A 115,343-nucleotide genomic window follows, 5' to 3' on the forward strand; every position below is an offset into this window, starting at 1 on the left:
CAACCAGGCAGTGAAACAGTGAAATCAAGCTACGTCTAGCGATTCACCACGGCCAATCATAGTCAAGTTCTCGCTCCCCGTTTAGCAGCTTACTGGCGTATGAGAGCGAACGCAATGAAAGGAATCCATCCCTATTGACTGCCATCGGTGGATCACTCTCTGACTCTGAAATCTCGGACAATGCCTGTCCACAGGATGCACAGTAGTGGTAATCCGACTCAATTCGGCTACCACAGTTCGGGCAGTATGGCATACTGTGAGATACGAGTTATAGATACTGAACCTTTGCTAGTAAGATTGCCACTCTGGGGATTTTTGGATAGTAACCTCTAATGTGGATATTTCGGGGGAGTGTCTCTGTCGCAACATTCTATATCTCGCCGGATTCGCTATTGGAGTAAGGCCTGCGAAACATCTCTTCGGGTATATTCTGGTGAGTATCGTCAAACAACGGTTCGTGGTCCCGAGCATAATGATTGAGAACCTCTCGGGCGGTCAGCTGGAACGCGCTTGGGCGGGCCGGCCATCACCAGCCGGCGGGGTCTGGAGAGTGTGACTCTCGCTACTGGGTCCGTCGGCGGCCGACTCCTCAGAAGTCCACACAAACGGGCGGTGCCACGGGTGGCGAGAGGGTGCGCTATCTGCGGCCGTGAAGTAGGCGCTCTCGGCGATCGGCCGGCGCCACCACGCATTGCCCGGGAGTGGGCGGACGCGAGTCGTCTCGGCCGGGCTCACCGCGCGTAGCTGTGGGTCCAGTAAGACCGGGCAGGACGATTGGGTGCAAACATCTTAGCAGGTGCCTACCCGGCCGCCTACCTCGAGCTCGCGCATGCCGCGGGTAAAGTGCTCAGGTGGTTCAAACCGGCAGGCCTGGCACTTTGCGTGCGCGATTCGGAAGGCCGGATGTCGGCCGGCCGGAAGACCAACGCGGTGAGCGCCCCGCCTTCCCGGAGTTTCTCGCCACAGGCTTTGCAAGCCGCGGCCCCTTCCCCGATCACAATTTTTCAATTCTTATATATTCAATTAGATGGTCATCGACAATCTTTTGCTTCGACGGATTTGATCTTTTCATGGGCTCTCACGTACTGTTTGAAACCCAGTCCGAGTGTCCCTAGCACTCGGGCGCTTTCGCGAATCCACGCCCAACGGAACTGGGTTTCTACACCATCTCCTATCTTGTGTAATGGTATAAGTTTCCCCATCACCTACATAGGTGATGTCTACGAATCGATTCCTGTGCCGGGGAAAGACCGAGAGGAGGAATCTGGGAAATATACAACAAGCTATCTAGACTCTGATTTTTTAGACGCCATTCGGCGACTCGATGGTCTGGCGGGCACGTCAGAGATAGCTGAGGAAGTAGGATGTACCCGGCGAACGGCATATACAAGGCTCAAGTCTCTCGAAGACGAGGGACAGGTCAGCAGTCGCAAGGTTGGAAACTCGCTACTTTGGAGTGTCTCTGAATAGGCGACCACAGTAAAGAACTCACCGTCAGTATCTGCTATCGGCCCAAAATTAATGTTTCAATCAAATCATTTGGTACCGGCTGTATCAATTGGGTCAATATAGAATTCTATCTGGAGTTGGTCACGAAAATTATCAGAATTCTTCACCGAGATATCCTTTTATTCGCGGTCAGTAACACACCCACTCCTCTCACATCGTAGTATGCCCGTTTTACAGAGGTTGCGACTTTAACGGTGTGACTAGTTGAACAAGTTCGCCGGCTGGACACTGGGAAGCGACCGAGCAAAAGTCTACGTCCACCTCAACAACGACGACGTCAACAAAGCAATCCGCGACCATACGGCCTCGACTCAGAAACTGAAAAAGAACAGGACGTCGAATGTCCGTTCTGTGGAACCCAGAACCAGTCCGGACACAGCGAGTGCCTTACGTGCGGACGACCACTCGACCTAGAACAAGAGAAAGACAAGGAAGAGAAGCAGGAAGTATTGGAAAGACTCGCCGAACTGGACGAGCAAGGCGTACTGGAAAAGCTGGAGCGACTGGACCAGATGGGTTGATCGACTGAGTCTATACGGCCAAGAATTATCAGTGTGTCGCTGGATGATGGGGTATGGCGTTTTCACTTGAGACACATATGGCTGATGCAGATCTATTCCGCTGTCAAGTCGGTGAAGAACGTATCTCAGGTTTTGTGGGGACAGTTGTTCGCCCGGTTGGCGACCGTGAGGGATCTGTTCAGCTGGAGGATGTCTTTGGTGAGGAGGAGCTAGACGAAGTGCGTCGGGTTTGGAGTCTTGACGAGGCTGAGGATTCGGAGGTATTCGATCAGATAGATGCGGGCGATGTCGTGCTGTTTACTCATTCTGATGCTGTGGTAGGGTTTACGGTCATTGCAGCTACTGCTGAATCTGAGGAACTTGGAGACCAGCTATGGGGAAAATCATCCTTCAGCAAGTTGCTATTGCTCCAAGAACTGGTACCAGTGTCGCTGTCAGTCTCGGACCTATATGAAGAGTTAGGATACGGGAGTGAAGCGTCGTCGCCTGAAACCCTTCGCATTGATGATGAGGCTAAAGAGACGTTACTCGAATCATACGATAGTCTCTCGAAGTTTGTAGAATCTGTTAGTACTGCAGCTGAACCTTCGCTGGACGATCTTCTCGGCCAGTCTGACGATAATCCGCCTACTTGTGTCTGGTTGGATCAAACTGAGTTCGAATCCACAACACCGGACAAGATCGGCTTAGCTCAGGGTTGCATATTCTGCCGAGAATCTTCTGAGGGCGGTGAGCAGCTCGCTTCACTCGGGGAAGGTGATGTTCTTGTACATCACAGCGAGCGAGAATTTATTGGATACTCCGTCGTTACTGCAGCTCACAGCATCAGCATAGATGAAGTTGACGGAGTTTGGCTGTGGTATGCGTATTCGCCGTTCGATGAGTCATATCATCCCCAGGATTACGTAGGCCTACTGTTGAATTCGGATGTTGACTTACGCAGTATAGAGTTCAGTTATCAGATCAGGCAGGGACGAGTTCATTTCACGCCGTGGGAATCAGTCAGAGTCCTTCTTGAGGACTTGGTGGAAAATCCGGCTGAGCGGTTCCTTGAGAGCCGGTATGATAGAACGATCAACAGGCTGGGTTTTGATTTGTCTGATGAACCGCTTTATTATCCGGGTGAAGAAGAAAGTCTACAACAGCAGATCAATTCGACGTTAGCTGCCGGTAAACACATCATCTTTACCGGGCCGCCAGGTACAGGGAAGACCCGATTAGCTCGAACTGTTTGTGAGCACGCAACAAATACTGCGCTTGCCGAGACTGTGGATGACTACCAATTTACGACGGCGTCGGCTGATTGGACATCGTTCGATACGGTAGGTGGATACTCGCCGTCGAAAACGGAACAGGGGTTAGAGTTTCAGCCTGGGCAGTTTCTCAAATGTTTCCGCGATGGCGAAGATCTTCGGAATCGGTGGTTGCTTATTGACGAGTTGAACCGTGCTGACATCGACAAGGCGATGGGCGGGCTGTTTTCGGTGTTGACTGGAGAAGAAGTGGAACTGCCGTATGAGAATCGGGAGCCGGTTCGAGTTACACCGCTTTCCGCTGAGGATGATACCCACTTTGGCCGGTCACTGGCTGAGATTGCTGAATCTATAGACACCTATCCGGTGCTTCCGTCCTGGCGGCTGATTGCAACGATGAATACGTCGGATAAGGCATCACTATATGAGCTATCCTATGCGTTCACTCGCCGATTCAACTTCATCCACGTAGGAGTACCTGACTTGGAGAAGAATGGACAATTCGTAACGAAGCATCTTGATCCAACGGCCGAGGAAAGTTACGCAATTGCATTGAGTTCGGAGGAAACGCGTATGCTAGCGAGTGAGAATCTTCAAGCGGAACTAAGCGTTCTCTGGGGGCGGATCAATAAGCACCGGACCTTGGGGCCGTCGATTATCCTTGATATCATCCAGTATCTCTATGAGTCTATAGAGGATGAGCTGGGATGCTTGCCCGAGCTTCCATCCGAGGAGAACGGTGAGGGGGAGTCAGAAGAAGATACAGAATCGGAATCGGAGAATGGAGATGACGCCGGGGAAGATGAGGATTCTGGATCACGCATCCGGCCTGAACTCTACCAAGGACCTTTGACGGATGCGATCACGATGCTGGTCTTTCCGCAGCTAGAGGGGCTTCGAGAGGATAATCTTGAGGAGTTGATTCTCAAGTTGGATGATACAGCTGAAACCGTCGATGATGACACCGTTACAGTTCATTTGGAGACGCAGCGTCTTCATCGGAAGGCTGAGGATTTCTACGGGATAACTATCGATGAGTAGTTCGGAGTCAGATAGTCTGGTTGACGAGATTGTGGAGGATTTGACTCCATATCTGAATGGAGGGTCGATTTCAAGAGCTGAGCTTAATCGAGATCTGGAGTATGAGGGATTGGATATCGATAATTTCGATCGGTTGAAAGATATCCATTTTGCGCTCTCTGAGTCTGTTGTCGAGTTCGTAGAAGACCTTCCCTATCGTTTGCGGCGCATCTCGACTGAACACGGCCGAGTGAAGTCTGAAAGCAAGGGAGAGATTCATGGCAGTGTAGATTGGGATCGGACCTTCGAGCGGCGGTATGAGCAGAATCCCGATGATCCGACGTTATTTGTATGCAATACACCTGTAGCTGAATATGACCTTCCCGAGAATCTTGTTCTCAGGAAGCTGGTCGAGATAGTCTCAGATATTGTGACGTCGGAGCTGACCGAGATTGATTATGATTGGCGGACAGGTCGGTGGTCAGACGAACTTATTACAAGGTTTCAGCGAACACGCTCGAAAAACGTCCATCTGAACCGTATACAAAATCCCGATGAATTCGAGTTGTCCGGCCGTATCCTATCTTCCGCCCGAAAGTCTCGTAAACCGTTGTACCAAAATGCTTACTCGCTTTACACGACGTACGAGGATTTACAGGAGAATAACTTCGGCTCCGATAGTGTCCGGCAACTCCTGACGGATACAGTTGTTCGACCCGGGCGGAAAGAGGTTCTTTTTGAACTGTTTGTGCTTTGCCGTCTTCTCCGTGCCTACGAGACAATCAACAACCTGTCTCTGCGACGTCTAGAATCGACAGCGACCAAGTTCGCCCATCTCTCCCGTGAGGATTGCGAGATTCGAGTGTATCATCGTCGGCAGGGTGATTCTGTTACATTTTCAGAACCAATAGACCGGGATCGTGATTACGGGCATCGGTTCCTGCAGCGGGAACAGGCGGCACTGAGAGAGTACGAACAGACTTTCGGGGAGTTGCTTGATGGTTCGGGTATCAATTGGGTGATCTATACAGGGCAACCTGATTTCATTTTCGAGGAGTACTATGATCGCTCGCCGGATTCGGAGCCGCCCGATCGAGTCATCATTGGTGAGGTCAAGCGAAGCAGTAGACGGGATACTATTCGAGAGGGGCTCCGCGAGTTAGCAAAGTACGCGAAGTTTGCCAGGTACCCTGACTCCAGCAGTAGTGGTGATCCGCAATATTTAGACGACTCTGGATCGGGAACGGTTGTAGAAAAGGTCCTGGTAACTCAGGACTTTGAGACTGCCTCTACTTCGCCTGAAGTTGTACATCTCCAGTCGAGTGACTTGAGGCGCAGCACCGGGTTTACTTCCAGGGTAGAGCCACTTGTTGCTTATCGCAGTTCCGGTTTGGTATCTACTGGTTAAATCTCGTCCTCGGGTTTGTATGCGATGGAGTACGGGTCTCCTTGCAGGTCGTTATAGTCTTGTAGCTCGCTGAGGTCTGTCTCGAAGACTGAGGAAGCGTCAGGAGCGACTAGACGTACTTCAGACAGGCTACTGTTCTCGCGTTTGTAGTGGTTCTGTACCATTGCCAGCGTGTACGCATCTGCTGGCGTAGCGGTCTCCGATTTGATGACCCACAGGATTACTGAATCGTCTTCCTGCGTTTCGACGAGATCGACTTCTGCACCATCGAAGACCTGATCCTGTTCAAAGCTATGATCTGGATTCGCGTCTTTCAGCTGTTCAACTACGCTATCTGAACCGGTGTCGTCACCATTTTCTTCCGACTCATCTTCGTCCTCTTCCGTTTCTTCCCCACTGCCTTCATCCTCTCCTTCCCCGTCTTCTCCATCTTCCCTGTCTTCTTCATCTTCCCCGTCTTCTCCATCTTCCCCGTCGGTATTGTCATCTCCTTCTGTATCGTCTTCCGACTCGTCTTCTTCGTCGGTTTCATCGCCGGCGTCCTCCTCACCTTCTCCCTCATCGCTTCCATTTTCACCTTCATCGCCTCCCCCATCGCTATCCTCTTCTTCCTCTTCCTCGCCGCCTTCTTCCTCCTCACCACTACCGTCTCCTTCTTCTTCTCCGTCTCCTTTTTCGCCTTCGTCGGGTTTCTCTTCCCTTTCTTCCTCTTCGTCATCGTCGTATCGCTTCTCTTCGACACCTAATTCACGGAGTTTTTCAGCCAGGTTATGCCAGAGTTCGCTTCCTCGATCGATTGCAACTTTTCTGTTCTCGGTCGGTACCTCATCGCTATTGTTCTGTGGAATGATTCGGACAACGCCTCCGAAATAATTGAGTGCAGGATTATAGCTACGGTCGAAAATGTCCAGTTCTCCAAACATCAGGATGCGGCCGTTCGCGTAGACATCGACACCCGCCGTTGCCTGTGATGGAGTGTACCACCTCAACTTGTTACCGCTCGTAACTAAGCCACTATCTGCTTCCTCCGCAGCAGCACAGATTTCTTCGTAATCGATCATCCCGCGCTCATATGTCACGTCGTAGGTGACACCGTCGGCAGTTATCTCGAATTCATCTACTAACGGATAGTCAGGATCGAGTTCAGTATCGTATTCCAGATCCAGCGGCGGGACTTCATAGACTTGCGTAGTACCATCGTCCTTGTCTTCGTAGCGGATGGTAATCCGGTTATCTTCCCGTGTTTTCAGCAGATATCGATATTGCAGTCCGAGGCGTTCCTGTAATGCGTGGAGGCGAGTCGAAAGATCGGCCGGCCCCTGCTTCCACAAATCCTCGTCAACGCGGTCAAGGGTACAAGGGAGATAGACGCGGGTTCCAGTTTCCTCAGCCTCCAGAGAATCTCCCTGCAACCCATCAGTCCACAGAGAGTTATCCCGCTCTTCATAGATTTGGAGTGAGCCATCGATTGGGCCGCCTACACTGAGCAGCCCATCTTCTTCGGACCGGGTGATAATCCGGAAATTACTGTCTCTCGCTGAATCTTCGATATCGACGTTAATGTTCACTTGATTCTCGAACCACGCGACGGCTTGCTTCAATCCCCATCCAACGTTGTTTAGAATGCCGTCGGAGGAACTCTCGTCACCGAGTATGAAGATATCCCGTTGAAGTGTGTCATATGGAATACCCGGTCCGTTATCGGCGACGATAAACCAGACGAGATCTCCTTCTTTAATTATCGAGATACAGATTTCGACGACATCGTCTTCCTTCTCTGTGAGTTCATCGAAGTAGTCTTCGTTCTTGACTATTGCTGAGACGCTGTTGTCGATTGGTTCCTGCAGAGCGTCGATAAAATTCGTGTACTGGTGGCTAAGACCAGATGCAACATCCTGAAGCTGCATCGTGGTCTCACACGAGCCTCTGGGTGTGCGAGATTCACCCCCATCAGTTACGAGCCGAGAAGATGTGTGTAATACAGACGAGGAACCCTCTTCAGAGGTCATAATAATGAGGGACAGCGCAAGCAACTTCAATGTTAGTTAAGAGATCCCTACCGTAGCTACTCTCGGTTCTGGAGATTCAACAGATCGGAAAGACGTAGGAACCAGCTTCTGATCCTCATCCGTAACTTAGCCTTGGATCAGAAATCTATGGATATCCCGTTCACTGGTACTGTATGACGCGAGTTCTTTCACGCCGTCTATACAAGGCCGAGGAACTTCTGAAGGAGGTCAATTCTTGGTGTGTGGCAGAAGTAGAGGAGTTGCCGGAATTGTACCGTAAGAAGGCAAGAGAATACAGGGGGATTCTGCAACAGGGCGAGGCATATCTGGCAACCGGCTCCAAGTCTCATATACTGTGGGGGATGGATTACCTCGACCGATCCACTGGTTTTGATATCGAAGAACTGCTGGAAGAATCTTCTGAGAAGGAGCAGCAACGTCTCGAAAAGGAGCGGGAACGAATGGAGGAACAACTGGAGCAACGCGTCGAAGTCCACGAAGAGATCGTCGACGAATTAGAGTCCAAGCTGGATTGGTACAAGGAGCGGTTGGAATCCTTATATAAGCAGAGACGGGGTCGGAACAGTAAACGGGAACAGTCGAAGCAGCAGATATCCTAATCTTACCGACAGATACGGGAGGAGAAACAGCAGCACTGGCACGACAAACAAGAACGGGAACAGGAACGAAGAGATTTGCTCCGTGAACTAAACGCAAACGACGAGACAGAATTATTGGAAAATCTCTTCTGATCAGGTGTAGCTGCGGTTACAGTGGGACTCACCAATATTCCTGGCTGAATCTAGGTCGGGTTTAGACCGTTATCAACGCGGGAAATTCAGCTGGACACTCGGGGTGGGGAGGCGGACTACAAGCGATCTTAGTTGGTCTCGTCGAAGTTTCCGAGCACTGTCTGTTTTCCATCCATCTCGTCGACTTCTTGCTGCGGGTTTTCAACTTGGATGCCAAGATTCGACACTAGAGGTACCCAGTGGGTGGATTGATATCGCTTCCACTCGCCGTTTTCAACCATCGATCTCCACAGATCAAAGGTGAGTTCCGTTTGGTACCAATGGTGTATTCCGTCAGGGTAGACATAGAGGGGATTGATCGATGAGAGATCGAGTACTTGGGGAGCAGTCTCTTCGAACCAGTCCTCGACAGGATGTGCGTTTAGTTCGAAGTCAACTTCGTAATAGTCTCCAGACCCTCTGTTTGCTGAGATCAAGTTTTCTGCTGCTTGGCCGAATATGTCATTGAGTTCCCGGACTTTGTCGGTTCCGAGATAGTGCAGCTGTGTCTGTGGTTTGGTATCAATACCGATAGTTTCCGGGTCAGTCACTGCTAGCATGGAGCTGATGTCTTTCCGTTGGATATCGATTTCCTCGTTGCTAACTAGTTCTCTTTGCAGTCGGAAAGCGTATTTGTGGATGCGAAGTGCCCAGATGAGATATTTGAGGTTGTGGCTGCCTTCTTCGCCAAATAGGGTTTGCTGTTCAGTTTGTTGTTCAGTCTCCTGTTCCTCGATAGCGGGGAGAACGTGTTTATGATAGTGTTCGATGAAGTCCTCGTTGAGTTCGAATCCGATTGGACGACGGTCTAGTCGTTCCGCCACTGCCAGTGTGGATCCAACGCCGGCGAACGGGTCTAAGACTATGTCGCCGGGGTCTGTAGCTAACTTGATAATTCGTTCGACGAGGGGTTCCGGAAACGGGCTTGGATGGTAGTTGAGTTTGGGTCCCCACTCTCCCTGTTTGGGGATCGGGAACCCCCATATGTTCTCAGGTAATTTTCCCTTCGGGTGGTATCTCTCTGGGTAATTCACCCACCATCGGCCGAATTCGTCTGTGTCCTGGATGCGGATGGAGTCAGCGTTGTACTTGTAATCATTCGTCTTGGCGTACATCGAGATATGTTCGTAGATGTTCCGTAGCTGGCCTTTTTTCCTCCAGGGACGCGTCCGCTGCTTGTTCCATATAAGATGGTCTTTCAGCTGCCAAGATTCATCGAGAGGATTGACCTCTTCATTACAGATGTCGCAGTGCAGCATTCCGGTTCCTCTGTCTCGTTGAAGTCGGCCATTACAGTCTTCGTCAGGACAGAGACGGCGCTTTTCCAGATTTTCCAGCTCATCAGCGATATCGAACGGAGGACGGACAATACGGTTGTTCCGACGAAAGGTATCTGTGACAATCCACAGTGTACTCTCGTCAGAGGCCACATCGTAGCACTGCTTGAAAATGGTACGTAGGTCTTCGAGAAAGTCCTCATACAGTTGTTCGCCTATTTGTCCTTCCTGGTCGCCGTAGTCCTGCATATCGGCGTAAGGAGGCGAAGTAATGATTGCATCTACCACTGTCTCGGTTGATTCAAACCATTTTTCGAGTTCATATTTTAGATTCCGCGCATCAGCTTGATGGATATCAAAGACGGAATCCGAAGTCTCACCCATCGTACGTAGTAAATAACCTCCACCCATATAACATCAAAGAACCCCTGGCCTCTATCCACAGGCCTACAGCACTGTCACTAGGGAACTAGTCCGGGAAACGTGTCAGGAACGATCAGAAAACTTAAAACACCTAGATCAATTGGAGTCTGTTATAATGGTTGCTTCGGACCGCCAGCCCGGATTTATCTCCGATAACGCGTTGGCGCTCAACAAGATTGCTTTTAAGCGGTTCTCAGCTAGTGAATCTTCCTCTCCTCGGAGACAACTATGAGTCGGCAGACAAGGGCGACCTGCGATTCCGAGGTAGAACTCTCCACGTTGGCCTCGGGAATGGCAAAGCAGCACGAAAGGTATCAGGATGCGCTCCAGGAACTAATCGACAACTCGGTCTCGTCCGTGGTGAAGAACGAGGCATACTTCGATGATCCGGAGACCCCGATTAAGATAGTAATCACGCTTCGACGCACCGAGAACACTGTCCGAACGACTATTGCCGATAATGGACCAGGTATCAGCAGGGAAGCTCTTCAGAATGAAATCTTCCGAACCGGGAACAAGAAAGAATCCAACGGTATCCTGAATAACGTTGGCTGGGGTCTGAAAGCCAGTCTTGCTTGGTTCGAGGAAACTCTGTCGCAGGCTAATCCCACACCGGAGAACGAATGGTTTACACTGGTAACCCAGACCAGTGGGTCAGAGAGATACCGGGTTGATGGGCCTATCACCGGAGACCTGCCTATCTCTCATGCTGATGATGATGCCTGGATTGATGGGTTAGGTATCGGTGATCACAGTCTCGGTGAATACGAAAGTGGAACCCGTGTCCACGTCAGCTGTAGCCGACCCAAGTTCGATAACGACGTCTGGCCATCAGCCAAATCACTGGAAATCAAAGCCCAGACACTACGAGAGCTGCTCGGAGTCAAGTTCCGTCGGCTGCTCTCCGTTCACCCTGAGAACGAAATATACATCGATTATGAAGATGAGACTAACGGGAAGAGCGGCTCTCTACCTGTTATCCCAATCTTCCCCCAGTACGTGTCGAACGACCAAGACCCGCCGACACCTTACGCGGAGGACTCGTTTGAAATAGAGGGTGATGACGGTGCAGTGTATGACGTAGAGTTCGAACGTGGGACGCTTGATTTCGACGCGATGACCAGTGAGCTGGCCGACGACTATCCTGGTCTCTTCACTACAAGTGGCCGGTTCAGAACCAGATTCAGACCCAACCAGTCCAAGCAGGGTGTCGATATCTATGCTAATGGCCGTATCTTGATGACCTCGGTATTCACTGATCTTTTCGACCTGATCAGGAATAACGAGTACAACTATTTCGGGGGTGAAGTCCGTATCTTCCCGAAGGAAGGGACGGACGAGGTTCCAACGGACAACAAGAAGGTTCGTGTCGATACTAACAGCACATTATGGCAGAATCTGTGTGAAATCCTCTCCAGCGACAAGTACCAGCCTGAGGGGAAGCGGTATGACGAAGCATATGACGAGTCCGAGTCGGAGGCTGAAAATACTTCAGTGAAAGAGGTAGACTCTACAGAGACCTCTTCCGGAGCGGCTGACATCGGTCTCACTATCGATACGCCCAGTCTTTCCGCTGCTGATGACCTTTTTGAGATTCATCAGCAGGATTCGATGCAGTTGGAAGAGACTCTTCGAGGATTTGATGATGTTCCCGATGAAGGCGGTTTTGTCGATGCAACCTTGACTTCACCGCCGTACTTCGACCTCAAGGACTATGGGTATGAAGCGGAGGAGCAGCTGGGTCAAAGCGGTTCATACGACCAGTATCTTGAGGAGATGCGAGAGGTCTTCAAGCAGGTATACAACGTTACCAAAGATTCCGGAACTCTTTGGGTGGTGGTGAACACGTTCAAGAACAACGGTGAAATCGTCCAGCTTCCGAATGATATTGCTTCTATTTGTCAGAACCTATCAGGGATAGAACAATGTCCTGAGTGTGGCTCTTCGCTACGACTAGACCAACTTGATCATCAGCTCACCTGCCGCGAATGTGACTACACTCATAACCGTAAGTCGGATTCATGGTTGCTGCAGGATATCGTCATCTGGAACAAAACCCGGGCCTTACCCTACAACAGCGACGGCCAGTTCAGGAACGTCTTCGAGTACATCCTGTGCTTCAGCAAAACTGATTCCTTCGAGTTTGACGTTGACAAGACACGTATAGCAGATCCGACACAGTTCAAACAGTGGTGGGTCGAATATCCGGAAAGGTATCATCCACGAGGTAAGGTTCCGGACAATATCTGGGAGCACGTAACCCCTCCTCAGGGTTCATTTGGTGGAATTGATTCACTGGATCATCCAGCACCGTTCCCCACCGCGCTTGTGGAGCGAATTCTCCGCTTGACCACGAAACAGGACTCTATAGTACTCGACCCGTTCGCTGGTTCGGGAACGGTGCCTGCTGTGGCAGACATTATGGGACGTCGCTCTATCGGCTTCGAGCTGAGCCCACAGTATTGCGAAGCATATGATTCAGTTAAAGAGGAAATCTCAGAGAAGTACGGGGATCGGCTTCGATCTCAGACATCTGAACAACAAGAGGATCTTGCGAAGGTGATCGGAAGCCTACGGCAAATAAAGCATATCCGTGAACTTCTTCGAAAACACGGAAAGAAGTCAAACGGTGGTTCTCACGATGATCTGACTATCCACACTGTTTTCCACCTTTGCCGGGAGATAAACGTCCAATCAACTGATCAGGATCGATTTATCGACTCGGATATCTACTATATCGTTGACGACGATCTGAACGAGGAACTCCAATCCAATCTTCAGCAAAACCTACGATCGATTGCAGCCAACGGGATCAGCGCCTCTTACGGCATCAATCCGACTGTAAACGTATATTCTACCAGCGAGTTCCTTGAACAGGCAATAACACAGTCTGGGATGTCGTCTATTGGTGATCTGTATGTCTACGAAGGGGGGCGGCATTACGATTACAAGGAGAAGATCAGCTTGTCTGATTGGGTCGAACGGGCTGTTGGGACGAACAAATGGAAACAGGAATTCGCCCAGAAGGAGTGGCCGCCGATCGTGAGTAACGTCGGTCTTGCTGTGGACAATCCGCGTCGTGGTGGAAGTCAAGAAGGAAGCGAAGATGATACCGCAGATCAGATAGAGATTCTCGGAATTGACGATCTAGCTCTCAGTTGATCTAATATAGACTCTTCCTTCGCATGGAGATAATTTTCAGGGGCAATTTCTATTATAGGCCAGATTCAATATTGAGATAGATGTCTCTGAGGGATTACCCGTGGGAGGGATACTATCCTGGGCACGTGGATATTTTGGAGGAGTTCTTTATTCCTGCGCTCAAGCACTCGACTTATTACGATCGGATAACCGGCAGCTTTTCGTCTTCTGTTTTGGAGCTGTTTTCTGAAGGACTGCCTGAATTCATCGAGAAAGGTGGGACAATTCGCCTTCTTCCTGGAGTTGTGCTTTACGAGGAAGATATTGAAGCGATTAATCAGGGTCACTCTGACGAGGTTTTGTCAAAACGGATTGAGTGGGAGAGGGTAAAGCAGGGGAGCCGTGAGGAGGTGATTGAGGCCTTGGCATGGTTAGTTGCCGAGGATATTCTGCAAATCAAGGTTGGTGTGGTAACCGATGAATTGGGAAGGTTACAGACACAGCAAGAGGCAGAGTGGCATCAGAAGATTGCTATTTTCAGAGATGACGAGGATAACGCGATCGGGATTACCGGATCGCCTAATGAGTCGTTCAAAGCGTTGCAGCAGAATCGAGAGAGCTTCAGCCTTTTCCGGAATTGGATGAAATCTGAGGAAAATGAGTGGGATGAGAAAACCCGGCTGGATAAGCAGATAGATGAGTTTGAGCAGCTATGGAATGATGAGGATCCGGAGTCTGCTGTGTTCGATTTTCCGGAGGCGCTTCGCAGGGATCTAATCGAGAAAGCCCCGGAGTCCGAGCCCGACTGGGATGAAGTTATTCTTGGCGGGAGTGACGGAGTAAGCGGCCGTGAGGATATTGAACTGCGGCCGTATCAAGAAGAGGCTATCCAGAGATTTCTTGATAACGGGAATCGACTTGTTCTTGATCACGCGACAGGCACAGGGAAAACCTGGACCTCGCTTTTGGCGATGCAGCACGCGGTTGAGGACTCCGATATTGTTGTTGTCTTTGCTCCGACGAAGGACTTGGTCAATCAGTGGGTAGATGGTGACAATATCACGCGGTTCTTCCCGGAGAGCAGTATCGTCCGGTGTCTGGGAGATACGAATTGGCGTGAACGTTTGCAGAACTATCTCTTTACTGAGCGGTCGGATCCTCTGTTCGTGGTGTCAACAATGCATCCTAGCACGATGGAAGACGTCATCGAACGAGTGAATTCGAATAAGGAGTCGGGGATTGCAGTGATTGCGGATGAGGTACACAACTTGGGTTCTAATCTCCGCCGAACTATCTTCCCGGATCTGGAAGCGGATCGAGCCAGAATCGCTTTGAGTGCTACGCCATTCCGTGACGATCCCGGCGATGAAGCTATTATCGAATATTTCGGGGACACTATCCACGAAATATCAATAGAAGATGCAATAGAAGAATACGAAGTGCTTAGCAAGTACGAATACCACATTCACCCGGTTGTCTTGTCGGACAGCGAACGGAAGCGGTTCCGTGATCATTCTACCGAGATTTCCCACCTGTATAATACGTACAAGTCCTATGAGGACCAGTCTCTAATTGAGGTATCAGATCGGCATCCGGATCTGAAGGTTGAGGTGATGGATCGAGCTCGGATTGTTAAGGAGTGTTCAGCTAAACTTGATGTTACGAGGTCGTTGATTGATGAAGCAGGAACACGGACCTTAGTTTACTGTAATACTGAAGAGCACACTGAACAGGTTGTCGAGGAAGTCGACGATCATACTACGAAGACCGTCTCGATATTCCTCGGTCGTCTCCCCTCCAGCGAAAAAGAGAATCTGTTAACTCATTTTGAGGGAGGGAAAATTGATGTCTTGGTTTCTATTGATTGCCTTACAGAGGGTATCGACGTACCTGAGTGTGACTCCGCTATCTTGGTAACAAGTTCTACCACGGAGCGAGAGGCCGTGCAGCGACGTGGCCGTATCTTGCGTGAAGCAGAAAGTGATGAACCGGCCCATCTCTATGACTTCGTCACTTTACCAGCTGATCTTAAGAAAATCAAAGCAGGGGAGGCTGATCTTGTCCCTGCTGAGATTTCGCTGATTAAGCGCGAACTGCAGCGTCTACGTATTATGAATGCCGATGCAGCGAATAAGATGGAGAATGATCCCCGTATTTTAAGATTAAGTCGTGCCATCACGCAGTACGATCTCGAATGACAGGAATTGATCCGGACATCGAGGATATCCTAGATGAGGAAGTTAAGGACTTCCACACAAAACAGATGTTACGGGAAATTCTCGACTGGGAGGATCAGCAACTCTACAAAACAAGACGTCGCGGAAAGAAAGACGCTCTTGAAGGGTTCTTAGATAACTACCTCGAAGATAAAAAATGAAACTACAATCTGTAGAGATAGTCAACTTCCGGCCATACCGGGATTCCCACTTGGACCTTACCGATCGCGATGGTTCCATACACGTAGTAGAAGGTGATCAGGGAGGAGGAAAGACCAGTCTTCATACAGCGATCCAGTGGGGTCTATACGGTGGAGATGGACCCGGTACGAATTATTCGGAGCACTGGAACGAACGTGCAAAGCAGGACCGAGAAGAGAAAATGTCGGTAGAAATTAAATTCAAAGAGGGGGAACGGAGCTATACTCTCATCCGGGAAATTGACCGGTTCAACCATACACAAGGCCGTGCCTACGAAGAGACGACATTAATCGGAAATACCAATACCTATTCTGATGAAGAGGCTCAGAACCAGATTGAAGAGATCCTACCTGAGCAGCTGAAGGAATTTTTCTTTTTAGACGGTGAACGGATCCAGAGGCTGATTGAGGAGGATGCCGGGCAGCAGGTGAAGCGTGAAATTGAGACCGTTCTCAAGCATCGAACAATAATCAATGCTCAAAACGATCTTGAGGATCTGTTAGAGGACCGGTTGATTCCTCGTCGAGATAAGATTGAGGAGGAAGCAAGTGAGCGCGACGAGATTGTGCAGGAGATATCGGAGTACCGCGATGATATCAAGGACCTGAAAGAGCAAAATGAGGATGATCGTGACAAGATTCAGGAAAAGAATAAGATACTGGAGGAGACACGTGAGGAGCTCGAAGAGCTAAATGAGGAGAAGATCGAGGAGATCAACGACTTGGAAGCGGAAATTCAGGTTCTTCAACAAGATAAGGTCAAGATCCTTTCTGAGTTGAACCAATCGTGGAAGGAACTTCGCTACGCTATTCTATTTGATGATGTAGCCGATTTGAAGCAGGAGCTTAAGAGACAGATTAAGGAATACGATGAGCAGCTGTCGGAGATTGAGCGTAACCAGATTATCTATGAATTAACTGAGGAAGCCAGAGAGGGCGAGTGTCCAATCTGTGGGAATGATGATATTGAATATCTGAAGCAGCACGATCACGAGGACCACGATGAAAACTTGAAGGAGCAAATTACGGAAAGAATTGTTGAACTACGTGAGATGCGGGACAGACTTGATTCTGTTGAACCACCCGAAGATGCTCCCGGGGACAAGCAGGTCCGCCTTGAAGAAATCACGAGTAAGATCGAGGAAAAGCAGGATCGGCGTGATGAACTGTTAGATGAGTTAGGAGGTCTTCCGGAGGAAAGTGAGCGAGACACGTTGGAACAGAACATCAAGCAGCTTGAAAACGATATCAGAGATCTTCGTGAGGATATAGAGGATCGAGAAAAGAAGATTCAGAAAATACAGCAGGAGATCAAGAAGTTAGAGAATAAGCGGGAGGAGCGTTCCTCGAACAAGGATTTGGAAGAGGTTACTGACAAGATTGGGGCGGCCAAGACTGCTATTGAGAAACTGAAAACGATACGTGAGAAGCATGTCCGAGAGAAACGGAAGAAGATCCGGGATGAGATGAATGAGGTGTTCGATCAGGTAGCGCAGTCTGAGTTTATGAACGAACGTTACAAGGGACTCGATTTCCGGGGAACCCCGGATGAGGACGATTCTTATGTTCTCCAGCTAGTCGAAGTTGATGGCGAGACAAAAGATATGGTTAATCATCAGCCGTCGGCTGGTGAATCGCAGTTAACCGCTCTCAGCTTTATTTTCGGTCTCAATAAGTATGCGCGTTATTCTTCGACGGTCGTATTCGATACCGTTGCTGGACGGCTTGATTTGACCAACAGTGAAGCACAGGGAGAGTTCTTTGCGTCACTAGATGAGCCACTTCTGTTGCTCGTAACGGATTCGGAACTCCGTGATCTCGGTAAATCCGTTCAGCAGGAAATTGGTGCTCACTACGAAATCAAGCCTGAGGGAAAGGACTCAAAACTTAAAAAAGTGAAATGATGAAATTCGACGAAATCTCCGGAGCTCAAACCGTTCACGTTACGACCGAGAAATTCGAGAAGGTAGCGACCTCGATCAATGAGACATTGAAGAACAACGACGGCAATCCGGTGGAAAACACTCAGATAGCGAATCTGGCGATTGCAGTTGGGTTCAAAGAAGAGCGGCGTGAAGAACCGGAAAGTACGAATAAGCCGATAAAAATGGAATCGCTAGATCAGGACAAGGTTCTCCGGACGATGATTGAGCGTCGACACGAGGATACCTCTCCAGAGGAATTGAAGGAGATTATGGAGCAATATCTGGAGGGGGGAATTCGAGAAATAGTCGAGGATATTGATGAACAGAACTACTTTGAATACCACCGATACCTCGATACTGACGTCGGAGCCCCCTCAGACGATTGAAAATTCTGAAATTCTCACTTTAGAACGGCTGAAACTGTATTTCCGGTTTTGCTGCCATGGTGGTATTCCGCTTCGATCAGATTGAGCAATTCTTGGTGTAGATACGCCGGGTCTCGGGTTGACGCTGGATCAGATCGCCCACTTCTGAAATCTCAAAGGCTCGTCATGCCCGACCGCCATTGAAGAAATCCCAGATCAAACGTGCTCTCGCTCGTCTCCGTGATTCGTTCGAAGAAAGCTTCGCTTCAGGTGGCAGTGGAGCGGTCTCCATATCCATTTGCCTCACCACTACGTAATGGATTTCTGAACCGTTGTTCTCGTAGATAAGGGAGCACGATCAATTCAATCCCCTAGAAAGCAGCCTGTTCAGAAGCGATAGCTCGAAATATACAAAAGTGCCGTAATGGATGCAGCCTATATATTCAGCAAGAAAACTATAATATTCTAGTTATATTAAATTTCTGTGATATTTGGTTATCCTGCTGTACTGACCATCAATCGAGGACTGTAACAGGTTTTCGAACGTATCTATAACACGCTATATCGGGGAAAAGATCATCATCCGGCTCTATCACTATGTCTGCATGCCTCCAGACCGACTCCGCAGCATCGTCCCAATGTTCGGCGGCGGAGATCACTACGTCGAAACCTTGGACGCGATATTGGATTTCGTCAAGACCCACCACCCAACGACTGAAGAGCTAGTCGGCTGGCATCGCGGGGCGTTCGCGAACGTTGCAAGCCGGGACTCGATCATGCGGCGGGTCAAGTACCTCCACAGAGTCGGCTTCCTGGACGAAACAGACGATCGCTGGGGACTCGGCGATGCCGGCCAGGAATACCGAGCGGCGGGCGATATCTCAACCCTGCTCCGCATCATGTGCGATCGAAACGTCGGCCTCCGGAGCCTCATGTACGCGCTCGCGGCTGGCCCGATGACTCTGAGCGAGGTAAGCGAACAACAACTCGACACGCACCCGGAGCTGGGATGGAGTGAAGGCGAGACGGACATGGCGAAACAGCGGGTGAACTGGCTACGGAGCATGGGACTCGTCGAGCAACACGGCGACGAGTATCAGTTATCGGCCGATGGCCGCCAGTTCGTCGAAAGCGCAGTCACCGAGTGGGCTGACTCCGAGTGGACACCCTCCGTGGACGCGTCTGGCACGGCGATGCACGCTGGCATGTACGAGGCGACAACCCACGCCCGGTCAGTTGATCCGGAGTTCCGGGCGACGGTGCTGTCCCGGCACGACCGGACATGTCCGATATCCGGCGTGGATCATCCCTGGCTGTTGGACGTGGCGCATGTCCTGTCGTGGAGTGACTATCCCGACCACCGGGCCGACCTCTCGAACGTGCTGGCACTCAGCAAGACACACCACGCGGCCTTTGACCGTGAGCTGTTCACGATCGATCGGGATTATCGGTTGCGTGTGAATCCCGAGTTCGAGACGGAGAGTGACGTGTTACAGCGGACGATCATCGATCGTGCGGGGGAGCGAGTCTCCATTCCTGAGGAGAGCTTGAAGCCGGAGTATGTCGCGCAGCACAACGCAGCGCTAGAGTGGGTGTGAAGTACCGCAAAAATGTCGCCGGCCGAATTCATATCTCACATGTCTTGAAGTACTTTCCCCGACGCCTTCCGATATGACCTACGTTGGGGTGGACTGGGCAAGCGGATTGTGGGTGACCGTTGCAATCGATGACGATATCAGCATATCGACCCACTCCTCGATCTTGAACGTCTGGCACGCATACAAAGACTCTGCTGAGGCGATACTGGTGGACATCCCGATCGGGCTGCCAGAATCAGGCACCCGTAAGTGTGACCACGCCGCGAAGGAAATGCTCAAGAATCGAGCGAGCACGGTCTTCTCAGTCCCAGCCCGCGATATCGTCGAAAGCGATGACTATTGCGATGCTAAGAAGGAAAACAACGACTCACTCGGCAGCCAGAGTTGGTGGCTGTTCCCCCGCATTCGTGAGGTTGACGTTTTCCTCCAGGAAGTCAACGGCGCAATCGACCGTATCTACGAGGGTCACCCCGAAGTTTGCTTTGCGGCGCTAGCCGGTGAGCCACTCCAGTCGAAGAACAGTGAGGATGGTGTGGACCACCGAGTGGCATTGCTTGATGTTCTCGACAAGGATCTCCACGAGAATGTCAGAGAGTTTGTCGATGAGCGTCGAGAAGAAGCAGCGTGGCACCATCGCATCTCGGAGAGGCGAATTGACGATGTCGTTGACGCAGCTGTCTTAGCTGGCACCGCCGCGAAAGTCGGTTTGACTGGGAGAAACAGCGGTGCGGACTATCCCGCGCTTCCTGAGACTAATGACAATTCTGATGAAGATCCAACATTGGATATCCCGATGGAGATCGTCTTTCCGGGTGGGGAAGTCTCGTGAATCGCCACGGAGCCAAGTGATCCAAGAATCTTTGATTCTCGTCATCATGAAACTCTCCGATTTTCGGACGCTCCCTATGCAGTCGGCCTGTTCCGCCTGTAGACGAGTATGCAATTGAAGAGAAGGGACTCAGCGACCGCTCACCGTTCACCAATTTGAAGCCAACGGACTATACCTCCACCTCTACGGCGCCGGAATGAATGAACTCTACCGCGCAAGCCAAGAGAAGGTGGAGATGCTCAATCAGCAACTGTACGAACGGACAACTGGATTGTCTCCGGCTTCGGAACCCCTGTACACACACTACGCTAAGCGAACCGAGTTCTCCTCCGACGTGGAACAGACACATGTATAGATGTGGGAACATGCGACCACGGATTGGGAACTCATCCGAGAAGATGAAATCCTGGTCTTTCTTCCATAATTTATTGAGGCAGGCGTTGCAGCCATAGATAGAGCGTTCACTCGCCGGGTAGCCAGAATGTTTGTATCACAGACGCCGTGACTCCTTGATGACCGTCGAGGCAGATGAAGACACCAATTTACTCTCTCAGAAAGGTTGCTTCTCCTTCTTTCTATGTCGCGGCCTCCCAGTCGGATGCGGCTTGAGTTGCGCGCTGTACCCGCGCTGGCGAGTTCCTATCCGCATGAGTTGACTAAAGACCGAGTCCTTTCCAACCCGTCAGGGGCTTGAAATCGTTGAGGGGGGTTGAAACAACCCTTCCTCTTGGAAGCGAACCAGAAATCTACGAAGTATCTCCTGTTCTTCGACCCACTGATTCTCGATGTCCATTCGAGTCCCGACTGCTCTTTCTCACTTGCACGATACTGTTGGGAACGTTCTCAAATAACTTGGACGTGAAGTCTATAGACATCGTCTCGCAGTTGCGGTCAGCCTTCGTCAAACATGTAAGCGAACGCTTCGAGAGTGTTCTGGCCCTCCTCGGTCGCTTTGACGTATTTGTTCCGGCCTTTCTTGTACGTCTCCACGTACTCGTCCTCTCGAAGCGAGTTAAGCAAATGGGAATCAAGCAGACGGTACAAACCGCGTATATCGTCGTTTTCGTGCTCGGCAAGGGGGTCAATCCCTGCGGCGACAGCAAACTCGATACACTCTTGTTTCGTTACTGGGCCTTCGTTGATGATATACTGGAGAAGTCTGAGAGGGTCACGAGAAGGTGCTTGGATTGGGTATGTTGGGAGTCGAGATATGCTCGTCACATTTTTTGCCACTGGTACCTCTTTGTCTTGCCCGTATTCTGCAGCACTCACGTAGATGGGCTCGGCGCCGCCTGTGACCATACAAGCGATCATACCCGCGATCGCAGTGACTTTTCCTCCCGACGCGAGATTGACGTAGACCTCGTGTTCCCGATTGCCTTGGATGAGTTCGGCAACTGTTCTTAGAGTATCATACATATCGAAGATGTTGCAGACATTGTTGTCATTAACATCAATTCCAGCTGTTCTTAAATCGTCGTGAATCTTTTCGTAGTACCCTGGTCGCTCATCGGGATCGTCTCCTTCGTGGTAGATGAGATACACGCGGTCTGCACGCATCCGAATCGCTGGGACAGTAACTCGCTCGTACTCGTACCCCAGCGGGACGATATGGATTCGGTCAGAGACACTTAGGCCCTCAAACGAGACTGATTCCTCGTCTGTATGCGTATTTTTACTCTCAGCTGAAGAGGGAGTTTTCCGCTCGTCGCTACTCATAGGCTGGATTCTACGGGGCGGGTTATGAATAATGCGATTATTCTAGGAATAACGTTACAAATCGCTCCATCAGCAATATTTCTGTTTTGTCAGCGTAGTTTTTTTGTACTCTGTCTTCGTGTCACGTCTAGTAGATGCAAGGAAAGCAGGAAACGTTCGCTTCCTTCAGTTCCCCGCGGGTCGCAGCGGATGCTGCCTCGATAATTGGGATCATAGACTTCGTCTCCTGGTATAACGACGAACCCGCGCTCAAGTTCGCGCAACCGGGCGTACCGATACATCAGCGCCCAGACCTCCCACTATCCGAACTCGTGGGAACAGATGTTCGAGTGACAATCTCCGAAGACCAATACTGTACCCTCTGTGGCGAGTCAACCGAGACGTCCCCATGCCCAGACTGTGCGGGAGAGCCCCCTCATACGACGTGCGTGATGCATCCTGCGACCCACTGCGAGTACAAGGCTTGTCCCTACCCTGACTACAAACAGCGGTCGTGTTCGCATACACATCTTGTCTATCTTGCGGCAACCAACCGGATCAAGGTCGGGATTAGTCGGGAGTCCCGGGCACGCTGCCGCTGGGCCGAACAGGGCGCCTCCCACGCGATTCCTATCGGCCGTGCTCCGAACCGGAAGGCAGCCGGGATTATTGAGAAGGCTATCGGTGAGGAATGGCCTCAGCGTCGTCGCCATGAGTGGTACCAGCCGATGGAGAACAGCATTGGACGACTTACAGACGACGCCCTCGCCACAGCGGCCCTGATCCCGGAAAAACTCAAGCACTGCTACTTCTGGGACGATAGCGACCGACAGGACGTTCGCGACGCTGTCGTCGATGTTCCGTCTATCGAGGCACCGTCCCTCGACGAGCGCCTAACGACCAACCAATACTCGCTATCCGCGGGCGAGTCACGAGAGGGCCGCGTACTCGGCGTTCGCGGCGGACTACTCGCAACGGACTCTTTCGTCGCTAATCTCAAGGGTCACAGTAGCCACGTGATCACGATCGAAACCGACGACCCGTTCTTCGAAGACACTGATCTACGCGTTCAGCAAAACGAAGAGGAACACTCCCAAGAACGTGAACAGCCGCCTGAGTACATCCCTGCCTCCAAGGGAGGTGTTGCATGACCGAGTTCTCTTACGACATCGTTGAAGACGAATACGGCGAAAAACTGGCTATCGAGTTCGAGTACGACGAGGACGTCAAGAGCCGCCTAAAGGGGCTTTCATGGGATACCACTCATCGAGCCTGGAATCCTGACGCCGACGCGTGGACGATCGAGCTGACGCCGATGAGTATCCAGGCGTTTGAAGAGGAGTTCGACTTGACCGTCCCGGACGAGTACAAGCCTGATAAGAGCGCTGGTGATGACGGCGGGGAAACTGACTCAGAGGCTGAGTCGGGGACGAACGACTTCCAAACGGCAACTGAGCAGAGTAGCACTATCACCAGCGAGAGTACAGGATCGGACTACGACGAAGATGCGGCGATCGAAGACGCCCTCGTTGACACGCGCGACATTTCGGCTAGCGGCCATGGATTAACCACGTATCCGGCAGCTCAGCGGATCAACGACGTCCCGGTTTACGTCTATAACGTTCTCATCTCGACGGGGGACCAGGCACAGTCTACTGCCGAGCGCCGCCAGCGAGCGTACACGGCGATGCGCGAAATCCGTGAGGAGTACAGGGACCGGGCACCACCAATGGCGTACGCTGGCGACCTCGAAGTTGTAGCTCTCCATCCGATTCCTGGCGACGGCGATCTCGAAAGCGAGGGTATTCGAGGACTCAAGGAGGCAGGAGAGCGCACGCTCGAACTATCGAACCAGGCCGAAAGAGCGCAAATCCAGCGCCTCGTGGAAGAAGCATTCAAACAGCGCGTCGCCGACCAGAATTTCATCGTCCACGGGATGCACAAGATCCTGGAGAGCGACCCCATCCCGATCCACGCTGGAACCGGGAACTTCCGCCTGCACGAGCGCTTCGACTGCGCCATCTCCGTCGCATCGTCCGGACGGGTCTACCTCCACGTGAACCCCAAGACACGCGTCCAGACCAACTATACGCTTGATAAAGTCGAGAACCATCGACTGTACCCAGGGATTCGACTGGTCACGACCTACAACGGCCGTGGGTATCGACTTGGTCGCATCCTGTCTGAGCGGGCTCGCGATCCGACTATTGACGCCGAGACGAGTGTCGTCGATTACCACCGAGAGGACAACCCACTTATCGACGACAAAAAGGTCGAACAAATCGACAGCGCGAACCGTCGAGTTGTGACAGCATACCCCATGGGTTCAGGTGGAAAACAGACGTTCCCACAAGAGCTACTGGCTCTTCAGGGACACACTGAGAACCTTGCGAACTTCGATGGCGACTTTTGGGCGGAGGCACAGCCGAAAATGCGCCGCTCGGCGTCCGCTCGCGTTGAGGACGCCGTCGAGTTCGCGCGACAAGTCGGTGATGTCCCCTTCGACGGGACTACGCTTTCCTTCCCTGCTGACGCACCGCTGTTCGCTGGCGACTCCCACTTCCGAGTTGAACGGCTATACGAGACTGACGCCGAGGTTCTCAAGTTCGCGAACGGTCGCCTCGGTTCTCACCCAAAGGACGTCGGCCAGAAAGGCATCTACGAACCCCCAGCGTCGTTCAACGTTCTCTACGTCTACCCGCAGCAGTTGGAGGGTGACCAAGCCGATTCGTTCTGGGACACGTTCTCCCGGAAGCTCAGATCCATGGGGGCCGAGCCGGACAGCCGGTCAGATGTCACGTTCGAACCAACGCCGAAAAGCGAAGGGCCTGGTGACGTCGACATCCAAGTAGGCCGCCAGGTCCCGAGCGACCACGACTACGATGCCGCGTTGGTAGTCCTCCCTCCAGAGGAGGGTGCGCTGACTTCGTTTTATCAGCCTTACGACGAACTCAAAGAGGTCCTCGCCGGGAAGGGACTTCACTCCCAGATGATCGACCGAAAATCGATGAAGGAGACTGGTTACCATCAGAATATTGCCCTCGGACTGATTAGCGCAGCCGGAGGGATTCCGTTCACTGTAGAAGGCTCGCTACCGGGCGATTCCGATCTCTATCTCGCGTTCGACGTCGGCCAGTATTTCGACGCCAATGACGATGGGCGCCAGGACGGCATTCGCGTCGGCGCGTCCGTGACTGCGATCACGAACGAGGGAGCGGTTCTTGGTTACGCACACACAGGGCCACAGGCAGGCGAACAAATCCCAGCATCGGCTCTCCGCCGGATCGCTAGACAGTCGCTGTTAGGGTACGAAGAGCGCCGCGGCGACGCCCCCGACCATATCGTCATCCATCGTGACGGCTTCATGAACGATCCGATCGAGCCGGCCCTCGAGTTCCTCGACGAGCGCGGTATCTCCTACGACGTCGTCGAAGTGCGCAAGCAGGCGCCTGCCCGAGTCGTCAATCAGGAGAGCGGATTCGCGAACCCCGACAAAGCGATTGCCTGCATCAACGACGAGCAACACCTGGCATATATCGCGACGTATGGCCAACCCGAGCCACTCGCTAAAGGAACGACTGGCACGCCGCGACCGATCACGGTCGAGCGTAAGCACGGGGGGACCGATATCGAGACGCTCACGCGGCAGGTCTATCTCTTGGCACAGTGCCATATCGGTGTCGCGAATACAACGACCCGGCTGCCGATTACGACGGCCTACGCAGACCAAGCGGCGACCGCGGCGGCGAAAGAGCACCTCCCAATGACGTCCGACCTAGAGACCGGAATCGGCTTCCTCTAGCTTCTGGCCAGGGACGACAACGGGAAACGTATGGCAAATGGGTCAAATTCGGTACGCTACTTCTTCAAGAGCCAACAGGACAGTTTTTCGTTCAACGTTTATACGACATTGCTCAACACGCTTTCGTTGGTACTAGCAAGAGCTTCGATTCGGTGTCGATGGCGGCGTAGAGCCACTACTCTTCGCCAACCACTTCGATCTATTTCTCATCGACCGCAACCTACGACGGCGCTGCCGTCGGCGGGTCGCTCTGTGTTTCTGCGGCTGTTTCCTTCCAATACCAGATCGCTTGGTGGCAGCGATCGACACCCAGCCAGTCTAAAACAGCCTCGACTTCACGTAACGACAGCCCCATCGAATGAAGTCGAATCGCAAAAACAGCGGACGAGTGTCGGCGTGCGCTCGTTCTCCAAGTATCTTGATTCTCCACGTCTAAGCGCTTCTTGAGCAGGTCTGTGAGTGTCATGACCACCTCTCACTACAGCCTGCTCGTTCCTCAATCCCTCAACTAGACAGTGCCCATTGGGTTGAATCGTAATTAGGTAGAGAGTAGGTTCTCTAATTATGTGCGTACTCTTCTTTGGCTACTGATCCGCTATTATACTAGAGTGAGGACTTGGTCAATGATTTCGTCTATCTTCGGTACTGATCGGTCATCCTCTTTTGCAGTCTCGAATAAACTAGACATGACTGTCGGATTCTTTGCTCCCCGAATTTGTTTATGGTATCCGTATTTGTCACAGGCGTCCCGAAGTGCGTCATCATAGAATTCAGGTCCAAGAGAGGTTCGAATACATTCGGTTAGATTCTCTTGGAAACAAGCGTGCCGATCATAGACTCCTGAAGGCCAGTCTTCTTCTTCTCCCGCGTCAACAAGGCGAAGTAACCGCTTATTGATGTCTGTCTCTGATTCATCATCGTGGTCTGAGTCAAACATTACGTAGACAGATCTCCCTAATTGTTCGAAAATTATCGCGGGACGGCCGATTTTAGTTTTCCCATTACAGGGAAGGACTGCAACACCCTGGGAGCTAAGATCGATATCTCTAGCACTCGCCCGTCCTAGAAGAGCAGACCGGTCTTCAAGCCCTTCAACCAATACAACCACATCCGAGAAAAACCCCTCATTAACCCAGGGAGTCATCACTGGTTCCAAACGAGCACGTGTTGATTCGCCGGTGAATGTTCCTTCATCTGCGTCAAAAACAGCTTCCATCTGTCGAGCGACGGTCTCTAATGAGCTCTGTTTGACTTGGGTTTGCTTGGGAAGATCTTCTGCAGCTTCTATCTTCGATAAGCTGCGTATGTCGTCAAATCGTTTCATACTCACCATCAGGGGGGAGTGTGTTGAATATACGACCTGAACGCTACTAGCTGTGCCTGCTATCCCCTGATCATCAAATGAAGATAGAATGGACATGAGATGGCGCTGGCGATTCGGGTGTTGGTATAGTTCAGGCTCTTCGATACCCAGGATAAGGCTCGGATCGTAGTCGCCTTCATCTTCATCGGGAGAGTTCATGTCTTCGCTATGGACTGCCAAGTTTTGTAAAAGAGAGATGATGAATGCCCGCTGGGAGCCATGGCCTGCATGTTCCACTTCCGAGACAAAATCGTCTACTTCCAACTTGATATCTGCCTGAGGCATCTGGATATCGATGACATTCTCCGTATCCCAGGAAAGATCTACACCAACGCCGGGTGCAAACGTTTCGAGCGTAGATGAGAGGTCGGATTCTAATTGACTGAGCTCTGCTTCTGATGCATCTTCGATTAGCTCTGCATAACGACGTTGAGCGGCCCGTTGAAATTCTTCCAGTTCATCCCGTTCCGAGAGTGCTGCACGGACGACTAAGTCCATTAGTTCTGTTAGAGGGCTCCCTCGTTTATCATCGGCGTCCTCACTTGCATCACGGACTGCGGGAATCAAGATGTATCGTGTAAATTCCTCAAGAGCGGCTTGACCAACCGAATTAAATCCAAAGAATTGGCCGTCATCCCGTCTACGCTCACACCGGCTGGGGTGTTCTTCTTCCCACTCTCGCAAGACCGACTCTGCTTCTTCCTGGTTTTGATACTCCGGCAACTCACTGTAGCCATTGTCAAATAGATCCTCATATTCCCGGCGAAGATTGTGACCACTTGCATTACGGAATCCATCGAAATCAGGATTATACAAGCGGTTCCCGTGGTATCTTTGGTTGCCACGGTTATCTGGATACTCCATTACTTTCTCTACGGTTAATGTTTCACCACCAGTGTATGGGCTGAATTTTTCTTTAGCGTCTTCACCCAAATTTGTGAATTCTACTTGGACACTGATTTCTTCGTTAGTGTTGCGATTGTAGAAGTCTTCCTCGGAGTACGAGGTGTTCGCTGTATAAAAGAGATCTAATGCTTTAAGGAACGAAGATTTTCCAGCGCCGTTTGATCCTATCAGGGCAGTTAGCTCATTAAATTCGATCTGTGCATCTCGAAGACTCCGAAAATTTTGGACACGGACTGAATTGATGCGCATTATTTGATCTGATCGTGGCTATAGTTATCTTTGATATTCCGATGAAAGTATTTACCGTGCGAATTAGCATTCATGAGTTCCTGGTGAATTCGTTTGGGGACATCGAAATACTGGTAGACTCTTCCACCGTTAAATTCGATCTCTAAAACTTGATTCGTCTCATCATATCCTACACTGCTAAGATTGCTCGAAGAAACCGGAACTCGATTCATAGGGCCAATGTGGCGGAACAGTCATTTAGTTCTATTCATTAAATGATAGTATATATAGGAGTTCAGTTACTGTGTTGAGTAAGGCAGTAACGGAGCCCCTTGACTTCAACAGCCTCAACGTCGGGAGCCTTGATGACTGCTTGACCTTTACCGTATGTTTGGAGGTCCTGTTCGAAGCCACGGGGGACGGAAGGGACTTTATTGATGACTTCTTCGCGGAGCCCGAGGAAGATATTCGTATTAGTCTGTTTGAGGATGTCGCCGTCGATGTCTTCGGGATTCTGTGTGATCATGAAGAGACCCAACTTGTCCTTACGGCCCTGCTTGACGGCGTCACGGGCACGGTTGACGATATATTGCTCCCGAAGGGTGCCGGGGTCAGAGACGTAATTATGAGCTTCGTCAACGGCGACGAGGAGTGGCGTGTCCTTGACGTTGGGATCGACGTTGTAGTCGTCGATCTTGTTGTCGATAATATACGAGAGGATAGAGAGGACGGTGAGTTCCTCTTTCGCGCCGTGGAGGTGGCTGGTTGGGATAACTGTGGCTTGGCCTTCGCGGAAGACGGCGTTTGACACGTCGGGAAGAGGATTCGTGCCGTGATCGAAGACGTCGCTGTATGCGGCGTCGGTGACGCGACGCATGATCGCGCCCCACGTACCGTCTTCGATATTGTACCCATCGCGGAGCGGGCTCTCTGAGTCCTCATTATTACGGAGAAACTGGAGGAACTTGTTGTACTTCGGGTCATCTGCATCGGAGAAGTACGCGTCAATACAGTTTTCGAGAGCACCACGAGTGACTTCCGTTGGTTGGTACGGCATGAGGAGCTGTGGGCGGTCCTCGACGAGGGAGAACGGAATCGTCAGGTTTCGGCTTTCACCAGTTGTCGGAGCGTTCGTGTTTCCGATATCTGGAATGAACGTCTCGAAGTTATCGATGCCGCCGACCTCGATGCCGTCTCGTTCGAGCCGACGCACGAGTTCGTCCTTGTCTCGGAGTTCGGGGTTGCCGTTCCGCATTTCGGAGTACTCGTTTTCGGGATCGAGGATGATGAGGTTGAGGCGGCTGTGTTCGGTTTCACCAGTCTGGTGGTTCTCAATCGGATACCGCTTGTCCGTGGCCAGCTGTCGGAGCAAGTTTTTCGTGAAGTGCGTCTTGCCTTTCCCGGTGGACCCAGCGACGAGGGTGTGCCGGAAGATTGCAGGTTCGCCAGACTCAACGTCTCCGCTTACCGGGTCGACACCGGGGTTGCTGATAAAGTACGGGAGCGGATCGCCATCGACAGTCATGCGGTCGCCGCCGACAGAGAGGTAGCCGGCGAAGACACCGTCTTGTGGGATATTGAGGCCGGTACGAAGGTACTCCTTATTGAGGGAGAACGCGACGGGCGTGTTGGGTTTCGGGATCTTGTTGACGATGCCGCGTTCGAGTCCATCATCAGTCGGCGAGATGATGGCGATTGGTTCGAGTTCGGCGACGAGGACGAACTCCGTCTCGTCGAGGGCGTGTGCTGACGCGATCCGATTGTGAGTGTCGGATTTGTCGTCGAGTTCCGTGTAGGGTTCGTATCGGAGCCCATCGACGACGGCGAACAGTTCATCGGCCTGCTCGCTGGGATCCGATCCCGGATAGGGGACTTGAACATAGTCGCCGACGCGGACACCGTCCCGGCAATCAGTTTTCACGAACGCGTTGACGGTATACTCACTGCGCGTGACATGGATTTCTTCGCTGGCAACGACGTGTCCGAGTTCGTTCTCATCAGCGTCAGTCAACGAATTCGGAACTGTCGTTTCCGGGACGGTGGTCTGATCGTCCGTCTCCGTGCCTGTTGTGTCCGTGTCTTCTCCGGTGGGTTCATCGGTACCGGTGTCGGCACTCGTCGATTCGTCGTTACTGACGGGATCGCGGTCGAGGATGTCGTCGGTGCTGTCGCTCATTATTGGAGTTGGGTGTCGGGTGCTTGTTCGATGTCGTTCCAGCGGCCGTCCCAGTTGTAGTCGTGGGCGTAGTCGGCGGCAGTGAGGAAGTCCCGGATCGTGTCACGGTTGTCGCGGCTGATCCGGGCGATCCGATCCGCTCGCCCGACGGCCCGTGGGACGTCTTGTGTCTGGGCGATTTCTTTCAGGGCTTTGTACTGGATTTGGTCTCGGGTCTGCTCATCGTCGATCATGAGCTGGGGTGTTTCCACGCGAAGGACGTCGCCGGTTTTCGGAAGGCGAACGTAGAAGAAGGCCCGCCGGTAGTCGGCCGGATCTCCGTGGGACAAGTCCGCGCTGTACGGATCCAAGAGCTCGAACGATTGTCCATCGACCGGGGCTTGCTTGTGGACGAACCAGGACGTGTACGTAAGGTGTTCGAGGCTGTCGTCCCGAAGCACTTCAGCGATAAACTGGTGGTCGCGCGTCCAGGGAACGTCGGGCCGGCCGCCGTGGTCGCTTGTCACGTGATTCTCAGCGAGCTTCGCATCTAAGGCATCGAGAAGTTGACTGATGGTGGAGGTCTTCACAACTCCAATGACCGGATATCCTCGTTCATACTGGGTGTCGATAACGTCGATATAATTCCGGATGATCTCATCGGGCTTGTCCCATGCGCCGGCGGGCGTGGTACGGCCGACTTTATCGAGCAGAACCCAGTAGAGGACACCAAGCGGGTAGACTGCGCCGTCGATGAACAGGAGCCCGTCGAGCGCGTCAACGTGGGCGGCGACGTGGGAACTCTCTGCAAGGCCTTGCGCGGCGCTAGCAACCGATTTCGAAAGGGTTGCCGAGCGGTCAGTCGGTGGGAACTGGACGACTTCGCCGGTGACGTGATCAGCCTCGAACTGTTCGGCATGGAGTGTACTTTGGCTGTCTGCGAGGTATACAACCGTTTCTACCGTGCCAGCCTCCTCGATCCGCTTGTCGGTGTCAGCCCCGGCGACGCCGAGTTTGGCGTACGCGGTATCGACGATAAGCCCGTTGTTGAACTCTAATGGGCGTGTAGTACTGGCGTCGAGTCCGTAGGTTGGTGTTCCCCACGGATCACCGGTCCACGTGCCGAGTTCGTCGATCCGTGTCTTCTGGTAGGCGGGTTCGCCGAGAGCAGTGACCCGTCCGCCGTCTCGTGAGAGGTGCTCGAAGAGTCGGCGAGCGTAGTTGGCCTGCGGAGTGACATCGCGCGGGATGTTCGTATCGATATGGTCGAAGATGTCCTCGACGATGCTGAGTGCGTTCGTGTCCATCAGTCAGCCCCTGCAGTCCGCATCGTGATCTGGCTCGTATTATCCGACTCGTCGATCGTCACGTGACAATCGTGGTCCGCTCCGTCGATGAGAGTTTCATCGTGGGAGACGACGATGATCTGTGGGACATCCCACTCCTTGATGGTCGCCAGCATCTGCTCCAGTTGCCCGACGTGCCCTTCATCGAGGAAAGTCGTCGGCTCATCAAGGATGAACGGCGGGAGTTGCCCGCGATTACCGCCGTGCAGTTCGGCGATGAGTTTGTAGATTCCAGCCCGTAACGCGAGGTTCACGATAGCGCGCTCGCCACCGCTCGCATTGCTCGGGTCTTCAGTCGTCCCGTCATCACGGAGAAGCCGAATATCATACTCGTAACTTTCTCGCCGGTCGTCGTACGTTTCTTCGATGAGAACCTGCTGGTAGCTACTGTTCTTGTATATCTCTTTGAAGATGTCGTTCGTGTACTCGTTGATGTAGGCGAGGTATTGTTCCCGGAGATCGGATTTCGTGCTTTCGTAGACCGAGATGACAGCGTCGAGTTCATCGTGGACTTCCTTTGCCCACTGTTCTTTGTCTTCGTATAGGTCGATTCGTGCTTGCGTCTCACGCAGCGATTCGAGTTCTGTTTCGAGGCGTGTGCGCTCGTCACGGATTTCCTGCAGTTCGGCCTGGTACTCATCACGCGTCTCTTGGCGCTGCTCGATCCGAGCGTTGACACGCTCTAAGTCCTCACGTAAGCCTTCGACATCCTCGTCGCCGAGTTGGTCCTCGATATCTTCCTTCTCGTCTCGAAGCTGAGCGAGCCGGCCGTTAAGGTCGTCAATCCGATCACGAGCGTTCTGGATAGTTTGTTGCTCCTGCTCGATGGTCGTCTGGCGTTCGTTGATGGTCTCATATTTCGAGACTGCATCTTCGATGGTGTCCTGGACCGTTTCGACTTCTTCGACGCGGTCCTCAGCTGCTTCGAGCGCGGCCTCACAGTCGTCAACGACAGCCTCCTGATCGTTGATAGCGTCCTCCAGATTCCCGATTTCCTCTTCAATATCCGCAAGATCCGCCGTGACGGCCTCGATGTCTGCCTCGATATCGGCGATCTCGTCCTCGAAGTCGGCCACTGTTTCTTTTTGGTTGGCTACCTGCTCGAACGCGTCCAAGATGTCTTCGCCCGTGTCAATTGCTTCGTTTATCTCGTCGATCTCGTCGGTAAGCGCGGCCTCGCGGTCCGCTAGCTCGTCGATCTCCGTCTCTAGATCGGCGATCGTTGACTCATAGTCTTCGGTAGTGTCCTCCAGTTCCGCAATACGGGACTGCAATTCGTCTTCCTTCTCGCAAAGCGATTCTACCTCTTCGCGTACCGCTGTCAGGGTCTCATCGCGGAAGGTTATCGTGTCGAGAAGATCCGCACGGAACGCTTGCAACTCGTCTTTCCGTGACTGGAGTTCTTCTTCAGTCTCTTGGGCGTCTTCAATCGACTCTTTTGCATCGGCGATCGCAGCTTCCAGCTCTTCGACTTCCTCTTCGATATGCGCGTCTTTGACATCTTGGCCACACTTCGGACACTTGTCCTGCTCACCGAGTTCCTTGATCTCTGCGAGTTCTTCTTCGTAGCGCTGCTTGTCGTTGCGATGTTCAGTGATGGCGTTCCCGATGTCGTTCAGATCCGCGTTAGTCTCCTCGATGAGGTCCGGGACCACCGTATCACGAAGTTCGTCTAAGTTCTCGGCTGTGACCGCGACGTCGAAGTCAGAAGCCTGGTCCGTGAGCGTCTCGACCCGTTCTTCGAACTCTGCTTCGGCGGCCGTGAGATTATCTTTAGCAGTCGCCAGATCGGACTGCACCGTTTCGAGGTCGGCTTCTGTGTCCGCTAGGTCGTCATTTGCCGTCTCCAGTTCCTCACGGGCTGTTTCGAGGTCATCTTCAGCTCGGTCGTGCTTCGTCGTGACTTCCCGCTTCGTCGCAGTCACGTCTTCTCGTTCGTCGCGGAGGTCTGCAAGCCGCGCCTCGACTGCCTCTTCGTGGTCATCCGTGACCTCTTCAGCATCAGCAACCGCGGGAAGGAACCCGACCGCACTCTCGTTCCGCTCAGTCGTTAGCGATTCGCGTTCTGCTTCCGCTTCAGTGAGGCGGTCAGTAGCGTCTTCGAGGTCGGACTGGAGGTCATCACATTCCTCATTGAGTTCCTCTCGTTCGGTCTCGGCCTCAGAGAGATCATCTTCGAGACGGTCCAATTCTTTTTGGGCGTTCTGAAGGTCGTTTTCGCAATCGTTGCGTTCCGTTGTCGCCTCCATAACGGCTTCCTGCACGGCCTCGTTCGCGTCTGCGGCGCTCTCTGCAGAAGTCAAGTCATATTCGACCTCTGAATCGAGGGTTTCGATGTCACTTTCGAGCGTGTCGATCTCGTCTTGTGCCTCCTCGATGGTGGCCTCACTTTCATCGATAATCGACTGTTGGTCGGCCCGCTTCGCTTGAACCTCCTCGATCTGCTCCTGTTTCTCCGTCTTGCGCTCCTGCAGGTCTTCGTAGTCCTCGATATCGCTCTCGATGCTGGTTTGGTGGTCTTTGAGTTCGTCAATGAAGGACTCGATATCTTCGATATCTGCTTCAAGATCGGCAATATCGTCAGTGAGGGAGTGGATCTCGTCCTCATGCTCAGCTTCTGTTTTCTCGATGTTGTCAAGGTCCTCCTCGTAGTTCTCTCGACTCGTTTTGTTCCGTTCTTGAACTCGACCGGCACCGCGACGTGCGAGTTTCATCCGTTCGATGTGCTCGTCGAGTTCGTCTAATCCGAGGAGACTGTCGATCATCTCAGCACGATCACCAGCCTCAATGAGACGGTCGATTTCACCCTGCTTGACGTAGACAGAACTGGAGAAGTCCTCTTCGTCCATGCCGAGTAGGCCGATCACCTCTTCCCGGACGTCCGTAATACCGGTTACTGGGTCCGAAAACGACTCTGAATCCAGTGTCGCACTATTTTGGGAACCTGTCGTGTGCAACTCCCAGGTCACGGTGAATTCCGATCCATCGATTTCGAAGACCAGCTTTACGGTCCCTTTATCTTCACCACGCCGTACCAGATCATCCAGATTGAAGTCGTTCGTTCCGACGTTCCGGATCTTCGATAGGAACAGCCCGCCGAAGATCCCCATCAGAAGAGAGGTTTTCCCAGCACCATTGTCACCCCGGATCAGAATCGTCCCATCCGGAAACTCGACAGTCTGGTCCTCGTAGCTCCGGATATTCTGCAGTGTGAGCGCTTTGATCTTCATTCCCCGTTCACCTCCTCGGCGGTCTCGCCAAGCTCAAGTTCGGTATCACGCTCGTCGAAAGCGTCTGCCTGCGCTTCACGGATGAGTTCTTCCATGGTGTCGTCGATGGCTGTCTGAGCGAGATTGTCGTCCGTGCGAACGCGCTCTTCGACTTCAGTGGCAATCTCACTCAGATGCTGATCAGCAAGCTTCTCCTCGATGAGTTTATCCGCGCTTTGGATGTCTCCCTGCGGCCCTCCGTCCAAGTCGAGTTGTCTGCGACCGCGATCATCATCCACTTTGCAGACAGCTGCGCCCTTGTCCACCGCCATATCGTACACGTCGCTTGACGTGACTGGTGTCCGCTCACCGGTGAGCGTCACGATGGCAACCTTGTCATCAAGCTGGTGGCGATCCAATTCGTCGCGGGCATATCCGTGACTATCACCCTCGTCAAATTCGATGCGGATCGATTCGAATTCTCGGGTGTCGAGTTCGAGTTCCCGGCGTTCGAGGTCTCCGTCTTCAATTTCGAGAAGACTGACGGTACGCGGCTCGATTTCGTCTGTCGCACAGCGTTCGGTCGAACCGGCATACCACGCGGGGACACCCTCGACGATACTGCTCTCCGTCTTGTGGTAGTCACCGAGGGCGATTGCGTCAATGTCGATATTCACTCGATCGAGGACGTCAGCCAAGTCGTGATCTGCATAGAATTCGGGGACGAGTGGCTCGAAAAGTTGGTGCATACCCAGTAGCCGGAACGCGTCCGGGTTAGGAGAGTCTTCGAGAGTGAAGTCTGCTGCGTGCCAAGCTGGGCTCGTGACGGCGTCAATGCCGTAGAGGGCGACGTCACCGTTCACCATCGTCGGTGTTTGATCAAGTCGCTCTGCCGTCCCTGTTTCGCGAATGAGGTCCAACCATTGTTGGTCCATTTTCCGGTCATGATTCCCGACGATACCATAGAAGGGAATGTCCGCATCGGCCAGTTTTCTGAGAATCTCGATACAGTCTGTGACGATGGGAAGCGACGGTGTACGGCGATGGAACAAGTCACCGGTATGAATGACGGCATCGACGTCCTCTTCAAGCGCTCGGTCAATAGCGCCCTCGAAAGCGCGAGTGAAGTCGTCTCTGCGGGTATCGCTTCCGTATTGTCGATTGCCGAGGTGGGTATCACTTAGATGGAGAAGCTTCGTCATAACTATAACCTGATGGCGGGGGTACAATAACGTACGGCAACCACGGTGAAAGTGAACAGTCCTCGAGTCTGGTATTAGAAAGTTGTACCCCTATTCCGGGCTCAATAATTTTACAAATATATGTATATTTAGCGAGTGCCCTGAAGAATTCACGCGGCTCGCCCGTCTCTGGCTCAAAGAACTATGATATCGTTTGAAAACACCCGCACCAAATTTGGGATATAAGAAGAGCACCACCTCTGATAAGTCATGAAAACACCCTTCGACCATTCAAAACCGCCCGACTGCAGCCGTATCCTTCCATCGCATGGTTGAACTCTACCCGAACCACCGATCCGTTTCACTGCTCAAAATCATAGAATCGGCGATATACACCGTCTACCTATTGAAATCGTCGGCCACAAAACCTGCAAAATCTGGATGGGCCCGCTCGGATTTGAACCAAGGACGAAGCGGTTATGAGCCGCTCTCTCTAACCAGACTGAGATACGGGCCCTTATTCGATCATATCTCGTCGGTTAACTAAATTGTACCGTCTTCGCCAGCACGGGTGGGATTGATAGAAGCGACGTATTCGAGCGGGTTGCGATGTTCGAAACGGTTCGAGAGTCCGTTACGAAACCGCTATCAGGACTCTGACTCGCGAGAACATTCCCAGCATGCGGTTTCATTGCCTCAGGGCTTCTTCTCGCGGGCCACTGCGAGCTCGTTCGCTTCGCTCCATTGTGGCTGTGACTCGTCTGCACGAGTCCTGGCGGATCTCGTCCGCACGCTCACGGACGGTTCGCGATAGAAGGACGCCGCCGCCAGGACTCGAACGTCTGCAGACGGTCCTGCTCACCTCGCGCCGCTCGGTTGTGCGGGCTGCGACTGCCGGGCTCGAATCCTGGGGTTGCGCCGCATATCGATGTCGCTGTTGCTCGGCGATGAAACCCCTCACAAGAGAATCGAGAAGCGCCGTCCCGAGAACTGCTCTGCAGTTCTCGTGGGCCGGAAAATCGCTGAGCGATTTTACGCCGCCGCCAGGACTCGAACTCGCCGAGACGTTCCGGGCATACGGCCTCACTTCGTTCGGCCGTTCCGGGCCTGCGACTCGTCTGCTCGAGTCCTGGCTGATCTCGTCCACATCGCTCACGGACGGTTCGCTTCGCTCGCGGTTTCACTGCTCGCATCGAGGGCTCACTTCGTTCACCCTCGCTATGCTCACCGTCTTGTTCGCGATAGAACGACGCCGCCGCCAGGACTCGAACCTGGGACAACCACGTTAACAGCGTGGTGCTCTACCATCTGAGCTACGGCGGCAGGCATCCCGAGGTAATCGGAGTTATTTGATAGGGCTTTCGTTTCGAGCCGGACGCCCGACGGCGATCACATCGCACCGATACGCTTTCCCGTCCCTGCCGAATCACTCGACACATGAGCGACGCGGTCACGTCGGTTCTCAAGTCGGTCCGCGAACGCGTCGACCCCGACGCCGAGGAACGCCGTTCCCTCCGCCATGTCGCCGAGACCGTCATCGAACGTGCAGAGAGCGCGATCGACGCCCGCGATCTCGAGGCCGACGTGATGCTCGTCGGCAGCACCGCCAGGGACACCTGGATCGCCGGCGATCGCGATGTTGACGTCTTCGTCCGATTCGCGCCCGACATCGATCGCGAAACCCTCGAATCGGTAGGACTCGACATCGGTCACGCTGTGCTCCACGAGGGACACGAAGAGTACGCCGAACACCCCTACGTAGTCGGGGAGATCGACGGCTATGACGTCGATCTGGTACCGTGTTACGCCGTCGAAGATGCAACGGAGATCCAGTCGGCTGTCGATCGAACCCCGTTCCACACTCGATATCTCGAATCCCGTCTCGACGACGATCTCACTGCGGATGTCCGGCTCTGCAAGGCCTTCCTGAAGGGGATCGGCGTCTACGGTAGCGATCTCCGGACGCGCGGGTTTTCGGGGTATCTAACCGAGCTACTCGTCCTCGAACACGGCGGCTTTTTGCCGCTGGTCGAGGCTGGCGCCGACTGGCATCCTCCCGTCCGGTTCGATCCGGAGTCCCACGGCGAGGCCACCTTCGAGGACGACCTCGTAGTGATCGATCCGACCGATCCCGCACGGAACGTCGCAGCCGCACTCTCGTCGGAAAACCTCGCTATCTTCCAGCACTACGCCCGCGAGTTGTTCGCCGACCCTCGGGAGTCACTGTTCGAACCGTCCGAACCTGATCCACTTTCGCCCGCCACGGTCCGTTCGTTCTTCGATCATCGCGGGACGACGCCCGTCGCGATCACGTTCGAGACGCCGGATCTCGTCGAGGACGACCTCTACCCGCAACTCGAGAAGTCCCTGAACGGCATCGTCGGCCTGCTCGATCGTCACGGTTTCGACGTGCTCCGCGCTACCGCGTTCGCCGAGGAACGGGCCGTCCTGCTGGCGGAACTGGCGGTCGCCGAGCGTCCGACAGTCGAACGTCACGAGGGGCCGCCGGTCCACGTCCGCGACCACGCTGAGGGCTTTTACGACGCCTATTGCGACGACGAGGCGTACGGTCCGTTCGTTGCGGGGGATCGGTACGTGGTCGAACGCGAACGCGAGTTCCGGGCCCCGGAGGCCCTGCTCCGGAGTGACGCAGTCTTCGACGTGGCACTTGGTACGGCCGTCGAGAGGGCGCTAACGGACGATTACGACGTGTTGATCGGTGAATCTGTCGCGGATCTCGCCGACGAGTTTGGTCGCGAATTCGCGGCTTACTGTGATCCGAAACCCTGATATTGAAGCGCGTCACGAACGTTGCGGCCGTCCTCACTCGGCTCTTCCTCGACCGGTTCCGGATCACGACCGCCGAGAACCTCGTGGACCTCACGGACGCCGGAGGAGAGAGTCTCGAGACCGTAGCCACCTTCGAGGACGAACGCCAGCGGCGCGTCGATCCGGTCGGCGAAGTCGGCCAGCCGCCTGGCGAGGACACCGTACCCGGCCGTCGAGACGAGCATCCGTGAGATGGGGTCCTGTTCGTGGGCGTCGAAGCCGGCACTCACGAGCAGGAGGTCCGGAGCGAACGCTTCGAACTCGGGCTCAACCACGTGATCGTATACCGCGAGATAGTCGGCGTTGCCACAGCCTGGCGGGAACGGGACGTTCAACGTCGTCCCTTGGCCCTCCCCTTCGCCGGACTCGCTGATATCTCCGGTCCCTGGATAGAGCCCTTCCTCGTGGAACGAGGCGTAGTAGACGTCTCCCCTGTCGTAGAAGATGTCCTGGGTTCCGTTGCCGTGGTGGACGTCCCAGTCCAGGATGGCCACTCGCTCGACGTCTCGTTCCGAGAGAGCACGCTCGGCCGCGACGGCGACGTTGTTGACGAAACAAAAGCCCATCGCGTCGTCGGCGACGGCGTGGTGGCCCGGCGGCCGCCCCAGTGAGAACGGGGTCTCGGCGCCGTTGGCGCCGTCCAGCGCCGCTTCAGCCGCCCAAGCGGCCAGACCCGCACTGGCCATCGCGGCGTCCCAGGTCTCCTCGACGGCGACCGTATCGGCATCCCAGTTACCGCCGCCGTCCGCACAGAACTGTCGGACCGACCTGACGTATTCGCCGTCGTGTACGGACGCGACCTCGGCCTTCGTCGCCGCGTCGGCCGCCACGTACTCGACATCGTCGGCGTCGTCGAGCGTCCGTTTGATGGCCCGCAGACGGTCGGGACTCTCCGGATGGCGGCTGCCGGTGTCGTGCTGGAGGCAGATCTCGCGATAGCCGAATTTCATTCAACGTATTGTTGCAACTGGAAGTAGGCTTCGACGTCCTCCCCCTTAACCGTTCGGCGTCCGGCGTGCTCGGCGAGCAGCGCCGCGGCGGCGGCGACGTCGTCGGCCTCGTCCTCGAGGATCGATGCCAGCGCGATCCGCGCGTCCATCGCCACCCGATAGCGGTCGTCGATGTCCAGCCGCGCGATGCGATCGACCGGGGCGATCGGTAACTCGAGGGCGTCCTTCTCGGGGACGGTCCCCACTCCGAAGTCCGCGGCCATCAGCGTCTTCCGACCGTCGGATTCGGCACGTTCGGCCGCGTCGACGGCCAGTTCTGCCCCTCTGGACTGGATACGGCGCGTGAGTTCTTCCGTCGCTTCGGCACTCACCCGCAACCCGTCGGCGTTACGCCGGATGATCGAATCGACCGGGGCGAACGGTAACTCGACGCTCATACGCCACACGGGGGCGGTTTGGGTCTTAAGAGTTTCCTCACGCTCGCGGGAACGTCCCGATCGAGTGACTCGATCGTCTCAGAACAGTTCTTCGGCCTCGATGTCGCCCTCGCGCCGTCGCCCGCGGACTGTCACTTCCTCGCCCAGCCGCACCGACTCGTTCGTCTCGACGGTGACGGTCTCTTCGCCGTCGTCGACGATCACCGGATCACCCGTCTGGACGACCGTCCCGGTGAACTCGACCTGCGTTCCGTCGTCTGTACTGTCCTCGGTGGTCGCACTCTCGGAAGCGTCACCGCTCTCGTCGGCGAAGTCTGACAATCCGGTCGCGCCGTCGTCACCGACGTCCGAATCGGTCGTCGCGTCGGCCGCGGACGCCATCGATGCACCGTCTTCGAGGACGACGACTGTCGACTGCCAACCGGCCGAGGCCTCCAGGTCATCCTGCCACCCGTCCTGGATTTCGACGTCTGCACAGACGACTTCGTCGCCTGGCGCGAGTTCGCGGTCGGCCTTCTCACCCCACAGCGCGACCCGGATATCACCCGTGTCGTCCTGAATACGGACGTTCTTGACCTGTCCTTCCGAGCCGTCGTCTCGGTCGAACGTCCGTTTGGGATCCGTCGAGCGGACGACCCCGCCGATGTCGACCGTCTTGTCGATCTTCACCTCATCGATGGGAGTCGTCTCGGGAGCGTACTCGACGTCTGCGTCCGTCAGTTGCTCGACGGCGCCTTCTTCCCCGACGTGGACCTCCAGATCGCCGTCGCGCTCGCGGACGTATCCGTCGACGATCTCGACGGTATCGTCTGCGGTGACTTCTTCGACGGTGTTGGCCTGCTCGTCCCAGAGTGTCACCCGGACGCGTCCGGTCTCGTCGCCGATCGCCAGGTTGGCCACCCGCCCCTCCGAACCGTCGTCGCGTTCGAACGTCCGGATCCCCTCAGTGTCCAGTACCACCCCGCGGACGGAAACGTTCGACTGACCGAGCGTGAGTGCCTCGATCGTCTCGCCGTCGCCGGGCTCGACGTCGATCGTCGCCTCGTCGTCGGGTTCGGCCTTGTCGACGCTGATCTCCAGACCGCTGTAGCCGTCCTGTGGTCGGCCCTGGATCCGGAGGACATCCCCGACTTCGAGTTTACCCTCGTCGATCGCGACGGCCTGTTCGTCCCAGAAGGTCAAGCGGACCGATCCAGTCTCGTCGGCAGCCTCGACGTTGATCACTCGGCCGTCCTCGCTCTCCCCGTCGCGCTCGAACGTCCGCAACTCGCCGACCGAGAGCACTTTCGCGAGGAACTGGACCTCTTCCATCCCGGCTTCGAGGTCGGCGATGGTCTCGACCTCGTCCTCGGTCAACTCGTGAGCGACGAGCATCGCCGCCGTTTCCTCGTCCGCTAGCCCCCCCATCTGTTCGACTTTCTCCTCGACCGCCTCGCGGAACGCCTCCTCGGAGACGTCGGTATCGAGGTCCTCGAAAACGTCTTCGATCGCACCCATCTGTGTACCGATGGGCACGGTAGCGGTCCGTTTAAGTATTGTCGTCGGCCGGCGTAGGACTGCTGTCGTGCGGTTTTCCGGCTCGTCACTCGTCGGTCGTCTCACTCGGGGGATCGGCACTGACCGAGCCATGGGCGGCACTTGCGACACCGTGGCCGTTGTGGTTGACCGAAGCGCTCTCGGGAATCTCTTCCTCGAAGGAGAACCGTCCTTTGTAGGCTATTTCAGCGATGCACTGGGCACACGCCTCGACATCCTCGCGGTCGACGGCTTCGACTGCGATAGTCAGGTGGCTCTCCTCGCGGTCGTACATGAGATCGGCTAATTGCGCACGCTTACAGAGGTCACTGCCGCTGATGATGCCCTCGACGAGGACCTCGCCAGTGTCGGTGTCGAACTCGATGTCCGTTTCGTTGCGTTCCTGACCACATGCCGGAGCTTCGGAACTGAACTCGAACTCGATGCCGTCCATCGACCCACTGTTGGCCCAACTGCCTTCTCCGGAACGATCCGGTTCAGTGGTCGTGCCTTCGCCGATTGAGTCGCCGTCGTCGGTGGTTTCGGTTGTCGTGTCGTCGGGAGTCGACGTGGCTGTCTCGGTTTCGGTCGGTTCGTCAGTCGTCGGAGTGTTTTCGTCTGTTGTGGCCGTCTCGCTGCCGTTCTCTGTGGTCGACTCGTTCTCGGAGGCCTCGCTGTTCAGACAGCCTGCGAGGAGACCAACTGTTCCCGCTGTCGCCGTCGATTCGAGGAACTGTCGTCGGTTCATACTCGGTCGAACGAGTCCTTGTCTAAAGGATACTTCGTAGTATCAAACAGGTGTTTGTTTTGATCGCTTACAGCCCGCAGGTGGTCGAACCGTAACCCCTTTATCCGGCACCGCGAAAGGATGAATCGAGTCCGGGTAGGGTAGTGGACTATCCTCTTGGCTTGCGGAGCCAGGGACCGGAGTTCAAATCTCCGTCCGGACGCTTCTCTTCAGCGCAAGAGACCGTGAGCGACAGCGAGCGGTCCGCGCTGAAGAGAAGCGAAACGGAGATTTGAGCAGCGAGTGGGAGGTGAGCGAGCGAACGGGAACGAGTGAGTTCAATCTCGGGTCGTGAAACGCGAACTCCACGGTACTGGCTTGTTCGCCGTCGACCTCGGGAGGACCCGCCAACTTCGGCCACCAGCGATTTACGCCGTGGGCGTCAATAGCGTGTCACACGTTATTTACAAACATGAGTTGGATACGAACGGATCACTCACGGGCACGAGATAAAACGCCGGACGGATCGGAGTGAATGCCCGTGGACCGGACCACGATCGCGCTGGCCGTCCTCGGCGTGCTCCTGGTCGGGGCAGTGGCCGGTGGGTCGACGCTCGTGGCCGCCGAGCGGACGGTCCTCGACTCCGGGTACGTGACCGGGACGATCGCCGCCGATGACCGCTACGAGGAGATCCGGGCACCCTTCGTCACGACCGTCCGCGAACGACTAGCTGAGGGCAGCGATCCGGTCCCCGAGACGACGCCGCCCGGGATCGAGGTTCGCCCGTTCGATCGGGAGGCCTTTGCCGAGTCAGCGGTCGCCGAGGCGTTCGGTCCGGCGCGGATCGACGACACGATCGAGGGGATGTACGGCTACCTGCACGGCCGCCAGGGCAGGGAAGTGTTGACACTCTCCCTCGATGACGTGAAGGCGGCCTACGCCAGGCGGGTCACCGAGGAGGCGATCGACATCGACGCGGCGGCGCTGGCGGACGTCGGTGGGGAGACCGAGGGGCCGATGGCGATCAACGGGACCACCGTCGAGCGCCTGCGGGCCAGCGAGTCCAGCTATCTGGAGACCCGCGCCGACTTCCGGGAGTCCCTGCCGGACGGGACCGACCGCGAGGCGCTGGCCGAGCGCACGAAGGCCGACATCGAACCGGCGGTCGCGGAGGCGACCGCGGACGAGGAACCGGCGGTCACCGAGGCGGTGATCGCGATCCAGTTCGCGACCGTCGACGCGCTCGCGGGTGACCTCACCTACGAAACCTATCAGGAGCGGATCGACGACGCCGAGGCCGACCTCCGGAGCGTCGCGGGCGACCGCGTGCGCGAGCGGATCGACGAACTGGCGCCTGAGACGATCGCGCTCGACGGCGAGGACGGCCCCGTCCGAAACATCGACGACACCAGAGCGATCGTTGGGACGCTCGACCTGCTCGTCTGGGTGGTCCCGGCGGTCGCCCTGGGGCTGATCGGACTCGTCTATGGGCTGACGCGCTCGATGTGGACGACCGCCCGGACGACGGGCGGCGCATTCCTCACAGCGGCGGCGATCTGTGTCCTCATCGCGATTCTTGCCGGGGACGCGATCGCCGCCGCCGTCGACGACACGTCCGCGGCCGACGGCGGGGACTTCGGTGCGGTCATCGGCTCGATCGTCGATGGGTTTCTGGACGCACTGGTCGTCCAGTCGCTGGTGGTGGCTGTCCTCGGAGTCGTTCTCTTCGGCGTCGTGTGGGCAGACCGGACCGGTCGTCTCGACGGCGTCCGTTCTGCCCTCGGCCGGGGTCCGGTGGCGACAGCCAGGGGGACGTCCGAGAACCCCGAGGCATCGGCTGTAACGTCGGTCACGAACGCGACGGATCGCGAGAACAGTGTCGACGAGGCGGACACCCGTTCGACCGAGGGTGACGACGAACCCGATTGACGGGGCCGCATGGCCGCCCCCTGTCAGATCACCATGCGCGCACTCTCGATCGGGCCGTAATTCAATTTTCGGTGGACGGTACGTATCCCCGTGATGCAAGGTACCACCGTTCCCGCATCGCTTTACCGTGCGGGGTGTCTATCAGGTGTATGAGTGAAAATTCAGGGCGACGGAACCTCCGGATGCCCGACGACGACGAGGTGTTCGCCGTGGTGACCCAGCACAACGGCGGCAACCACGTCGAACTGCAGTGTGAGGACGGCAAGACCCGCATGGGGCGCATCCCCGGGCGGATGAAGTACCGTGTCTGGATCGAGGAGGGCGACGTCGTGCTGGCCGAGCCGTGGGACTGGCAGGACGAGAAGGCAAACGTCGAGTGGCGCTACGACAACGCCGACGCCGAGCAGCTCCGTCGCGAAGGTCACATCGACTGATCGCGTCGTTCGTTTTCGCCGTGTGGCCTGCTCTGCCGACTGTGCGCCGGACCTCTCCACGAGTCACGACGCCGACCGAGCTCCGGTTTCCCGTCGAGTCCCGCGTACCGCACGCGAGCGGCGAGGACTTTTCCCGTCGCCTCCAGTAACCCCGGCCATGCCAGGTGCCGGGGACGCGCCGAGCGATCGGCTACGCGAGCGGGCCGGGGAGAGTCGGCTGAAACTCTGGCTGTTTATGGATGCCGACCGCTGGCTCGTCACCGGCTTCCTTGTCGCTTTCGTGTTCGTCACGCTGATCGGCGTGGGGTATTTGTTGCCGGCCGTCGAGGGCGCGATCCGTTCCGGGGACTCGGTGGATACGCTCTTTCAGGCACTGTTGACGGCGACGATCACCGGCGTCACGCTCGTACTCACGCTGAACCAACTGGTGCTCTCCCAGGAACTCGGCGCGGCGGGCGACCAGCGCGAGCGCATGAAGGCAGCGATGGCGTTCCGCGAGGACGTCGCCGACGCTGTCGGTGCGCCCGTCAGTCCCTCCCGGCCCGCCCAGTTCCTCCGGGCGCTCGTACAGACGTCCGGTGACCGGGCCCGGGACCTCCGGGAAGCTGTCGGCGTCGACACCGCCACCGGCGCGAGCACGCCCGACGAGCATCTGCGGGCGGCGGTCGAAGATCTCACCGAGAGCCTGATAGAGAACGCCGACGAGGTCGCGTCGGGACTCGACGATGCCCGGTTCGGCGAGTTCGACGTGATCGCCTCGGCGCTGGACTTCAACTACTCCTGGAAGATCTTCACGGCCCGTCGCATCCAGGAGCGCTACGGTGACGACCTCGACGAGGAGGCCCGGACGGCCCTCGAACGATTGATCGACACGCTGGAACTGTTCGGCCCCGCCCGGGAACACTTCAAGACGCTGTACTTCCAGTGGGACCTCATCGATCTCTCCCGGCACATTCTCGTCGTCTCGGTCCCGGCATTGCTGGTCTCGACGAGCATGATCGCGTTCTTCGACCCCGCCCACGCGCCGGCAGTCGCCGACGTCGAAATGCTGGTTCCGATCGTTGCAGCGACGACGACGGTCGCGCTGGCCCCGTTCCTCCTCCTGCTTGCCTACGTCGTCCGGATCGCGACGGTCACCAAACACACCCTCTCGATCGGCCCGTTCATCCTCCGGGAGACCGACGACGTCGCCGAAGTCGAGTGGGACCGCTGACGACACCCTCGTCATCGCCAGTCACCTGTTCTGCTCCTGTGATGCGTCCGAGAGACGGACTGTCCCGACCACAGAGATGGGGTTTCCGTTCGTACCCGATGTATTACATTGTATACTCACGGACGACGATCACCTGGTGATCACTCGAACGACGACAGCGTGGTGTTTCGCGTCCCGTCGAGCCATTGCCGGATGTCTTCCCGATCCCAGCCGAGGGGCGCGAGGACGCTCTCGGCCGCCCGGAGGAGTCGGTCGGCATAGAAGTCGGCGTCGTACGTCTCGGGCCCTTCGAAGGCCAGGCGAACGCGCTCGGGCCCCGACCGGTCGTCGTCGACGATCACGTAGCGAACCGACTGGCCGGGCGAGCGATCGACGCCCAGTTCGCTCGCCCGCTCAAGCGCAGCCTTTCCTCGGGTGGCTTGGTTGTACGTCTCGGGGTGTTTCGAGACGCGCTGGGTGATCGCGAGGTCCGCCGTGGCGACCGCCCCGCTCCGGAGTCGCCCGAGCTGGCGCGCGAGGCGCTCACAGACCGGCTGGGGCGTACGCTCCCGATCGAAGACGGTGAGCAGGTCACGCTGGGCGCGTTCGACGAACGCTGTCGTCGAGCGCTGGCGCGCTTCGATCCCTCGGAGTTTGTATCGATCCGTGTTGTCCTCCATCGCGTCGTCGTTCCAGCGTCCGAAGTACCGCATCAACGCCGCCCCACTCGATCGTTTGCGCGGGCAAAAAGCAATCCAGTCGAAGTGACTCTCGTGTTCGAGCGTGATCCCGATTTCGTCGCTGATCGCCCCGGCAACCTCCCGGATCGGTGTCTGCTCACGGTCCGGATCAGGAGTTACCCACAGGCTGTCGACGATGCCGTGGACGACGCGCCAACCCGCCGCCTCGACGTGCTCCTTGGCGGTGAGCAGACACTCGCGGGCGAAGGCGTTGATCGCCTCGTGGACCTCGATGCGGCCGAACTTCGCGTGGCGATAGCCCTGATAGCCGAAACAGGATACCAGTACCCACTTGATCGCCTCGATTTTGGCGTCGAGTTCCGGCGTCGGGCCGTCGCAGGCGCGGCGTCGCCGTTTCAACTCGCTTCGGTCGTCGAGCAACGGCCCGAGCACACTCCCGAGAAAGCTGCCCTCGACGGAATCACAGATGCTGTAGCCCAGTTCGGGGACGTCAGCGGTGTCGTGGCAGTCACAGCAGACCGTCTCCGGGGAGACACGGTGCTCCCGGATGATGTTGGGATACAGCGACGCGAAGTCGAGTTCGTGGACATCCTCGTGGACGGCTCCCGGAGTCGCCGACGAACGTTCGCCACCGACGTTGTCCGTCTCGGGCTGGAAGGAGAACCCACCCCGGTCGGCGGAATGCAGCGTTTCCAGGGACTTCCAGCGCTCTGTCTGGCGCTTCTGGGCGGGGGCGAGGACGTCCCGTTTCCGGGCTTCCCGGATCTCGATGGCGGTGAGAACGCCGCCGATGCTGTCGCGGGCGAGTTCCTGCAGCGGCTTGCCCGCTCGCTCGACGAAGTACTCCAGGCCGGCCATCGAGGACTTGTCGAGCAGGAAGCTGTTCGACCGGTCGACGATCGCCCGGCCGGGCACGGCGTAGCGGGCCGGTGAGTGACCGACTTGCCCGTAACTGACGTAGGTACTCTCGCCGGCCAGCTGTCGGTAGCCCGGCCGCCGGCCGAGGTCGACGCCCCGCTTCCCCAGCAACGAGACGAGCTCTGCCGAGGACACTATGAGCACGTCCGGGTCCTGTTCGGCGAGGGTTCGCTCGACGACCTCCCGGACGGTTTCGTCGGCTTCGATCCTTTCCCGGACGCTCTTTTCGTCTTCGCTTCTGTTTCCTTCGAGAGTAATATTCGACAGGTCGCCTTCGGCCAGGGCCGCGGGCGGGAGCGACAGCGATAGCGTGCGGAGGTCACGATTCGGCGTCGGATCACAGCCGGTGTCCAGGCAGTACCGGAAGCCGGGGTCAAGGTCCACGTCATACAGCGAGAGTGTGCCGGGGGCGTGCTCACGGCGCTCGCGCTCGCGGATCTCGCGGGCGACCTGCCGGACCTCCCCGAGACGATCGAGGTCGATCCGTAGCGTTGGGGAGCGTTCCTCGGCAGCCAGCGTCCGGTAGTGTCGTTCAGCCGTGACGCCGGCGACCTTCGGGTCGGCGGCGAGTTCGTCGGCGAGCCACTCGAGGTGACGCGTCCGGTCCTCTCGCGCGGCCGCGTACAGCGCCGGTTGGTAGTCGGCATCGACGATCGGTTCGGCTCCCGCACCGTCGGCGACCCAGCGGATCGGCGTCCCGTCCCGACGGTCAATCGTGATCGTCATCGGCCAGTCGCTGTAGTTCCAGTTCCTGGGCGAGCAGGACGCTCAGGACGAACGTCCGCCAGGGGTCGGCGGTGTTTTGCTGGCCAGCGGCGTCAGCGTGGGCCCGCGCTCGCTCGAACAGCCGGTCGAAGGCAGGCTGATGGCGCCGCCGTAGTGACCGCCGGAAGGGCTGGTACTCCGCCTCGATACGGTCGAAGGAGTCCCGGGCAGTCGGGCGGGTTCGGCCCATCGATCACACCCCCGGGATCGCCGTCTCGGCGATCAGTGGTTCTTCGGCCGCCCTCGCCCCGTCGGCCGTCCCGAGCAACTCCACCCAGTAGGGGATCGTCGTCTGGTAGCCCCACGGGCCCCAGTAGACGTCTGTCCCGAAGGCGGGACCGTCGACGCGCAGACCGGCGCGGGTCTCCGTAGCGTCGAGCGTCCGATCGGCCGCCGCCCGGACCCGCTCGCTGTCGCTTTCGGCGGTGACGAGCACCGGGCAGTCCACGGCGTCGGCGAGTTCTTTCAGGATTGCGAGCGTGGCCTCGAGCATCGTCTCGGCCTCCTGGTCGGGCACGTCGTCCTCGGCGTACAGCGCATCGAGGTTCGGTGCGACGACCAGCGTCGTCCGCGGGGAAACTCGCTGGGGGAGACCTCGGACGAGTTCGTAGTGCTGATAGCCGGTGAACGCGCGGGCAACCCGGAGCGTCGCGGCGGTCCGCCCGACCGCATGTCGGCGGATTACCCCTGGGACGGCCGCGTTCCGTGCATCGAGCCAATAGGCTGGCCCCTCGGTCCCGGCGAGGTGATCGCCGACCAATCGGTACAGCGCCGCCGGCGCGTCCCGATCGTCGAGGAACGTCACGCCCGCGTCGAGCGTCGGAAACTGAGCACCCATGGCCGGCTGTTCCCCTGGACGGGCCTTAGGTGCCAGCCTGAAGCGGGGCGAAAGTGAAACTGGCACTGATCAGCCGTTTACGTCGGTTCTGGACGGAAGGGGTGCCGTCGCCGGGCGAGTAGGGTCTAGGACTGTTTGCTGTCTTCGTCATACTCGTCGGACGGCTCGTCCGTCCCCGTATTGATCTCCTCGCTGACGGTTCGTTCGACCTCCTCGCTGACTGTGTCCTCTACTTTTTCGCTGACTGTGTCCTCTACTTTTTCGCTGACTGTGTCCTCTACCTTCTCGGTCACTTCCTCGCTGACCGTCTCGCCGACCTGTTCGGCCACCTCGTCCACTTCCTTGGTGACCGTTTCCTCGACAGTCTTCTCGACCTCCTCGCTGACTGTTTCGCTGACCGTTTCTTCGACCCGATCGACCTCTTCGCTCATGGTCTCGCTGACCGTCTCCTCGACCTCGTCGTGGACCGCTGCCTCGACAGTCTGTTCGACTTCCTCACTCATGGTGTCGCTGACCGTCTGTTCGACTTCTTCACTGACTGTGTCTCCGACGGTTTTCTCGACTTCCTCGCTGACAGTGTCTCCGACGGTTTTCTCGACCTCCTCGCTGACTGTCTCGCTGACCGTTTCCTCGACCCGTTGGGCCATCTCACGAGTCATCCAGTCGGGATCGAACCGCCCCATCTTCCAGCCGATGTGGATGACGTAGGCCACCAGTGCGCCGAGTCCGAACGCAACCCCGACGCTGGTCTCGGCGATCAGAATGATGCCGATCGAGACGAAGATCAGTGTCCCGTAAGCCAGGTCGACGAGAAAGTCGACGCGAGACGGATTCATCGTAGCCCTCCGACAGAGGGGACAAGCCGGTTGCTATCGTAATTCATACCCAACGATAGGAACCAGGGATAGGAATAACCCTCCGTTCGCGATCGCCCCGCGGACCCTGGACACGCTGGGCAACGACATCACGGATCTGCCGCTGACGGCGGCGATCGTCTCCTCGACGATCGTCATCGGACTCTCGATCATCGGCATCCCCGCGAGTTTCGTCATCATCGCGACGACCTCGATCGTCGGGCTGGGCCGGGGCCGGGCGACGCGAACGGCCTCTCTCCCCGAGGTGGCCCGCGGCGAGGAGTCGCCGAACGTCTCTGTCGGGGCGCTGGCGGCCGAGGATCCCGGCGAGGATGTGCCCGAAATCGGTGAGGAGTCGCCGACGGACATCCCGTCGGCGGCCGATCTTTTCGATCCCGCGACGACCGGCCGCGTGATCGTCATTGCAGAACGTCGTTCCGCTGTTGTCGACTGTCGGTGCTTACGCCAGTTTCACGCTCCTTTTCGCGTTCATGTGGTAGGTTCTAGCACGTTTGTGAGTCGATCGGAACTGCTCGCGACGGCTACATCGAGTTCGTCCGCAGGTTCTATTCACCAAGTCATTTATTGCCACGCCCGTCCGGGCCCTGCCTATGGGACTCGATCGCCCGCTGGAGAAGCGATTTCTCGGCACCCTCGCGCTGTCGATCGCCGCGTTGCTGGGCTTTCTGTACGTCTTCGACGCCCGGGCGATGGCTACGGAACTCCAGGGGGTCGCGCCTGTCCCGCTGCTCGCGGGATTCCTGGCAGTCCTGTTGGCGATGGCCTGTTGGGCCGAGTCGATGCGCCGGATCCTGCTCGCGTCCGGCGGCCACGTCCAACCGTTCCGGGGTTTTCTCGCCTATGCGACGGGCATGTTCGCCAAACAGGTTCTTCCGATGGGCAACGCTGGTGGCCTCCCGATCATGGCGTACGCGATCGATCGGGAGGCCGATATCGGATTCAACCGGAGTCTGGCGGTCGTCACGATCGGGGACTTTATCGGGCTTTGTTCGACGCTGGGACTCACCGTGGCCGGTGTCGCCTATGTCGTCGTGCAGTTCCCTGGCACGAGGCTGCTAGAGGCCGCGCTGGTCGGCGTCGCGATCCTCGCGGCGGCACTGACGTCGATCGGCGTGCTCTTGCTCTACCGGCGGAGCGTCCTCCGGTATCTCGTCCTCGGTGTCGCCCGTCTCCTCCGGGGGACACTTGGTCGGTACTCCGGCCGCATCGAGACGAGGTTCGCCCCCGAGACCGTCGGGGCTAGTGTCGACCGGTACTTCGAGACTGTCGACGCGGTCCGATCGGACTCCCGGTCGGTGCTGGTCGCGGTCGGCCTGGCGGTGGTCGGTTGGACGGCCTTCGCCGTCCCGCTGTACACGAGCGCACGTGCGGTCGGCTACCCGATCGCGTTCGGACTCGTCCTGTTCGTCGTCTCGGTCGGCGGCGTTGCGACGTTGGTACCGATGCCCGGCGGGCTCGGAGGCGTCGAGTTCGCGATCGGGGGGCTTCTCGTGGCGACGATGGGCATCGATCTGGCGGTCGCCGGTGCCACGGTTCTCGTCTACCGACTCGCCGTTTACTGGTTCCCTATCCTGATCGGTATCGGTGCGCTCCTCGTCACCGGAACCAGCGTCAGATCCCTGAACGCGAGCGTCGAGGACGTTCCCGGGCGAGACGATCGTGACGGGATCTGATAGGGTCTGCGTGTCGGGATATTTGATGGGATTGACGTGTCGGGGAACCTTTCCGTCCCGCGCCCGGAATTCCGGTGTGGATTCAGAGGATATCCGTCGCCAGTGGGCCGACCGGACCGGCGAGTACTCGCCGGCGTACTACGCACACTACGGCCCCAACGAGACGAGCGAGGCAATCGGGCAGTATCTCGAAGACACCGTCGGCCGCGACGCTGCGGTTCTCGAGGTCGGCTGTAGCTCCGGTCGACACCTCGCACACCTCCTCGAACGCGGATTCGGGACGCTCGCCGGCGTCGAGGTCAACAACGAGGCTATGGTCGTCATGGAAGACACCTATCCGGACCTGGCCAAGCAGGGAAGCTTCTACATCGATGCGATCGAGGACGTCGTCGGCGAGTTCGACGACGGCGCGTTCGACGCCGTCTACTCCGTCGAGACCCTCCAGCATATCCACCCGGAGGCCGAGTGGGTGTTCGCCGAACTGGCCCGGATCACCGACCTGATGATCACCGTCGAGAACGAGGGCGATGGCGATCACGACTCGGACGGCGAACTCGAGGTGACCCACGTCAACGACGAGTTCCCGCTGTATCACCGCGACTGGGGACGGGTGTTCACTGACGTCGGCTGTATCGAGGTCGCAACGCTGCCGTTGGGGAGGGATACGATGCGTGCTTTCCGGACGAATCTCGAGTAGGATCCCGGCCGGTGACGACACTGACAGCCGCTCAGCATTAATTTAATTCTAACTGACGTACGGGAATGAATAACGAGACAATACTTCTGGTTGTCTAATACTTATGCCCCGGACCGCTGAGTGAGTAACTGTGGTTCCAATGATAGAAGACCACCTCGACGTGGAGATTCCCGACAGAGTCGTCGTGATGTTGTCCGGCGGGATCGATTCGACGACACTGGTGTACGCTCTCGAACGGGAGTGTGAGGCGCTTCGAGCGGTCACGATCAACTATGGGCAGCGCGCGTTCGACCGATCCTACGGTGCGATAAACAGGCTCTCAGTCCAACTCGACGTTCCGGTAGAGTGCATCGAAGCGCCACAACTCATCAGGAGTCAGGCGGGATTCGTCGAGCACATGCACGAGGGGTATCGGATCATGCAAACGGAAGCGGCTGCACAGGGACCGGACCCCAGCGAGTACGCCGGCTCCTGTGCCGGGACTGCTCTCTCGGGTGTCTACGCCTATCACGTCGGTTTCGACGCGGTCGCCGAGGGAGCAAACGCCGAGGACATGGAGAACTACCCGAAACGGCGGGAAATCCACGAGTCGGTCTCGTCGGTACTCAGCACCGAGGGGACGGAGTTCACCATCTTCGCCCCGTTTCACGATATGAGCCGTGCGGAGGTCGTCGAACTGGCCGACGATCTGGATGTCCCGCTGGAAGCGACCTGGAGTTGCTGGGAAGACGAAGTCAAACACTGCGGTGAGTGTCCCGGCTGCCGAAACCGCAAGGAACGGTTTGCCTCGGCGAGCGTCGACGATCCAACTGAATACCACTGAACCCGAGCGGGGTGGAATGACCACGCACGGGCATTTTCACCCGGACGACGGCTCCGCCGGAACCCAGGTCTCGAGCGTGTAGCCGTCGTACCGTCGTTCGTCGACCAACCCCCACTCCTCTTCGTCGAAGTCGGGGAACCGGGCGTCGCCGTCGTACTCGCCGTCGATCCGGCTCAGGAGCATGCGATCGTAGTGCGGGAGGAAGGCTTCGTATATCTCCGCGCCGCCGAGTACGTACAGAACAGGTGCGTCTCCGTCCCGTGCCAGCTCGATCGCTTCCTCGACGCTGCCCGCGTGGTCGAGTGTCTGCTCTTCGTACTCTCGGTCCGTCCGGCTCAAGACGATCCGGCGGGCGCCGGGCGGGTCGTCGAACATCTCGAAGGTCCGGCGACCGATCGCGACGGTCTCGCCCGCGACGCGTTCGCGGTAGCGCCTGACTTCCTCGGGAAGGGTCCAGGGCAGGGTCGGGCCGTCACCGATGACGCCGTTCTCCGCGACTGCTGCGACGGCGATGGCGTCCATACCCGGGATAGACGACCGACGCCTATCAATGCCGTGCTGACCGTCTCCTTCAACGACCACGGAACCCGATCCCTCTCCCGGTGGGTCCCCGTCATCGGCTGCGCGATCCTCACGTGGAGTGTCCCGATCCTGTTCCCACCGACGTCCGGTAGCTCGATGGCGTACCCGGGGACGTCGATCCGGTCGTCGGGTTCGCGCTCACGATCGTCGAGGGAATCGTCGACGCCCACGGAGGGACGTTCGAGTCACCGAGACTGAGACAAGCGGCGCACCGTTCGAGATCATCGGCGTCGAATATGTCGCTGAAATCATCAGTAATATATTCATTATGTGTTTTTCTTCGGCCAGGCAAGTGGATTATTAGGCACTCCTCTGGAAAAAGAGACAGAGGATGAGACACCGAGTATCACGCCGTGAGGTGGTAGTAGCCAGTATGGGGGCACTCGCCGCCGTTGCCGGCTGCCAGAATCCCACGTCTGGTTTCAAAGGTGCTGATGTGGATTTCGAACGGCCGGACAGCGACGAGACGCTCGCCGGCCCCTACGACCATACCCGTCTCGAAGGCGTCAGCCAGTTTCGCGGGTCCCTAGAAAACTGGGGATACTATCCCGAGGAGACAGTTCCGGATGGGGTGGAAGTAGACTGGCGAATTCCCGAACACAACACCGGCGAACACACGGCGGCAAAAGCGAGTGCGGTACCCCTCTCCGGCGATGCGATTGTCTTCCCCGGAGATACGGGGTATCTGACTGCACTCTCCTCGGACGGTGACGTTCTCTGGCAACAGGAAACCGACATGAGCGGCAGGGGCATCCACGGGACGCCGGTCGTCGCGGATGGGACGGTGTTCATCGGCGCATACGACGGTATCCTCTACGGGTTCGACGCCCAGTCGGGCGAGAAACAGTGGGAGACGAAACTCGGTGGATCCATCGGTGGCAGCCCGAAATACGACGGGAACGCGATTTTCGTTGCGGTCGAGTATCCTGATCCGGACGGAAGTATCTTCGCTGTCGACCCCAATTCGGGGGACGTTCTCTGGGAGGACGACGAGAGCCGACCGACGGACCATCCTCACTGCACACCAGCGATCGATCCGAGGGCCAGTATGATGGTTCTCGGGTCGAACGACGGCCTCCTCTACGGCTGGGAGTACCCATCACTCGACTTCGAGTGGACGTTCGAAACAGACCCCGACAACGATACGAACGGGGAGATCAAGGCGCCGGTCGCAGCCTACGACGGCGCTGCATTCTTCGGCTCCTGGGACGAGAACGTCTATCGGGTCGACCTCGAAAGCGGAACCGAAGACTGGTCGTTCGAGACGGACGGACTCTCGATGGTGGGGCCGGGAGTCGACCCGACTCGCGACGAGATCTACGCAGGGAGTCACGATGGCAACCTCTATGCGCTCGATGCGCAAACGGGCGAGAAACGGTGGCAGTTCGAAACGGACCGGGCGCTGACCGGTAGTCTCACCGTGTGTGCGGATCGGATCGTCTTCGGCTCGACAGACCGGACGCTGTATGCCGTCGAAACGGAGACAGGTGAGGAAGTCTGGCGCGTCGACAGCGACGGTGCCGTGACGAGCACACCCCGTGTCCACGACGGCGCAATCTACTACGCCGAGCGGGCCCCGGACCCGGAAGACGGGGAGATCGATGGTGGCGCCTACAAACTGGTTGACGCCGCGTGACCGCGGCGTACCGTCACGAAATCTGTCATCCCGGGCAGCGTGATTCTCTCAGTGTTTGCCGACACGTGAGGTCACGGTCACCCCTCATCCAGTGGGATGGATAGTCCCCCGTCGGTGCGCTCGACGGTGGTTCCGAACGGTTCCGAGCGCTCCCGAACTGTTTCCCGTACCCAGGTAGCGGCCGCCTCATCGGCCATCGTTGCCGTCTGGTCTTCGATCTCGATGGGGACGGCCCGGAGTTCCTCGAACGATCCGTCAGCCAAGACCAGTTCGAACAGCGCGCTACGCTTGTTGTGGTACCCCTCTTTGTGAATGTAGTCGTCCACGAAATCGCCAGCATCGTAGATGATCGGACGTCCCTGGTAGACCTCGATACCCTGCAATACGTGAGCACTGTGGCCGTGTACCACGTCGACGCCGCGTTCGACGAGCCAGCGGGCGAAGACTTTCTGTCTCTCCCTCGGTTCCGTTTCCCAGTTCGGCCCCCAATGGAGCGAGGCGACGACGAGATCGGGGTCAAATTCAAATGCGCGTTCGATCGCCGTCTCGACTAGCTGGCGGGTTCCGGGCACAGACCGGCCCAACGGCACGTAGGCAGTTCCGGCCCCTCTCCCGGTCGCTGCGTACGGTCGGTACTGGTCGGTCAGCCCGATCGTCGCCATTGTCAGCCCGCCTATTTCGGTCACTGCCGGATCGAACGCCGTGTCGCGGTCGGGGCCAGCACCCGCATGATCGACACCGGCGTCCGTGAGATGGTCGCGGGTATCTTCGAGAGCCGTCTCGCGGAAATCGAGGATATGGTTGTTCGCGAGGGTGGCCACGGAGGCGTTTGCCGCCCGGAGTGCCGGCACTGCGAAGTCCGGGGCCGCACGGAAGTAGTAGGTCTTCTCCGGCCACTTGCGGCCGCGCTCAGAGATACAACATTCCAGATTCAACACGAATCCATCGAGCGTTCGAAGCCGTTCCAGCGTCGATCCCCACACGCCCCCAGGATCGTTGCCAGCCCAGTGGTCGTTCACGCTCCGACCCAGCATGACATCGCCAACGAACCCGATTCTGGCGTCCGTCCTGGTCATACTGTCGGTCGTTTCGCTCGTATCGGCACTGCTCCGTGTTCCGCTCTTCGAGACGCTGGAACAGCCTGCCAGTGCCGTCACGCCCGCTGCCAGCACCCCTCGGCGCGTCCGCCTCATCTGTCGGTACGTACGTACCGATGGGTCTCAAGTCCATCGTCATCTAGCCATTCGAAGCGGTCGTTCTGGTTCGAGTATTGCCTGACGTAACGAACGTTCTCAGATCTGTCGTATTGAACGATCCCCGTCTTATTTCGTGCTAGCGCCCATCTTCCTTGATAGGGGGTGTCATACCATGGTGGAGACCATATTGATCCCGACGGATGGCAGCGAGCACGCCCAACGTGCGGCGGCACATGCACTCGCATTCGCCGAGCGGGAGGGTGCGACTGTACATGCGCTATTCGTCGTAGAGACCGAGGGCGTAGAAACCAGCGACGTGGAAGTGCCGGCACTGAGTAGCATCGAGATCCTCACCAACGAACGCGAGGAATGGGGGCGGAAAGTACTCGCAGCGATCGCCCAGACAGCCGAAAAACGTGATGTGCCCGTCGAGACATCTATCTATCATGGGGACCCAGCCGAAACGATCCCCGAAGTCGCGGACGAAATCGACGCCGACCTTGTCTTCGTCGGCGAACGCGGCGACACGCACGAACACCGTGAGGGGACAGTTACCCGGGCATTGCGGCGCGAAGATGATCGCGTCGTCGTGGCCTGATGGATTTACCCGGCCGAGCAGAAAGTCACGTATCCTTTGTTTTTTTGAACGCGAATCCGCCTTTGAAATCTGAAATTATTCGTGACTTTGTTGCCCTTTATGAACTATGGCACGAATCCTGACGTTAGTTATGAGGCCTCGGCACTCATAGGGTTCGTCATCGCCGGGTCGTGACGCCGGCTCGGCCCGTGGGTTCGTCATCGGCCAGCTGAAGGTAACGATACAACGGACAAAACGGTTGTTCTCCCCAGAGCTACTCGGCGAGTGACCCGGCCCGCATCTCCCGACGCAGATCCCCGAGGGACGGCTCACCGTCTCCGGCGAAGCGAGCGAGCAGCGCGTAGACCTCTTGTCGGGACACTTTCACGCCGTCCTCGAAGACATCCTCCGGTCGGGCTTGTAATTCCCGGATCGTGCCGACGGCCAGCAGGAACGGGATCGCCCAGGCGGCGAGTGTGTTGCCACGGGTTTCGGGCATCGCTTCGAGCCAGGCTTCTGCGTCGTCGAGATACCCCTCGGCGCGGTCGGCGATCCGGGAGACGACTGGCACGAAGTCCGCTGTTTTCTCCGGATCGTCGATGTCCGCGGCGGCGAGGTCTTCCTCGGCCAGCAACCCCGCCGGCAGGTAGACGTTGTCCTCTTCTCGGTAGTCGCCGTCGACGTCCTTGGCGACGTTGACCAGTTGCAACAGCCGGGCGAAGGCGGTGGCGTTGTCCTCGAAGGCGTCCCGCTCGGTGGGCTCGACGTCGTCGACGAGCAGTCGGGTGACGAACGAGCCGATGGTACCGGCGACGTACCAACAGTACTCTTCGAGTTCTGCGATGGTCTGAATGCGGAGCCCACCCTCCTCGGCGTAGCGATCGACGAACTCCGCCATCCCGTCGGTGAGTTCACGAACCGACGGCCGAATGATTTCCCGGGAGGAAGCAGGCAAGCCCTGGAACGTCGCGACAACTCGCGGTGCCTCGGCGACCACCGTCCAGTCGGCGCTCGGGTCTGCCGGGAGCCAGGGATCGACGGCCGCCCGGAACTCCTCGATCGTCGTGTCGTCGTCCGGATCGAGCGCCCGGCTGTACGATCGGAGCAGATCGTATTGATCGGTGGGCGGGATGTGTGTGGCATCCTCGACGGTGTCGGCGACCCGACAGAGGAGATAGCCGACGCAGATCTCGTCGGCCATCGGCTCTTTCAGCTCCGCGATGGTCAGCGCGAACGTTCGCGAAACGTCCTGAACGGTATCGTAACACCATCTCATGTCGCTCGGCTGCGACTCGACCTGCTCGTTTGACATTCCGAATACGCACCCGAGGGGTTCCGTGAGTAAAAATCCCCTCCTGGATGTCGTGGCTATCACTGGTGGCACCTAGTCCTGGCGATCCCGCCAGGGGATCGCTCTCGGTCCCCACCTTCACGATCGAGCGGGTCCTACGGGGGCTATGATCGAACTCGACGGGAGCGAGGGAGGGGGACAACTTTTCCGGTCGGCACTCACACTATCGGCGCTCACGAGGACGACTTTCGAGATGAACGGGATCCGTGGTTCGCGACCTGAACCCGGGCTTGCCCCCCAACACGTGACTGCTCTCGAAACGGTCGCGGAGGTCTGTGACGCGACCCTCAAGGGGGCCGAGATCGGCTCTTCGACAGTCACGTTCGAACCCGACGAACCGACGGGTGGCCGTTACGAGGCGGCGATCGGGACGGCGGGCAGCGTGACGCTGCTGTTCGACGCTGTCCTCCCCCTCGCGAGCGGGCTGGATCGACCGTTGACGCTCACAGCGAGCGGTGGAACCAGCGTGGCGTGGTCGCCAACGATGCCCTGGTATCGCCGGGTCAAGCTTCCACTGCTTCGTCGGGCTGGCACCCATGCAGCCGTCGACGTCGATCGACCGGGTTTCTACCCGGCTGGCGGCGGAAGGGCGACGCTAACGCTGGCTCCGTCGACGCCGTCGAGCGTCACTCTCCGTGACCGTGGCGAACGTGAGGGCGCACTGGTCCACTCGACGGCGACGACAGACCTCGCGGAGGCCGACGTTGCCGAGCGCCAGACGAAACTGGCACACGACCGACTGGTGGAGATCGAAACCGACGTCGAGATTACCGAACGGACCACGCGTTACGTCGCCGCTGATTCGACGGGGGCGGTCGCCCTCGTCGTCGTGGAGTACGAGAACGGCGTGATCGGTGCTGACGCACTCGGAGAGCCTGGAAAACCAGCCGAGGACGTCGCCGACGAGGCCATCGACGCGGCACTCTCTGATGACGAGTCCGGCGCGGGAGTCGACGAAAACCTGGCCGACCAACTGATCCCGTGGCTGGCTATCGCAGGCGGTGAGATACGGATCCCGACAATCACGGACCACGTCGAGACACACGTCGATCTCCTCACAGCGTTCGGATTCGACGTCCGGATCGAACAGACCGATGACGAACCAGTCCTCGTCAGCGAGCCCTGAGATCGCGACGATCGATCAGCTGTTGTCTCGATCCGGTTGGATCAGGCGTTCGTTCTGTAGAGATTCCCGTCTTCGTCGTAGCGCGCTTCGAAGATACGGCTGAACTGCTCGTCACTCATCTCGACTTCGAGTGCCCCGAGGTTCTCATCCAGTTGCTCGACAGTGCGAGCGCCGACGATCGGTACACACGTGAAGTCGGGCTGGTCGATTAGCCATCCCAGAGCGACCTGGGCGGGCGTGGCGTCGACCTCCTCGGCGACCGCACGGACCTCGTCGAGAACGTGCCAGCCCCGTTCGGAGACGTACCACTCGGTAAACATTTCGTCGAGTTGGGCGCGTGTGTCCGCGGGCGCGTCGAGTTCGTAGGTCTCGTCGCCGACGCGTTCGTACTTGCCCGTCAAGAACCCGCCGGCCAGCGGCGAGTACGGTACCACAGCCAGATCTTGATCCGCACAGACCTCCAGGTACTCCGCGACGTCCTCGTAGTACGCCGCATGAAAGAGTGGCTGTGTGACGGTGAAGGCCTCGTAGTTGTTCACGTCGGCTTTCCAGAGGCCCTTGGTGAGTTTCCAGGCGTCGGCCGTCGAGAGTCCGACGTGGTGGACCTTGCCCTCGCTCACGAGATCGTCAACGGTCCGCAGGGTCCTCTCGATGGGCGTCTCGTCGTCGAAGCGATGCAGGTAGAGGATGTCGAGATAGTCAGTGTCGAGCCTGTCGAGGGACCCGTCGACCTCGGCGCGGACGTTCTTCGCCGAGAGGTTCTCCTGGAACCGCGATTCCTGGGACCAGTAGCATTTCGAGGCGACGACGTAATCCTCGCGGTCGCGCTCGGCGAGCCACTCACCGATCCAGCGTTCACTATCGCCGCCGCCGTAGCCGTTGGCCGTGTCGATGAAGTTGCCGCCGTTTTCCGCGTACGCGTCCAGCAGTTCGTGGGCCTCTTCCCGTCCCGTCTCGACGACGCCCGTCTCCTCGTGTTCCATGCCGAAGCGCCAGGTTCCGAGTGCGATCGGCGATACCTCCAGTCCAGTCTTGCCGAGTCGTCGATAGTACATCCCCGTGAAACTGCGATCGGCAGCGCCATAAATACCGGGCGTCCCGTGACGGATCACCCGAACCGATCGAACGTCCACGAAAGCGTTTTGTTCGAACGGGGACGATATTCAGTTTCTGTACAGACACCACTCATGACAGTCACTGACACGGAGATGCGCAAGGGCTGTGATGCGATCGAAGCGACCCTGGAAGATCGGGCGACTCTGTCGGTGATCGCCGATGCGATCTCGCCGGCGTCGACGTACTACTTCCTGGGTTGTGGCTCCTCCTACTGGGTAGGTACGGTCGCGGCCCGTCTGTTCCGGGCGCAGGACGCCGACGCGAGTGCGGTCTCGGCCCCGGAGTTTTACTTCGGCGAGTACCCCATCGACGGCGATACGGTCGTCGTCGCCTCCTCTCAGTCGGGCGAGACGACCGAGACGCTCCGGGCGTTCGAGGCGGCTGCCGACGCCGGTGCCCGGACAGTGGCGGTCACGAACACGGCCGGTTCGACGCTGACTGCGGTCGCGGACCACACCTACGTCACGCCGGCCGGAGTCGAGGAGTCAGTCCTCGCGACGAAGTCCGTCGACACTGCCGTGACGGCGGCCTACGTGCTGGGTCGTGAACTCGGCGACGATGCCGCACAACCCGACTGGACGCCAGAGACGTGCCGGGCCGTCGCGGACCGCTCGTATTCGGACGCCGTCAGGACGTTCAGGGATGCCAAGCACACCTACACGCTGGGGACTGGTGTCGACTATGGGCTGGCGGGCGAGGCTGCCCGGAAGTTCGGCGAGGGACCGCTGTTGCACTCGACGCCGATGCCGGCCATGGAGATCAGCCACGGACCCCTGGCCAACGTTGAGGGTGATCCAGTGTTGCTCGTCGTCAGCGATCCGTCCATCGCCCAACACTACGAGCCGCTGATCGGCGAGCTCCGGGAGGCCGGCGCGCGGGTCGTTGCGATCCAACCTGACGGCCTTTCGCTTCCGTGCGACGCATCCGTCGACGTGCCGGGCGGCGATCCGCAGTTCCTCTTCACCCTCAAGGCGATCCAGCGACTGACACTGAAACTCGCGACCGATCGCGGTATCGATCCCGACAATCCGCCGTCGCTGTCCAAACACATAGAGCGCGACGAACTCTGAGAAGGTGAGGGATCTGACCGGATATCGTCGCCAGTCACTCGGCGATCCGTTCGCGAGCTGCCGCCACGAGCAGCGGGAACGTGATCGTGGCATCAGCGTAGACCGAGGCGTTCCGGGCGGCCTTCTCGAGTTTCCCCCACGACCGGGCCTCGTCCAGTGTGGCCCCGGAAAGCCCCCCGGTCTGTGGCGGGTCCATCGTCAGTTGCACCGCGTAATCGTAGGCATCAGGGTCAACCAGCATCGTCTGGAGGACGAAGTTCTTCGGGACACCGCCGCCGACCACTAGCGCGCCCGCCTGCTCGGCCTCGTAGGCCTGATCGGAGATATCACTCATGTCTGCCAGCGCGTCGAGCGTGAACTCGCTGGTCTGGCTGTATATCCACGACTGAATCCCGAGCACGGAGTCCTGAACGGCCGGACAGTATATCGGAACGTCGTTCTCGTAGGCCGCGGCGGCGATGCCAGGCCCCTCCTCGACGTCATCACGTTCGTTGATGGCGGCGTTCGCTCGGCCGAGTTCTTCGGTCAGTCGCTGGATGCTCACCGCACCCTCTTCCTCCAGCACCGGGAAAACCTCCCCACGGAGATGTTCCTCGAAAGCTGCGAAGTGCTCCTGGGGGAGATAGACGTTGTAGATGCGGTCGACGCCTTCGTCGCGCAACCGCTCGTCGTGTTCGCGGGGCGTCCCGTCCTCGCTGACGGCCTCGCCGTGGTGGTGCTTGCCGCCGATCGCCTCGATAGTGTCGTGGGTAAGGTTCGCGCCGGTCGTCACGAGGGCCTCAACGTGACCGTCTCGGATCAAGTCGGCGACGATGCGACGCATCCCTGCGGGTACCATCGCGCCAGCCAGTCCGAGGAAGTTAGTGACGTCGTCTCCGAGCATCTCGCTGTAGACGTCGACCGCCTCGTGGAGGGCAGTCGCGCCGAACCCGCCGTCCCCGTACTCGGCGGCGAGTTCGTCGACGGTCATGCCCGCCCGGACCTCGGCGTGACCGATCGGATCGTGCTTGAACGTCTCGCGGTGGTCTCCCGCGTGATCGTTGGTCATATGTTCCGATCGCGGAGCCAGCCGCTAAAACGGCGCGGTTGACGTTGTCCCGTACTTACCGACGACGCGACCGATACTTCGCCGGTCACGCCGTCGAAAACGTCATGAATCGCCCGTGCCCGTGACTTTCCCCTGCCGACGGTGACCGAGGTGTTTCCCCACACCCACCGCCGGTGCCGTGGTCGCCGTCACGCTGCCCGAAATGGCGATGGCGTCAACGGGAACCCCGATCGCACGCCCGGGCCCGCTCGTATCCACTGTCAGTCAGCACCGTCACTCGACGATACCCGCGCGACACGGCGCCGTCGTCTTTCCCAGCCACGATTTGCGTTCCAGCCAGCATGCCCATAGTGATATCCGTTGTCGGAACGACACGCCTTGCGATCAGGTCTTCTTTCGGTGAAAACACGTGACTGACCGGTCATCGTCGACCGCAGTCCGGTCAGGGACGGAGTGGTTCGGCGGCCTCGAGGTGTTCGTCGATGTATTCGTGGGCCCATTCGAGGACGACTGGATCGTCCGTCACGCACAGTGCCCGGAGGTGACCGTCCCGCCCTGGCGTTCCGATCGCGACCTTCCCATCGGCGATACACATCCCGATCTCGAACTCGTCCGTAGCCACGAACATGTCCACGGCGTCGGCAGTAACAGTCGTCTCGTGGACTGGGGCGTACTGCCCGTTCGAATTGGCCGCTCGTACGGCGGCCTCCGACAGAACGATCTCCACCGAGAAGTCCTCGCCGGCCTCGATCCGACCGGCGAGTTGTTCGACGCTCCGTCGTTCGACGGCGGGTGCCAGATCACGGATCTCCGAGGCAGTCGACCGGACATCGAGCAGGCGATCGAGCGGCGCGTACGAACTCCCGTCCGTGACGACGGTCACCTCACTGTCCTCGAGACGATCGACCGAAAACGGGAACGCATCGTCCGGGACGTCACAGAGGAACGTCGCGAGATCGTCCTCGAACGTGACGTTCTCGACGAACGCCGTGTACTGCCGGTACACTCCGCCGCCGAGGGCACTGCGGCGATACCCGTCGTCCGTCTCCTGGACGAACCCGTACTCGACGAGGTCGTCGAGAGTCCGAAGAATCGTCCGCCGGGTGGCGTCGATCGCCTCCTCCAGATCGTAGCGATCCCTGGCGGTTCCATCGTCGAGTTCGCCGAGGATCGCGACGCGATTCCGTGACTGGGCGAGAAACTGAACCGATTCCCTGGCGGTCACGCTCGCGGGTCGCTCCTGATCCATCGTGGTCAGTTGAGGGATGTTTCCCAGACACAAAGATGTTCAGTGTACTCATCCGGGCCGACTCCGGACCAGCGCCGCGCCACAGCACTCCGAACGATACGCCTCGTACTCACGGACGAACGGACACTCCCGGTACCGTCTGGCGACTTCCGAGCCACACTCGCTACACCGGAACAGCCACTCCGGCGTCGCGAACGTCCGACAGCGGACGTCGGTTTCGACTTCCCGCGCCCGGCGCTCGAACGCTGGTCCGTGATCGGTTGTCCCGTCGCGCTGGAACTGTTCGACGTGTAGTAACTCGTGTCTGAGCGTCGATTTCCACTCGTCGCCGGAAAACGACTCGAAGGCCTCCCAGGTCAGCGAGATCGTACAGGGAAGCGGTCGACCGTCGCTTTCGGGCACGCGTCCCCAGTCGATCGGCTTGCCGACTGTCGCGTCCGGGATCCGCTGTCGTTTCACTGCGGCCGCTCGTCGACGTGCCCGCGTCGAGACCGACCACTCGACGAGATCGAGTCGCACGTCCAGTAACCACTCCCGGCGTGCCTTGCGGGCGTACGCCCGCGACCACGCGATCAACTCGTCGTAACTCTCGATCGCGTCGAACGCCGGCACTCCCTCGACAGCCATGCTCAGAGGCCGGTGGGACAGTCGAGGAACGTCGTCTCCAGATCCCATTCCTCGGCTAGCCCGGCGAGCGCGCCCACGCCGAAGGTTTCGGTCGCGTAGTGGCCGGCAAGGACCACCGTGATCCCGAGTTCCTTCGCGCGGTGGTAGGCCTGTTGTTTGCCCTCGCCGGTTACCAGGGCGTCCATTCCTTTCCGGGCGGCCTCCTCGATCCAGTCCGTGCCGCTGCCGGTGACGACCGCCACGTCGGTGATCTCCGCCGGACCGAAATCGAGTGTCTGCACAGGGGCGTCGTCGGTATCCAGTTCGGCGGTCAGTCGTTCCCGGAGACTCTCGACGGTCGTCGCGGGCATCCGCCCACGCTGGCCGACGTACTCGCCGCCGAGTTCGCCGAAGGGTGCGCGGTTGCTCAGGTCAAGCACGTCAGCCACCCCGGCGGCATTGCCCAGATCCTGGTGGCCGTCGAGTGGCAGATGGGCCGCGTACAACGGGAGATCTCCCTCGAACAGGGGGGCGAGGCGACGGTAGGATTCGCCTGTCACGCGATTGAGCCCATCTCCCCAGAATAACCCGTGGTGGACGACCAGCAAGTCGGCGTCCACGTCGCGGGCTCGGTCGATCGTTTCGATGGCGGCGTCGACCGCGACGGCGACGTGCTCGACCTCGCGGTCAGTGGGCCCGACCTGAAGCCCGTTCTCGCTGGCGTCGACATCGGCGTAGTCTTCGACGCGGAGTCGTTCGTCGAACCGGTCGCATATCTCGGCACAGTCCATACTGATCCCTTCTCCGGGGGTGGCCGTAGTACTTCGGGAGTGGCATCGGAGCGGCGTGATCCCGCCGCCAGGTCAGTCGTCCGATCGGCGGATCCGACTGCCGTCCCGTTCGAGAACCCCCCGCTCGACCAGCGCGTCGATCACCTCGCCCGCCTCGCGCGCGCCGATCCCGTAGGCGCTGCCGGCGACCGTCGTGATCTCTTCCTCTTCGACCGGAAACTCCCGGTTCTGGAGGAGTCTGACGACCTTGTTGTACGACGACTTCGAGAAGTCCCGATCCGCCGCGGCGTTACTTCCGCCGTCCTCGTCCGATTCGTTCACACCACGGTCGCTTGTGTCCACGCTAGTGCCCGCCTCGCTCGCGTCCATTCCACTCGTGCCCGCCTCGCTCGCGTCCATTCCACTCGTGCCCGCCGCCTCATTTGCTTCGCCCGCGTCCATTCCGCTCGTGCCCGCCGCCTCATTTGCTTCGCTTGCGTCCATTCCGCTCGTGCCCGTCCCCTCATTCGCATCCACTCTTTCATTTGCCCCGTTGGCGTCCACTCCCTCGTCTCCTTCATTCACGTGCGTACCCTCGTCTGTCTCACTCGTGTCTGTCTCGATTTCTTCCGTGTCGGCTCTCTCGGCGTCAGGAGCGTGGGCGGCCTCCCGGGCAATCATCTCTTCGTCCCGTTCGTGGCCGGTCTCGAAGTCGACGAGGTTCGGCCGCTCGTCGTCGAAGCGCTCGACGGATCCGGTCAGACCCGGTCCAGAGTCGTCTGCCCGGTCTCCTTCCTCATCGGTCGCTTCGACCGACTCTCGGAGTTCGGTCTGTGCGGGGTCGCGGGTCGCCGAAACGACGCGTTCGACGATCGTCGAGAGCTTCCGTCGACACTCCGGGCAGAGGACCACAGTGCTCTGGTCCTCGACCGAGGGGCGGAGATCGCGCGGTACGACGGGATACTCCTCGAGCGGTGCCTCGACCGCGACGCCACAGAAGTAACACGAGGCCAGTCGATCCATGTGTGCGGTGATGTTCGCCGGCGACAAAAACCCGTTCCGGTTCGAGTGATCTCTCCCGAACGGTTGTACGTCCGCCACTCAGTCCACAGCGTGTGCGAAGACGAACGCCCGAAGGAGTTTCCCACCGAGCGCGGCCGCCTGCCCGTCGTCGCGGTCGTTGACCTCGACGACGTCGAAGCCTGCGGCGTATGGTGCGACTGTCCGAACGACCCGTCGTAGCTCCCGTGGCAAGAGGCCGAAGGGCTCCATCGTCCCCGTCCCGGGCGCAAAGCCCGGATCGGCCACGTCGACGTCCACGCTGAGATAGACCGACTCGTCGTCGAACTCCGGCGTCCACGCCGCTACGTCACCAGGTGCAACGACAGTCACGTCCCCCTCGCTCGCCCTGTCGTACTCGCCTTCGCTGCCGGCGCGCGCGCCGAGTATCACGGCCCGGTCGGCCACCGCCAGTGCGTGACGGGTGACCGTCGCGTGGCTGTAGGGATTACCGGCGTACTCTTCCCGGAGGTCCAGGTGGGCGTCCAGACAGACGAAGACGTCCGGTTCGACCGCGCGGACACCGGCGATGCTGACAGTGTGTTCGCCGCCGATCACGAGGGGCGTCGTCCCGTCGGCGTGGAACTCCCGGAGTTCGGCTTCGAGGAAGGTCAGGTACTCCGCGGCGTCATCGATCGCCCCGACTGCTCCCACGTCGCCGTGATCGTAGACGCCGCGAGCGGAGAAGTGGCTGTCAGTCTCGGGGTCGTAGTCCTCGAACGAGCGGGAAAAGCGCCGGACGCGTCCGGGACCGAAGCGAGCGCCCGGCTGGAACGTCGTCGAGACATCGAGCGGCGCGCCGACGACCGCGTAGGCGGCGTCCTCGCGGTCGGTACTCGCGCCGGGGAAGGCCATCTATACGATCTTGCGCTGGTCTTCGAGTTCGAGATACTCGATCTCGTCGTCGGGCGAGAGGTTCTCGTCGTCGGGGACGCGCATCGTGAACGTCTCGTAGGTCTCTAAGTCCATGACTTGGGCGTCGTCGCCCGAGACCGAGACGACCTGGCCCTGCTTGCGCTCGATGATCGGCACCCAGACCTTCGCGTCGACCGGCTGGGAGAGGCTGCGCTTCTTGCCGTCGAAGACGCCCTTCCCGTCGATTCGGGCCTTCGCACTGCCGTGTTTGCCCGGCTTGGCCGTGCTGTAGGAGGTGATCTTGCACGGCGTTTCGTCCATCATCACGTAACTCCCCTCGTCGAGTTCCCGCACTTCGGTCTGCTGTTTTGCCATGTGGCGGGATTGTCCGGGGACGAGTATAAACGGTTTGGAACCGACCGCGAGCCGAGCTGGCCGCTTTCCGTCGGAGTTGTGACTGCAACCTTGTCGAATCCTGTTGGAAATAAATCAGAACCTTGACAGTATCCAGAAACTCCCGTTACGTCCAGTGATCGTCTTCTGGAACCTCCGCCTCTTCTTCGCTGACCGGTCCATCGGCCCCGATCGACGGCACCCCGGACTCCCCGACGGAGTCTCGCTGTCGCATCTGCTGGCGGGTGAACTGTGGCTTCGCGCGGATCGACCGGCGCTGCCGGAACGACCGATAGAGGGCAAACAGGACCGTCGTCGTCACCAGCGCCGCCAACAGCATCGCCCTGGGCGTCGAGAACGCGTACAGGACGGCCGTCGAGACCAGTCCGCCGGTCGCCAGCATGCCGAGGATCAGCCGCCCGGCCAGCGTGTCGAGCAGGTCGTCCGAGTCTTCGATATCAGCCCGGACGTAGAAGTCGTCCCGGTCGATCCGGTCGAGCGTCGTCTCGAGTTTCGGCGGGATCCGTACCGCCGATCGCCCGGCCTCGCTTACCTCTGTGACGCGATCTCGGACGAATTCCCGGGCGCTCTCCTCCAGATAGCCCTCCTCCCGGAGGAAGTCCGTCGCCACGTCGATGAAGTCGAAGTCCGGATCCAGCGTCACGCAGACCCCCTCGACGACAGTCGCGACCCGGAGGACCAGCGCGAGATTCGCGGGTAGCCGCAAGGGAAACTCGTAGATGGTGTCCTCGACGCGCTGGATGATCTGCTGGACGCGGTACTGCTCGATGTCCTCGCCACGGGCGTCGGCGATCGCCAGTTCCAGCACTTCGGCCATGACCTGGCGATCGGCTTCCGGCGAGAGTGTCCCCATCGCGATCAGGGCGTCCAGAATGGCGTCGATGTCCTGCTCGGCGACAGCCATGTAGAAATCAATGATCCGCTCCTGGACGTAGGAGTCGACCCGGCCACTCATCCCGAAGTCGTAGAACACGAGCGTCCCGTCGTCAGCGACTGCGAGGTTCCCGGGGTGGGGATCGGCGTGGTAGACGCCGTCCTCGACGATCATCTGGAAGTACGCTCGCTCGAGGTTCTCAGCCAGTCGCGTCCGATCGATCCCTTTCCGATCCAGTTCCTCGACATCCGTGATCTTCGTCCCCTCGACGTACTCCATCGTGAGGACGCGTCCCGTCGAGTGCGAGCCGACGACGGGCGGGATCCGGATCCGGTCGTCGCCCTCGAAGTTCCTGCGGATCTCGGTCAGCATCTCTCCCTCCCGTCGGTAGTCCATCTCCTCACGGATTGTCGTCGCGAACTCGTCGGCCAACGTCTCCAGGGAGAACGACCGGGCGTCGTCCACGAAGAACAGGATCACGGGGAGTAACCACCGGACTACGCGCAGGTCGGCTTCGACGAGGTCCTCGACGCCCGGACGCCTCACTTTCACCGCGACCGGATCGCCCTCGACTTCCGCGTAGTAGACTTGCCCCAGGCTGGCCCCACTGATCGCATCGGTGTCGAAGTCGCTAAAGTGCTCGTCGATCGCCCCGAGTTCGTCTTCGAGGACCTCCCGGGCTGCCTCCCATTCGGCCGGCGGGACGCGATCCTGGAGTTTCGAGAACTCCGCGACGTACTCCGGGGGGAGGATGTCGGGTCGCGTCGAGAGTAACTGTCCGAGTTTGATGAACGTCGGCCCGAGCGTCAACAGCGATCCGAGTAGCTTGGCGGCCCGCTCGCGGCGCTGGGACGGCGTCACCTCGCGGCTGGCACCGAACAGGAGGAATCGACGCCGGTCACGGGCGTAAGTGAGCGCGAGCGGGAGGAACTGCCGGACGACGGTGAGAAACCGCCGATAGGAGCGCAGTGACACCGAACGGCTACCCCCTAGGCGTCCTCGACGGGGATCGACTCGCCGCTCGTGACCGACGACTTCGGCAGACGGATCTCCAGGATGCCCCGCTCGACCGTCGCTTCGGCCTCCTCGGTGGTTACGTCCGGCGGCAGCGGGAGTTCCAGATCCAGGAACATCGAGCGTTCCTCTGCGACGTACTCGAAGTTCGCCGGGACCTCCTTCTCCCGCCGTGCTTCGACCACGAGCCGTCCACTGTCGACCCGGATGTCGACTGTCTCGGCGGCGGTCCCGGGAAGGTCGAACACCAGGAGGTAGGCGTCCTCGGATTCGAGCAGGTCGGCGAAGACCGCTTCGGGCAGGTCAGTCAACGCCTCGCGGAGCGCTGTCATGGGTGCCGGTTCGGGCGGTAGGGCCAAAAACGCGGTGGTACGAACAGCTAGCAGCCAGCGACCGATCCCAACGACGTCGATCCCCGTGACCATCATCCCGGGAGTGAGGCGTCACGATCACAGCGTGAGGATCCAGAGCGCCGATGGAATCACCAGGAGGACCCCAAAGACCGTCCCGGCGAACCCGACTTTCGCCACGTCCCAGGCGACGCCGCGCTCGCGTCGATCCGCGATCAGGAACCGCCGGACACTCTTTCCGTCGATGCGGACGCTCACTTCACCGCCGCGGCTCCCCGCGGTCTGATCGTAATGGGCGCGCCCGTAGACATAACAGTCCTCGCCGGGATCGAGGCGACGTTCGACGAAGCGCTGTTCGTTACCGATTCGCAATTCGGTGACGCCGAGGTCGATCGTCCCGTCCTGGGGGGTTACCTTCGGGTTCGCCGCGACGAACTCCCGGATCTCTGTGGGTGGGGTCGTTCCGCCGGGGACCGTCACGGTGTGTTCTTCCAGCCGGCGGACCGATCCGGCTGGCTCGATTCGACAGCTTGCGGTGTCGTCGGCCAGTCTGAACGGGCCGCCGACCAGCCCCTCGTCGAGCGTTTTCCAGTAGGTGTTCGAGCCCGTTCCGGTACCGCTCGTCCGGCGCTCCTGGACCACCCATTCGCAGATCAGGCACGGCGAGCCTGAGATCGGCGCCTCAACCGTCCCTTCGTCGGGCTCGGCGACGCCCTGCACCTCGACAGGGCCCGTCTCGTTTGGGAGTTCGTAGACAGCCAGCGGTTCGCCGCGGTAGACCCGCCAGGCGAACCACAGCTCTCGACCTCCAAGTACCACGGCGAGCGCCCCGACGAGGGCGATCGCGCCGGCTGCGAGATACGCGAGGACCATCCCTGACTGATTCTCGGCCGGCTCCCATGAGGGTTGTGTCCCGACTGCTTGTGGTTCTTCGAGATCCCTCTTCGCTCAGGCGAGTTCGTCCAGTCGCCGCACCCGCCGGACACTCCCGACGGACCCGAGCCGTTCACTCGCGTCGAAGCGCTCGACGTGGATCGCGTCCAGTCCCGCGTTACGGGCGGCTCCGACGTCCTGTGGGCTGTCACCGACCATGACGCCGGTGTGCCCGTTGTCGGTGACGCCGAGGTTTGCCATGGCCCGCTCGACCGGTGCCGGATCGGGTTTCCATCCGAGTTCCTCGTCACAGCAGACGATAGCGTCGAACCCCTCACGGAGACCGAGCGCTTCGAGTGTCGGCTTCGCCAGGTGGGGCTGGGAGTGGGTAACGATCCCGGTCGGCTCGTCGATCGCTGCGAGTAGTTCCCGGGCGTCGTCGTAGAGATAGGCGGCCCGTGCCCGGGCATCGGCGTCCTCGACCTCGTGATAGGTCGACCAGAACGCCTCGGGCTCGAGTCCCCACTCCCGGAGTTGCTCGTTGCGGGACCCGGTGAGTCCGTGCCAGAGGATCCGGACCTGCCGATCGGTGAACTCGTATCCCAACTGCCGACCCACCCGATCGAACACCGCTCGCGGGTACTCGTCCTCGACGTCGATCAGCGTCCCGTCGAGGTCGAACAGCCAGAAGTCGTATTCGAGGCGCCGACTCATCGGCCGTCAGTAGGGCGGTCTCCGCTATGAGCGTTCCGCCCGCTTCACCGGGTGAACCTTATTGTCACGGCGAGCCCCTCTCCCGGTATGGAATCGGAAGCCTGGCAGTCGATCGACGTGATCCACGACACCAAGGGTGAGCCACACGTCCTCCAGCAGAAGGTGCAAGTCTACACTGCCGGCGTCACCGAGGAGTCGAGTGGTTACACCAAGCCGACAATGGAACATCGCCTCGTCCCGCTGGCCGATGTGACGAAATGACTGGCTGTCACGATCGACGTGATCGAGTTGACGAGCCGTCGGCTATGGGGTGTAATAGTGTATTAGGTAAATCGCGATTACGTCGAAGCCTTACTGGCGGACGACGTTGGTCGCGCGGGGGCCCTTCTCGGCCTGTTCGATGTCGAATTCGACTTCCTGTCCCTCTTCGAGGTCCGGGCCGCCGACGTCTTCCATGTGGAAGAACACGTCTTCGTCCGCATCCTCAGTCTCGATGAAACCGTAACCGCCAGTGTCGTTGAAGAAATCGACCGTACCAGTTGCCATTGCGAATCTATCGAGGGGAGGGGGATGTATAAGGGTTCCGAGAGATGGCCTACCACGGGTAGTCGAGACACCCGCCGTGAATGTGGAAGCCACCCATGCGCGGCGACTCCATCACCTGTCGTTTCCACGTAACATCTCGTGAATACCGAGCACCAGCGCGGGGACGACGATCATGAACAGGTGCTCCTCGATCGGGATCGCCAGCAGTTCGATCCCGGTTCGTAGTTCGATGGCGAAGACACCCACTTCGAGGGTGTACCAGTCCCAGACGTACGCCAGCGGATAGAGGACGGCGATCGTCCGCGCGGCGTTCGCGATGGCGTCGGCTCGCCACAACAGCGCCAGGGCGAGTCCGCCGAACGCCACCTCCGTCACGAGATAGGTGTACGGTCCGAGGACGCCGATGTCGACCGGGAGCGGACCGGTCATCGGTCGATACCACAGTGCAACCAACAACAGCGCGAGAAACACGTAGGCCCCGCGGACGAGCAGCATTGTCGCCACTCGCGGGTCAGCCCGGCGGGCGACCGCCGACACCGCTCCGAACGCGAAGACTGCCAGTATCGTCCCGGTCGGGAACACTTCGAGAGCTGCCAGCACGGCCACGCCGAGCAGTCCGGCGGCCAGAAACCCCTCGGCCACCCGGCGGGCACGTCGCGGACCCAGCACGACGGCGACCGTCCGCTTGTCGATCGACCGGTCGTAGGCCAGATCCTGAGCGTCGTCGATCACCTTGATGCCCAGCAGTACCGCGAGCAACACGCCCGCCAGGGCGATCGCGGTCGGCGTCAGCGAACCGTTCCCCGCGACGAACGCCCCCAGCAGTGCCAGTGCGATCCCGGCCGGATACCCGCCGGTCGCCGTGACGGGATTGGTGTCCAGTTGCGGTGCGTGAAAGTATCCGAGTGCCCACGTGGGCGCGGTCAGCGCGGCCGCGCCCGCGCCGCCGGTCAGGAAAACGCCGGCCAGTGCAGTCGCGAAGACGATCCCGGCACCGACCTGCGCGAGCCGACAGCCCGCGGCCGAAAGCGGGTGATCGTCGTCTTCGCCGCGGACGAAGAAGTCGACGTACCCGTCCGTGATGTGGGCGGTATAGACGGCCGCAAAGATCGCCGTCGCGTGCAACGCGGCCACCGTCGGAACAAACGATCCCGTTTCCCGGGCGGCAAGTAGCGACCCCGTCAGCGAGACGGCCACCGGCGGCAGCATGAACACTGGATGGATCTGGGACGCCAGCGCCCTAGCCGCCGGGACGGTGCCTGACTGGTGACGCGCGATCGCCATACGTGTGTCTCGGTATCGACTCGCATAGTCGTGTCGGCGCGCTCAAGTGTTGCTGGCGAACCGTCACTCCAAACTGCCTCGTGCCAGCCCCGGCGTCCAAGTGGATCCGGCCCCGCATCCGACCCATGCCAGAGACGGCCGTCGTTTGGTTCCGTCGCGACCTCCGCACGCAGGATAACCCCACCCTCGCAGCCGCCTGTTCCGCCGATCGGATCCTCCCGGTCTACTGTTTCGACCCGCGCCGGTACGGCCGGCGGGCGTTCGGCGGGCAGGCGTCCTTCGAGTACGATGGCATCGGGGCCGGTCACGCGCAGTTCGAACGCGAATCCGTCGCGGACTTGCGCGAACAGTTTCGAGACGCAGGTGGCGATTTGCTCGTCCGCCACGGCCGTCCCGATGAGGCGCTGCCGGAGCTCCTCGAACGTGTCGACGCCGATCGCGCGCATTTCCAGACGCTCGCGATTCCGGAGGAGCGGACGCGGGAACACCAGGTTCGAGAGGCACTGCCGGACGACGTTACCGTCGAACGGCACTGGACGCACACGCTCCACCACATCGAAGACTTGCCAACTCCGTACGACGAGATTCCGGACACGTTCACGCCCTGGCGAAAGGAAGTCGAGGCCGAAAGCCGCGTTCGCGATCCGATCGACATCCCCGATGTCCAGCGGTTGCCAGGGGATGTACCCCATGCCGGATCGATTCCAGATCTCGACTCCCTGGGCGTCGTCGGCGATGTCCCCGACGATGATCGGATGCCACTCGATTTTGCGGGCGGCGAAACCGCCGCCCAGCAGCGTCTCGACGAGTACGTCTGGGAGACCGACTCCCTCCGGGAGTACAAGGTGACGCGCAACGGGCTGATCGGGCGGGACTATTCATCGAAGTTCTCACCCTGGTTGAACGCCGGCTGCCTGTCGCCGCGGGAAGTCTATCGGACGGTCGAGGAATACGAGGCCGAGCGCGTCAGTAACGACTCGACGTACTGGCTGCTCTTCGAGTTGCGCTGGCGGGACTTCTTCGCCTTCCAGTTTGCCAAATACGGCGGGAAATTCTTCAGGCCGGGCGGGATCCGCGAGCGAACGGATCTCGACTGGCGCCGGGACGAGGTCGATTTCCAGCACTGGCAGGCGGGAGAGACTGGAGTCCCGTTCGTCGACGCCGCGATGCGCGAACTGGCCGCGACGGGGTACATGAGCAACCGCGCCCGCCAGAATGCCGCGTCGTTTCTGGTCCACGACCTCGGGATCGACTGGCGATGGGGCGCGGCCCACTACGAGCACCACCTGCTCGATTACGATCCGGCTTCGAATTACGGCAACTGGGCGTACATCGCCAAAGTCGGCAACGACAGTCGGGATGGTGGGTTCGACGTGCTCTCTCAAGCCGAGCGCTACGATCCCGGTGCCGAGTACATCCAGCGGTGGTGTCCGGAGCTCGATGGGCTGATCGGCGAGTACGCCCGCGAACCCTGGCGGATGGACGACCGCGAGCAGCGGGATCGGGGGATCGTACTCGGCGAGGACTATCCAGCGCCGATGGTGGACCCCGAGCGGTTGCGAGATTGAATTCCGTGATCGATGTGCTGCTCAACAGGTGACGCTCTGTTCGTGGATCGCAATCAGAGACGGATCAGATCGTCCTTCCATCAGTAGTGAGTCATAGAACCGTTTACAGCCGGTTTGCTGCGATGCAACGCGAGTATAAAATATCGGCACGGGGATGATTATAGAACGCAGTGCAAGATTTAGGCGCACATCTTGCACGGATGGTTGTTCAAATCGCCGTGGCCGGATCTTACGATACAGCTTCCCTCATCGCAAACAAGGGGCGGTAATGACTCACTCTACGGAAGCTAAGGCGCGCCGGATATCCTTTATATCCGGGCTCGAAAACACTCCTACAAGCATATATGTATTGAGCGTCCAGTGCGTATTAGTTACTCCAATGCGAAACGAGGAAACCCTGACCCTCTCGCTGTTGTATACACGCAACCGTGAGGCAATTGAGGGTGCAACTCGCTTCCAGAAGCTGGTATTCCTTGCACAGGAGGAGCAACGGTTTGCAGAGGTCTTCGACTTTGAGCCGTACAAATACGGCCCGTATTCGACTGAATTAGCTTCGACGGTGCAAGGACTGGAGGCTAGGGGGCTCGTGAAAACCGAGATGGACACGAATGCATACGGACAGGAGCGTGTCGTTTATAGACTCACGAGAGAGGGGATTGCACAAATACGCGAAGAGATGGATGAGCGAAAGCTTGATGATGTCTTTGATGCTGCAGAAGAGATCAAAGCCACTTACAACGATTGGGGAACTGAGCGATTGTTGAAGTACGTCTACCGCAAGTACGACGAATACACGACTGACACCGACATTGATATTGATCGGCTTTTTGATCCGGACGCCTCGATCTTTGAGAGGAGGGCAGATATACAAGACACTGATCCGAGCGAGTTTCGGTCGTATATCGAAGAATACACCACATCAAAGAATACAGACGGGACGTGGACTGCCCGAGACCCGGTTCAGGAATTTACTGCACTCGGTGAGACCCAAGCAGACGCTATCGACAAGTTAGGTGAGGTAATTGCAACGGCGCACGGAGATGCCGGTGAACCCGTGGCCGACGAGGATCTTGAAGAATGGGGTATCGACCCTGAGGGCGTAAGCGAAACGGATTCTGGGCCGTTGCCTGATTTTATGACTTGATTCTAGCGAAATGGTATCGTATGACTACTCCGGGCGGGAAGTCGCTGCCGCTATGGTCAATTCCAGTGTGAGTTGGATTCCGAATGGCCGGACAGGAAGTCATATAATCTTGAAATGGGAGCCCCCAAACGATCATGAAGAGTCGGAACAGCGCACAGTCAGTATCCCGAATGCTGACTCACTACCGCGCGGAACGCTGGATGGCATTAGCAAAGACGCCGGCGCAGACAATCTTGATGAGTTCTGCGAGTGGATTGAATCTAATCTCTGAATGTAGATTTGCTCCCTAACGGGAAACTCATTGAATAGTCTATAAGTCTGAAAGGCACGCGTGTTGTATTCAGTAGTCCCCTCAGAAAATGATCTGTAACTGAGAAAATCCACAGTGGTCACGAGAAACGTGTTATGAGTTTATCATTTACCGCTGTCGGAATGAAAAGAGATGAGCCGTCGTGATGAATACACACTCTTGTATCTTGCACACAACTCTTGAGAGGGCCGAGGTAGACAGACCGTGCAAATCCTTCTATGACGCGCTATTCTGTCGCTCCGATTATCGACTCACCTCCGCTCGCATACCGAAGTAATCGGACTAAAAGGAGATTGAAGCACGACGAGCAGATCTCACCCACGTCGAAAACGCTTACTGACGGCTGTCCGAAGACGGAGACATGACCGCACGCTTCCCCGAGAACCGCAAGCACAACCTGGCGATCGAGTTCTCGCGGTACGCCGAATTCGGCGTCGGCGACGTTCTCGAAACGTCCGAGGGTGAGTCGGTGACCGTTACGGACTTCGCCTTCCGGTTCGAGACCGACGATTTCGTCTACTGGTTCGAGGAACTGGAGGGGTCCTACACGGAGAGCGAGATCGAAGCGTGGGCACTGATCGAGGAGGCCGAGCGCGAGGAGTACGTCGATCCGGGGTTCGAGGGCCAGCAGATTCCCGATCCCGAGGAGTGACCTCTCGGACGCTTTTTGCGCGTCGGAGCCCGAACGGGAGTCATGACGACCGATCCCTGCGACGGCTGTGGCCGCGAGGTGCGGATCGCTGGCGGCATCGGTGACTTCTGGAACAGTGACCGCTCGGCGACCGGAGGCATGACCCTCGAACTCGCCGACGGTACCGAGCACTTCCTTTGTTCGGACTGTATCGACGCACTCCCAGACGACCGCGAGGTCCGAGCCGAAGACGTGGCGACTCTCGAAGAGCGGTCCGATTGAAGTCCGGCCGGCTCGAGGGCCCCGCAGGCTTTTCCACTCGCCGATCCTCCCGTGAGGTATGTCTGCCAGCGAGATGCATCCCCAGGCACGCGCCGTCGTCGATCGACAGCGACGCCTCGGGATGCCCCCGATCTCCAGGTTCGACCGGCGTCTCGTACGTACGCTGGAGGGCGTGAGTGCGTGGCTGAATACCCGCGATCCGCCGGCGGTCGGCGCCACAGTAGACGGGTCGATTCCGGGACCCGACGGCGACGTCTCCGTCCGCCTCTACCGGCCGGCTGCGCCCCCACCGTACCCGACGATCGTCTTCTTCCATGGCGGCGGGTTCGTCCTTGGAAGTATCGGGACACACGACCTCCTGTGTCGGCGACTGTGTCGACAGACGGACGGAGTCGTCGTCTCCGTCGAGTACCGCCTCGCCCCGGAAAACCCGTTCCCGGCGGCGGTCGAGGACGCCTACGCGGCCACGCAGTGGGTGGCGGACAATCCCGACCGACTCGCGTCCGACGGAACACTGGTCGTCGCGGGCGACAGCGCTGGCGGGAACCTCGCGGCCGTGGTCGCGCTCATGGCCAGAGATCGGGACGGGCTCGCCGTCGACTATCAGGTACTGCTCTACCCCGGGATCGGGATCCACGAGGATCAGGGCTCCGTCCGGGAGAACGATGGCATCGTTTTGGCCGTCGAGGATCTCGAGTGGTTCCAGGAGTGCTATTACGGGAGCGAGATCCACCGGCGCAATCCGTACGCCGATCCGGCCGAGGCTTGCGATCTTTCCGGGGTCGCCCCTGGGACAGTGGTGACAGCCGGGTTCGATCCCCTCCGTGATGGCGGGGTCGCTTACGCCGACCAGCTGGAAGCGGACGACGTTGAGGTCACCCACCGACACCACGCGGATATGATCCACGGCTTCGCGACCTCGTCGGGGATCGACCGCGCCGAGACGGTCGTCGCCGACGTCGCCACGGACCTCTCGGAGGCCGTCACGAGGTGACGGCTCCCCGAAGCGCTCGGACCGAAGGGTTTTGCCGACCGTGGCCGGAGTATCCCCATGCTCCGGCTGGCGGTGGCCACGCAGGCAGAAACGTTCGCGCGCATGCGCGACCCGCTCGCCGACCGTGATATCGAGGTCCTCGCACTCCGTACGGACGAACGAACGGTCCCGCTCGGTGGTGATCCGTTCCCCGACGTCGACGTCGGGTACGTCTTCCCCCCGCGTCTGATGGAAGGCAGTGTCGCTGACGCCGTTCTCGACATCCCGTGGATCAATGATCGCGCGTGCGTCCTGCGCTCGCGCAACAAGGCCGAGACCCTTCGGCGACTCACCGATGCCGACGTGCCGGTCCCCGAGACCACGCTCGTTTCGAACCCCGTCGATCGGGACGATCTGGTCGAGGCGTTCGAACGGTTCGATCCGCCGGTGATCGTCAAACCGAACTCGACGACCCGGGGGACCGGGGTCACGTTGGCTCACGATCTCGATTCGTTCCTCGGCATCGCCGATTATCTCGATCTCGTTCACGACTACCGGGCGACCGGCGACCGATCGTTCCTGGTTCAGGAATTCTTGCCGGACGCCAGGGACTACCGCGTGATGGTCCTCGAGGGCGAGTACGTCGGCGCCGTCGAACGACGGACCCCCGGAACCGACGGCGACCGCTGGAAACACAACGTCCACCGAGGGGCGACCGCCCGTGCCGTCGACCTCCCGGCGGAACACCGTCGGCTCGCCGAACGGGCCGCGACGGCCCTAGAGATCCCCTTTCTCGGCGTCGATCTGCTTGTCACCGCCGACCGTGCTGTCGTCTCCGAGACGAACGCGCGTCCCACGATCGACGACGGCAAGTACGTCAGGGACTTCTGGGACCGTCTCGCTGCTGTGATCCGACGGACTGCTGACGGGTCACGCTCGCCACACGGATAGAACACTCTCGGATCCCAACCAGATCCTGACCGCCCCTCGATAGACATACGGAACCTCACCCATTGTCTTGTTCATTGGCACCAATAGACACAAACCGCAGCAATGCTCGGCCATCGCGCCGTGAGATATAATGGACAGGTAACATATAATCACAAAACTATTATTATCGACCGTGTATAATTAGTGAGTGCCATGTCGGCGGTACAACTCCATCGGTGCCCGGCCTGTGGGAGCGACGAGCGAACGAAAGTGGACCAACAGCCGGTACCAGGTGGGACCGACTGGCGCTACTACGAGTGTCCCTCCTGTGGATACGAGTGGCGAGCCTGAGTTCCAGTCTCCGGCTGTTCCGCCTCTTTTCTCTTCAGAACGAGTCGAACTGCTAGGCGAGGTCGATATCGGCCGAGTCCTCGGCGGTTTCGAAGGTCACTTCGAGGATCCCGTTGTTGTAACTGGCTTCGGCACTGTGTTCGTCGACGCGCGCGGGTAGCTGGACGCGTTCGTAATACTCGCGCTGTTCGCCCGCGGCATCGATCGTGAGTTGTTCCCCATCACACTTGAGGTCGATCGCTTCCTTGGAGACACCCGGCAGGTCGGCGACGACACGCAGTCGGTCGTCCTCCTCGTAGACATCGAAGTGGACGTCACCGGTCACCGTCTCCGTCGGGTCATGCCGTTCGACGCGCATATCGAACTCGCCGCCCGTGATGTCGTTCATCATCCGCTCGAGTTCGCGAAAGAAATCGTCGAAGGGGTCATCCCGGTCGTCTCTTCGCATGCGCGAGAATAAGGTCGAACGCGTCAAAAGCCTTCTGAACGCCGAATAATCGGTCACGAGACGCCCTCGTTGGGTCGATTGTACGTTCGTCCGTCCGTTCGTGTACATAGTGATATATACATCCTTCACGGATGACTATCGTGAGATAGTCGGACTTCACAGCCCCATATCGAAAAACATTTACTCAATGTTGCCGCTATCTCTACGTGGAGCTATACTACTATGAGTGCAAGCGATCCGGTCCGCATCGGGATCAACGGGTACGGCCGTATCGGCCGCTGTACCCTTCGTGCAGCCCTGGAGAACGACGACGTCCAGATCGTCGGGATCAACGACGTGATGGACTTCGAGAAGATGGAGTACCTCACGAAGTACGACAGCGCGCTGGGTACCCTCCCCTACGATGTCGAACTCGACGGTGACAGCCTCGTCGTCGACGACAACGAGATCGACCTGCTGAACGTCCAGAGTCCCGAGGAACTGCCGTGGGACTCCCTGGATGTCGACGTCGCCATCGAGTCGACGGGCATCTTCCGGACGAAGGACGAGGCCAGCGCCCACCTCGATGCCGGTGCCGAGAAGGCGTTGCTCTCCGCGCCGCCGAAGGGCGACAAGCCCGTCCCGCAGTTCGTCTATGGCGTCAACGACGACGAGTACGACGGCGAAGACGTCGTCTCGGCGGCCTCCTGTACCACCAACAGCGTCTCGCCGCCGATGTACGTCCTGCTCGAAGAGTTCGGCGTCGACGCCGCGGAGATGACCACGATCCACGCCTATACCGGCAGCCAGGCCATCGTCGACGGCCCCAAGTCCAAGACTCGACGTGGTCGTGCAGCCGCCGAGAACATCGTCCCGACGACGACCGGTGCCTCGACGGCGACCCCGCAGATCCTGCCCGAACTGCAGGGCAAGTTCGAGGCCATGGCGATCCGCGTCCCGGTCCCGAGCGGTTCGATCACCGAGATCGTCGTCGATCTGCCCGGCAACCCGAGCCCCGAGGAGATCAACGACGCCATGTCCGAGTACGCCGCGGGCGAACTCGAGGGCTCGATGGGCGTCACCGACGATCCGATCGTCTCCCGGGACATCATCGGCCAGCAGTACGGCTCGGTCGTCGACTTGAAGAAGACCTCGGCCGTCGAGGGCGGCAAGCTCGCGAAGGTCTTCGCCTGGTACGACAACGAGATGGGCTACACGTCCCAGATGATGCGCCTGGCCGAGGACATCGTCTGATCACCGGATCCACCTCTCCCCCGTAGTGTACAGGGACGCAATTTCTCTCAACATACAACACCTAACAATCATGGCTGCATTCAACACGCTCGACGACCTCGCAGATGGACAGCGCGTCCTGGTCCGCGTCGACCTCAACTCGCCGGTCGAGGACGGCGTCGTCCAGGACAATCACCGATTCGACCGCTACGCGGAGACGGTCCGTGAACTCGCCGATCGGGACAACAAGGTTGTTCTGATGGCCCACCAGGGCCGGCCTGGCCGCGACGACTTCGTCTCGCTGGACCAGCACGCCGAAATCCTCGAAGAGTACGTCGGCAAGGAGATTCAGTTCGTCGAGGACATCTACGGCGACGACGCCATTGCGGCGATCGAGGCCCTCGAGGCGGGAGAGATTCTCCTGCTGGAGAACACCCGGATGGCCGACGACGAACTGCCCGAGAAGGCGCCCGAGGAACACGCCGAGAGCGACTTCGTCCAGACGCTCTCGCCGTACTTCGACGCCTTCGTCAACGACGCCTACTCGGCGGCCCACCGTGCCCACGCTTCGACGGTTGGGTTCGCGCTGGAACTCCCGGCCTACGCGGGCCGCGTGATGGAAGCCGAGTACGAGTACAACACCGGCGTCGCCGAACGCGCCCGCGAGACTGAGGGCCAGGTCACGATGGTTCTGGGCGGCAACAAGAGTGAGGACGTCATCAGCGTCGTCAACAACCTCGGCGACGCCATCGATACGTTCCTCATCGGCGGCCTGCCCGGCGAACTATTCCTCCGCGCGGAGGGCTACCCCGTCGGCATGGACGTCGGCGACATGGACTTACTCGACGACCAGTGGGAGGAGACCAAAGACACACTCGAAGACCTCGTCGCCAACCGCCGTGACGAGTTCGAACTCCCCACTGACTTCGCCTACGAGGACGACGGCGAACGCGCCGAGATCGCTCTCGAAGACATCGAGGAGAAGACGACCGGCTACCTCGACATCGGTCACGACACGATCGACGCCTACGTGCCGATCATCGAGGAGAGCGAGGCCGTCTTCGTGAAGGGCGCGGTCGGCGTCTTCGAGGACGATCGCTTCGCCGACGGCACGGTCGAACTCATCGAAGCCATCGGTCGCACCGACTGCTTCTCGGTCGTCGGTGGCGGTGACACCGCCCGGACGCTGTCGATGTACGGGCTGGACGAGGACGACTACGATCACATCTCGATCGCCGGTGGCGCCTACCTCAACGCCCTGACCGGCCAGGAACTCGAGGCTGCCGAAGTGCTGATCGAGCAGGCCGACTGATCGCGTCCCGGTTTTTCGACGCTCCCCCTCCCGTTTTCGCGGTGCGGTTTCGTTCGCTGTCTCTGCACTACCGTGACGAGACAGTGACCTGCGAACCTGCCTTCTCGACCAATCGTTTTCACCTCCCGTACCGTACCGGTCGACGACATGCAACTCGGCGTCATCGCGGACACCCACGACGACAGCGACGTGATCGAACAGGCAATCGCCCGCTTCGCGGCCGAGGATGTCGAGGCCGTCGTCCACTGCGGGGACATCGTCGCGCCCTTCTCGGCGACATCCTTCGACGCGGACTTCGACTTCTACGCCGTCCGGGGCAACAACGACGGCGAGTGGGCGCTCGCCGACACCATCGATGAGTTTGGCACCTACCTTGGAGAAATGGGCGAGTTGACCTTCGACGATACTGACTTGGCGGTCTCTCACGGGACGAGCGAACCGATCGTCGACGCGCTGGTCGACTCGGGTTCCTACGACTACGTGCTGCACGGCCACACCCACGAACGCGCCCGGGAGGAAACGGACGGGACGGTCCGGCTCAACCCCGGCGGCGTCCCGATCCCTGCAGCTCCGAACCCGCCCGCTGCGGTCGTGATCGACACCGGAACTGGCGAGATCGAGTCCCACGAACTCCGCTGAGTCTTCCGGATGGATCGGGGGCCGGCAGACTCCGCTCGGGCCGAAAACACTATTCGCGTCCCCGTGTAGGCCCTGGCATGAACGACGCCACACTACGCGATCCCGCCGAGACGGCCGTCCGACAGTGCATGGGGCTGGAACCCGACGAATCCTGCCTCGTCGTCACCGACGACGAGCGCCGGCCGATCGGCGAAGCGCTCTATTCGGTCGCGAGTGCGATTACCGACGACTCGATGATCGTCCAGTACCCACCGGGTGACCAGCACGGCGAGGAACCCCCTGGGGCCGTTGCCGCGGCGATGGCGGCCGCGGACGTGGTCCTCGCACCGACGACCAAGAGCGTGAGTCACACGCGCGCCCGGACCGAGGCCAACGAGGCGGGCGCGCGGATCGCGACCCTTCCCGGCATCACCGATGACGTCTTCCGGACGGGCCTGGACGTCGATTACGAGTCGATTCGCGAGCACTGTGAGGCGATGCTCGACTCGGTCCAGGACGCCGAAGAGATCAGGGTCACGTCCGACCAGGGGACCGATATCACGCTCTCACCGGGCGATCGCGAGTGGCAAATGGATACCGGGATCGTCCACGAAGCGGGCGAGATGTCGAATCTCCCTGCCGGGGAGGTCTTCCTCAGCCCGACGACCGCTGACGGGACGATCGTCGTCACCGGGACGATGGCCCCGCACGGCTTGCTCGATAAGGCCCAGAAGATCCGCATCGAAGTCGAGGACGGCTACATCACCCAGATCGATGATGACGTTATCCGCGAGCAGGTCGAGGAGGCCGCCGAAGCGGTCGGCGAGGACGCCTACAACCTCGCGGAGTTCGGCATCGGCACCAACGTCGGCGTCCGCCAGCTTGTTGGGTCGGTCCTCTTAGACGAGAAGGCTGGCGGGACCGTCCACTTCGCGATCGGGGACGACGCTGGCTTCGGTGGCGATACCGATGCGCCGATCCATCTCGACGGCATCCTTCGACAGCCCACTGTTTTCGCCGACGGCGAGCGGATCGACTTACCCGAAACTCGATAGCGCCGACGAGATTGGCCAACGCTGTTCGGAACGGAACGACGACGGCGTTCGCGAACGCCGTTCGGAACCCGACAGCACGGACGGCGCTCTTTTACGTTCGCGTCGAGTAGCCGGTCGTATGAGCGAATCCACGCGGCGAGTCGGGCTCCCTTGCCCGGCCTGTTCGCCGGATCTGGAGACGATCCACGAGGTGTTACGCGAGGGCGGGCAGGCGACGGTCCGGTGTACGGAGTGTGATCACGTCCACAAGACGACTCTCCCCGAGGAACGGACGGTCGAACGCGATGTCGTCGTCTCCCAGGACGGCGAGTCCTTCACGGCGACGACGGAACCGCCGGCCGAGGAGACGCTGGCGGTCGGCGAGGAGTTTCTCTTAGAGACCGACGAGGCGATCATGACCGTCCGGATCACGAGCCTCGAAGTGACTGACGGGCGCGTCGAGGAAGCCACGGCCGAGGATGTCGAGACGATCTGGAGTCGGGCCGTGGGCAACGTCAGCGTCAACGCCACGGTCCATCCGAAGTCGGGTGCGCACGACGAGACGCGGGGTGAGACGCTGCACGTTCCCGGCGACTACGAGTTCGTCGTCGGGTCGAGCGACGACCTGGGGGACTTCGAGTTCACCGTCGAGGGGATCCACCTCCGGGACGATGCCGTCGGCTACGATCACGAGAAACTCGATCACGACCGAGACAGTGCCGTCGCGAAGGATGTCAACCGGCTGTACCTCCGTGACGAGGAAAGCGACGCCTGGTCGGCGTGGTGAGAGGATGGGTCGCTGGTGGGGCTCCGACCGGGATGGCTCCGGCCGCGGGGGGGACTCCGGTCAGTCTGACGGTGGGGTACCCGACTGGGAGCGCCAGCGTGCCGCGTTGATCGAGGGGCTCCGCGAGCGGGACCGCGTCGGTGATCGGGCACTCGAGGCACTGGCGGCGGTCCCTCGTCACGAGTTCGTCCCTGAGTCCCGACGACACCACGCTTATGCGGATCGACCGTTGCCGATCGGGGAAGGCCAGACGATCAGCGCCCCGCACATGGTCGCGATCATGGTCGATCGCCTGGAACTCGAGTCAGGGCTGACGGTTCTCGAGATCGGAACGGGCTGTGGGTATCATGCTGCCGTCACTGCCGAGATCGTCGGTGGGGAGAACGTCTACAGCGTCGAGTATCACGCCTCGCTGGCCGAGCGTGCTCGTATCCGACTCGAACAGGTAGGATACGGTGACATCTCTATCACCGTCGGCGACGGCCACGATGGCTTGCCCGAACACGCGCCCTACGACAGAGCGTATCTCACCTGTGCCGCGGCCGATATCCCGAGTGCCGTCCTCGACCAGCTTCGCCCCGACGGGATCTTCCTCGGGCCGATCGGAACGGGCCGCCAGACGTTGATCCGCGCTCACAAGCGGTCGGACGGATCGATCGATCGCGAGTCCTTCGGTGGCGTCCGCTTCGTGGAGATGCAAGGCGAGGCAGACTGAGTACACCGGTGACCGCCGCCAGGGAGCGGATAGTTAATGAGGGTGCGCTCGTAACTGAAACCGATGGATCCCGCGGTACTGCGCGAGGACATGGTCGACGGGCTGCGCCACGAGAGCCGTGGCGTACTGTCGAGCGACTCCGTCGCTACGGCCATGACTGGCGTCCCCCGACACGCCTTCTTCGAGAACGACCGCGCCGCCTACGCCGACCGGGTGACCGAACGCCTCGGAACGCGCGTTCTCGCGCCGCGCACTGCTGCGCGGTTGTTCGAGGCCCTCGCACTCGAACCCGACGATTCGGTGCTGATCGTCGGTGCCGGGATCGGCTACACGGCGGCCCTGGCCGCGGAGATCGTCGGCGCGAACACCGTCCAGGCCGTCGATATCACCCGTCGGATCGTTTACGAAGCCCGCGAGAACCTCGACCGGGCGGGCTACGACGCCGTGTTCGTCGACTGTCGGGACGGTGCCGACGGCCTGCCCGAGTACGCGCCCTACGACCGGATCCTGCTGGAGGCCGCCGCCGTGAACCCACCACGGGCGCTCCTCGAACAGTTGTCCTCCGGCGGTCGGCTGGTGATGCCCCTGGGTGCTCGTGACCAGACGCTGGCGGTGATCGAGGACGGCGACGTCGTCGAGCGACGCGGTCCGGTTACGTTCCGTCCGTTGCTCGTCGAGGGCGAGCAGATCGGCGCTGTAGAGCGCAACCGTACGCGTCGGGAGGACCGCGAGCGCGCCCACCGCGCGGCCCAGTCACGGGCCGGCTGGGAACAGGACTGGATCGACTGGGACGGCTAGTGAGCTGTCCCAGTCGATCGGATCCGGAACCGAACGCCACGTGGTCGCAGTGCCGTCGGTGACGGTATCTGTAGCTTGGAAAAGTGGTTTTTTGTGCTGGGTGTGTGAACTCCCGTCCGATGTTCGGGTACTCAGCGAAGGCTGTCCGTCTCAGGTGGCGCCGGGTGGAGGGACAACACGCAGCGGTCGTCCAGTCGGTCGGGAGGGAAAAGGGCGATGGCCGGTGACCGAACCGTCGACGGTCCGGACGCCAGCATGGATCGTCGTCAGTCCCTGGATATCGGATCGCTCCTGGCTGACGGCGTCGACGGTCTCGTGTCTGTCACTGGCGCGCAACTCGTCGTCGTCCTTGCCGGTCTGGGGATCGTCAGCACGGCACTCTGGCAGACACTCTTCGTGACGGCGATCGAGTCGCTGCTGACGTATATCCGGGGGAACGTCGACGTCACCACCCCTGAGATGCAGCGCGCGATCACGGAACTCGACTCGGTGGTCGACTCGGTGGGCCTGGCCGTCGACCTGTCGATTCCGGTCGTCCTCGTGGGACTGCTCGTCCTCGCGCTGGTGAGCGAGGCGGTCATGATAGTCGCGGCCCGTGTGTTCGCCGACGGTGCACTCGACGGGATCCCGATCGATCTCGCGACGCGTCGTCTCCCCATGGCGACGCTGTACGGTTTCTTCGGTGGCTTGCTGGTGATGATCGCGGTGTCAGTGGGGCTGGTTCTCCTGGTTGTCCCCGGGGTGATCGTCTACGTCGGAACCCTCTTCTTCCGTCAGGAGATCGCAATCGCCGAGAAGGGTCCGCTTCAAGCCATCTCCGGGAGCTGGACGTTGACGAAAGGAAACCGCTGGTTCCTGTTGGCGTTGGCTCTCGTGTTGATAGCCGTCGGCTTCGTCGCGGGGTTCGTCGTCGGTTTCGTCCCCGGAACGGCCGGCACGGTCGTTCACACCGTCGTGACGAGTGCAGTCGGCGTTTTCGCGATCGCCGTGATCACGAACGCCTATGTCCGACTTCGGGCACCGCAACGTCCGTGAATGGTGGGGTTTGCCCTCGCTACCGCTGTACCTCCCTTTCCGAACGGCGGAGTGATCGAGGACGTTCTCGAACAATCGATTTATCTCCGCGGACGGCGAGGTGTCGTACATGAACGTCAAGTCCCGCCACCACCTCCGGGCGGACGCCATCGAGGTGATCGAGGATGCCCTCGCCGAGGGGCTGGGCATCGAACTGGCGGCCGAAACCTACGAGAAGGTCACGTTCGAGGACAGCGACTGGGAGGTCGTCCTTGTCGAGAACGAACCGGTCGTCTTCTACGTTCCGGACGAAGAATCCGACGGCGACGATCCGTTTCTCACGGTCCGTGGCGCGAACGAACATCCGCCCGCGAAAAACGTCGTCACGGTCGACGCCGGCGCAATCTCGTTCGTCTCTGACGGCGCTGACGTGATGCGCCCGGGCATCGTCGAGGCCGACGCCTCCATCGCTGCCGGCGACCTGGTCGTCATCGCCGAGGAGAACCACGGCAAGGTCCTGGCGATCGGTCGGGCCCGCGTCGAGGGCGCTGATATGCTCGGCGACGAGGGGAAGGTCGTCGACACGATCCACCATGTCGGCGACGACCTCTATGAGTTCTCGGGCTGAGTGACGCCACGTCCGGCACGAGACGCGCCAGGGAGAAGCATTATTCCGCGATACGAGGAATGTCACGTCATGAGTCACGTCTACGTCGCTGGAAGCATAAATCAGGACGTCACGGTCCGCGTCGAACGACGCCCGCGTCCCGGCGAGACGGTGCCCGGCGAGTCCGCGGCGTTGGGCCTGGGCGGAAAGGGTGCCAATCAGGCGATCGCGTCCGCGCGCTCCGGCGCGTCCGTCGAGTTGATCGGGAAGGTCGGTGACGACCGATTCGGCGCGGAGCTACTGGCTGATCTCGACGCCGAGGACGGCCTCTCGACTGAATACGTCCACTATACTGAGGCTGCTTCGACCGGGGTTGCTCTCATCACGGTCGATTCGGACTCCGAGAACGCCATCGTCGCTGTTCCCGGAGCCAACGGGGCGCTCGCCCCGGAAGACCTCTCGGACGTCGACGTGACTGACGACGCCGTTGCACTCTCGCAGTTCGAGGTTCCCCAGCCGACGATCCGGGCGTTCTTCGAGACGGCACGGTCACAGGGCGCCCGCACGATACTGAATCCGGCACCTGCCGACGACGCTCGGGACGATCTACTGGAAATCGTGGACTATCTCATCGTGAACGAAACGGAGGCGCAGTTCTACAGCGACGCGGATCCTGACGGTCACCTCTCGACGCCCGAACTGGTCGAGATGGCTGCGGACCTGCGTGCACACCACGAACAGGTTGTCGTCGTCACGCTCGGTGAGGCGGGTGTCTTCGCGAGCACGCCGTCGGAAACGATCACGCTCGACGCCTACGCCGTCGATCCCGTGGACACGACCGGGGCCGGGGACGCGTTCGTCGGCGCGTTCGCCACGGCACTCGGTGACGGGACCGCGCTTCGGGAGGCTCTCGACGTCGGAAGCGCTGCGGGGGCACTCGCGACGACTGAAGCCGGTGCCGCACCCTCGCTACCGACCCGGGCGGCGATCCAGGAACGCCGCCAGGAGGACTGACGCATCGGTCGGCCGCGTGACGAAAGACACCTACGTTGCCCCCCGAAATCGGGGACATGGCCGATCGCGTCATCATCGACACCGACACGGCGACCGACGACACGCTGGGTATCTTGCTTGCGGTCTTATCGGACCGGGTCGACGTCGAGGCGCTGACAATCGGGGCCGGCAACGTCGCCTTCGACCGGCAGGTCGAGAACGCGAAGTACACCCTGCAACTCGCTGACGCCGCCGCGGAGATCCCTGTCCACGAGGGTGCGCGCTCGCCGCTGGTCAAGGAGCACGAACACGCCACGCAAATTCACGGCGAGGGTGGCCTCGGACCCGATCTCGTCCCCGAGACCGACGTCCCATCGGCCGAGGGGTTCGCCCCGGAGTACATCGTCGACGCGGCTCGCGAACGTCCAGGCGAGATCACGCTCGTCTGTCTGGCCCCACTCACCAACGTCGCGCTCGCGTTGGAACGTGAACCGGAGCTGGCCGAACTCCTCGCGGACGTCGTCGTCATGGGCGGGAACGTCCACACCGCCGGCAACGTCACGCCGGCCGCCGAGTTCAATTTCTGGGTCGATCCCGACGCCGCGAAGATCGTTCTCGACGAACTCGACGTCACGCTGGTCGACTGGGGACTCACCCTGCGGGACGGGACGCTCGATGCGGCCGCCGAGGAGCGGATTACCGACGCCGCCGGAGACTCCCGGTTCGCCGCGTTCTACGAGACGGTGTTCCAGTCGGATCCCGAGCCGGACGCGACAGTGATCGACCGTGACGAGACGCTCCAGCCGGACGCGCTCGCGACCGCCATCGCCCTCGTCCCGGAACTGATCGAGCAACGCGGAACCTATGCTGTCGACGTGGACGAACGCGAGGGGCTGACGCGGGGCCACACGGTCGTCGATACCAACGGCGTCACGGACCGCGAGCCACGGACTGACGTGATCGAATCCGTTGATACGGACGGCTTCCGGCAGTTGCTCTGCAATACGATTGTCCACGGGGATCCGGATCGGTCGTTCGAGTAGAACCATCGTCGGAACGACATACGCGTCGCGCCGCTGTCGGGACCATTGCGCACGTCGAAAAGACGGACCGTCGGAAGTTAGCCGAAGAGTTCGCCGAGACCCTCGCCGCTGGCGTCTTCGTCATCGTCGTCGCCGGCTTCTTCCTCGTCGTCGGCCTCCTCCTCCGCTTCGGCTTCCTCGTCGTCGCTGCCCTCGTCGGCGGCTTCGACTTCGCCACCGCCAGCGCCGCCCGTCGCGGCGGGCACGGCAGCGGCTTCCTCGACGGCCTCGTCGATGTCGACGTCCTCTAAGGCGGCCACGAGGGCTTTCACGCGGGATTCCTCGACGTCGACGCCGGCCGCTTCCAGGATGTCCGTCAGGTTGTCTTCGTTGATCTCTTCGCCAGTCTCGTTCAGGATGAGTGCTGCGTAAACGTATTCCATGATTGTATCCTCCGTTTTCAATCGAACATCGCGCCGAGCGCCTCGCCACCGTCCTCGTCGTCATCGTCGTCGTCCGCCTCCTCGGCGGCGTCTTCGGCGTCTTCGTCGTCGGTGGCGTCTTCGGCATCGCTCGTGTCTTCGTCAGCCTGTTCCTCGGGTTCGGGCACTTCGATGTCCTGGAGGTCCTCTGGGAGTGCCTCCGGATCTTCGATCTGGCCCGCCAGTGCGCGAACCTGGGCGTCGGCCCTGCTCACGAGGTCGTCCGCCAGGTCCGGGCTTTCGATGGAGGCCTGCAGACCGAGGCTCTTTGCCTCGCCGCGGGCCTTCTGGAGCAGCGCCGGTCCGGTCTCGGCCGTCGGGAAGACGGCGTTGATCGAGAGGTTCCGGGCACGGCCTGCCGCGGCCTGAACGTCGCTGCGGTACTGATCGACATCCAGTTCGAGGTCCTCCGGCTCGAAGAGCACGCCCTCGGCGTAGACCGCACGCAGATCGAGGCCGACTTCCTTGGGCTCGATACCGAGTTCGGCGAGTACGTTCGCCAGGTCGGCCGAAACCTCCTCGCCGGCCGAAAGGACCGTCGAGTCCTCCAGTACCTGGATCGAGCCTTCCTGGATGCGGGCGTTCGCGCCGACACTCTGGAGGTCGCCGACGAACGGTCCGGGATCGATGCCGGTGTCGCCCTCGGGGATCACGATGTCGTTGGGGGCGACCTCCCCGGCGTTGATCGGCGCCGAGGTCTTCGAGGCTTCGAGTTGCTGAAAGAGGCTGAAGGGGTTGTCGTTGGTCCCGATCAGGCCGACGTGGCCCGAGATGAACTGTGTCAATTCCTCGAAACCATCGTCGATCTCAGCCAGGGCACGCTCGACCAGCGTGTTCCGGCTGACGCGCAACTCCGCGGTGCCGTAGAGGTTACGGCGCATGTCCTGGAGTTGCTGGCTGGGAATCCCCGTCAGGTCGACGATGCCGACGCTCTCGTAGCTCTCGAGCGTGGCGACGAGGTCGTCGATCTCCTCGCGCTTCCACTCGGGGATCGTCTCGGTCTTGCGCTCGGATTCGGCGCTCATCTAGGCCACCTCCACGGCGGGGCCCATGGTGGTCTTTACGTACACCGAGTCGAGGTTCAGCGGCCCCTTCTCCAGGTCGGCGTGCAGCCGGCGCAGAATGACGTCGACGTTGTCCGCGATCTCCGCGGCGTCCATGTCTTCGGCGCCGACGCGCGTGTGGAACGTGCGCCGGTCGCCGCTGCGCAACTGGACCGTGTTTTTCATCCGCTCGACGACTTCGACGACGTCGTCGTCGGGCTGAAGCGGTTCGGGCATCTTCCCCCGGGGACCCAGAACGGTCCCGAGGTACCGACCGATGTCCTGCATCATCGACGCTTCGGCGATGAAGAAGTCAGTGTCGTCGGCGAGGTCCTTCGCGTGGTCGTCGTCGTCACCAAGGTCTTCGAGATCGTCGCCGTCGAGTACGTCGTCGGCGACTTCCTCGGCTCGCAGGGCGGTTTCGCCCTCGGCGAAAACCACGATCGTCGTCTCCTGGCCGGTACCGGCCGGGAGGACGACGCCCTCGTCGATACGGTTCGACGGATCGTCAAGGTCTATGTCGCGCAGGTTGACTGCGAGGTCCACCGTCTCGCGGAAGTTCCGCTTGGGTGATTCCTCGAGTGCGCGAGAGACTGCATCCTCTATGTCTTGATCTGCCATTGTTCACCTCCGTAGTACGCCCCGTGGCTCCTACGGGTCAGTGAAACAGGCGTCTGCCTGTCTCGCTTGAAGCCACGCCGAACCGACACTTAAACCCGTCGAACCGGCCGAGCGAGTCCGTATTCGTCGATTCGTCGACTCTCATGGTCGGGACCACATAGCTTTAGGCCGTGGTCACGTAGAGTGCAACCTCGATGCGCCTCCGGACGATGTTGGTCGGCCTGCTGTTGGTCATCGCCGTGGTACTCTCGGGGACGATCTACGCCGGCTTCTCGATGCACAAACAGAGCATCGTTGAGCAGGAACACACTGAAGTCGAACGCACGGCAGCGGTCATCGCCGGCCGTATCGACGCGCGATTGCAAACCACCATCCACACTGTTGATCTCTGGACGACGACGTTTGGGTTGACCTCCGCTGGCACGACCCGGACCGATACGCTCGACACATTCGTCAACCGGACGGCGTTCAACAGCGCTGCGACCTACGCGGCCAACGGAACGCTCCTCGCGATATCCGGACCGAACTTCGAAGACGATGACATTTCGACCTACGTGGGAACGAATTATTCGGGACAACCGTTCGTCGAGCGAGCATTGGATGGGGAGATCTACATCAGTCAGCCCGATCGGACGTTGACCGGCCAGTACATCGTACAGATCGCTGCCCCGATCCGCGACGACGACCGGATCGTGGGCGTTTTTGACGCTCGTTTTCACATCGAGAACCACGCGCTGCTCGCGAATCTCACTGATATCGGCCACCCGGGGGATCGCTTGACAATTGAATCCAACGGGCAACGACTGCTCGACGAGCCCGGCGTAATGTCTGTCACTATCACCGAGACGGCGACTGTTTCTCAGACCGGCTGGGAAGTGACCGTTAACCGGCCACGGTCGGCAATCGCACTCAAACTCGAACGAGCAACGGCCTTACAGGTCGGTGGCGTCGCGATCGGACTCCTTTCCGTTGCCGTCGTCGGTCTATGGACATCGAGAACGACCATCTCCCGTATCGAGGAACTCATGGAAGCGCTCACCGATCTGATCGACGGTGACTATCAAACCGATCTCGAACTCGGCCGTTCCGAAGAGTGGTACCGCATCAGCGACCGATTCAATTCCCTCTCTAAGACGTTCAAACGACGGGATTCACAACTTCGTGTCCTCAATCGCGTCCTCCGGCACAATCTCCGCAACGACATGAACGTCATCACTGCCCACACCGAAGGACTGCTGGCCGGCGAAGATCTCTCCCCGGAAGTCGAGGAGGACGTCGAACAGATACACGAGACGGCAACCCGGCTGATCAACACCAGCGAACACGCCCGGACGCTCTACGACGATCTCCTGACCAGCCCCCGAAAGGTGATGGAACCGGTCGATGTCGTCGCCGTCGTCGAGCAACGAGTGTCGGCACTCGCCGAACAGTACCCTGATAGTACGATCGAGATCGACACCCCGCCAGCGGCCTGGGCGCTCGATTCGGCCGTTCTGCCGATCGTCGTTGAGGAGATCGTTCGCAACGCGATCGTCCACAACGATCTTCCCGAGGACGAACGGCAGGTGACTGTCACCGTCGATCCCGACGCTGATCCGACCCAGGAAGTCGATTCCATCCGGGAGACCCGTATCGCCGTCACGGACAACGGACCCGGAATCCCGATGGTCGAGGAGGCACTGTTGACCGACCAACTCGAGGAGACCCCCGTCGAACACGGGAGCGGACTCGGCGTCTGGCTGGTCAACTGGCTGGTCGACCAGATCGACGGGACCGTCTCTGTCTCGACTGGCGTCGACCGTGGGACGACCGTCACGATCCACTTGCCGGCACCGGAGGAACCTCCGGACGGAAGTGACCCCGACTGGGAGACATAGCTACTCGGTGATCGAGAGCGATGGAAAACTGACGGCTCCGCCTGGCGTTTTGCAGGCTTCAGCCGCTTCGACGAGCACGCCGAGTCTTCGCTTCACTCGGCCTCGAGCCCTGGCGGACTACGCTGTCGTTTCGTCCGCAAGGACACCGAAAACTCGTGGCCTCGTTTTCGAGCTCTCGTCTCGGGCCTCGCTACGCTTCGGCCGCGTCGACGAGAACACCGAGTCTTCGCTCCGCTCAGCCTCGAGCCCTGGCGGACTACGCTGTCGCTTCGTCCGCAAGGACCCCATCGTACTCGCCAGCGTCGATCAGCTCGGCGACTTCGCGGGGATCGTCACCCTCGATAGTGACGCCCAGCGAGACGCAGGTGCCGACGATCTCCTTTGCGGCCTGCTTCAACTCGTAGGCCAGCAGATCGGGGTGTTTCTGCTCGGCGATGGTCTTGACCTGCTCGATGGACAGATCCGCGACGAAGTCCTCGGCGGGCTCGCCGCTTCCGGTCTCGAAGCCAGCCTCGTCCTTGATCAGTGCTGCCGTCGGTGGAACGCCCACGTCGATCGAGAACGAACCGTCCTCCTCGTACTCGATAGTGACGGGCACTTCCGTGCCGTCGAAGGCCGCTGTCTGGTCGTTGATATCCTGTACGACGGCCTGGACGTCGACCGGCGTCGGGCCGAGTTCGGGACCCAGCGGCGGCCCGGGATCGACCTGACCGCCGGCGACGAGAACCTCGATCGTTTCAGCCATACCAGAGGATCCGTCGGCGCGGAGTTAAGAATTGCTTTTCGTGACCGGGGCGTCACGGGTTGACGGGGCGAGGACGCCGTCGGCCACGCGAGGGGGCGCCGCTCGACGGGGACACGTGACAGTGAACCCGATCACCCGACGAGGACGGCAAACCCGATCACTCGACGGGGATTCCGTTGCGTGCGAGGAACGCGCTCGCCCGTTTGATCTCTACGGGGCTACCGATGATGCGGACCTGCGTCTGCTCGCGGCGGACCGTCAGCGTGAAGCGCTCGGTGAGGTCCGCGGAGAGTCCGTCGATAGCGTCGGCCGGGAGCAGGATCTGTGTGCTATCCCGGAGGCGAGCGGCGCTCGACATGGATTCAGGTGTCGGCGTGGTGTCGTATGAGTGTATCGAAGTCCGTGCCGCGCGCGCCGGCAGATCCCACCTGTCGCGGCCCGGGACGGAAGCCCTTTTGAGGGCCGACGGCCGAGAGTTCGACGATGGGCCTTGAGGAGGAGATCCGGGAGCTCGAGGAGGAGATCGCGTCCACGCCCTACAACAAGGCCACCGAGGAGCATATCGGTCGCCTGAAGGCCAAACTCGCCGAGAAGAAAGAGGAATTCGAGAAGCGCCAATCGGGTTCGGGCGGTGGTCCGGGCTACGCGGTCGAGAAGACCGGCGACGCGACGGTGGCGCTGGTGGGCTTTCCCAGCGTCGGCAAGTCCACGCTCATCAACGCCCTCACGAACGCCGACAGTGAAGTCGGTTCCTACGACTTCACCACGCTCAACGTCAATCCCGGGATGCTCCAGTACAACGGCGCGAACATCCAACTGCTGGACGTCCCCGGGCTGATCGAGGGAGCCGCGGGCGGCCGTGGCGGCGGGAAAGAAGTCCTCTCGGTCGTTCGGACGGCCGATCTCGTCCTGTTCGTGCTCTCGGCCTTCGAGATCGAACAGTACGAACGCCTCAGCGAGGAACTCTACCGGAATAAGGTTCGACTCGACGTCGAACCGCCACGGGTCACCGTCCGCAAGAAACACAAGGACGGCATCAGCGTCAACGCCTCCGTCGACCTCGATCTCGACGAACAGACGATCAAGAGTGTCCTCCGGGAACACGAGTTCGTCAACGCCGACGTGACCATCGGCGAGCACATCGACATCGACCGGCTGATCGACGGCATCATGGACAACCGCGAGTACCTCCCCTCGCTGGTTGCCATCAACAAGGTCGATCTGATCGAACCCAGCTACGTCGATACCGTCAAGAGCGACCTCCGGGATGTTGGCGTCGACCCCGAGGAGGCTATCTTCATCAGCGCCGAGAAGGAGAAAGGCTTAGAGAGTCTGACCGAGCGTATCTGGGACGAACTCGGCCTCATCCGGATCTACATGGACAAGCCCGGCCGCGGCGTCGACTACGAGGAACCGTTGATCCTCACGGAGGGTGATACGGTCGGTGATGCCTGCGAGAAGATCGGCGGCCGATTCGACGATCGGTTCCGATTCGCACGGGTTTCCGGGGAGAGCGCCGCCCACGACGACCAGCAGGTCGGCCGCGATCACGAACTCGCCGACGAGGACGTCCTCCGACTCGTCGTGGATCGGTGACTTCGAGCGATGCCCGAGAACGACAGCCCACGAGCGCGCGTGCTTGCCGTCCTCTCGTTGTCGGTCGTTCCATGGACGGTTCTGGTGATCGACGGACACGTGACGCTCGTGATGCCGTGGGGACTGTTCGATCCGTTCACCCCGCACGTGACGCTCCTACCCGACTACCTCGCCGCCACGGGTGGCGGTCCGCCGCCGTTTCTCTCTTCGTGGCCGCTCGGCGTCGCGATCTGCCTGTTCGCACTCGCCGGTGTCCTCGCGGAGCTGTTCGACCGGGGCGCTCCACGGGTGACTGGTGGACTACTCGTGGTGGTCGGCGTGACGCAACTGACGGTCGCCTGGGGATTCTTGCGTCGTGGTGAGTACACCCTCGTCGTTCCACTAGGCACGATCGCTGCCTGGACGCTCGCGTGGTGGTTCTACTGGCCCGACTTGCGCTCGATCGGACGTCCCGGCCCACGGTCCTGATCGCCGTAGCGACCGTCGGAGCGTTCCGGATCACCAAGGATTATCGCCCCCCGTGACTCTCTCCGTCGGGTGACCGATGGGTCGTTTTCACATCGATCGCGCCTGTTCGCCCTCCGGAAGCACGTCGCTGCCCTCTCCTGGCCGGTGATGGTCGAGCAGGTCTCCCGGACGCTGATGCGGACGACCGATATCTTCGTGACGACGCTGTTCTCGCCGCTTGCGGTCGCCGCTATGGGTCTCGCCGACCTCTACAGGCGGAGCAGGCCGAGGCGGTTCACGCACGCCTGCCATTACGATCGGGCCCGGGCTGGGTGCCGGCGCGATCGCACTTTCGAGCCAGGAATACTGGACGCGACGCCGAGCGGACCCGCGACGAGGCGATCACACAGGCCATCGCCATCGGCGCGATCACCGGGATCCCGTTCGTCCTCTTCTCTGCCTCGGCGCTCGGGATCGTCGTGGCGGGCTTCGGGCACGGTGACTGGGCCCGAAAGGCAGGACGGCTGATGGACGAGCGTGCGGGCGAGAGCACGGTACGTGACCCGTTCGACGGAGTCTCGGATCACCGAGTCCGGCACGTTTTTCGGCGGTCCACTCGATGGTCCATACATGGATGGAACACTCGACCACGTCATGATGCGCGTCGAAGACTTAGAGGAATCGCTTTCGTGGTATCAGACCCACTTCGACTACGAGGAGAAGAGCCGGTGGGAGGCCGAGACGTTCACAAACGTCCATCTCGGCCCAGCGGACGGTCACGAGGACGCCGCGACGCTGGAACTGACATACAACCACGACGGCCGGTCGTACACGATGGGCGACGCCTGGGGTCACATCGCGGTCCGCGTCGAGGACGTCGAGGAAGCCTACGACGAGCTGATGGACGAGGGCGTCGAGGACTACCGCCCGCCCGAAGAGAATCCGGGATACGCCTTCGTCAAAGATCCCGACGGCCACGAGATCGAGATCGTCGAGCGCGACCACGGCGCCCGCTGGAGCATCGACCACACGATGATCCGCGTCGAGGATGCCGAGGAGGCGATCGGCTGGTACACGCGCGCGCTCGAATACGAGATGTTCCGGCGAAGCGAGCACTCCTCGTTCGCGCTGTACTTCCTCAATCCCGAAGACGCACCCGCGGAAGCGATGTCTGTCGAGTTGACCTACAACTACGACGGCGGTTCCTACGAGCTGGGCGACGCCTGGGGCCACCTGGCGGTCCGAACCGAGGAGGGGACGCTCGAGGACACCTGGGAGACGCTCATGCAGCGGGACGCCGAGGACTACCGCGATCCCGAATCCTGTGACTACAACTACGCGTTCACGAAGGACCCTGACGGACACGAGATCGAAGTCGTCGAGCGCTAGCGAGACCGCGTGAGCGAAGTGAACGAGGTCTTGTTGAAAGTGAACGGTGAGCGTAGCGAGCGAGGTCTCGGCAACAACGAGGGGGAGCGACAGCGACCCGCGAGCAGCGAGCCGCGAGGTCGACCGACGGGAGACCTCGGACTGCACGAGCGAGGCACAACGAAGCGAGTGCCTTGGTTCGGCCGAGCGCGCCCGGTTTGTCGCGGACTTCCGTCACGGGTTTTGCGTGAGCGATCGGGTGCTCTCTCCGCCGACAACGACAAGACCTTTATCCGGAATGACGCAAGGGTAGCCAGACGCACATGGTGGAGCCGATCATCGACGGACTGGCGGCGTTACACGGCTATGCAGGGGAGATCGCGTGGGTCGTACTCGGCGCGTTCCTGGCCGGTGCTATCCTCGAACGGTACGACGAGGACCTCGGGGTCTACGTCTACGCTGGCGGGTGGGTAATCCTGGCCGGGTACTGGCTCGCCTACGTCCACTACTTCGTGTTCGCCCAGAAGTCGATCACCGAGAGCGCGGGCGTCATCGTCGGGATTCCCCTCTCGCTGTACGTCGCATATCTTCTCGTGACCGGGCGCCGCCGTCTGCTGGTCCTCTCGCGAGTCATCACCTTCGCCTGGCTGTTCTTCCTGCCGTTGTCGGCCCTGGCGTTCGTCCGTCGGCCGCTGATCGAGACCACCACTGCACACACTGATTTCTTCCTGTCACTGCTGGGGGATAACTACCGGCTCGGCGACTGGTATCCGGCCCTCCCGACCGGGCTCGAACTCCCCGGCGGTTCCTCACTCGGGGCCCAGAGCACGCTCCCGGACAAGAACTTTCCCTACCGGAACACCTTCCTCTATGCGCCCGACGGCCATCCGGTCACCTACACGATCCGGCTTGCCTGTACTGGCATCGGCAGTATGTCCATTTTCGTCGGCCTGATCGGCGCCGTGCGAGGATCGTTACGGCAGAAGGCCAAGGCGCTGGGCGCGGCTATCGGTATCATCTACGTGCTCAATATCGTCCGGAACGTGTTCATCGCCCACACGGTCGGAACCCAGCGATTGCACGTCCTCCCCGATCTGATCATGGCGTTGTTCTCCAGTGACGACCCGTACATGGTGTCGTACTTCGTCGGTGATCGCATCCTCGCACAGTTTGGCTCCGTGATCGCTCTCGTGGCGATCACCTGGCTGGTCGTTCGCTGGGTGCCCGACGTGCTCCGAGTCGTCGAGGAAGGGATGTACCTGCTGACGCGACGCGAGTACGATCTCAAAGGGGCACTAAACGTCGACGACGTCGAGAACTGACCGTTTCACTGATTCGCTTCAGGGACCGATACTCGCCTGGACCGATGTCGAAGACCGTCACTCCACGGTATTCTCTGCGAGGACGTCCCCCGGCGCGTCGGCCAGCGCGGCAAGTGCGTCCCGCTCGATGTGGTGGAGCGACCCGGGTACGAGCAGCAGGTGCAATGGATCGCCGAAGTCCTCGGTCGAAAGTGCGTCGAGGCGATCCGCCTTGACGACTGGATCGGGGCTCCCTGCGCGGGCCACGACGGCCCCCAGCGCGTCCGTTCGCCACTGATCAGCGAGCATCCCGGCCGCGGTCGCGCCGGTCATGAAGTCCTCGCGGTCGTCGTCGATCGAGATGTCCAGAAAGACCAGCGTGTGTAGGTCACGCTCGCGGTTGGCTTCGATCGTTTCGATCACGCTATCGGGGACCCCCTCAGCGCCGTGAGACCGTTCGAACGGGAGCGTCGTGGCCTTCCCGAAGCGGTAGTTCTGCAGTCCGGTGAGCGAACTCGCGGCCGTCTGGGCGGTCGTCCCGTGGATCACACGCGTCTCGATTCCCCGTTCCTCGGCCCGGAGTCGCAGGTCGACGTGGGTCGTCGAGATCATGGTGTCCCCTGCCGTCAGGAAGACGACCTCACTCTCGCTCGCAGCGTCGAGGATCGGTTCGGGCTGCTGTTCGATACCGACCCGATCACGGATCTCTATGTCCACGTCGTGGAACGATTCGAGATCCGAACGCGTCGTGCCCGCGAGTTGGCTGGTGTAGAACTCCGCGAAGACGCGATCGGCCGCCCGGACTGCGTCCCGACCCGCGAGCGTGATCGAACGCTCGTCGTAGAGACCGAGACCGACGAAAGTGAGCATACCCGTTTTGGGGAGCCTCCGCGGATAAACGAACCGTTCTGGTAAACGTCACCTGTTCGGGCGAGTCCAGTGAGCCACCTGATGAGGAGAGTGGTCCATTGCGATCCGGCTCGCATTTGCTCAACTGATCCGGTAATTGTCCGGGTCGTCACTCGCGATGACGTTGCTACAGCGAGTACAGCGCCAGGTATCCGCGCCGATCTTCTCGTAGCCAGCTTCGAGTCGGGAACCATGCCACTCGTCCCAGGCGAGACCACAGTTCGGACAGGCCTGTGGCAACCCACGGACGGTCGGATCCTGCTCTTTCTTCACATTGCTCAGCATCGATTCGATGCGTTCACTCCGTGTCAGAATCGCATCCAGATCGCCCGGCTGGAGATACTGACGGAATCGTTGCAGGTGTGATTCCAGTAACTCTGTCGAATCCGTCAGCTTCTGGAGTCGATCGTCGTCGGCAGCCGTCTCCTCGTCCAGTCCGAGTCTCCGGTTCTGAGCGGCGAGGTTGACGGTGTAGTATCGCTGGAGGGTTGCGTCGTAGTACGCACGGACGTACAACCGCTTGATACGGTTCTGTACGGTTTCGCGATCGCTGGTCCGGTGGAAAACTTCGTCGTGGGGAACGCAAATGTCTTCGCCACTCTCCTGGTCTCCGGCCAGGAGTCCGATACGCGTGTAGTTAGTGGCCTGTACCGTTCGCGAGGCAGCCCTCAGTAACTTGTCGTCCGAGAGCGCCATCGAGAGCAGGACGACCGCGACGTTGCCGGACAACGCGTCGCTGAAGGCGTCCACGTCACTGAACGATTCGATCGAGATCCTATCGGGCAGTGCCGCAGTGACCGATTCGCGTCGGGTTCGACTCGCTGCGAGGACCACGATACTGGCGCGGAGATCCGGCGAACGTTCCTTGATCGGAGCGCTTGAGGACCCCTCGAACAGCCCGTCTCGCTCCTCGGGCTGGTCTGCCATCCCTTGTCTGACATACCTTATCAGACGATAATAATCTGTTGGCGAGCCCTACCACACTGGAATGGTTCGTTTACGAGTTCGTATTGCCATCTGTCACATTCGACATCACAGTTCGTCTTTGCTGGGTCGTTTTCTGCGTCGAGATGCTGCTATTCTTCGGTTCGTGCCCCAATCGATTCGAGCGTCGAAACGTCAGGCTTACCGCGAGTTAGCCCTGACTCCTGCCCATGTCCGTCCCGTGCGTTCGTGTCCCTCGCGAGGACGGTGAGGCTACCCGGGAGCGTCTCGCTGACGATGATCTCGTCGACGAAGCCTACGAAATCACCGTCGAAGAGGGATCACTGTTCATTCCCGTCACCGACCCGGACGCCGTTCCGACGGAATACGCGATCGTCCATCGTGGGGTTCCTTCCCGTGAGACGCAGACGATGCCCGCCGATCTCCTGGGGTTCGATCCGAGTTACGAACGCCTTGGGGAGATCGTCATCCTCGACGAGGACGATCCCGAGCGTGCCCAGGCGATCGCCGAGGCCGTGATGACCGCCGATCTACCCGTCAAGACTGTTCTCAGCCGTGCCTCGAAGGTCAAAGGTGAACAGCGCGTTCGTGAGTGGGATGTGCTGGCCGGTGACGGTACCGAGACTGTCCATCGCGAGCACGGCTGTGAGTTCGCGGTCGACCTGGCGGACGTGTATTTCTCGCCACGGCTGGCGACAGAGCGTCACCGCGTCGTCGAACAGGTCAGCGAGGGGGAACACGCCTTCGACATGTTCGCCGGCGTCGGCCCGTTCGTGATCCCGTTCGCCAAACGTGGGGCCACCGCCGTCGGCGTCGACGTCAACCCTGACGCGATCGAGTACCTCCGGGAGAACGCTCGAAGGAACGGCGTCGAGGATCCCGTGACGGCGATCGAGAGTGACGTACGCGAGGTCGCCCCCGAGTACGCCGGCTGGGCGGACCGGATCGTGATGAACCTTCCCCACAGTGCCGACGAATTCCTGGACACGGCGGTCGAACTGGCCGGCGACGACACCGTAATCCACTACTATGACATCACTCACGAGGACGATCTCTATGGTCCCGGCGAACAGGCGGTCCGGGAGGCTGCCGGCGAGGAGTACGCCGTCGATGTCAAAACCCGGCGGACGGTGCGGTCATATGCGCCCCACGAGTACAACGTCGTCCTGGATGTTCGACTCCGCCGGTGAGGCGCTCCGATTCGCAATCCTTATTGCGATCATCTCCGCTACAGTGTAGTACGTGTCGAGGCCTGCGATGCGGGCTCGGCAAGCGGGTGAAACGAGCTTGCCGGTGGTGAGCAAATCCGGAGGATTTGCGAGTCTCGACGCACGAGCGAACGAAGTGAGCGATGTGCGCCGGTGGTGAGCGGTTCCGGAGGAACCGCGATCCTCGGCGCGGATGAAGTGAGCGCCGGTGTAGCTCAGACTGGCTAGAGCGAATCCTTCGTAAGGATTAGGCCGGGGGTTCAAATCCCCCCACCGGCTCTTCTCCGGGCGAACGGACGTGAGTCCGTGTGAGACGGCGTGGATCGCGGATGGGACGCGACGATGGCGAGATCTCGAGCATACATTTATCTTTCGCTCGCTCGTCCACACCGATATGGGAAAACGAACCGACAAAGCGTTGAGTAGAGCGAAGTTCGCGGCTATCGGCGGCGCCATCGGCGCCGCGATCGGTGGATTACTCAGCCGGAAGGCTGCCAGCACTGGTGCGGGAGTCGGGGCACTGGTCGGGGCCACAGTCGGGGAGAAACGCGTCGACATCGGGGAACTGGCGGAGAAGGTCACTGACAACTCGGCTGACTGAGACGCTGTGTTCGGCTGATACCTTCTTGGGAGACAGTAGCTGTGCGTATTCGTCTCGGGAACGTGGATCCATTTCCGGATCCTTCGGGCCTCGATCGTGAGATGGACGATCATCGACAGCGTAGGTTCGATCCCTCACCAGTCCTGATCGCCCAATCGTGAGTCGATATTTGCTATAGCGTTATTCAGTTTATTAGTTCGATCCTGGCGTTTTTATCGTGGCGGGACCCAACGACGAACGATGGTTCCCGTCCCGGAACTGGCCGATCGAGCCCGAATCTGTGCAGATCGACTCCGGAGCAGTGGGGAAGTCTTGCTCGCGTCTCACATCGACGCCGATGGGCTGACGAGTGCGGCCATCGCCGCCAGAGCTCTCGAACGGGCGAACGTCCCGACAGAGGTCATTTTCAAGAACCAGCTCGACGACGAGGAGATCGCCTCGATCGCCGTGCGTGACTTCCAGACGGTTCTGTTCACCGACTTCGGGAGTGGACAACTCGAAACAATCGTCGAGTATGGGGGTCGCGGGGACTTCGAGCCGATCATCGTCGACCATCACCAGCCGGCCGACGCCGAGACTCGCTATCACCTCAACCCGTTGCTGGAGGGCATTGACGGTGCGGCCGAACTGTCGGGTGCTGGTGCATGCTATCTCCTTGCGCGCGCGTTAGAGGAGGACCGTGACAACCGCGATCTCGCGAAACTGGCTGTTGTCGGCGCGGTCGGAGACATGCAGGCTGTCGACGGCGAACTCGTCGGGGCCAACCGCGAGATCGTCGCCGAGGGCATCGACGCGGGCGTACTCAGGGAGGGGACAGACCTTGCGCTGTACGGCACACAGACCCGTCCGCTGCCGAAACTCCTCGAGTACGCGGATCGGCCGCGGATACCCGGGGTGTCGGGCGATCAGGGTGGGGCTATCGAGTTCCTCGAATCGGTGGGAATCCCGTTGAAGGACGACGGCGAATGGCGAAGATGGGTCGACCTCTCGATGGCCGAACGCCAGTCCGTCATCAGCGCGCTTCTCCGGCGAGGGGTCGATCGTGGCGTCTCGGCGGACGCGCTGGACTCTCTGGTCGGGACCACGTACACGTTCCCCGAAGAACCCGAAGGGACCGAACTCCGGGACGCGAGTGAGTTCTCGACGTTACTGAACGCGACTGCACGATACGAACGGGCCGACGTCGGACTTGCTGTCTGTCTGGGCGATCGGTCTGAGGCACTCGATCGTGCTCGTCGACTGCTGGCGAACCATCGGCGGAACCTCTCGGACGGTCTGGAGTGGGTTCGCGAACACGGCGTCGAAGTCCGTCCGAACGTGCAATTTTTCGACGCGGGCGACGCGATCAGGGAGACGATTGTCGGAATCGTCGCTGGCATGGCTTTCGGCACGTCGGGCGTCGGTCGCGATCGCCCGATCGTTGCTTTCGCCGAGAAGTCCGATCAGGAGATCAAAGTTTCCGCCCGCGGAACTGCCGAACTCGTCGGTCAGGGACTGGACCTTTCGAAAGCGGTCGGGACCGCGAGTCGGGCTGTCGGTGGCGACGGCGGCGGGCATGACATCGCTGCCGGGGCCACGATCCCGGCTGGCTCCCAGGGGGAATTCGTCGATCAGTTCGGAGAGAGCGTCGCCGAACAACTCGGGTGACCCCCGCTCGCAGTGGCCTGTCGCTACACATAAACCATATTCTGATATATGGAAAATACGCTGATCCAGCGCCACGTCGTAGGGTCCTTTCTCCGTTCGAAACCACAATGGGGTTATAAACGGCCGGCCGATGTACTGGGGAGTGATGTCAGGGAACACGGATGTCGTCGGTGATAAGGAGCGGCTGTTGCTGGGTGCCGGCTTCGCGTTCGGCGTCATGCTGACGCTGGTCGTGCTGGAACTCGTGTTGGTGATGAACGGCACGGTCCCGCCCGGAGATCTTTTCACGTCTCCCGACGCCTTGACCGTCATCGCGGGTATCGTCTTCGCAGGCGTCGTCGGGATCGCGCTGTTCGTACTGTCGTTCCCCGGGAATCGGTCGCGCATCCCGATCGCGGCTGACGACGAGAAGTGACCAGAGTCAGCGTGTTTCGTCCGGGTGGAGTCGACTGCCGGCGACGGTGATTTTTTGCCGGGCCGCCGGAAAACATCTCTCGATGAGTGATTTCGATCCGGATCGTTTCGAAGACAAGTACGAACACTATTTCACCGAACTCCAGCAGGCGTACCGGCAGGCATTCGAAGCGGTGAGCGAGCGCCACGATTCGGATCTGGTTCACGCAATCGATCAGCGGATCCTGAGTGAGAGCGAGCCGTTCTACGAGGGTGGCTCGGAGCAACGCTCCGCGGACGAATCGAGCGGGCAAGGCCCGCGAGAGCACCACGGCGAGTTCAGGATCAAGGTACCGGACGACGCCGTCGAACGGTTGCCGGATCGCGATCCCGAGCGTGTCGAGAGAGTTCTCGAGGACTACCGTTCCGAGATCGCTGCCCAGTTGCGGGACGTCTTCGATCTGGCTTGATCGGTCCCTGGATGTCTCACGCGCTTACCGAGCGATTGTCGGATACCAAAGGCCTAAACGCTCTCGTTGCCAATTTGGCGTAGACATGAGTACCGAGACACAGGACGGTGGTTCCGACCTCGAGGAACGCATCACGAACTTCCTGCGGCGGAACTTCCCGCAGATCCAGATGCACGGGGGTAGTGCAGCCATCCAGGATCTCGATCCGGAGGCGGGCGAGGTAACGATCATGCTCGGCGGTGCCTGCAGCGGCTGTGGCATCTCGCCGATGACGGTTCAGGCGATCAAGTCCCGCATGACCAAGGAAATCCCCGAGATCGACACGGTCCACGCCAACACTGGAATGGACAGCGGTGGAATGGGCGGCATGGGCGGCGGCGCCGGGCCGGGAGATTCCCGGGGCGGCAGCCTGGACGACGCGGATAGCGACGAAGGGCCGAGCGCCCCGTTCTAGATCGGTTCGTTTCTCCCGACGTTCTCCCGTTCCCACGTTTCCAACAGCGCCGCCAACGTCTCGTTTACGGGTGTTTTCACGTCGTGATCGGCCACGTACCCGTTGATCGACGCAACTTCCGTCCGACGACCACGCTCGACATCGCGATACATCGAAGACTCGTTGTCCGCGGTCGCTTCGATTACCGCTTCGAGCGCGTCGACGGCCGCACCATCTTCGAGATCGACGCCCTTTTTCCGTGCAACCCGAGCCGTCTCGCGGGCGGCACGCCGGGCGACGTTTCCCGACGGACCCTCGGTGAGTTCGCCGTTCGGGACCCGCGCCAGCGCGGTCGTGGCGTTGATCCCGGCGTTGATCGCGAGTTTCTCCCACTGTTGCCGGGGCATGTCCGTCGCGACAGTCGTCTCGATCCCTGCCGCTTCGAACGCACCGCCGATCCGGTGGGCCAGCGGACTCGTTCCTCCCTCAGGTGGCCCGAGAACGACTTCGCCACGTCCGGTACAGCGGACGCGCCCGGGTTCGTCCTGGATCGCGCCGTAGGTCGCCGTCCCTGCGAGAATGCCCGCGGAGAGCGCCGCCGAGAGCGTCGCCTCGTTGCCCATGCCGTTCTGCAGGGAGAGGACTCCTTCACAGTCACAGTCCGCTAACGCCGCCCCAGCGGTCGGCGTGTCGTAGGTCTTGACAGTAACGATCGCCAGGTCGGACTCCGCCGGGACAGTTGTCCGGGCCCCAGGCGTCACGTCAGTTTCGATGGCTCCCGTGATGGTCAGCCCCGACTCGTTCACCACCCGGACGTGTGGCTCACGTCCGATCAGTGTGACCGGATGTTCCCGAGCCAGCAACCCTCCAATCAGGCTGCCCAGGCTGCCGGCGCCGAAGACGACGATTTCCATCGGTCGACCGTCCGTTCTCCGGGAGCAAGACGGTACCGGATCCGACGGGGCAACTCACTTCCGGCGGTGTACTTCGAGTTCTCGTGCCGCGTCCCGGACCTTGTGGAGTTCTCGATCCGCGTCATCTCTCACGCTGCCGTGGGCGAACAGCACCGACCGATCGAGTAACGAGGGCCGGAAGCGACGTGTCTCATCCTCGTCGTCGCCCCCGAACGGAGCACGTAGCCGTTCGAACAGACCGCGAAGCATGGTGCTCTTTTGTGATCGAGAGCACAAAACAGTCGGCATCCGTGTGACCCGTGGATCGAACGCCCCCCGTTCAATCCTCCTGCCAGTAATAGATCTCTTCTTTGGGTGCGCCACAGGCCGGACAGGTCTCCGGGATCTCCTCGATATCGCCCATCTCTCCGCAGGCCCAGCATCGCCACATCAGTTCAGCCTCGCCTCCGAGGCCGCTGGCGAGGTGTTCACCGGACATGGCGGCGATCCCTTCGTCGGTCGTGACGTAGAACCCGTGTTCGTCAAAGCCGCGGATCGTGCCCAGTTCGTTACCCTTGGCGTCGTACACTGTGGTCCCGAAGCTGACGTTTGTCTCTTCCGAATTCTTTGCCATGTTCATACACACCATGACCTCCGTGATCATTAACGTTCCCATCGGGTGTCACGAGCTGGCCGGCATGTTCGAAACGAGGATTCACTCACCGCGTCACGGCGAGAAGAGGCTCGTGTGGACGGGCGCGAAGTCGCTCTCGGAGGATGATTCGTCCGTCTCCTCGGTCGTGTCGGTGACGGCCGATCCGTCGACACCTTCCGCGAGGAAGTCCGCGAGCGGTGGGCCGACGTTCTCGGGTTCGACGAGGAACGCGTCGTGACCGTGGTCGGACTCGATGACGTGGTGGGCAGTGTCGACTCTGGCTTCCCGAAGCGAGTCAGCCAGTGACTCGGCCTGGGCGACGGTGAAGTGCCAGTCGGAGGTAAAGGACATCATCAGAGCCTGTCCCTCGAAGGCCGCGAGTGCGTCGGCGTCCGATTCGAAGCCCGAGGCGAGGTCGTAATTCTCGGTCGCACGGGTCATCGTCAGGAACGCGTTCGCGTCGAAGCGGCCGACGAACTTCTCGGCCTGATAGTCGAGATAGGATTCGACGTCCCGATACGGGAAGAAGGCGGCCACGGGCTCCTCGGGGAACGTCCGCTTTGCTTCTCTCCCCGCCGACCGGCGGCCGAACTTCCGATCCATCGAGGCCTTCGAGAGGTACATCACGTGACCGATCTGCCGAGCCAGGGCCATGCCATCCGTCGGTTCAGGGTGATCGTCGCCGTAGTAGTCCCCGCCGTCCCAGTCGGGATCGCTGGTGATCGCCCGACGCTTGATGCCGTGGAGGGCGAGTGACTGTGCATCGAGGCGGGCCGAGGCGGCGATGGTTGCAATCCGGTCGACGTGATCCGGGTGGCGTTTTGCCCACTCCAGGACGTTCATCCCGCCGACGCTGCCGCCGACGACCGCGTGGAGGTGCGGGATGCCGAGTTCGTCCAGGAGCTGGCGCTGGGCTTCCGTCCAGTCGGTGACTGTCACCGGCGGGAAGTCGGTGCCGTAGGGCTCGCCAGTCTCGGGATTCGTACTCGCGGGACCGGTCGTCCCGTAGCAGGACCCGGGGACGTTCGCACAGACGACGTAGTACTCGGTTGTGTCGATGGCTTTCCCGGGGCCGACGATGTCGTCCCACCAGGCGCGTGCCTGGCCGCTGGTGGCGTCGTCGGCGTCAGGATGGGAAGCGACGTGGGCGGAGCCGGTCAAGGCGTGACAGACCAGCACCGCGTTGTCGCCCTCGAAGTCGCCGTAGGCCTCGTAGGCGATCTCGAGTTCTGGGATCGACTCCCCACACTCGAACTCGAACTCGCCGACAGAGACCGTCTCGCGTTCGGCGGTGACCGTCATGTGACTGTTTCTATCCCGTCTTCGAGGTCCGCAATGATGTCTCTGACGTCTTCGATACCGACAGACAACCGGATCATGTCGGGCGCGACACCGCTTGCCCGTTGTTCCTCGGGCGAGAGCTTCGCGTGCGTTGTCGAGGCAGGGTGGATGACCAGCGTCTTCGCGTCGCCGACGTTCGCGAGGAACTGCGCGAGGTCGGTCTCCTCACAGAGCCGCTGGCCCGCTTCGTAGCCCCCGGAAAGACCGAACGTGACCATGCCACCGTATCCTCCTTCCAAGTACTCGCTAGCTTGAGCGTTCGTTTCGTGGGATTCCAGGCCGGGATAGGATACCCACTCGACGTCGGAATGCTCGTCGAGGAACGCAGCGACCTGCGCGGCGTTCTCGCAGTGACGTTCCATCCGCACTGCCAGGGTTTCGGCCCCTTGCAGCGTCGCCCAGGCGTCGAACGGCTTCTGGCCATCCCCGACGTTCCGAACCGCCCGCTGGCGGGTGGCGACGGCGAACGCTCGCTCCTCGAATCGATCGACGAAACTTTCGCCGCCAAGAGTACTCGTTCTTTCTCCCAGCGCAGGGTACTTCTCGGGGTAATTCTCCCATGGGAAGTTCCCGCCGTCGATCACCACGCCGCCGATCGTGGTGCCCGAACCGTGGATCCACTTCGTCGTCGACTCCCAGACCACGTCCGCGCCGTGTTCGATCGGATTGCAGAGATAGGGGGTTGCGAAGGTATTGTCCACAACGAGCGGTGCGCCATGCTCGTGAGCGACTTCGGCGACGCGTTCGAGATCGGCCGTCACCAGCGAGGGGTTGCCGATGGTTTCGAGGTGGACGTAGGCAGTGTTCTCGTCGATAGCGTCCGCGTAGGCGTCGTAATCGAGTGTCTCGACGAAGCGCGCCTCGACCCCGCGTTCGCGGGCGGTCGTCGTCAGATAGGAGTGCGTCCCGCCGTAGATCGAGGAAGCCGAAACGACGTTCTCGCCCGCGCTCGCCAGAACGGTCGTCGTCGCGTCCAGGGCGGCCATTCCCGAGGCCGTCGCGACGGCGTCGACCCCGCCTTCCAGTGACGCCAGGCGGTGTTCGAGCGTCCGGACGGTCGGATTGTCGAAGCGACTGTAGATGTTGCCCTCTGCCTCCAGGGCGTACAGATCCGCCGCGCGATCGGCGTCCTCGAAGGCGTAGGACGTCGTCTGGTGGATCGGCGGTGCGACTGCGCCGGTCTCGGGATCGGGTGCCTGCCCGGCGTGCAGACATCGTGTCCCGAAACGCCGTGGCGGGGGCTCCTGCTCACTCATGTTTCGTATGCATATATCTCGAAGTACGTATAACCAACAGTTACGGCAACATTGCGGAGGGAGCATCGGGTGGTGCGGGATCAGGTGAAGATGGAGGTTTAGTTACAGAGGATATATTCAAAATGGGCAGTGGTGTAGAAATCTTTACACACTCTGAGCTGACCGATCTCGGCATTTCAGTGAGACTCTCTTCTACTGTGATGTGGAAAACTATTCACAACAAAATGTAGGTATAATTTATATATCCACGGTAATCGAGACCCGCCGAGTTAGGTCCTGAGGATTATTCTGCACCACAGCCTGAACTTGTTCTAAAATGTGCCGTCAGAAATGTCGAAATAGCTCTGTATCACTCGAACGCATGAATTTGAACATCTTGTCGAGACGACACCCGGCGAGCAGGGCGGCACGCTCTATTGTCGCTCACCCGAATCACTCGTCGTCGAACAGGTTACCGACATCTTCGACTACGTCTCGACTGACGAACTCGTTACGCGAATCCAAGAGATGCGTGAGCAGCTCACCAAGTATCAGGCTGAATTCGGTATCGACTCTCCTGAAGAGTTGGCCGTCAACCAGACGAATCAAGCCCTCGCCAAATCCGGGTCTCCACAGGACAAGATCGACCCAGAGACGATCCGTGAGTGGAAGACGCTCCGTCGGTACCTCGCATTCGCGAACGCTGTCTTCTCGATCGGCAGCGCCAAGCAGTACCTAACAGTGACCGTCGCTCGACTGACGATAGCGCCCTTGCCTGAGCAATGTGGGATACTTCAAACCAAACGGAAACCCATTCGGGGCTACGGATCGGCCGGCGCTGCAGACGATTCGTGAAAAAGATAGAACCGCTTGCGACAGCCGAACTTGATGACTATTTCTATCCGTGCTTGAAGTCACGCTTGACGATGTGCCGTGTGTGGCTGACGAGGCCCGAATTGACATCCAGTGGACGTCACGAGATGATTTTCGGCTCTGTTAAACTCTTCAACTGATAATAGAATATTGTGGGAAATGATAAGTAAGGAGAATTTTGGTCATTGTTCCCATCGGATTCGAAGATGGAAATATTCGTTATCTTTTGAAATTTCAATGTAACTTTTTCGGTCCCCGACTGCGCGTGGAAGCTGAACTGATCTAGAGTCTGTCCAATTTTCTGTCGTAATAGCAAACGTATAATTCCCGGGCCGATCAATGGTCGTAACGTTCCACATTTCTCCAGAGACAACAGAATTTGTTGTATTCAGTATAACTGTATTATCCCGTTCAATTCGGTATGTGGTCTTCCACGTCTCATTCGTGGGATTGAAAACTCGGACATGTGCGTTCGCATCGCCATCAAAACGCTCTTCAAATGGACTAGTCGTAGCCATATCTGTACTCTGGGGATTGGTAGTCTGTGTCGTATTTATCGCAGGCATTCCGCTACATCCGGCTAAAACGAGACACAGACTTATGAGGAGGGCTCTATGCTGCACACTGTGATAAATTTGTACCGTCAAAAAATATCTTGTGTCTTAATAATATACTTAAGAATATAGTTAACTGTTAGAAATAACATATTCGGGCCCCAAATCTTCCAGGTGAAGTGATATAGAAGTAGGTCCATCAGTAGTAGAAAACTCTACAGTATTCTATTGGGTCTGAAGATGAGAGCAAGATTCAGTACCTCACAAAGCGTCCTCAGATGACTGCTTCTGATGCGTGAGTTCTGTGTCGAAGAGAATCTATTGCCGATACTCTCGAAGTAATCACGGATGAATTGGTGGGGGCTGTCGCTGTCGGCGGCGCTCAGCCGCCGACGTGACAGCGTTGCCACTCACGAAGCGACGTACTCGGTCGGTGACTAGCGGTGGAACCGGTCGTCTGGTGGCCGATTCGCGGGGACGGCCCGACGCACCGCGAGGGCCGTCCACGCAGCCCGTCGAACCATATTGATGAACTCCTTGTAGGGCCACCACCAGAGGCGACGCCCGCCTCGGCGGGGCGTCGCCACGTATTCGTGGTAGAGATACCGCCAGGCGTTCCGCAACAGCAGACTCACCACAACGTACAGCAGTCTCACTGTGGAATCTCGTGTTGTCGTCGTCGCTATCGCTTGCTCAGACAAGCGATAGCTCGACTCGATACCGAAGCGTTTCGAGTAGGTATCGAGCGTCGCGTGGTGTCTCGATGAACGGCGCGTCAGCGGCGTAGCCGTGACGCGCCACACCATTCTCGTCGTACCGTCCATTTAGGTACGTACAGTCGATGTAGACGGGGCTGATGACGTGGCTCCACCCTTTCGAGAGTTCCTGCTGAATCGTCTTCCCCCACTGGATGATCGGCATCACGTAGGCGTAGTTGTGTGCGTAGAGTAACGTGAGATACTTGCTGTCGTAGAATCCACGATCGAGGTAGACGGCCTTGACCTCGGAGTCAAGGCCGTCGAGAACACCGGGGAACTCAGCGAGAACACTGCTGGCGGTATCGCCGTCTTGCAGACGGCGGACCGCCAGCGTATACCGTTTGTTCGACACACGCGCGTAGAGTGTGGCGTAAGCGTGGAACGCGGTGGTTCCGCGCTTTGCTTCGGAGTGGTAGAGGCCGTCTGTGTCGTCTTCGTCACCGTAGTAGGGCCGCAGTGAGGGTCTGCATAGACCCCCACCTGCTCGGGAAGCAATTCGACAATATATCGCCGAAGGAGTGTGTTAGCGACTCGTTCGAGCCGTTCCGGCTCGAACTTCGTCCGGAGATGGTAGAGGATCGTGTTTGTTGATGGCGAGTCTGCGCTGGAGCGACAGAGCGTAGAGACGAGGTCCCGTCGGCGGTCGCGCCGACGAGGACCTCGTAGATATCCTCAGCATCGATTTCAGCATTTGCACCGAGGTCGAGAGCGACTTCCTCGTTGAGCGTATTGACGAGAAGTTAAGGAGCTGGTCCTCGTGGATTTCATTGTCTGCTTGCTTGTTGGAGTGCACATCCTCAGCAAGCAGACGTTCTAACTAACCAGCTTTGTGAGGTACTGAGTATTACTAGCAACGATAGTGAGAGAAGTATATCTCGAACCAGTGTCTGTTCCTCGGGTGATTATTGCGCTGAATTCTGAAGTCTCTATCGTTATTAGTCCAATTTTAGTGTGGTATGTCGTGATCTCCGAACGAATTCCGTGGATCGGAGACGAGGACTAACCGTCGTTTCGCGGGGTTACAGTGCCGGATTACTCCCCGCGCAGGTCCCACTCGTCGAAGCCGAGCGATTCGATCGCGTTCAGCCGGTCGCGTTCGGCGTCCGTGAAGGTAATCTCGCTGGCCTGCAGGTTCGCTTCCAGTTGGTCGATCGTACTGACGCCGACGACGGGGATCGTCGGTTGTTCGCGGTCGAGCATCCACGCCTGGACGAGCGCGTTGCCGTCGACGCCCTTCCGTTCGGCGAGGTTCTCGACGAGTTCCATCTTGAGGCGGTTCTCCGATCGGACGTACCCGTCGGGGATGGGACGGTCGTCGCGGCCGTACGAGCCCTGGAGTGTCGGCGAGTACGGGAGGACGGTCAGCTCTTCCTGGTCACAGTAGTCGATCAGTTCGTCACCCGCCGGGAGTTGCCCGTCGAAGTCGGCGTCGCGGTCGGGGATCATGTACGAGAAGCGTGTCTGGACGGCTTCGAAGCGGGGCCAGCCCCGTTCGGCGGCGATCCGGTTGGCGCGCGCGATCCGCCAGGCGGGTACGTTGCTCGCCCCGAGATGCCGAACGTGACCGGCGTCGACGGCCCCGGCAAGCGTCTCCATCACGTCGACCTGTGGGGTGTCCGGGTCGTCGACGTGGACGTACAGCAGGTCGATCGTCTCGATCCCAAGTCGCTCGCGGCTGCGAGCGATCTCCTGTTCGATCAGATCCGGGTCGAGACTTCGGGGCACGTCACCGTAGCTGAATCCGAGCTTCGTCGCGATCGTCATCTCCTCGCGGAGGCCCCGCTCGTCGAGCCATTCGCCGACCAGCGGTTCGCTCTCGGGCTCGTCGTACCCCTCGACCCACGTCGCGTAGATGTTGGCAGTGTCGAGGAACCGACCACCGGCCTCGTAGTAGCGATCGAGCAACGCGAAGGACGTCTCGCGGTCGATCCGACTGCCGAAGTACATCGCCCCGAGAGAGAGTTCGCTCACCGATTCGCCCGTCGCGCCGAGCGGTTTCGTTTTCATGTCCGAACCGTCGTCGAGCAGATCCAAAAACGTTCGTGCCGTGGGAAGGGCGTGACGATCGAGAGTGGGACGCAATCTGTCCGGTTGTTCGGCGTCGTATCAAAACTACCATGCGTCCCGACTGCGAGAGTCGGCATACGAACGGTGGTATCCGTGACTGAGAAACGCGAATATACCGACGACTACCCCGAGAAGACGCTGTATA

105 protein-coding genes, 4 tRNA genes and 4 pseudogenes (1 of these 113 running past the window's edge) are annotated in these 115,343 nt (G+C 59.7%); 60 read left to right on the plus strand and 53 right to left on the minus strand.

The annotated features are described in order from the left end of the window. Positions 1-43 precede the first annotated feature (43 nt). Positions 44-253, minus strand: a complete 210-nt coding sequence (locus tag E3374_RS18055) for a zinc-ribbon domain-containing protein (protein ID WP_136687447.1) — start codon at positions 251-253, stop codon at positions 44-46. A gap of 1,830 nt (positions 254-2,083) precedes the next feature. Here E3374_RS18055 and E3374_RS02585 point away from each other — a divergent pair. Beyond that, positions 2,084-4,324, plus strand: a complete 2,241-nt coding sequence (locus tag E3374_RS02585) for an AAA family ATPase (RefSeq protein ID WP_136687452.1) — start codon at positions 2,084-2,086, stop codon at positions 4,322-4,324. Then, positions 4,317-5,711: a hypothetical protein gene (locus E3374_RS02590; RefSeq protein WP_136687454.1), complete on the plus strand. Its 1,395-nt coding sequence runs from the start codon at positions 4,317-4,319 to the stop codon at positions 5,709-5,711. The genes E3374_RS02585 and E3374_RS02590 overlap by 8 nt, the downstream gene beginning before the upstream one ends. Here E3374_RS02590 and E3374_RS02595 read toward each other — a convergent pair. Next, complete coding sequence (locus E3374_RS02595; RefSeq protein WP_136687456.1) at positions 5,708-7,618, minus strand: sensor histidine kinase; 1,911 nt, start codon at positions 7,616-7,618, stop codon at positions 5,708-5,710. The genes E3374_RS02590 and E3374_RS02595 overlap by 4 nt on opposite strands. Before the next feature lie 344 nt (positions 7,619-7,962). Here E3374_RS02595 and E3374_RS02600 point away from each other — a divergent pair, with 344 nt between their 5' ends. Beyond that, positions 7,963-8,340 (plus strand): hypothetical protein, encoded by a 378-nt coding sequence (locus tag E3374_RS02600; protein WP_136687458.1) that lies wholly within the window; start codon positions 7,963-7,965, stop codon positions 8,338-8,340. A 260-nt stretch (positions 8,341-8,600) separates the two neighbouring features. Here E3374_RS02600 and E3374_RS02605 read toward each other — a convergent pair whose 3' ends face one another. After that, positions 8,601-10,172: a DNA-methyltransferase gene (locus E3374_RS02605; protein WP_136687460.1), complete on the minus strand. Its 1,572-nt coding sequence runs from the start codon at positions 10,170-10,172 to the stop codon at positions 8,601-8,603. A gap of 267 nt (positions 10,173-10,439) precedes the next feature. Between E3374_RS02605 and E3374_RS02610 the strand changes: the two genes are divergently transcribed. The 7 genes from E3374_RS02610 (at position 10,440) to E3374_RS02640 (ending at position 20,485) form a co-directional block, all read left to right on the plus strand. Further along, on the plus strand, positions 10,440-13,373 hold the full coding sequence (locus tag E3374_RS02610) for a DNA methyltransferase (protein WP_136687462.1): 2,934 nt from the start codon (positions 10,440-10,442) through the stop codon (positions 13,371-13,373). A 125-nt stretch (positions 13,374-13,498) separates the two neighbouring features. Then, positions 13,499-15,550 carry a DEAD/DEAH box helicase family protein gene (locus E3374_RS02615; RefSeq protein WP_169051759.1) on the plus strand — a complete coding sequence of 684 codons (2,052 nt, stop codon included), beginning with the start codon at positions 13,499-13,501 and terminating at the stop codon, positions 15,548-15,550. After that, positions 15,547-15,729, plus strand: a complete 183-nt coding sequence (locus tag E3374_RS02620; protein ID WP_136687466.1) for a hypothetical protein — start codon at positions 15,547-15,549, stop codon at positions 15,727-15,729. The genes E3374_RS02615 and E3374_RS02620 overlap by 4 nt, the downstream gene beginning before the upstream one ends. Then, positions 15,726-17,672, plus strand: a complete 1,947-nt coding sequence (locus tag E3374_RS02625) for an AAA family ATPase (RefSeq protein WP_136687468.1) — start codon at positions 15,726-15,728, stop codon at positions 17,670-17,672. Before E3374_RS02620 ends, E3374_RS02625 begins: the two co-directional genes overlap by 4 nt. Beyond that, positions 17,672-18,079, plus strand: a complete 408-nt coding sequence (locus tag E3374_RS02630) for a hypothetical protein (protein WP_136687470.1) — start codon at positions 17,672-17,674, stop codon at positions 18,077-18,079. The genes E3374_RS02625 and E3374_RS02630 overlap by 1 nt, the downstream gene beginning before the upstream one ends. 584 nt (positions 18,080-18,663) lie before the next feature. Next, positions 18,664-19,656: an HNH endonuclease gene (locus tag E3374_RS02635; RefSeq protein WP_211194899.1), complete on the plus strand. Its 993-nt coding sequence runs from the start codon at positions 18,664-18,666 to the stop codon at positions 19,654-19,656. 73 nt (positions 19,657-19,729) lie between these two features. Beyond that, complete coding sequence (locus E3374_RS02640; RefSeq protein WP_136687472.1) at positions 19,730-20,485, plus strand: DUF429 domain-containing protein; 756 nt, start codon at positions 19,730-19,732, stop codon at positions 20,483-20,485. 891 nt (positions 20,486-21,376) lie between these two features. Here the strand turns inward: E3374_RS02640 and E3374_RS02645 are convergent. Further along, the gene (locus tag E3374_RS02645; RefSeq protein ID WP_136687474.1) at positions 21,377-22,204 is read right to left on the minus strand and encodes an HFX_2341 family transcriptional regulator domain-containing protein; all 828 of its coding nucleotides are present in this window, start codon (positions 22,202-22,204) and stop codon (positions 21,377-21,379) included. A 134-nt stretch (positions 22,205-22,338) separates the two neighbouring features. Between E3374_RS02645 and E3374_RS02650 the strand changes: the two genes are divergently transcribed. Then, on the plus strand, positions 22,339-23,334 hold the full coding sequence (locus E3374_RS02650; protein ID WP_136687476.1) for a DUF2797 domain-containing protein: 996 nt from the start codon (positions 22,339-22,341) through the stop codon (positions 23,332-23,334). Next, the gene (locus E3374_RS02655; protein ID WP_136687478.1) at positions 23,331-25,985 is read left to right on the plus strand and encodes a Piwi domain-containing protein; all 2,655 of its coding nucleotides are present in this window, start codon (positions 23,331-23,333) and stop codon (positions 25,983-25,985) included. The genes E3374_RS02650 and E3374_RS02655 overlap by 4 nt, the downstream gene beginning before the upstream one ends. A 178-nt stretch (positions 25,986-26,163) precedes the next feature. On the opposite strand, the pseudogene E3374_RS18060 reads toward E3374_RS02655, so the two are convergent. From E3374_RS18060 to E3374_RS02695, 9 genes and pseudogenes are all read right to left on the minus strand, one after another. Further along, positions 26,164-26,451: pseudogene (locus E3374_RS18060) on the minus strand (IS6 family transposase); the annotation flags it as partial. A gap of 132 nt (positions 26,452-26,583) precedes the next feature. Further along, a complete protein-coding gene (locus E3374_RS02660) occupies positions 26,584-28,503 on the minus strand; it encodes an AAA family ATPase (protein ID WP_136687480.1) in 1,920 nt (639 codons plus the stop codon). Then, the gene (locus tag E3374_RS02665; protein WP_136687483.1) at positions 28,503-28,715 is read right to left on the minus strand and encodes a KTSC domain-containing protein; all 213 of its coding nucleotides are present in this window, start codon (positions 28,713-28,715) and stop codon (positions 28,503-28,505) included. Before E3374_RS02665 ends, E3374_RS02660 begins: the two co-directional genes overlap by 1 nt. A 62-nt stretch (positions 28,716-28,777) precedes the next feature. Continuing rightward, positions 28,778-30,658: an ATP-binding protein gene (locus E3374_RS02670; protein ID WP_136687485.1), complete on the minus strand. Its 1,881-nt coding sequence runs from the start codon at positions 30,656-30,658 to the stop codon at positions 28,778-28,780. Beyond that, a complete protein-coding gene (locus E3374_RS02675) occupies positions 30,658-31,944 on the minus strand; it encodes a DNA double-strand break repair nuclease NurA (protein ID WP_136687487.1) in 1,287 nt (428 codons plus the stop codon). The genes E3374_RS02670 and E3374_RS02675 overlap by 1 nt, the downstream gene beginning before the upstream one ends. Continuing rightward, positions 31,944-35,213 carry an AAA family ATPase gene (locus E3374_RS02680; protein WP_136687489.1) on the minus strand — a complete coding sequence of 1,090 codons (3,270 nt, stop codon included), beginning with the start codon at positions 35,211-35,213 and terminating at the stop codon, positions 31,944-31,946. Before E3374_RS02680 ends, E3374_RS02675 begins: the two co-directional genes overlap by 1 nt. Then, positions 35,210-36,394 (minus strand): DNA repair exonuclease, encoded by a 1,185-nt coding sequence (locus tag E3374_RS02685; RefSeq protein ID WP_136687491.1) that lies wholly within the window; start codon positions 36,392-36,394, stop codon positions 35,210-35,212. The genes E3374_RS02680 and E3374_RS02685 overlap by 4 nt, the downstream gene beginning before the upstream one ends. A 421-nt stretch (positions 36,395-36,815) precedes the next feature. Beyond that, positions 36,816-36,890 (minus strand) — tRNA-Ile (locus E3374_RS02690). A gap of 733 nt (positions 36,891-37,623) precedes the next feature. Continuing rightward, positions 37,624-37,696, minus strand: a tRNA-Asn gene (locus tag E3374_RS02695). 114 nt (positions 37,697-37,810) lie between these two features. Between E3374_RS02695 and cca the strand changes: the two genes are divergently transcribed. Beyond that, positions 37,811-39,163, plus strand: a complete 1,353-nt coding sequence (cca, locus tag E3374_RS02700; RefSeq protein WP_136687493.1) for a CCA tRNA nucleotidyltransferase — start codon at positions 37,811-37,813, stop codon at positions 39,161-39,163. On the opposite strand, the gene E3374_RS02705 is transcribed toward cca, so the two are convergent. The 4 genes from E3374_RS02705 to E3374_RS02720 all read right to left on the minus strand — a co-directional run bounded on the left by E3374_RS02705 (position 39,142) and on the right by E3374_RS02720 (position 42,852). Beyond that, entirely contained in the window at positions 39,142-40,152 is a 1,011-nt protein-coding gene (locus E3374_RS02705; protein WP_136687495.1) for a histone deacetylase family protein, read from the minus strand. The two genes, cca and E3374_RS02705, sit on opposite strands and share 22 nt — an antisense overlap. Further along, positions 40,149-40,589, minus strand: a complete 441-nt coding sequence (locus tag E3374_RS02710; protein ID WP_136687497.1) for a histone — start codon at positions 40,587-40,589, stop codon at positions 40,149-40,151. The genes E3374_RS02705 and E3374_RS02710 overlap by 4 nt, the downstream gene beginning before the upstream one ends. A gap of 78 nt (positions 40,590-40,667) precedes the next feature. Then, on the minus strand, positions 40,668-42,086 hold the full coding sequence (locus tag E3374_RS02715) for a single-stranded DNA binding protein (protein ID WP_136687499.1): 1,419 nt from the start codon (positions 42,084-42,086) through the stop codon (positions 40,668-40,670). 85 nt (positions 42,087-42,171) lie between these two features. Continuing rightward, positions 42,172-42,852, minus strand: coding sequence for a twin-arginine translocation signal domain-containing protein (locus tag E3374_RS02720; RefSeq protein WP_136687501.1), 681 nt, complete (start codon positions 42,850-42,852; stop codon positions 42,172-42,174). A gap of 129 nt (positions 42,853-42,981) precedes the next feature. On the opposite strand from E3374_RS02720, the gene E3374_RS02725 reads away from it, so the two are divergent. The 4 genes from E3374_RS02725 to E3374_RS02740 all read left to right on the plus strand — a co-directional run bounded on the left by E3374_RS02725 (position 42,982) and on the right by E3374_RS02740 (position 46,408). Then, positions 42,982-43,054, plus strand: a tRNA-Arg gene (locus E3374_RS02725). Between the two features lie 318 nt (positions 43,055-43,372). Further along, on the plus strand, positions 43,373-44,761 hold the full coding sequence (locus tag E3374_RS02730) for a hypothetical protein (RefSeq protein WP_136687503.1): 1,389 nt from the start codon (positions 43,373-43,375) through the stop codon (positions 44,759-44,761). 149 nt (positions 44,762-44,910) lie between these two features. Continuing rightward, positions 44,911-45,195 (plus strand): translation initiation factor eIF-1A, encoded by a 285-nt coding sequence (gene eif1A, locus E3374_RS02735; protein WP_135663596.1) that lies wholly within the window; start codon positions 44,911-44,913, stop codon positions 45,193-45,195. Positions 45,196-45,352: 157 nt separating this feature from the next. Further along, complete coding sequence (locus E3374_RS02740) at positions 45,353-46,408, plus strand: hypothetical protein (RefSeq protein WP_136687505.1); 1,056 nt, start codon at positions 45,353-45,355, stop codon at positions 46,406-46,408. A 140-nt stretch (positions 46,409-46,548) separates the two neighbouring features. Here the strand turns inward: E3374_RS02740 and E3374_RS02745 are convergent, their stop codons facing one another. The 4 genes from E3374_RS02745 to E3374_RS02760 all read right to left on the minus strand — a co-directional run bounded on the left by E3374_RS02745 (position 46,549) and on the right by E3374_RS02760 (position 50,445). Next, the gene (locus E3374_RS02745) at positions 46,549-48,732 is read right to left on the minus strand and encodes a type B DNA-directed DNA polymerase (RefSeq protein WP_136687506.1); all 2,184 of its coding nucleotides are present in this window, start codon (positions 48,730-48,732) and stop codon (positions 46,549-46,551) included. Further along, positions 48,716-48,961, minus strand: a complete 246-nt coding sequence (locus tag E3374_RS02750) for a hypothetical protein (RefSeq protein WP_136687507.1) — start codon at positions 48,959-48,961, stop codon at positions 48,716-48,718. Before E3374_RS02750 ends, E3374_RS02745 begins: the two co-directional genes overlap by 17 nt. Before the next feature lie 3 nt (positions 48,962-48,964). After that, positions 48,965-49,609 (minus strand): hypothetical protein, encoded by a 645-nt coding sequence (locus tag E3374_RS02755; RefSeq protein ID WP_136687508.1) that lies wholly within the window; start codon positions 49,607-49,609, stop codon positions 48,965-48,967. 125 nt (positions 49,610-49,734) lie between these two features. Further along, positions 49,735-50,445, minus strand: a complete 711-nt coding sequence (locus E3374_RS02760; RefSeq protein WP_136687509.1) for a hypothetical protein — start codon at positions 50,443-50,445, stop codon at positions 49,735-49,737. An 85-nt stretch (positions 50,446-50,530) separates the two neighbouring features. On the opposite strand from E3374_RS02760, the pseudogene E3374_RS17525 reads away from it, so the two are divergent. The 4 genes and pseudogenes from E3374_RS17525 to E3374_RS02780 all read left to right on the plus strand — a co-directional run. Continuing rightward, positions 50,531-50,963 (plus strand): annotated as a pseudogene (locus E3374_RS17525) (inorganic phosphate transporter); the annotation flags it as partial. 111 nt (positions 50,964-51,074) lie between these two features. Next, the gene (locus E3374_RS02770; protein ID WP_136687510.1) at positions 51,075-52,157 is read left to right on the plus strand and encodes a lysylphosphatidylglycerol synthase transmembrane domain-containing protein; all 1,083 of its coding nucleotides are present in this window, start codon (positions 51,075-51,077) and stop codon (positions 52,155-52,157) included. Between the two features lie 76 nt (positions 52,158-52,233). Next, complete coding sequence (locus E3374_RS02775) at positions 52,234-52,854, plus strand: class I SAM-dependent methyltransferase (protein WP_136687511.1); 621 nt, start codon at positions 52,234-52,236, stop codon at positions 52,852-52,854. A gap of 139 nt (positions 52,855-52,993) precedes the next feature. Further along, positions 52,994-53,677, plus strand: coding sequence for a 7-cyano-7-deazaguanine synthase (locus E3374_RS02780; RefSeq protein WP_248299388.1), 684 nt, complete (start codon positions 52,994-52,996; stop codon positions 53,675-53,677). 36 nt (positions 53,678-53,713) lie between these two features. On the opposite strand, the gene E3374_RS02785 is transcribed toward E3374_RS02780, so the two are convergent. Beyond that, positions 53,714-54,199 carry a dihydrofolate reductase gene (locus tag E3374_RS02785; RefSeq protein WP_136687513.1) on the minus strand — a complete coding sequence of 162 codons (486 nt, stop codon included), beginning with the start codon at positions 54,197-54,199 and terminating at the stop codon, positions 53,714-53,716. A gap of 418 nt (positions 54,200-54,617) precedes the next feature. Here E3374_RS02785 and E3374_RS02790 point away from each other — a divergent pair, with 418 nt between their 5' ends. Then, entirely contained in the window at positions 54,618-55,895 is a 1,278-nt protein-coding gene (locus tag E3374_RS02790; RefSeq protein ID WP_248299375.1) for an outer membrane protein assembly factor BamB family protein, read from the plus strand. Positions 55,896-55,972: 77 nt separating this feature from the next. Here the strand turns inward: E3374_RS02790 and E3374_RS02795 are convergent, their stop codons facing one another. Next, positions 55,973-57,088, minus strand: a complete 1,116-nt coding sequence (locus tag E3374_RS02795) for a CapA family protein (RefSeq protein ID WP_136687515.1) — start codon at positions 57,086-57,088, stop codon at positions 55,973-55,975. A 175-nt stretch (positions 57,089-57,263) separates the two neighbouring features. On the opposite strand from E3374_RS02795, the gene E3374_RS02800 reads away from it, so the two are divergent. Beyond that, a complete protein-coding gene (locus E3374_RS02800) occupies positions 57,264-57,689 on the plus strand; it encodes a universal stress protein (protein ID WP_136687516.1) in 426 nt (141 codons plus the stop codon). A gap of 253 nt (positions 57,690-57,942) precedes the next feature. Here E3374_RS02800 and E3374_RS02805 read toward each other — a convergent pair whose 3' ends face one another. Beyond that, positions 57,943-58,980 carry a phytoene/squalene synthase family protein gene (locus E3374_RS02805; RefSeq protein WP_136687517.1) on the minus strand — a complete coding sequence of 346 codons (1,038 nt, stop codon included), beginning with the start codon at positions 58,978-58,980 and terminating at the stop codon, positions 57,943-57,945. Between the two features lie 145 nt (positions 58,981-59,125). Between E3374_RS02805 and rtcA the strand changes: the two genes are divergently transcribed. Next, a complete protein-coding gene (gene rtcA / locus E3374_RS02810) occupies positions 59,126-60,145 on the plus strand; it encodes an RNA 3'-terminal phosphate cyclase (RefSeq protein ID WP_136687518.1) in 1,020 nt (339 codons plus the stop codon). 41 nt (positions 60,146-60,186) lie between these two features. On the opposite strand, the gene E3374_RS02815 is transcribed toward rtcA, so the two are convergent. Continuing rightward, on the minus strand, positions 60,187-61,200 hold the full coding sequence (locus E3374_RS02815) for an aldo/keto reductase (RefSeq protein ID WP_136687519.1): 1,014 nt from the start codon (positions 61,198-61,200) through the stop codon (positions 60,187-60,189). 132 nt (positions 61,201-61,332) lie between these two features. Here E3374_RS02815 and E3374_RS02820 point away from each other — a divergent pair, with 132 nt between their 5' ends. Beyond that, on the plus strand, positions 61,333-62,331 hold the full coding sequence (locus tag E3374_RS02820; protein ID WP_136687520.1) for an SIS domain-containing protein: 999 nt from the start codon (positions 61,333-61,335) through the stop codon (positions 62,329-62,331). A 34-nt stretch (positions 62,332-62,365) separates the two neighbouring features. Here E3374_RS02820 and E3374_RS02825 read toward each other — a convergent pair whose 3' ends face one another. From E3374_RS02825 to E3374_RS02875, 11 genes are all read right to left on the minus strand, one after another. Then, complete coding sequence (locus E3374_RS02825) at positions 62,366-63,379, minus strand: deoxyhypusine synthase (RefSeq protein ID WP_136687521.1); 1,014 nt, start codon at positions 63,377-63,379, stop codon at positions 62,366-62,368. A gap of 442 nt (positions 63,380-63,821) precedes the next feature. Beyond that, on the minus strand, positions 63,822-64,628 hold the full coding sequence (locus E3374_RS02830) for a helix-turn-helix transcriptional regulator (protein ID WP_136687522.1): 807 nt from the start codon (positions 64,626-64,628) through the stop codon (positions 63,822-63,824). A 48-nt stretch (positions 64,629-64,676) separates the two neighbouring features. Beyond that, a complete protein-coding gene (locus tag E3374_RS02835) occupies positions 64,677-65,255 on the minus strand; it encodes a SprT-like domain-containing protein (RefSeq protein WP_136687523.1) in 579 nt (192 codons plus the stop codon). 2 nt (positions 65,256-65,257) lie between these two features. Beyond that, positions 65,258-66,025, minus strand: coding sequence for a Nif3-like dinuclear metal center hexameric protein (locus E3374_RS02840; protein ID WP_136687524.1), 768 nt, complete (start codon positions 66,023-66,025; stop codon positions 65,258-65,260). 72 nt (positions 66,026-66,097) lie between these two features. After that, entirely contained in the window at positions 66,098-67,027 is a 930-nt protein-coding gene (locus tag E3374_RS02845) for a hypothetical protein (protein ID WP_136687525.1), read from the minus strand. 78 nt (positions 67,028-67,105) lie between these two features. Next, positions 67,106-67,918: an arginase family protein gene (locus E3374_RS02850; protein WP_136687526.1), complete on the minus strand. Its 813-nt coding sequence runs from the start codon at positions 67,916-67,918 to the stop codon at positions 67,106-67,108. After that, on the minus strand, positions 67,919-68,293 hold the full coding sequence (locus tag E3374_RS02855; protein WP_136687527.1) for a translation initiation factor IF-5A: 375 nt from the start codon (positions 68,291-68,293) through the stop codon (positions 67,919-67,921). It lies immediately after the preceding gene. Positions 68,294-68,438: 145 nt separating this feature from the next. Next, positions 68,439-70,181: an ABC1 kinase family protein gene (locus tag E3374_RS02860; protein ID WP_136687528.1), complete on the minus strand. Its 1,743-nt coding sequence runs from the start codon at positions 70,179-70,181 to the stop codon at positions 68,439-68,441. 14 nt (positions 70,182-70,195) lie between these two features. Then, on the minus strand, positions 70,196-70,552 hold the full coding sequence (locus tag E3374_RS02865; RefSeq protein WP_136687529.1) for an Hsp20/alpha crystallin family protein: 357 nt from the start codon (positions 70,550-70,552) through the stop codon (positions 70,196-70,198). 117 nt (positions 70,553-70,669) lie between these two features. Then, positions 70,670-71,443 carry a hypothetical protein gene (locus E3374_RS02870; RefSeq protein ID WP_248299376.1) on the minus strand — a complete coding sequence of 258 codons (774 nt, stop codon included), beginning with the start codon at positions 71,441-71,443 and terminating at the stop codon, positions 70,670-70,672. 75 nt (positions 71,444-71,518) lie between these two features. Then, positions 71,519-72,157 (minus strand): HAD family hydrolase, encoded by a 639-nt coding sequence (locus E3374_RS02875; RefSeq protein WP_136687530.1) that lies wholly within the window; start codon positions 72,155-72,157, stop codon positions 71,519-71,521. Between the two features lie 87 nt (positions 72,158-72,244). Here E3374_RS02875 and E3374_RS17010 point away from each other — a divergent pair, with 87 nt between their 5' ends. Then, a complete protein-coding gene (locus E3374_RS17010; protein ID WP_169051760.1) occupies positions 72,245-72,418 on the plus strand; it encodes a hypothetical protein in 174 nt (57 codons plus the stop codon). Between the two features lie 90 nt (positions 72,419-72,508). Here the strand turns inward: E3374_RS17010 and E3374_RS02880 are convergent, their stop codons facing one another. Beyond that, positions 72,509-72,703, minus strand: a complete 195-nt coding sequence (locus tag E3374_RS02880) for a cold-shock protein (protein ID WP_008526685.1) — start codon at positions 72,701-72,703, stop codon at positions 72,509-72,511. A gap of 111 nt (positions 72,704-72,814) precedes the next feature. Then, complete coding sequence (locus tag E3374_RS02885; protein ID WP_136687531.1) at positions 72,815-73,987, minus strand: lycopene cyclase domain-containing protein; 1,173 nt, start codon at positions 73,985-73,987, stop codon at positions 72,815-72,817. 125 nt (positions 73,988-74,112) lie between these two features. On the opposite strand from E3374_RS02885, the gene E3374_RS02890 reads away from it, so the two are divergent. The 8 genes from E3374_RS02890 to E3374_RS17015 all read left to right on the plus strand — a co-directional run bounded on the left by E3374_RS02890 (position 74,113) and on the right by E3374_RS17015 (position 80,176). Then, complete coding sequence (locus E3374_RS02890; RefSeq protein ID WP_136687532.1) at positions 74,113-75,555, plus strand: DASH family cryptochrome; 1,443 nt, start codon at positions 74,113-74,115, stop codon at positions 75,553-75,555. Positions 75,556-75,823: 268 nt separating this feature from the next. Further along, positions 75,824-76,699, plus strand: a complete 876-nt coding sequence (locus E3374_RS17345; protein WP_211194901.1) for a type II toxin-antitoxin system HicB family antitoxin — start codon at positions 75,824-75,826, stop codon at positions 76,697-76,699. A gap of 10 nt (positions 76,700-76,709) precedes the next feature. Continuing rightward, positions 76,710-76,970, plus strand: coding sequence for a type II toxin-antitoxin system HicA family toxin (locus tag E3374_RS17945; RefSeq protein WP_136687533.1), 261 nt, complete (start codon positions 76,710-76,712; stop codon positions 76,968-76,970). Positions 76,971-77,370: 400 nt separating this feature from the next. Continuing rightward, on the plus strand, positions 77,371-77,661 hold the full coding sequence (locus E3374_RS02905; RefSeq protein WP_136687534.1) for a hypothetical protein: 291 nt from the start codon (positions 77,371-77,373) through the stop codon (positions 77,659-77,661). Positions 77,662-77,703: 42 nt separating this feature from the next. Beyond that, the gene (locus E3374_RS02910) at positions 77,704-77,922 is read left to right on the plus strand and encodes a DUF7561 family protein (protein ID WP_136687535.1); all 219 of its coding nucleotides are present in this window, start codon (positions 77,704-77,706) and stop codon (positions 77,920-77,922) included. A 58-nt stretch (positions 77,923-77,980) separates the two neighbouring features. Next, entirely contained in the window at positions 77,981-78,916 is a 936-nt protein-coding gene (locus tag E3374_RS02915) for an alpha/beta hydrolase (protein ID WP_136687536.1), read from the plus strand. 57 nt (positions 78,917-78,973) lie between these two features. Beyond that, positions 78,974-79,846, plus strand: a complete 873-nt coding sequence (locus tag E3374_RS02920; protein ID WP_136687537.1) for an ATP-grasp domain-containing protein — start codon at positions 78,974-78,976, stop codon at positions 79,844-79,846. A gap of 192 nt (positions 79,847-80,038) precedes the next feature. Then, complete coding sequence (locus tag E3374_RS17015; RefSeq protein WP_169051761.1) at positions 80,039-80,176, plus strand: hypothetical protein; 138 nt, start codon at positions 80,039-80,041, stop codon at positions 80,174-80,176. 52 nt (positions 80,177-80,228) lie between these two features. Here E3374_RS17015 and E3374_RS02925 read toward each other — a convergent pair whose 3' ends face one another. After that, positions 80,229-80,624 carry an Hsp20/alpha crystallin family protein gene (locus tag E3374_RS02925; protein WP_136687538.1) on the minus strand — a complete coding sequence of 132 codons (396 nt, stop codon included), beginning with the start codon at positions 80,622-80,624 and terminating at the stop codon, positions 80,229-80,231. A gap of 222 nt (positions 80,625-80,846) precedes the next feature. Between E3374_RS02925 and gap the strand changes: the two genes are divergently transcribed. The 11 genes from gap (at position 80,847) to E3374_RS02980 (ending at position 90,757) form a co-directional block, all read left to right on the plus strand. Next, entirely contained in the window at positions 80,847-81,857 is a 1,011-nt protein-coding gene (gap, locus tag E3374_RS02930) for a type I glyceraldehyde-3-phosphate dehydrogenase (protein WP_136687539.1), read from the plus strand. 70 nt (positions 81,858-81,927) lie between these two features. Beyond that, positions 81,928-83,148: a phosphoglycerate kinase gene (locus tag E3374_RS02935; protein ID WP_136687540.1), complete on the plus strand. Its 1,221-nt coding sequence runs from the start codon at positions 81,928-81,930 to the stop codon at positions 83,146-83,148. Between the two features lie 147 nt (positions 83,149-83,295). Further along, positions 83,296-83,787 (plus strand): metallophosphoesterase, encoded by a 492-nt coding sequence (locus tag E3374_RS02940; RefSeq protein ID WP_136687541.1) that lies wholly within the window; start codon positions 83,296-83,298, stop codon positions 83,785-83,787. Between the two features lie 77 nt (positions 83,788-83,864). Beyond that, positions 83,865-84,821: an aminopeptidase gene (locus E3374_RS02945; RefSeq protein ID WP_136687542.1), complete on the plus strand. Its 957-nt coding sequence runs from the start codon at positions 83,865-83,867 to the stop codon at positions 84,819-84,821. Between the two features lie 118 nt (positions 84,822-84,939). Then, entirely contained in the window at positions 84,940-85,587 is a 648-nt protein-coding gene (locus E3374_RS02950; protein WP_136687543.1) for an HVO_0476 family zinc finger protein, read from the plus strand. Positions 85,588-85,591: 4 nt separating this feature from the next. Then, on the plus strand, positions 85,592-86,302 hold the full coding sequence (locus E3374_RS02955; protein WP_136687544.1) for a protein-L-isoaspartate(D-aspartate) O-methyltransferase: 711 nt from the start codon (positions 85,592-85,594) through the stop codon (positions 86,300-86,302). Between the two features lie 63 nt (positions 86,303-86,365). Further along, a complete protein-coding gene (locus E3374_RS02960; protein ID WP_136687545.1) occupies positions 86,366-87,100 on the plus strand; it encodes a protein-L-isoaspartate O-methyltransferase family protein in 735 nt (244 codons plus the stop codon). A 216-nt stretch (positions 87,101-87,316) separates the two neighbouring features. Beyond that, positions 87,317-88,135, plus strand: a complete 819-nt coding sequence (locus E3374_RS02965; RefSeq protein ID WP_136687546.1) for a hypothetical protein — start codon at positions 87,317-87,319, stop codon at positions 88,133-88,135. A gap of 109 nt (positions 88,136-88,244) precedes the next feature. Continuing rightward, positions 88,245-88,742, plus strand: a complete 498-nt coding sequence (locus E3374_RS02970) for an RNA-binding protein (RefSeq protein ID WP_136687547.1) — start codon at positions 88,245-88,247, stop codon at positions 88,740-88,742. 69 nt (positions 88,743-88,811) lie between these two features. Further along, positions 88,812-89,735 (plus strand): ribokinase, encoded by a 924-nt coding sequence (locus E3374_RS02975; RefSeq protein WP_136687548.1) that lies wholly within the window; start codon positions 88,812-88,814, stop codon positions 89,733-89,735. Between the two features lie 56 nt (positions 89,736-89,791). Next, a complete protein-coding gene (locus E3374_RS02980) occupies positions 89,792-90,757 on the plus strand; it encodes a nucleoside hydrolase (RefSeq protein ID WP_136687549.1) in 966 nt (321 codons plus the stop codon). 77 nt (positions 90,758-90,834) lie between these two features. Here E3374_RS02980 and rpl12p read toward each other — a convergent pair whose 3' ends face one another. Genes rpl12p through E3374_RS02995 form a run of 3 tightly spaced genes read right to left on the minus strand, consistent with a single transcriptional unit; the run spans position 90,835 to position 92,882 of the window. Next, positions 90,835-91,179, minus strand: coding sequence for a 50S ribosomal protein P1 (gene rpl12p, locus E3374_RS02985; protein WP_136687550.1), 345 nt, complete (start codon positions 91,177-91,179; stop codon positions 90,835-90,837). A gap of 17 nt (positions 91,180-91,196) precedes the next feature. Beyond that, positions 91,197-92,243 (minus strand): 50S ribosomal protein L10, encoded by a 1,047-nt coding sequence (locus tag E3374_RS02990; protein WP_136687551.1) that lies wholly within the window; start codon positions 92,241-92,243, stop codon positions 91,197-91,199. Beyond that, a complete protein-coding gene (locus E3374_RS02995) occupies positions 92,244-92,882 on the minus strand; it encodes a 50S ribosomal protein L1 (RefSeq protein WP_136687552.1) in 639 nt (212 codons plus the stop codon). Positions 92,883-93,076: 194 nt separating this feature from the next. Between E3374_RS02995 and E3374_RS03000 the strand changes: the two genes are divergently transcribed. Continuing rightward, positions 93,077-94,759: a sensor histidine kinase gene (locus E3374_RS03000; RefSeq protein ID WP_136687553.1), complete on the plus strand. Its 1,683-nt coding sequence runs from the start codon at positions 93,077-93,079 to the stop codon at positions 94,757-94,759. A 256-nt stretch (positions 94,760-95,015) separates the two neighbouring features. Here E3374_RS03000 and E3374_RS03005 read toward each other — a convergent pair whose 3' ends face one another. Together E3374_RS03005 and E3374_RS03010 are read right to left on the minus strand one after the other, a co-directional pair. Then, on the minus strand, positions 95,016-95,504 hold the full coding sequence (locus E3374_RS03005) for a 50S ribosomal protein L11 (RefSeq protein ID WP_136687554.1): 489 nt from the start codon (positions 95,502-95,504) through the stop codon (positions 95,016-95,018). Between the two features lie 157 nt (positions 95,505-95,661). After that, complete coding sequence (locus E3374_RS03010; protein ID WP_136687555.1) at positions 95,662-95,862, minus strand: VNG_1110C family protein; 201 nt, start codon at positions 95,860-95,862, stop codon at positions 95,662-95,664. A gap of 125 nt (positions 95,863-95,987) precedes the next feature. Between E3374_RS03010 and E3374_RS03015 the strand changes: the two genes are divergently transcribed. The 5 genes and pseudogenes from E3374_RS03015 to artA all read left to right on the plus strand — a co-directional run bounded on the left by E3374_RS03015 (position 95,988) and on the right by artA (position 100,237). Continuing rightward, complete coding sequence (locus E3374_RS03015; RefSeq protein ID WP_136687556.1) at positions 95,988-97,100, plus strand: OBG GTPase family GTP-binding protein; 1,113 nt, start codon at positions 95,988-95,990, stop codon at positions 97,098-97,100. A 9-nt stretch (positions 97,101-97,109) separates the two neighbouring features. Next, positions 97,110-97,568, plus strand: a complete 459-nt coding sequence (locus E3374_RS03020) for a TIGR04206 family protein (RefSeq protein WP_136687557.1) — start codon at positions 97,110-97,112, stop codon at positions 97,566-97,568. A 147-nt stretch (positions 97,569-97,715) separates the two neighbouring features. After that, positions 97,716-98,056 (plus strand): annotated as a pseudogene (locus tag E3374_RS17950) (hypothetical protein); the annotation flags it as partial. A 121-nt stretch (positions 98,057-98,177) separates the two neighbouring features. After that, positions 98,178-98,936 carry a VOC family protein gene (locus E3374_RS03030; protein ID WP_136687558.1) on the plus strand — a complete coding sequence of 253 codons (759 nt, stop codon included), beginning with the start codon at positions 98,178-98,180 and terminating at the stop codon, positions 98,934-98,936. Between the two features lie 302 nt (positions 98,937-99,238). Then, positions 99,239-100,237, plus strand: a complete 999-nt coding sequence (gene artA, locus E3374_RS03035) for an archaeosortase A (protein WP_136687559.1) — start codon at positions 99,239-99,241, stop codon at positions 100,235-100,237. A 57-nt stretch (positions 100,238-100,294) separates the two neighbouring features. Here artA and dph5 read toward each other — a convergent pair whose 3' ends face one another. Together dph5 and E3374_RS03045 are read right to left on the minus strand one after the other, a co-directional pair. Then, the gene (gene dph5, locus E3374_RS03040; RefSeq protein WP_136687560.1) at positions 100,295-101,086 is read right to left on the minus strand and encodes a diphthine synthase; all 792 of its coding nucleotides are present in this window, start codon (positions 101,084-101,086) and stop codon (positions 100,295-100,297) included. A gap of 120 nt (positions 101,087-101,206) precedes the next feature. Further along, entirely contained in the window at positions 101,207-102,052 is an 846-nt protein-coding gene (locus E3374_RS03045) for a hypothetical protein (protein WP_136687561.1), read from the minus strand. 227 nt (positions 102,053-102,279) lie between these two features. On the opposite strand from E3374_RS03045, the gene E3374_RS03050 reads away from it, so the two are divergent. The 7 genes from E3374_RS03050 (at position 102,280) to E3374_RS03080 (ending at position 106,843) form a co-directional block, all read left to right on the plus strand. Then, on the plus strand, positions 102,280-103,260 hold the full coding sequence (locus E3374_RS03050; protein ID WP_136687562.1) for a class I SAM-dependent methyltransferase: 981 nt from the start codon (positions 102,280-102,282) through the stop codon (positions 103,258-103,260). Positions 103,261-103,482: 222 nt separating this feature from the next. Further along, positions 103,483-103,557 (plus strand) — tRNA-Thr (locus E3374_RS03055). Positions 103,558-103,672: 115 nt separating this feature from the next. Continuing rightward, a complete protein-coding gene (locus tag E3374_RS03060; protein ID WP_136687563.1) occupies positions 103,673-103,879 on the plus strand; it encodes a YMGG-like glycine zipper-containing protein in 207 nt (68 codons plus the stop codon). A 240-nt stretch (positions 103,880-104,119) separates the two neighbouring features. Continuing rightward, positions 104,120-105,526 carry a single-stranded-DNA-specific exonuclease RecJ gene (locus E3374_RS03065; protein WP_136687564.1) on the plus strand — a complete coding sequence of 469 codons (1,407 nt, stop codon included), beginning with the start codon at positions 104,120-104,122 and terminating at the stop codon, positions 105,524-105,526. A gap of 145 nt (positions 105,527-105,671) precedes the next feature. Further along, positions 105,672-105,941, plus strand: a complete 270-nt coding sequence (locus tag E3374_RS03070) for a hypothetical protein (protein ID WP_136687565.1) — start codon at positions 105,672-105,674, stop codon at positions 105,939-105,941. A gap of 82 nt (positions 105,942-106,023) precedes the next feature. Further along, entirely contained in the window at positions 106,024-106,389 is a 366-nt protein-coding gene (locus tag E3374_RS03075) for a DUF5783 family protein (RefSeq protein WP_136687566.1), read from the plus strand. Between the two features lie 85 nt (positions 106,390-106,474). Beyond that, positions 106,475-106,843, plus strand: a complete 369-nt coding sequence (locus E3374_RS03080) for a NifU family protein (protein ID WP_136687567.1) — start codon at positions 106,475-106,477, stop codon at positions 106,841-106,843. On the opposite strand, the gene E3374_RS03085 is transcribed toward E3374_RS03080, so the two are convergent. The 5 genes from E3374_RS03085 to E3374_RS03105 all read right to left on the minus strand — a co-directional run bounded on the left by E3374_RS03085 (position 106,840) and on the right by E3374_RS03105 (position 110,967). Continuing rightward, on the minus strand, positions 106,840-107,736 hold the full coding sequence (locus E3374_RS03085; protein WP_136687568.1) for a ketopantoate reductase family protein: 897 nt from the start codon (positions 107,734-107,736) through the stop codon (positions 106,840-106,842). The genes E3374_RS03080 and E3374_RS03085 overlap by 4 nt on opposite strands. A gap of 54 nt (positions 107,737-107,790) precedes the next feature. Continuing rightward, entirely contained in the window at positions 107,791-107,985 is a 195-nt protein-coding gene (locus E3374_RS03090; protein WP_136687569.1) for a hypothetical protein, read from the minus strand. A gap of 70 nt (positions 107,986-108,055) precedes the next feature. Beyond that, a complete protein-coding gene (locus E3374_RS03095) occupies positions 108,056-108,355 on the minus strand; it encodes a DUF7130 family rubredoxin-like protein (RefSeq protein WP_136687873.1) in 300 nt (99 codons plus the stop codon). An 87-nt stretch (positions 108,356-108,442) separates the two neighbouring features. Further along, positions 108,443-109,672 (minus strand): homoserine O-acetyltransferase MetX, encoded by a 1,230-nt coding sequence (gene metX / locus E3374_RS03100; RefSeq protein ID WP_136687570.1) that lies wholly within the window; start codon positions 109,670-109,672, stop codon positions 108,443-108,445. After that, on the minus strand, positions 109,669-110,967 hold the full coding sequence (locus tag E3374_RS03105) for an O-acetylhomoserine aminocarboxypropyltransferase/cysteine synthase family protein (RefSeq protein ID WP_136687571.1): 1,299 nt from the start codon (positions 110,965-110,967) through the stop codon (positions 109,669-109,671). Before E3374_RS03105 ends, metX begins: the two co-directional genes overlap by 4 nt. 348 nt (positions 110,968-111,315) lie before the next feature. Here E3374_RS03105 and E3374_RS03110 point away from each other — a divergent pair, with 348 nt between their 5' ends. Next, complete coding sequence (locus tag E3374_RS03110; RefSeq protein WP_449405154.1) at positions 111,316-111,801, plus strand: DUF7342 family protein; 486 nt, start codon at positions 111,316-111,318, stop codon at positions 111,799-111,801. Between the two features lie 1,009 nt (positions 111,802-112,810). On the opposite strand, the pseudogene E3374_RS03120 reads toward E3374_RS03110, so the two are convergent. Together E3374_RS03120 and E3374_RS03125 are read right to left on the minus strand one after the other, a co-directional pair. Continuing rightward, a pseudogene (locus E3374_RS03120) lies at positions 112,811-113,924 on the minus strand (ISH3 family transposase). A 239-nt stretch (positions 113,925-114,163) separates the two neighbouring features. Then, on the minus strand, positions 114,164-115,138 hold the full coding sequence (locus E3374_RS03125; RefSeq protein WP_136687572.1) for an aldo/keto reductase: 975 nt from the start codon (positions 115,136-115,138) through the stop codon (positions 114,164-114,166). A gap of 153 nt (positions 115,139-115,291) precedes the next feature. Here E3374_RS03125 and E3374_RS03130 point away from each other — a divergent pair, with 153 nt between their 5' ends. Then, a protein-coding gene (locus tag E3374_RS03130; protein ID WP_136687573.1) for a pyridoxal-phosphate-dependent aminotransferase family protein crosses the window boundary here: on the plus strand, positions 115,292-115,343 show its start. It continues 1,061 nt past the right edge of the window; the window shows 52 of its 1,113 coding nt (coding positions 1-52); the start codon lies at positions 115,292-115,294; its stop codon lies beyond the right edge, outside the window.

Origin of the sequence: Halorhabdus amylolytica, from assembly GCF_004944975.1 — an archaeon.
Classification (GTDB): Archaea; Halobacteriota; Halobacteria; order Halobacteriales; family Haloarculaceae; genus Halorhabdus; species Halorhabdus amylolytica.

Bases quoted from the DNA above. Each gene is read 5' to 3' on its own strand.
- E3374_RS02750 (WP_136687507.1), bottom strand. From the start codon at position 48,961: ATGGGCCGAACCCGCCCGACTGCCCGGGACTCCTTCGACCGTATCGAG.
- E3374_RS03075 (WP_136687566.1), top strand. From the start codon at position 106,024: ATGAGTGATTTCGATCCGGATCGTTTCGAAGACAAGTACGAACACTAT.
- E3374_RS03015 (WP_136687556.1), top strand. From the start codon at position 95,988: ATGGGCCTTGAGGAGGAGATCCGGGAGCTCGAGGAGGAGATCGCGTCC.
- E3374_RS02625 (WP_136687468.1), top strand. From the start codon at position 15,726: ATGAAACTACAATCTGTAGAGATAGTCAACTTCCGGCCATACCGGGAT.
- E3374_RS02675 (WP_136687487.1), bottom strand. From the start codon at position 31,944: ATGGACACGAACGCACTCAGCATCGTCGAGGACATCTTCGACCATATC.
- E3374_RS02890 (WP_136687532.1), top strand. From the start codon at position 74,113: ATGCCAGAGACGGCCGTCGTTTGGTTCCGTCGCGACCTCCGCACGCAG.
- E3374_RS03105 (WP_136687571.1), bottom strand. From the start codon at position 110,967: ATGAGTGAGCAGGAGCCCCCGCCACGGCGTTTCGGGACACGATGTCTG.
- E3374_RS02760 (WP_136687509.1), bottom strand. From the start codon at position 50,445: ATGAATCCGTCTCGCGTCGACTTTCTCGTCGACCTGGCTTACGGGACA.
- E3374_RS18055 (WP_136687447.1), bottom strand. From the start codon at position 253: ATGCCATACTGCCCGAACTGTGGTAGCCGAATTGAGTCGGATTACCAC.
- E3374_RS02655 (WP_136687478.1), top strand. From the start codon at position 23,331: ATGACCGAGTTCTCTTACGACATCGTTGAAGACGAATACGGCGAAAAA.
- E3374_RS02950 (WP_136687543.1), top strand. From the start codon at position 84,940: ATGAGCGAATCCACGCGGCGAGTCGGGCTCCCTTGCCCGGCCTGTTCG.
- E3374_RS02965 (WP_136687546.1), top strand. From the start codon at position 87,317: ATGGCCGGTGACCGAACCGTCGACGGTCCGGACGCCAGCATGGATCGT.
- E3374_RS02800 (WP_136687516.1), top strand. From the start codon at position 57,264: ATGGTGGAGACCATATTGATCCCGACGGATGGCAGCGAGCACGCCCAA.
- E3374_RS02905 (WP_136687534.1), top strand. From the start codon at position 77,371: ATGACCGCACGCTTCCCCGAGAACCGCAAGCACAACCTGGCGATCGAG.
- E3374_RS03080 (WP_136687567.1), top strand. From the start codon at position 106,475: ATGAGTACCGAGACACAGGACGGTGGTTCCGACCTCGAGGAACGCATC.
- E3374_RS02710 (WP_136687497.1), bottom strand. From the start codon at position 40,589: ATGAGCGTCGAGTTACCGTTCGCCCCGGTCGATTCGATCATCCGGCGT.
- artA (WP_136687559.1), top strand. From the start codon at position 99,239: ATGGTGGAGCCGATCATCGACGGACTGGCGGCGTTACACGGCTATGCA.
- E3374_RS02975 (WP_136687548.1), top strand. From the start codon at position 88,812: ATGAGTCACGTCTACGTCGCTGGAAGCATAAATCAGGACGTCACGGTC.
- gap (WP_136687539.1), top strand. From the start codon at position 80,847: ATGAGTGCAAGCGATCCGGTCCGCATCGGGATCAACGGGTACGGCCGT.
- E3374_RS02880 (WP_008526685.1), bottom strand. From the start codon at position 72,703: ATGGCAACTGGTACGGTCGATTTCTTCAACGACACTGGCGGTTACGGT.
- E3374_RS02960 (WP_136687545.1), top strand. From the start codon at position 86,366: ATGGATCCCGCGGTACTGCGCGAGGACATGGTCGACGGGCTGCGCCAC.
- E3374_RS02755 (WP_136687508.1), bottom strand. From the start codon at position 49,609: ATGGGTGCTCAGTTTCCGACGCTCGACGCGGGCGTGACGTTCCTCGAC.
- E3374_RS02715 (WP_136687499.1), bottom strand. From the start codon at position 42,086: ATGGGTGCGATCGAAGACGTTTTCGAGGACCTCGATACCGACGTCTCC.
- rtcA (WP_136687518.1), top strand. From the start codon at position 59,126: ATGATCGAACTCGACGGGAGCGAGGGAGGGGGACAACTTTTCCGGTCG.
- E3374_RS03095 (WP_136687873.1), bottom strand. From the start codon at position 108,355: ATGAACATGGCAAAGAATTCGGAAGAGACAAACGTCAGCTTCGGGACC.
- E3374_RS02705 (WP_136687495.1), bottom strand. From the start codon at position 40,152: ATGAAATTCGGCTATCGCGAGATCTGCCTCCAGCACGACACCGGCAGC.
- E3374_RS17010 (WP_169051760.1), top strand. From the start codon at position 72,245: ATGGAATCGGAAGCCTGGCAGTCGATCGACGTGATCCACGACACCAAG.
- E3374_RS02990 (WP_136687551.1), bottom strand. From the start codon at position 92,243: ATGAGCGCCGAATCCGAGCGCAAGACCGAGACGATCCCCGAGTGGAAG.
- E3374_RS02980 (WP_136687549.1), top strand. From the start codon at position 89,792: ATGGCCGATCGCGTCATCATCGACACCGACACGGCGACCGACGACACG.
- cca (WP_136687493.1), top strand. From the start codon at position 37,811: ATGAGCGACGCGGTCACGTCGGTTCTCAAGTCGGTCCGCGAACGCGTC.
- E3374_RS02640 (WP_136687472.1), top strand. From the start codon at position 19,730: ATGACCTACGTTGGGGTGGACTGGGCAAGCGGATTGTGGGTGACCGTT.
- E3374_RS02915 (WP_136687536.1), top strand. From the start codon at position 77,981: ATGTCTGCCAGCGAGATGCATCCCCAGGCACGCGCCGTCGTCGATCGA.
- E3374_RS17345 (WP_211194901.1), top strand. From the start codon at position 75,824: ATGACTCACTCTACGGAAGCTAAGGCGCGCCGGATATCCTTTATATCC.
- E3374_RS02740 (WP_136687505.1), top strand. From the start codon at position 45,353: ATGCCAGGTGCCGGGGACGCGCCGAGCGATCGGCTACGCGAGCGGGCC.
- E3374_RS02855 (WP_136687527.1), bottom strand. From the start codon at position 68,293: ATGGCAAAACAGCAGACCGAAGTGCGGGAACTCGACGAGGGGAGTTAC.
- E3374_RS03000 (WP_136687553.1), top strand. From the start codon at position 93,077: ATGCGCCTCCGGACGATGTTGGTCGGCCTGCTGTTGGTCATCGCCGTG.
- E3374_RS02605 (WP_136687460.1), bottom strand. From the start codon at position 10,172: ATGGGTGAGACTTCGGATTCCGTCTTTGATATCCATCAAGCTGATGCG.
- E3374_RS03085 (WP_136687568.1), bottom strand. From the start codon at position 107,736: ATGGAAATCGTCGTCTTCGGCGCCGGCAGCCTGGGCAGCCTGATTGGA.
- E3374_RS02585 (WP_136687452.1), top strand. From the start codon at position 2,084: ATGGCGTTTTCACTTGAGACACATATGGCTGATGCAGATCTATTCCGC.
- E3374_RS02590 (WP_136687454.1), top strand. From the start codon at position 4,317: ATGAGTAGTTCGGAGTCAGATAGTCTGGTTGACGAGATTGTGGAGGAT.
- E3374_RS02835 (WP_136687523.1), bottom strand. From the start codon at position 65,255: ATGGCTGTCGAGGGAGTGCCGGCGTTCGACGCGATCGAGAGTTACGAC.
- E3374_RS02920 (WP_136687537.1), top strand. From the start codon at position 78,974: ATGCTCCGGCTGGCGGTGGCCACGCAGGCAGAAACGTTCGCGCGCATG.
- E3374_RS02830 (WP_136687522.1), bottom strand. From the start codon at position 64,628: ATGGATCAGGAGCGACCCGCGAGCGTGACCGCCAGGGAATCGGTTCAG.
- E3374_RS02685 (WP_136687491.1), bottom strand. From the start codon at position 36,394: ATGACGAAGCTTCTCCATCTAAGTGATACCCACCTCGGCAATCGACAA.
- E3374_RS02745 (WP_136687506.1), bottom strand. From the start codon at position 48,732: ATGACGATCACGATTGACCGTCGGGACGGGACGCCGATCCGCTGGGTC.
- E3374_RS03045 (WP_136687561.1), bottom strand. From the start codon at position 102,052: ATGGCAGACCAGCCCGAGGAGCGAGACGGGCTGTTCGAGGGGTCCTCA.
- E3374_RS02770 (WP_136687510.1), top strand. From the start codon at position 51,075: ATGGGACTCGATCGCCCGCTGGAGAAGCGATTTCTCGGCACCCTCGCG.
- E3374_RS02780 (WP_248299388.1), top strand. From the start codon at position 52,994: ATGATAGAAGACCACCTCGACGTGGAGATTCCCGACAGAGTCGTCGTG.
- E3374_RS03125 (WP_136687572.1), bottom strand. From the start codon at position 115,138: ATGAAAACGAAACCGCTCGGCGCGACGGGCGAATCGGTGAGCGAACTC.
- E3374_RS02630 (WP_136687470.1), top strand. From the start codon at position 17,672: ATGAAATTCGACGAAATCTCCGGAGCTCAAACCGTTCACGTTACGACC.
- E3374_RS02805 (WP_136687517.1), bottom strand. From the start codon at position 58,980: ATGTCAAACGAGCAGGTCGAGTCGCAGCCGAGCGACATGAGATGGTGT.
- E3374_RS03050 (WP_136687562.1), top strand. From the start codon at position 102,280: ATGTCCGTCCCGTGCGTTCGTGTCCCTCGCGAGGACGGTGAGGCTACC.
- E3374_RS02620 (WP_136687466.1), top strand. From the start codon at position 15,547: ATGACAGGAATTGATCCGGACATCGAGGATATCCTAGATGAGGAAGTT.
- E3374_RS02720 (WP_136687501.1), bottom strand. From the start codon at position 42,852: ATGAACCGACGACAGTTCCTCGAATCGACGGCGACAGCGGGAACAGTT.
- E3374_RS02665 (WP_136687483.1), bottom strand. From the start codon at position 28,715: ATGAATCGAGTTCCGGTTTCTTCGAGCAATCTTAGCAGTGTAGGATAT.
- E3374_RS02925 (WP_136687538.1), bottom strand. From the start codon at position 80,624: ATGCGAAGAGACGACCGGGATGACCCCTTCGACGATTTCTTTCGCGAA.
- E3374_RS02815 (WP_136687519.1), bottom strand. From the start codon at position 61,200: ATGTACTATCGACGACTCGGCAAGACTGGACTGGAGGTATCGCCGATC.
- E3374_RS02820 (WP_136687520.1), top strand. From the start codon at position 61,333: ATGACAGTCACTGACACGGAGATGCGCAAGGGCTGTGATGCGATCGAA.
- E3374_RS02850 (WP_136687526.1), bottom strand. From the start codon at position 67,918: ATGGCCTTCCCCGGCGCGAGTACCGACCGCGAGGACGCCGCCTACGCG.
- E3374_RS03065 (WP_136687564.1), top strand. From the start codon at position 104,120: ATGGTTCCCGTCCCGGAACTGGCCGATCGAGCCCGAATCTGTGCAGAT.
- E3374_RS17945 (WP_136687533.1), top strand. From the start codon at position 76,710: ATGGTATCGTATGACTACTCCGGGCGGGAAGTCGCTGCCGCTATGGTC.
- E3374_RS17015 (WP_169051761.1), top strand. From the start codon at position 80,039: ATGTCGGCGGTACAACTCCATCGGTGCCCGGCCTGTGGGAGCGACGAG.
- E3374_RS02595 (WP_136687456.1), bottom strand. From the start codon at position 7,618: ATGCAGCTTCAGGATGTTGCATCTGGTCTTAGCCACCAGTACACGAAT.
- dph5 (WP_136687560.1), bottom strand. From the start codon at position 101,086: ATGCTCACTTTCGTCGGTCTCGGTCTCTACGACGAGCGTTCGATCACG.
- E3374_RS02970 (WP_136687547.1), top strand. From the start codon at position 88,245: ATGAACGTCAAGTCCCGCCACCACCTCCGGGCGGACGCCATCGAGGTG.
- E3374_RS02680 (WP_136687489.1), bottom strand. From the start codon at position 35,213: ATGAAGATCAAAGCGCTCACACTGCAGAATATCCGGAGCTACGAGGAC.
- E3374_RS02875 (WP_136687530.1), bottom strand. From the start codon at position 72,157: ATGAGTCGGCGCCTCGAATACGACTTCTGGCTGTTCGACCTCGACGGG.
- E3374_RS03005 (WP_136687554.1), bottom strand. From the start codon at position 95,504: ATGGCTGAAACGATCGAGGTTCTCGTCGCCGGCGGTCAGGTCGATCCC.
- E3374_RS02610 (WP_136687462.1), top strand. From the start codon at position 10,440: ATGAGTCGGCAGACAAGGGCGACCTGCGATTCCGAGGTAGAACTCTCC.
- E3374_RS02935 (WP_136687540.1), top strand. From the start codon at position 81,928: ATGGCTGCATTCAACACGCTCGACGACCTCGCAGATGGACAGCGCGTC.
- E3374_RS02885 (WP_136687531.1), bottom strand. From the start codon at position 73,987: ATGGCGATCGCGCGTCACCAGTCAGGCACCGTCCCGGCGGCTAGGGCG.
- E3374_RS02945 (WP_136687542.1), top strand. From the start codon at position 83,865: ATGAACGACGCCACACTACGCGATCCCGCCGAGACGGCCGTCCGACAG.
- E3374_RS02650 (WP_136687476.1), top strand. From the start codon at position 22,339: ATGCAAGGAAAGCAGGAAACGTTCGCTTCCTTCAGTTCCCCGCGGGTC.
- eif1A (WP_135663596.1), top strand. From the start codon at position 44,911: ATGAGTGAAAATTCAGGGCGACGGAACCTCCGGATGCCCGACGACGAC.
- E3374_RS02645 (WP_136687474.1), bottom strand. From the start codon at position 22,204: ATGAGTAGCGACGAGCGGAAAACTCCCTCTTCAGCTGAGAGTAAAAAT.
- E3374_RS03090 (WP_136687569.1), bottom strand. From the start codon at position 107,985: ATGCTTCGCGGTCTGTTCGAACGGCTACGTGCTCCGTTCGGGGGCGAC.
- E3374_RS02660 (WP_136687480.1), bottom strand. From the start codon at position 28,503: ATGCGCATCAATTCAGTCCGTGTCCAAAATTTTCGGAGTCTTCGAGAT.
- E3374_RS02940 (WP_136687541.1), top strand. From the start codon at position 83,296: ATGCAACTCGGCGTCATCGCGGACACCCACGACGACAGCGACGTGATC.
- E3374_RS02955 (WP_136687544.1), top strand. From the start codon at position 85,592: ATGGGTCGCTGGTGGGGCTCCGACCGGGATGGCTCCGGCCGCGGGGGG.
- E3374_RS02785 (WP_136687513.1), bottom strand. From the start codon at position 54,199: ATGGACGCCATCGCCGTCGCAGCAGTCGCGGAGAACGGCGTCATCGGT.
- E3374_RS02870 (WP_248299376.1), bottom strand. From the start codon at position 71,443: ATGGTCCTCGCGTATCTCGCAGCCGGCGCGATCGCCCTCGTCGGGGCG.
- E3374_RS02635 (WP_211194899.1), top strand. From the start codon at position 18,664: ATGCCTCCAGACCGACTCCGCAGCATCGTCCCAATGTTCGGCGGCGGA.
- E3374_RS02825 (WP_136687521.1), bottom strand. From the start codon at position 63,379: ATGACCAACGATCACGCGGGAGACCACCGCGAGACGTTCAAGCACGAT.
- E3374_RS02670 (WP_136687485.1), bottom strand. From the start codon at position 30,658: ATGAGCGACAGCACCGACGACATCCTCGACCGCGATCCCGTCAGTAAC.
- E3374_RS03060 (WP_136687563.1), top strand. From the start codon at position 103,673: ATGGGAAAACGAACCGACAAAGCGTTGAGTAGAGCGAAGTTCGCGGCT.
- E3374_RS02995 (WP_136687552.1), bottom strand. From the start codon at position 92,882: ATGGCAGATCAAGACATAGAGGATGCAGTCTCTCGCGCACTCGAGGAA.
- E3374_RS03020 (WP_136687557.1), top strand. From the start codon at position 97,110: ATGCCCGAGAACGACAGCCCACGAGCGCGCGTGCTTGCCGTCCTCTCG.
- E3374_RS03010 (WP_136687555.1), bottom strand. From the start codon at position 95,862: ATGTCGAGCGCCGCTCGCCTCCGGGATAGCACACAGATCCTGCTCCCG.
- E3374_RS02795 (WP_136687515.1), bottom strand. From the start codon at position 57,088: ATGAGGCGGACGCGCCGAGGGGTGCTGGCAGCGGGCGTGACGGCACTG.
- E3374_RS02865 (WP_136687529.1), bottom strand. From the start codon at position 70,552: ATGACAGCGCTCCGCGAGGCGTTGACTGACCTGCCCGAAGCGGTCTTC.
- rpl12p (WP_136687550.1), bottom strand. From the start codon at position 91,179: ATGGAATACGTTTACGCAGCACTCATCCTGAACGAGACTGGCGAAGAG.
- E3374_RS02910 (WP_136687535.1), top strand. From the start codon at position 77,704: ATGACGACCGATCCCTGCGACGGCTGTGGCCGCGAGGTGCGGATCGCT.
- E3374_RS02840 (WP_136687524.1), bottom strand. From the start codon at position 66,025: ATGGACTGTGCCGAGATATGCGACCGGTTCGACGAACGACTCCGCGTC.
- E3374_RS03030 (WP_136687558.1), top strand. From the start codon at position 98,178: ATGGATGGAACACTCGACCACGTCATGATGCGCGTCGAAGACTTAGAG.
- E3374_RS03070 (WP_136687565.1), top strand. From the start codon at position 105,672: ATGTCAGGGAACACGGATGTCGTCGGTGATAAGGAGCGGCTGTTGCTG.
- E3374_RS02845 (WP_136687525.1), bottom strand. From the start codon at position 67,027: ATGGATCGACTGGCCTCGTGTTACTTCTGTGGCGTCGCGGTCGAGGCA.
- metX (WP_136687570.1), bottom strand. From the start codon at position 109,672: ATGACGGTCACCGCCGAACGCGAGACGGTCTCTGTCGGCGAGTTCGAG.